Source organism: Bradyrhizobium sp., assembly GCF_047605465.1.
Taxonomy (GTDB): Bacteria; Pseudomonadota; Alphaproteobacteria; order Rhizobiales; family Xanthobacteraceae; genus Bradyrhizobium.
In genome coordinates, this window is sequence record NZ_JASGFS010000002.1 from 114852 (window position 1) to 227464 (window position 112613).

Annotated in this window: 105 protein-coding genes, 1 tRNA gene and 1 pseudogene (2 of these 107 cut by a window edge); 67 read left to right on the forward strand and 40 right to left on the reverse strand. The window is 63.4% G+C overall.

The genetic code is table 11. The features are described from left to right. Nucleotides 1–680, forward strand: partial view of a cupin domain-containing protein gene (locus QM712_RS02490; RefSeq protein WP_415021449.1) — the 3' portion only. 283 nt of this gene lie to the left of the window's left edge; 680 of the gene's 963 nt are visible here — the last part of the coding sequence; its start codon lies off the left edge, out of view; it ends in the stop codon at nucleotides 678–680. A gap of 444 nt (nucleotides 681–1124) precedes the next feature. Here the strand turns inward: QM712_RS02490 and QM712_RS02495 are convergent, their stop codons facing one another. From QM712_RS02495 to QM712_RS02530, 8 genes are all read right to left on the reverse strand, one after another. Continuing rightward, the gene (locus QM712_RS02495; protein WP_415021450.1) at nucleotides 1125–2789 is read right to left on the reverse strand and encodes a methyl-accepting chemotaxis protein; all 1665 of its coding nucleotides are present in this window, start codon (nucleotides 2787–2789) and stop codon (nucleotides 1125–1127) included. Nucleotides 2790–2924: 135 nt separating this feature from the next. Then, nucleotides 2925–5600: an EAL domain-containing protein gene (locus QM712_RS02500; RefSeq protein ID WP_415021451.1), complete on the reverse strand. Its 2676-nt coding sequence runs from the start codon at nucleotides 5598–5600 to the stop codon at nucleotides 2925–2927. Between the two features lie 300 nt (nucleotides 5601–5900). Then, nucleotides 5901–7067: a LysR family transcriptional regulator gene (locus tag QM712_RS02505; protein WP_415021452.1), complete on the reverse strand. Its 1167-nt coding sequence runs from the start codon at nucleotides 7065–7067 to the stop codon at nucleotides 5901–5903. A 166-nt stretch (nucleotides 7068–7233) separates the two neighbouring features. After that, nucleotides 7234–7881, reverse strand: coding sequence for an ABC transporter ATP-binding protein (locus QM712_RS02510; RefSeq protein ID WP_415021453.1), 648 nt, complete (start codon nucleotides 7879–7881; stop codon nucleotides 7234–7236). 3 nt (nucleotides 7882–7884) lie between these two features. Beyond that, entirely contained in the window at nucleotides 7885–9093 is a 1209-nt protein-coding gene (locus QM712_RS02515) for a capsule biosynthesis protein (RefSeq protein WP_415021454.1), read from the reverse strand. After that, a complete protein-coding gene (locus QM712_RS02520) occupies nucleotides 9078–10430 on the reverse strand; it encodes a glycosyltransferase family 4 protein (protein ID WP_415021455.1) in 1353 nt (450 codons plus the stop codon). The genes QM712_RS02515 and QM712_RS02520 overlap by 16 nt, the downstream gene beginning before the upstream one ends. Beyond that, a complete protein-coding gene (locus tag QM712_RS02525) occupies nucleotides 10430–12472 on the reverse strand; it encodes a capsular polysaccharide biosynthesis protein (RefSeq protein WP_415021456.1) in 2043 nt (680 codons plus the stop codon). The genes QM712_RS02520 and QM712_RS02525 overlap by 1 nt, the downstream gene beginning before the upstream one ends. Further along, the gene (locus QM712_RS02530) at nucleotides 12453–13772 is read right to left on the reverse strand and encodes a capsular biosynthesis protein (RefSeq protein WP_415021457.1); all 1320 of its coding nucleotides are present in this window, start codon (nucleotides 13770–13772) and stop codon (nucleotides 12453–12455) included. Before QM712_RS02530 ends, QM712_RS02525 begins: the two co-directional genes overlap by 20 nt. Nucleotides 13773–14095: 323 nt before the next feature. Between QM712_RS02530 and QM712_RS02535 the strand changes: the two genes are divergently transcribed. Genes QM712_RS02535 through QM712_RS02555 form a run of 5 tightly spaced genes read left to right on the forward strand, consistent with a single transcriptional unit; the run spans nucleotide 14096 to nucleotide 20496 of the window. Then, nucleotides 14096–15286 (forward strand): Hint domain-containing protein, encoded by a 1191-nt coding sequence (locus QM712_RS02535; RefSeq protein ID WP_415021458.1) that lies wholly within the window; start codon nucleotides 14096–14098, stop codon nucleotides 15284–15286. A gap of 50 nt (nucleotides 15287–15336) precedes the next feature. Next, nucleotides 15337–17637 carry a glycosyltransferase family 4 protein gene (locus QM712_RS02540; protein ID WP_415021459.1) on the forward strand — a complete coding sequence of 767 codons (2301 nt, stop codon included), beginning with the start codon at nucleotides 15337–15339 and terminating at the stop codon, nucleotides 17635–17637. Next, entirely contained in the window at nucleotides 17615–18628 is a 1014-nt protein-coding gene (locus tag QM712_RS02545) for a hypothetical protein (RefSeq protein ID WP_415021460.1), read from the forward strand. Before QM712_RS02540 ends, QM712_RS02545 begins: the two co-directional genes overlap by 23 nt. Then, complete coding sequence (locus tag QM712_RS02550; protein WP_415021461.1) at nucleotides 18628–19467, forward strand: tetratricopeptide repeat protein; 840 nt, start codon at nucleotides 18628–18630, stop codon at nucleotides 19465–19467. Before QM712_RS02545 ends, QM712_RS02550 begins: the two co-directional genes overlap by 1 nt. Before the next feature lie 33 nt (nucleotides 19468–19500). Further along, on the forward strand, nucleotides 19501–20496 hold the full coding sequence (locus QM712_RS02555; protein ID WP_415021462.1) for an FkbM family methyltransferase: 996 nt from the start codon (nucleotides 19501–19503) through the stop codon (nucleotides 20494–20496). 14 nt (nucleotides 20497–20510) lie between these two features. Here the strand turns inward: QM712_RS02555 and QM712_RS02560 are convergent, their stop codons facing one another. Beyond that, nucleotides 20511–21329: an ABC transporter permease gene (locus tag QM712_RS02560; RefSeq protein ID WP_415021463.1), complete on the reverse strand. Its 819-nt coding sequence runs from the start codon at nucleotides 21327–21329 to the stop codon at nucleotides 20511–20513. Between the two features lie 99 nt (nucleotides 21330–21428). Between QM712_RS02560 and QM712_RS02565 the strand changes: the two genes are divergently transcribed. From QM712_RS02565 to QM712_RS02585, 5 genes are all read left to right on the forward strand, one after another. Then, on the forward strand, nucleotides 21429–22652 hold the full coding sequence (locus tag QM712_RS02565; protein ID WP_415021464.1) for a capsule biosynthesis protein: 1224 nt from the start codon (nucleotides 21429–21431) through the stop codon (nucleotides 22650–22652). Between the two features lie 209 nt (nucleotides 22653–22861). Then, complete coding sequence (locus QM712_RS02570; protein ID WP_415021465.1) at nucleotides 22862–24019, forward strand: polysaccharide biosynthesis/export family protein; 1158 nt, start codon at nucleotides 22862–22864, stop codon at nucleotides 24017–24019. 11 nt (nucleotides 24020–24030) lie between these two features. Further along, nucleotides 24031–24906, forward strand: coding sequence for an FkbM family methyltransferase (locus tag QM712_RS02575; protein ID WP_415021466.1), 876 nt, complete (start codon nucleotides 24031–24033; stop codon nucleotides 24904–24906). Nucleotides 24907–24917: 11 nt separating this feature from the next. After that, on the forward strand, nucleotides 24918–26240 hold the full coding sequence (locus tag QM712_RS02580) for a glycosyltransferase family 4 protein (RefSeq protein ID WP_415021467.1): 1323 nt from the start codon (nucleotides 24918–24920) through the stop codon (nucleotides 26238–26240). Further along, complete coding sequence (locus QM712_RS02585; RefSeq protein WP_415021468.1) at nucleotides 26237–27283, forward strand: hypothetical protein; 1047 nt, start codon at nucleotides 26237–26239, stop codon at nucleotides 27281–27283. Before QM712_RS02580 ends, QM712_RS02585 begins: the two co-directional genes overlap by 4 nt. A 455-nt stretch (nucleotides 27284–27738) precedes the next feature. Here QM712_RS02585 and QM712_RS02590 read toward each other — a convergent pair whose 3' ends face one another. After that, complete coding sequence (locus QM712_RS02590) at nucleotides 27739–28605, reverse strand: LysR family transcriptional regulator (protein WP_415021469.1); 867 nt, start codon at nucleotides 28603–28605, stop codon at nucleotides 27739–27741. Between the two features lie 237 nt (nucleotides 28606–28842). Further along, nucleotides 28843–29052, reverse strand: coding sequence for a hypothetical protein (locus QM712_RS02595; RefSeq protein WP_415021470.1), 210 nt, complete (start codon nucleotides 29050–29052; stop codon nucleotides 28843–28845). 262 nt (nucleotides 29053–29314) lie between these two features. Here QM712_RS02595 and QM712_RS02600 point away from each other — a divergent pair, with 262 nt between their 5' ends. Next, nucleotides 29315–29488 (forward strand): hypothetical protein, encoded by a 174-nt coding sequence (locus QM712_RS02600; protein ID WP_415021471.1) that lies wholly within the window; start codon nucleotides 29315–29317, stop codon nucleotides 29486–29488. A gap of 34 nt (nucleotides 29489–29522) precedes the next feature. Here QM712_RS02600 and QM712_RS02605 read toward each other — a convergent pair whose 3' ends face one another. The 3 genes from QM712_RS02605 to QM712_RS02615 all read right to left on the reverse strand — a co-directional run bounded on the left by QM712_RS02605 (nucleotide 29523) and on the right by QM712_RS02615 (nucleotide 36882). Next, nucleotides 29523–30011: a PAS domain-containing protein gene (locus QM712_RS02605; RefSeq protein ID WP_415021472.1), complete on the reverse strand. Its 489-nt coding sequence runs from the start codon at nucleotides 30009–30011 to the stop codon at nucleotides 29523–29525. A gap of 303 nt (nucleotides 30012–30314) precedes the next feature. After that, entirely contained in the window at nucleotides 30315–34781 is a 4467-nt protein-coding gene (locus QM712_RS02610) for a cytochrome (protein ID WP_415021473.1), read from the reverse strand. A gap of 34 nt (nucleotides 34782–34815) precedes the next feature. Beyond that, nucleotides 34816–36882, reverse strand: a complete 2067-nt coding sequence (locus QM712_RS02615) for a hypothetical protein (RefSeq protein WP_415021474.1) — start codon at nucleotides 36880–36882, stop codon at nucleotides 34816–34818. A 2-nt stretch (nucleotides 36883–36884) separates the two neighbouring features. Between QM712_RS02615 and QM712_RS02620 the strand changes: the two genes are divergently transcribed. From QM712_RS02620 to QM712_RS02660, 9 genes are all read left to right on the forward strand, one after another. Then, nucleotides 36885–37205 carry a hypothetical protein gene (locus tag QM712_RS02620; RefSeq protein WP_415021475.1) on the forward strand — a complete coding sequence of 107 codons (321 nt, stop codon included), beginning with the start codon at nucleotides 36885–36887 and terminating at the stop codon, nucleotides 37203–37205. Nucleotides 37206–37215: 10 nt separating this feature from the next. Beyond that, complete coding sequence (locus QM712_RS02625; RefSeq protein WP_415021476.1) at nucleotides 37216–38490, forward strand: hypothetical protein; 1275 nt, start codon at nucleotides 37216–37218, stop codon at nucleotides 38488–38490. Between the two features lie 98 nt (nucleotides 38491–38588). After that, nucleotides 38589–38996, forward strand: coding sequence for a hypothetical protein (locus QM712_RS02630; protein ID WP_415021477.1), 408 nt, complete (start codon nucleotides 38589–38591; stop codon nucleotides 38994–38996). A 14-nt stretch (nucleotides 38997–39010) separates the two neighbouring features. Beyond that, nucleotides 39011–39577: a hypothetical protein gene (locus tag QM712_RS02635; protein WP_415021478.1), complete on the forward strand. Its 567-nt coding sequence runs from the start codon at nucleotides 39011–39013 to the stop codon at nucleotides 39575–39577. A gap of 13 nt (nucleotides 39578–39590) precedes the next feature. Next, the gene (locus QM712_RS02640) at nucleotides 39591–40319 is read left to right on the forward strand and encodes a hypothetical protein (RefSeq protein ID WP_415021479.1); all 729 of its coding nucleotides are present in this window, start codon (nucleotides 39591–39593) and stop codon (nucleotides 40317–40319) included. A 740-nt stretch (nucleotides 40320–41059) separates the two neighbouring features. Beyond that, a complete protein-coding gene (locus QM712_RS02645; RefSeq protein ID WP_415021480.1) occupies nucleotides 41060–41455 on the forward strand; it encodes a primase-like DNA-binding domain-containing protein in 396 nt (131 codons plus the stop codon). Continuing rightward, entirely contained in the window at nucleotides 41455–42840 is a 1386-nt protein-coding gene (locus QM712_RS02650) for a hypothetical protein (RefSeq protein ID WP_415021481.1), read from the forward strand. The genes QM712_RS02645 and QM712_RS02650 overlap by 1 nt, the downstream gene beginning before the upstream one ends. Before the next feature lie 42 nt (nucleotides 42841–42882). After that, the gene (locus QM712_RS02655; RefSeq protein WP_415021482.1) at nucleotides 42883–43086 is read left to right on the forward strand and encodes a hypothetical protein; all 204 of its coding nucleotides are present in this window, start codon (nucleotides 42883–42885) and stop codon (nucleotides 43084–43086) included. A gap of 82 nt (nucleotides 43087–43168) precedes the next feature. Beyond that, entirely contained in the window at nucleotides 43169–44218 is a 1050-nt protein-coding gene (locus QM712_RS02660) for a phage major capsid protein (RefSeq protein WP_415021483.1), read from the forward strand. Between the two features lie 140 nt (nucleotides 44219–44358). Here the strand turns inward: QM712_RS02660 and QM712_RS02665 are convergent, their stop codons facing one another. Continuing rightward, entirely contained in the window at nucleotides 44359–44652 is a 294-nt protein-coding gene (locus QM712_RS02665) for a hypothetical protein (RefSeq protein WP_415021484.1), read from the reverse strand. A 155-nt stretch (nucleotides 44653–44807) separates the two neighbouring features. Between QM712_RS02665 and QM712_RS02670 the strand changes: the two genes are divergently transcribed. The 3 genes from QM712_RS02670 to QM712_RS02680 all read left to right on the forward strand — a co-directional run bounded on the left by QM712_RS02670 (nucleotide 44808) and on the right by QM712_RS02680 (nucleotide 45905). Then, on the forward strand, nucleotides 44808–45122 hold the full coding sequence (locus QM712_RS02670) for a hypothetical protein (RefSeq protein ID WP_415021485.1): 315 nt from the start codon (nucleotides 44808–44810) through the stop codon (nucleotides 45120–45122). Between the two features lie 77 nt (nucleotides 45123–45199). Then, entirely contained in the window at nucleotides 45200–45385 is a 186-nt protein-coding gene (locus QM712_RS02675) for a hypothetical protein (RefSeq protein WP_415021486.1), read from the forward strand. Between the two features lie 49 nt (nucleotides 45386–45434). Next, complete coding sequence (locus QM712_RS02680) at nucleotides 45435–45905, forward strand: hypothetical protein (protein WP_415021487.1); 471 nt, start codon at nucleotides 45435–45437, stop codon at nucleotides 45903–45905. A gap of 177 nt (nucleotides 45906–46082) precedes the next feature. Here the strand turns inward: QM712_RS02680 and QM712_RS02685 are convergent, their stop codons facing one another. From QM712_RS02685 to QM712_RS02695, 3 genes are all read right to left on the reverse strand, one after another. After that, entirely contained in the window at nucleotides 46083–46697 is a 615-nt protein-coding gene (locus QM712_RS02685) for a hypothetical protein (RefSeq protein ID WP_415021488.1), read from the reverse strand. A gap of 68 nt (nucleotides 46698–46765) precedes the next feature. Next, nucleotides 46766–47386, reverse strand: coding sequence for a DUF6680 family protein (locus QM712_RS02690; protein WP_415021489.1), 621 nt, complete (start codon nucleotides 47384–47386; stop codon nucleotides 46766–46768). Between the two features lie 225 nt (nucleotides 47387–47611). Beyond that, entirely contained in the window at nucleotides 47612–47779 is a 168-nt protein-coding gene (locus QM712_RS02695; protein ID WP_415021490.1) for a hypothetical protein, read from the reverse strand. A gap of 496 nt (nucleotides 47780–48275) precedes the next feature. Here QM712_RS02695 and QM712_RS02700 point away from each other — a divergent pair, with 496 nt between their 5' ends. The 4 genes from QM712_RS02700 (at nucleotide 48276) to QM712_RS02715 (ending at nucleotide 51069) form a co-directional block, all read left to right on the forward strand. Continuing rightward, complete coding sequence (locus QM712_RS02700) at nucleotides 48276–48569, forward strand: hypothetical protein (protein ID WP_415021491.1); 294 nt, start codon at nucleotides 48276–48278, stop codon at nucleotides 48567–48569. Between the two features lie 15 nt (nucleotides 48570–48584). Continuing rightward, the gene (locus QM712_RS02705; RefSeq protein WP_415021492.1) at nucleotides 48585–49142 is read left to right on the forward strand and encodes a hypothetical protein; all 558 of its coding nucleotides are present in this window, start codon (nucleotides 48585–48587) and stop codon (nucleotides 49140–49142) included. 548 nt (nucleotides 49143–49690) lie between these two features. Further along, nucleotides 49691–49936 carry a helix-turn-helix transcriptional regulator gene (locus QM712_RS02710; protein WP_415021493.1) on the forward strand — a complete coding sequence of 82 codons (246 nt, stop codon included), beginning with the start codon at nucleotides 49691–49693 and terminating at the stop codon, nucleotides 49934–49936. After that, nucleotides 49933–51069 (forward strand): tyrosine-type recombinase/integrase, encoded by a 1137-nt coding sequence (locus QM712_RS02715; RefSeq protein ID WP_415021494.1) that lies wholly within the window; start codon nucleotides 49933–49935, stop codon nucleotides 51067–51069. Before QM712_RS02710 ends, QM712_RS02715 begins: the two co-directional genes overlap by 4 nt. 20 nt (nucleotides 51070–51089) lie before the next feature. On the opposite strand, the gene QM712_RS02720 is transcribed toward QM712_RS02715, so the two are convergent. Together QM712_RS02720 and QM712_RS02725 are read right to left on the reverse strand one after the other, a co-directional pair. After that, nucleotides 51090–51165 (reverse strand) — tRNA-Ile (locus tag QM712_RS02720). Nucleotides 51166–51515: 350 nt separating this feature from the next. Then, the gene (locus QM712_RS02725; protein ID WP_415021495.1) at nucleotides 51516–52496 is read right to left on the reverse strand and encodes a Bug family tripartite tricarboxylate transporter substrate binding protein; all 981 of its coding nucleotides are present in this window, start codon (nucleotides 52494–52496) and stop codon (nucleotides 51516–51518) included. Nucleotides 52497–52602: 106 nt separating this feature from the next. Between QM712_RS02725 and QM712_RS02730 the strand changes: the two genes are divergently transcribed. Then, nucleotides 52603–53568, forward strand: a complete 966-nt coding sequence (locus QM712_RS02730; protein ID WP_415021496.1) for a TAXI family TRAP transporter solute-binding subunit — start codon at nucleotides 52603–52605, stop codon at nucleotides 53566–53568. A 127-nt stretch (nucleotides 53569–53695) separates the two neighbouring features. Here QM712_RS02730 and QM712_RS02735 read toward each other — a convergent pair whose 3' ends face one another. Continuing rightward, on the reverse strand, nucleotides 53696–54910 hold the full coding sequence (locus tag QM712_RS02735; protein ID WP_415021497.1) for an ABC transporter substrate-binding protein: 1215 nt from the start codon (nucleotides 54908–54910) through the stop codon (nucleotides 53696–53698). A 106-nt stretch (nucleotides 54911–55016) separates the two neighbouring features. Beyond that, entirely contained in the window at nucleotides 55017–55910 is an 894-nt protein-coding gene (locus QM712_RS02740) for a substrate-binding domain-containing protein (protein ID WP_415021498.1), read from the reverse strand. Nucleotides 55911–56293: 383 nt separating this feature from the next. Here QM712_RS02740 and QM712_RS02745 point away from each other — a divergent pair, with 383 nt between their 5' ends. The 3 genes and pseudogenes from QM712_RS02745 to QM712_RS02755 all read left to right on the forward strand — a co-directional run bounded on the left by QM712_RS02745 (nucleotide 56294) and on the right by QM712_RS02755 (nucleotide 58708). Further along, a complete protein-coding gene (locus QM712_RS02745) occupies nucleotides 56294–57127 on the forward strand; it encodes a substrate-binding domain-containing protein (RefSeq protein ID WP_415021499.1) in 834 nt (277 codons plus the stop codon). A gap of 3 nt (nucleotides 57128–57130) precedes the next feature. Then, nucleotides 57131–57578: pseudogene (locus QM712_RS02750) on the forward strand (substrate-binding domain-containing protein); the annotation flags it as partial. Continuing rightward, a complete protein-coding gene (locus tag QM712_RS02755) occupies nucleotides 57578–58708 on the forward strand; it encodes an FAD-dependent monooxygenase (RefSeq protein ID WP_415021500.1) in 1131 nt (376 codons plus the stop codon). The pseudogene QM712_RS02750 and the gene QM712_RS02755, both read left to right, overlap by 1 nt. 141 nt (nucleotides 58709–58849) lie before the next feature. Here the strand turns inward: QM712_RS02755 and mobA are convergent, their stop codons facing one another. Further along, complete coding sequence (gene mobA / locus QM712_RS02760; protein WP_415021501.1) at nucleotides 58850–59491, reverse strand: molybdenum cofactor guanylyltransferase MobA; 642 nt, start codon at nucleotides 59489–59491, stop codon at nucleotides 58850–58852. Beyond that, a complete protein-coding gene (fdhD, locus tag QM712_RS02765) occupies nucleotides 59472–60362 on the reverse strand; it encodes a formate dehydrogenase accessory sulfurtransferase FdhD (RefSeq protein WP_415021502.1) in 891 nt (296 codons plus the stop codon). Before fdhD ends, mobA begins: the two co-directional genes overlap by 20 nt. A 138-nt stretch (nucleotides 60363–60500) precedes the next feature. On the opposite strand from fdhD, the gene mobB reads away from it, so the two are divergent. The 13 genes from mobB to QM712_RS02830 all read left to right on the forward strand — a co-directional run bounded on the left by mobB (nucleotide 60501) and on the right by QM712_RS02830 (nucleotide 74952). Further along, complete coding sequence (gene mobB, locus QM712_RS02770; RefSeq protein WP_415021503.1) at nucleotides 60501–61028, forward strand: molybdopterin-guanine dinucleotide biosynthesis protein B; 528 nt, start codon at nucleotides 60501–60503, stop codon at nucleotides 61026–61028. Between the two features lie 9 nt (nucleotides 61029–61037). Further along, nucleotides 61038–62294 (forward strand): gephyrin-like molybdotransferase Glp, encoded by a 1257-nt coding sequence (gene glp, locus QM712_RS02775; protein ID WP_415021504.1) that lies wholly within the window; start codon nucleotides 61038–61040, stop codon nucleotides 62292–62294. Between the two features lie 44 nt (nucleotides 62295–62338). Further along, nucleotides 62339–62602 (forward strand): sulfurtransferase TusA family protein, encoded by a 264-nt coding sequence (locus tag QM712_RS02780; RefSeq protein ID WP_415021505.1) that lies wholly within the window; start codon nucleotides 62339–62341, stop codon nucleotides 62600–62602. Between the two features lie 321 nt (nucleotides 62603–62923). Beyond that, nucleotides 62924–64576 (forward strand): OFA family MFS transporter, encoded by a 1653-nt coding sequence (locus QM712_RS02785; RefSeq protein WP_415021506.1) that lies wholly within the window; start codon nucleotides 62924–62926, stop codon nucleotides 64574–64576. Nucleotides 64577–64667: 91 nt separating this feature from the next. Then, the gene (locus QM712_RS02790; protein WP_415021507.1) at nucleotides 64668–64949 is read left to right on the forward strand and encodes a hypothetical protein; all 282 of its coding nucleotides are present in this window, start codon (nucleotides 64668–64670) and stop codon (nucleotides 64947–64949) included. A gap of 247 nt (nucleotides 64950–65196) precedes the next feature. Further along, nucleotides 65197–66906 carry an NADH-ubiquinone oxidoreductase-F iron-sulfur binding region domain-containing protein gene (locus tag QM712_RS02795; protein ID WP_415021508.1) on the forward strand — a complete coding sequence of 570 codons (1710 nt, stop codon included), beginning with the start codon at nucleotides 65197–65199 and terminating at the stop codon, nucleotides 66904–66906. Beyond that, nucleotides 66903–69671, forward strand: coding sequence for a formate dehydrogenase subunit alpha (gene fdhF / locus QM712_RS02800; protein ID WP_415021509.1), 2769 nt, complete (start codon nucleotides 66903–66905; stop codon nucleotides 69669–69671). Before QM712_RS02795 ends, fdhF begins: the two co-directional genes overlap by 4 nt. Before the next feature lie 299 nt (nucleotides 69672–69970). Beyond that, complete coding sequence (ybaK, locus tag QM712_RS02805) at nucleotides 69971–70444, forward strand: Cys-tRNA(Pro) deacylase (protein WP_415021510.1); 474 nt, start codon at nucleotides 69971–69973, stop codon at nucleotides 70442–70444. Between the two features lie 334 nt (nucleotides 70445–70778). After that, nucleotides 70779–71174 carry a hypothetical protein gene (locus QM712_RS02810; RefSeq protein WP_415021511.1) on the forward strand — a complete coding sequence of 132 codons (396 nt, stop codon included), beginning with the start codon at nucleotides 70779–70781 and terminating at the stop codon, nucleotides 71172–71174. Beyond that, nucleotides 71171–72028 (forward strand): alpha/beta fold hydrolase, encoded by an 858-nt coding sequence (locus QM712_RS02815; protein WP_415021512.1) that lies wholly within the window; start codon nucleotides 71171–71173, stop codon nucleotides 72026–72028. Before QM712_RS02810 ends, QM712_RS02815 begins: the two co-directional genes overlap by 4 nt. Nucleotides 72029–72044: 16 nt before the next feature. Next, entirely contained in the window at nucleotides 72045–73241 is a 1197-nt protein-coding gene (locus tag QM712_RS02820) for an ABC transporter substrate-binding protein (protein WP_415021513.1), read from the forward strand. Nucleotides 73242–73306: 65 nt separating this feature from the next. Next, entirely contained in the window at nucleotides 73307–74188 is an 882-nt protein-coding gene (locus tag QM712_RS02825) for an NAD(P)-dependent oxidoreductase (protein ID WP_415021514.1), read from the forward strand. An 8-nt stretch (nucleotides 74189–74196) separates the two neighbouring features. Further along, the gene (locus QM712_RS02830) at nucleotides 74197–74952 is read left to right on the forward strand and encodes an IclR family transcriptional regulator (RefSeq protein WP_415021515.1); all 756 of its coding nucleotides are present in this window, start codon (nucleotides 74197–74199) and stop codon (nucleotides 74950–74952) included. 2 nt (nucleotides 74953–74954) lie between these two features. Here QM712_RS02830 and QM712_RS02835 read toward each other — a convergent pair whose 3' ends face one another. After that, a complete protein-coding gene (locus QM712_RS02835) occupies nucleotides 74955–75638 on the reverse strand; it encodes a GntR family transcriptional regulator (RefSeq protein ID WP_415021516.1) in 684 nt (227 codons plus the stop codon). 160 nt (nucleotides 75639–75798) lie between these two features. On the opposite strand from QM712_RS02835, the gene tcuA reads away from it, so the two are divergent. Both tcuA and tcuB read left to right on the forward strand, forming a co-directional pair. Continuing rightward, nucleotides 75799–77190, forward strand: a complete 1392-nt coding sequence (gene tcuA, locus QM712_RS02840; RefSeq protein WP_415021517.1) for an FAD-dependent tricarballylate dehydrogenase TcuA — start codon at nucleotides 75799–75801, stop codon at nucleotides 77188–77190. Then, nucleotides 77177–78280: a tricarballylate utilization 4Fe-4S protein TcuB gene (gene tcuB, locus QM712_RS02845; RefSeq protein ID WP_415021518.1), complete on the forward strand. Its 1104-nt coding sequence runs from the start codon at nucleotides 77177–77179 to the stop codon at nucleotides 78278–78280. The genes tcuA and tcuB overlap by 14 nt, the downstream gene beginning before the upstream one ends. A 37-nt stretch (nucleotides 78281–78317) precedes the next feature. Here the strand turns inward: tcuB and QM712_RS02850 are convergent, their stop codons facing one another. The 4 genes from QM712_RS02850 to QM712_RS02865 all read right to left on the reverse strand — a co-directional run bounded on the left by QM712_RS02850 (nucleotide 78318) and on the right by QM712_RS02865 (nucleotide 83223). Further along, entirely contained in the window at nucleotides 78318–79625 is a 1308-nt protein-coding gene (locus QM712_RS02850) for a GGDEF domain-containing protein (protein ID WP_415021519.1), read from the reverse strand. Between the two features lie 247 nt (nucleotides 79626–79872). Then, a complete protein-coding gene (gene pncB / locus QM712_RS02855; protein WP_415021520.1) occupies nucleotides 79873–81177 on the reverse strand; it encodes a nicotinate phosphoribosyltransferase in 1305 nt (434 codons plus the stop codon). 95 nt (nucleotides 81178–81272) lie between these two features. Beyond that, nucleotides 81273–82103, reverse strand: a complete 831-nt coding sequence (locus tag QM712_RS02860) for a putative nucleotide-diphospho-sugar transferase (RefSeq protein WP_415021690.1) — start codon at nucleotides 82101–82103, stop codon at nucleotides 81273–81275. Between the two features lie 193 nt (nucleotides 82104–82296). Beyond that, nucleotides 82297–83223: a LysR family transcriptional regulator gene (locus QM712_RS02865; protein WP_415021521.1), complete on the reverse strand. Its 927-nt coding sequence runs from the start codon at nucleotides 83221–83223 to the stop codon at nucleotides 82297–82299. Between the two features lie 94 nt (nucleotides 83224–83317). Between QM712_RS02865 and pcaH the strand changes: the two genes are divergently transcribed. Both pcaH and pcaG read left to right on the forward strand, forming a co-directional pair. Continuing rightward, nucleotides 83318–84112, forward strand: a complete 795-nt coding sequence (pcaH, locus tag QM712_RS02870; protein ID WP_415021522.1) for a protocatechuate 3,4-dioxygenase subunit beta — start codon at nucleotides 83318–83320, stop codon at nucleotides 84110–84112. Between the two features lie 3 nt (nucleotides 84113–84115). Then, nucleotides 84116–84742, forward strand: a complete 627-nt coding sequence (gene pcaG, locus QM712_RS02875; protein WP_415021523.1) for a protocatechuate 3,4-dioxygenase subunit alpha — start codon at nucleotides 84116–84118, stop codon at nucleotides 84740–84742. Between the two features lie 4 nt (nucleotides 84743–84746). Here pcaG and QM712_RS02880 read toward each other — a convergent pair whose 3' ends face one another. Then, nucleotides 84747–85652, reverse strand: coding sequence for a helix-turn-helix domain-containing protein (locus tag QM712_RS02880; protein ID WP_415021524.1), 906 nt, complete (start codon nucleotides 85650–85652; stop codon nucleotides 84747–84749). Nucleotides 85653–85703: 51 nt separating this feature from the next. On the opposite strand from QM712_RS02880, the gene pobA reads away from it, so the two are divergent. Continuing rightward, on the forward strand, nucleotides 85704–86876 hold the full coding sequence (gene pobA, locus QM712_RS02885; RefSeq protein ID WP_415021525.1) for a 4-hydroxybenzoate 3-monooxygenase: 1173 nt from the start codon (nucleotides 85704–85706) through the stop codon (nucleotides 86874–86876). A gap of 39 nt (nucleotides 86877–86915) precedes the next feature. Here the strand turns inward: pobA and QM712_RS02890 are convergent, their stop codons facing one another. From QM712_RS02890 to QM712_RS02900, 3 genes are all read right to left on the reverse strand, one after another. Further along, nucleotides 86916–89066, reverse strand: coding sequence for a CHASE2 domain-containing protein (locus QM712_RS02890; RefSeq protein WP_415021526.1), 2151 nt, complete (start codon nucleotides 89064–89066; stop codon nucleotides 86916–86918). An 18-nt stretch (nucleotides 89067–89084) separates the two neighbouring features. Continuing rightward, nucleotides 89085–89753: a hypothetical protein gene (locus QM712_RS02895; protein WP_415021527.1), complete on the reverse strand. Its 669-nt coding sequence runs from the start codon at nucleotides 89751–89753 to the stop codon at nucleotides 89085–89087. Between the two features lie 186 nt (nucleotides 89754–89939). Further along, a complete protein-coding gene (locus tag QM712_RS02900) occupies nucleotides 89940–91079 on the reverse strand; it encodes an HD domain-containing phosphohydrolase (protein WP_415021528.1) in 1140 nt (379 codons plus the stop codon). Nucleotides 91080–91364: 285 nt separating this feature from the next. Here QM712_RS02900 and QM712_RS02905 point away from each other — a divergent pair, with 285 nt between their 5' ends. From QM712_RS02905 to QM712_RS02960, 12 genes are all read left to right on the forward strand, one after another. Further along, nucleotides 91365–91688: an STAS domain-containing protein gene (locus QM712_RS02905; RefSeq protein WP_415021529.1), complete on the forward strand. Its 324-nt coding sequence runs from the start codon at nucleotides 91365–91367 to the stop codon at nucleotides 91686–91688. Next, a complete protein-coding gene (locus QM712_RS02910) occupies nucleotides 91688–92053 on the forward strand; it encodes a response regulator (protein ID WP_415021530.1) in 366 nt (121 codons plus the stop codon). The genes QM712_RS02905 and QM712_RS02910 overlap by 1 nt, the downstream gene beginning before the upstream one ends. Further along, nucleotides 92050–94137 carry a chemotaxis protein CheA gene (locus QM712_RS02915; RefSeq protein WP_415021531.1) on the forward strand — a complete coding sequence of 696 codons (2088 nt, stop codon included), beginning with the start codon at nucleotides 92050–92052 and terminating at the stop codon, nucleotides 94135–94137. Before QM712_RS02910 ends, QM712_RS02915 begins: the two co-directional genes overlap by 4 nt. Next, nucleotides 94137–94598, forward strand: a complete 462-nt coding sequence (locus QM712_RS02920) for a chemotaxis protein CheW (protein ID WP_415021532.1) — start codon at nucleotides 94137–94139, stop codon at nucleotides 94596–94598. The genes QM712_RS02915 and QM712_RS02920 overlap by 1 nt, the downstream gene beginning before the upstream one ends. A gap of 36 nt (nucleotides 94599–94634) precedes the next feature. Beyond that, nucleotides 94635–96725, forward strand: a complete 2091-nt coding sequence (locus QM712_RS02925; RefSeq protein ID WP_415021533.1) for a methyl-accepting chemotaxis protein — start codon at nucleotides 94635–94637, stop codon at nucleotides 96723–96725. A 65-nt stretch (nucleotides 96726–96790) separates the two neighbouring features. Further along, nucleotides 96791–97270, forward strand: a complete 480-nt coding sequence (locus QM712_RS02930) for a chemotaxis protein CheW (protein WP_415021534.1) — start codon at nucleotides 96791–96793, stop codon at nucleotides 97268–97270. 66 nt (nucleotides 97271–97336) lie between these two features. After that, nucleotides 97337–99532 carry a methyl-accepting chemotaxis protein gene (locus QM712_RS02935; protein WP_415021535.1) on the forward strand — a complete coding sequence of 732 codons (2196 nt, stop codon included), beginning with the start codon at nucleotides 97337–97339 and terminating at the stop codon, nucleotides 99530–99532. A 150-nt stretch (nucleotides 99533–99682) separates the two neighbouring features. Further along, nucleotides 99683–100537 (forward strand): CheR family methyltransferase, encoded by an 855-nt coding sequence (locus tag QM712_RS02940; RefSeq protein WP_415021536.1) that lies wholly within the window; start codon nucleotides 99683–99685, stop codon nucleotides 100535–100537. Nucleotides 100538–100553: 16 nt separating this feature from the next. Then, complete coding sequence (locus QM712_RS02945; protein ID WP_415021537.1) at nucleotides 100554–101645, forward strand: protein-glutamate methylesterase/protein-glutamine glutaminase; 1092 nt, start codon at nucleotides 100554–100556, stop codon at nucleotides 101643–101645. A 5-nt stretch (nucleotides 101646–101650) separates the two neighbouring features. Next, nucleotides 101651–103378, forward strand: a complete 1728-nt coding sequence (locus QM712_RS02950) for a chemotaxis protein (RefSeq protein ID WP_415021538.1) — start codon at nucleotides 101651–101653, stop codon at nucleotides 103376–103378. A 147-nt stretch (nucleotides 103379–103525) separates the two neighbouring features. Further along, a complete protein-coding gene (locus tag QM712_RS02955; RefSeq protein WP_415021539.1) occupies nucleotides 103526–103981 on the forward strand; it encodes a hypothetical protein in 456 nt (151 codons plus the stop codon). A 110-nt stretch (nucleotides 103982–104091) separates the two neighbouring features. Further along, complete coding sequence (locus tag QM712_RS02960) at nucleotides 104092–104376, forward strand: hypothetical protein (RefSeq protein ID WP_415021540.1); 285 nt, start codon at nucleotides 104092–104094, stop codon at nucleotides 104374–104376. A gap of 88 nt (nucleotides 104377–104464) precedes the next feature. Here QM712_RS02960 and QM712_RS02965 read toward each other — a convergent pair whose 3' ends face one another. Further along, nucleotides 104465–104830 (reverse strand): VanZ family protein, encoded by a 366-nt coding sequence (locus QM712_RS02965; RefSeq protein ID WP_415021541.1) that lies wholly within the window; start codon nucleotides 104828–104830, stop codon nucleotides 104465–104467. Nucleotides 104831–104954: 124 nt separating this feature from the next. Beyond that, nucleotides 104955–105128, reverse strand: coding sequence for a hypothetical protein (locus QM712_RS02970; RefSeq protein WP_415021542.1), 174 nt, complete (start codon nucleotides 105126–105128; stop codon nucleotides 104955–104957). Nucleotides 105129–105637: 509 nt separating this feature from the next. On the opposite strand from QM712_RS02970, the gene QM712_RS02975 reads away from it, so the two are divergent. The 3 genes from QM712_RS02975 (at nucleotide 105638) to QM712_RS02985 (ending at nucleotide 107253) form a co-directional block, all read left to right on the forward strand. Beyond that, complete coding sequence (locus tag QM712_RS02975; RefSeq protein ID WP_415021543.1) at nucleotides 105638–105919, forward strand: hypothetical protein; 282 nt, start codon at nucleotides 105638–105640, stop codon at nucleotides 105917–105919. A 42-nt stretch (nucleotides 105920–105961) separates the two neighbouring features. After that, complete coding sequence (locus tag QM712_RS02980) at nucleotides 105962–106378, forward strand: hypothetical protein (RefSeq protein ID WP_415021544.1); 417 nt, start codon at nucleotides 105962–105964, stop codon at nucleotides 106376–106378. 467 nt (nucleotides 106379–106845) lie between these two features. Next, entirely contained in the window at nucleotides 106846–107253 is a 408-nt protein-coding gene (locus QM712_RS02985) for an H-NS family nucleoid-associated regulatory protein (protein ID WP_415021545.1), read from the forward strand. Nucleotides 107254–107306: 53 nt separating this feature from the next. Here QM712_RS02985 and QM712_RS02990 read toward each other — a convergent pair whose 3' ends face one another. Continuing rightward, nucleotides 107307–107573, reverse strand: a complete 267-nt coding sequence (locus tag QM712_RS02990; RefSeq protein ID WP_415021546.1) for a hypothetical protein — start codon at nucleotides 107571–107573, stop codon at nucleotides 107307–107309. An 87-nt stretch (nucleotides 107574–107660) separates the two neighbouring features. Further along, on the reverse strand, nucleotides 107661–107999 hold the full coding sequence (locus tag QM712_RS02995) for a hypothetical protein (RefSeq protein ID WP_415021547.1): 339 nt from the start codon (nucleotides 107997–107999) through the stop codon (nucleotides 107661–107663). A 208-nt stretch (nucleotides 108000–108207) separates the two neighbouring features. Here QM712_RS02995 and QM712_RS03000 point away from each other — a divergent pair, with 208 nt between their 5' ends. After that, nucleotides 108208–109353: a hypothetical protein gene (locus tag QM712_RS03000; protein WP_415021548.1), complete on the forward strand. Its 1146-nt coding sequence runs from the start codon at nucleotides 108208–108210 to the stop codon at nucleotides 109351–109353. 11 nt (nucleotides 109354–109364) lie between these two features. On the opposite strand, the gene QM712_RS03005 is transcribed toward QM712_RS03000, so the two are convergent. Then, a complete protein-coding gene (locus QM712_RS03005; protein ID WP_415021549.1) occupies nucleotides 109365–109982 on the reverse strand; it encodes a hypothetical protein in 618 nt (205 codons plus the stop codon). 29 nt (nucleotides 109983–110011) lie between these two features. Then, complete coding sequence (locus tag QM712_RS03010) at nucleotides 110012–110791, reverse strand: metallophosphoesterase family protein (RefSeq protein WP_415021550.1); 780 nt, start codon at nucleotides 110789–110791, stop codon at nucleotides 110012–110014. Between the two features lie 283 nt (nucleotides 110792–111074). Between QM712_RS03010 and QM712_RS03015 the strand changes: the two genes are divergently transcribed. Continuing rightward, the gene (locus QM712_RS03015) at nucleotides 111075–111602 is read left to right on the forward strand and encodes a transglutaminase-like cysteine peptidase (RefSeq protein ID WP_415021551.1); all 528 of its coding nucleotides are present in this window, start codon (nucleotides 111075–111077) and stop codon (nucleotides 111600–111602) included. A 2-nt stretch (nucleotides 111603–111604) separates the two neighbouring features. On the opposite strand, the gene QM712_RS03020 is transcribed toward QM712_RS03015, so the two are convergent. Then, nucleotides 111605–112613: the 3' portion of a hypothetical protein gene (locus tag QM712_RS03020; protein ID WP_415021552.1), read on the reverse strand. Its footprint extends 290 nt past the window's final position; the window shows 1009 of its 1299 coding nt (coding positions 291–1299); its start codon lies off the right edge, out of view; it ends in the stop codon at nucleotides 111605–111607.

Here is a 112613-nt window from a genome sequence, read left to right on the forward strand (position 1 = left end):
GTGCCTACCAGATGATCCTTCCCGGCGAGATTGCTCCGTCACACCGCCACTCTGCTCACGCTCTGCGGGTCATCATCGATGGCAAGGGAAGCTACTCGATCGTCAACGGCACGAAGATGGCGATGGAAAGCGGCGACGTCGTCCTCACGCCGGGAACGTATTGGCATGGGCACGGCCACGAAGGCGAAGAGCCCGCATATTGGCTCGATGGACTCGATCTGCCATCGGTGCACCTGACCGAAGCGATGTTTATCGAGGAGTATCCTCAGAAATATGAGCCGATCAACTCCGTCGCAGCGTCTTCCCCGTTTCGCTTCACGCGCGACTCGATCGCCATGAAGCTGGACAAAGCCTTGCCTGATTCCGAAGGTCGCAATGACGGCATCATCGGCCTAGAAACTCCGGACATGCCGATGATGGGGCTGACCGTCGAGAAGCTGCGGACAGGTTTCAAGGGGCGGGGCCAGCGTTCGACGGCCAATCGCATCTTCGTTGTGATGGAGGGGAGCGGACAAACCGTCGTCGGTCCCACCACCTTCAAATGGAGCCGCGGCGACACCGTCGTCATACCGACCTGGCAACACTTCTCTCATCAGGCCACTACGGACAGCATCCTGTTCGGCTTGTCCGATGAGCCTCTGATGAGAGCGTTCCGCTATTTCCGCAGCGAGGTGGCGTAGGCGGGGCAATGTGGCCTGACCGTGCGTCCGGCCAAGGCCTGATGGCTGGCCGTGCACGGTCGCGCTGGATGACCTGATCAGAAGCTTTGGGCCGCACACTGAAATTGATGGATGATGAAGCGCGGAAATGGAGTCCGTCCGCCGGCTTCGATCGCTGTTCAACCCCCGTGTCCTGAGTCCTGCCTGGCGTTGTTTCCACGTGCCGGGGAACGAAATAATTTCGGCTGTATGTTCCCCTGCCATCGCTGACCTGTCCGACGGATAAGTTTCGATTGTGATAGGGCCTGCTTATGAACCATCAAAAGTTGCAAAGATTCGATCTTGTCGTCAAAGATTGCGAACAGCCTGCATAACCTCCCAGCGGGCTGAGGGCCCGGAGTTTGAACGTGGATGCCAGCCCCGGCGTGCGCTCCGGGCCCTTCGGGGCTGTCTTCAAATCTCGACTCAGGCAAGCTCACTGGCCGCGCGCTGCATGTTCGACGCCATGTCGTTGGTCACCGCGCTCTGCTCTTCAACGGCTGCAGCCGTGCTCGCCACATACTCGTTGACATGGCTCATCGCACCGCGGATCGCAGCGAGCGCGGAAATGACGTCGGATGACACGCGGTTCAGCGCGTCGATTTCCCCCGTGATCTTCTCGGTCGCCTGCTTCGCCTGATTGGCGAGGCCCTTGACCTCCGAAGCGACCACGGCAAAGCCCTTGCCGGCTTCGCCGGCCCGGGCGGACTCGATCGTCGCATTGAGCGCCAGCAGATTGATCTGCCCCGTGATGCTGCCGATCAGATCAACGATGCCGCTCATGGCCTCGGCCGCCGAACTGAGGCGCTTGGCCTGAACGTCCGCCGCCTCGACTTGCCCGAATGCGTTCGCGGTCGTCTGGCGCGATTTGACCATCGTCTCCGAGATTTCGCGGATCGATGCGTTCATCTCCTCGCTGCCGGCCGCGACCGAATCGATCAGGCCCCGCGCTCTTTCGGCCTTGGCGCGGGCGAGCGCCTGCGCCGACACGTCGGCCGCATATTTCACGACCTTGAACGGCTTTCCGTTCAGATCCATGATCGGATTGTAGGACGCTTGGATCCAGATCTCGCGGCCACCCTTTGCGAGCCGCTTGTATTCGGCCTGCTGATATTCGCCGCGATTGAGCTTCTGCCAGAACTCGGCATAGGCCGGAGAGGCACGCTCGGCCGGTTCGACGAACATGCTGTGATGCCGGCCCTTGATCTCCTGGAGGCTGTATCCCACTGCGCCGAGAAAGTTCTCGTTCGCCCAGCGAATCTTGCCGTCCATCTCGAACTCGATCACGGCCAGCGATTTCTTGATGGCGTCGATCTGTCCACCGGTATCCGCCGCCAGCACTTTCTGCGCGGTGATGTCCGTGGCGAACTTGACGATCTTCAGGACCTTGCCGGTCTCGTCGCGGATCGGATTGTAGGAGGCGAGAATCCAGATCTCCCGGCCGCCCTTTGCCAGCCGCTTGTATTCGGCCGCGAGGTGCTGGCCGCTGTTCAGGGTGGCCCAGAACTCCCTGTACGCAGGGCTCGACGCCATGGCCGGCTCGACGAACATGCGGTGATGCCGGCCGCGTATCTCCTCGATCGGATAGCCCACCACGTCGAGGAAATTCCGGTTGGCGGTGATGATCGTACCGTCGAGATCGAATTCGATCGTCCCCTGCACCCGGTCGATGGCTTCGATCTTGCCGGCGTCCTCGGCGGCCTTCGCCTTCTCGACGGTGATGTCCTGCGCGAACTTGACCACTGCGACGGGACGTCCGTTCCTGTCGAGGATCGGATTGTAGGCAGCCTGAATCCAGATCGGGCTGCCGTCCTTCTTGATCCGCTTGAACTGCCCGGATCGGCAGTCGCCACGATTGAGGCTTGCCCAGAATTGCTTGTAGTCAGGTGCATCCCGGTCTGCGGCCGGCATGAAGATGCTGTGATGCCGTCCTTTGATCTCGTCGAGCGCGTAGCCCATGACGTCGAGGAAGTTGCTGTTGGCCCGAATGATCCGGCCCTCCAGATCGAACTCGATGACCGCATGAGACTTGCTGATGGCTTGCGCCTGCGCCAGCGCGAAATCGCGCTCTGATTGCCGATTGCCCCACATCGAACGCTCCCCAAGATCGAACATCACCGGCGAAAATATCGATTCGCCATTAATGCTTGGGGTGTGCTTCCATCACGCCGGTTTATGGACCATCGATACCCGTGAAGCGGGACTGGCCTGGCGCGTGTCGGCGCGTCACGAGCGTGCTTCCCGCGACGGTGGGCCCTCCAGCATTCGTATCGCCTCGTCGCGGGTCAGGGCCGGGGCGACCAGATATCCCTGGATCTGGTCGCAGTTCAGCTTGCGGAGCTCGCTTCGTTGCTCCTCGGTCTCGACGCCTTCGGCCGTCACCACCATCCGCAATTCGGACGCGATGGCGATTGCGCCTCTGACGATCCCGCGAGACGTATCCTGGCTCGTCAATCCTTCGATGAAGCATTTGTCGATCTTGATCTTGTCGAAGGGAAAGCGGAGCAGGTAGCTCAACGACGAATAGCCGATGCCGAAATCGTCGAGCGCGATCTTGACGCCGATGGCGCGCAGTTCATGCAGGATCTTGAGCGCCAGTTCATCGTCGCCGATCAGGACCGCCTCCGTGATCTCGATTTCGAGGCGGGACGCCGGCAGCCCCGTGGCGTGAAGCGCGGAAACGACCTTGAGCGAGAACACCGGATTGCGCAGCTGAAGCGGCGAGACATTGACTGCAACGGAGATGTCGCCGGGCCAGCTTGCCGCTTCCCGACAAGCCTGACGCAGGACGATGTCCCCGAGCTCGCCGATCAGGCCGGCCTGTTCGGCGATCGGGATGAACGTCGTGGGCGAGACGGACCCGTGCGCCGGATGCCGCCATCGCGCCAAGGCCTCGCACGCGACGATGCGATTGACGCGCAGATCGTAGATCGGCTGGAACAGGGTTTCGATCTCGCCGCTCGCCAGCGCCTTGCGAAGCTCGGTCTCGAGAAGGAGCCGCTCGCGCGCTCGCGCCTCCATGGCGGGGGTGAAGAACTTGTAGGCCTTCTTGCCCTCGGCCTTGGCTGCGTACATTGCGAGATCGGCGCTCTGGATGATGGCGTCGGCCGTTTCTCCGTCTCGCGGCGCCATTGCGATACCGACGCTCGCATCGATCGTCAGGGCGTGACCCAGGCAGTCGTGGTTGAACCGGGTCGCATCGTAGATCCGCTGGATCAGATCCAGCACCCGGCTGTGGCTTTCATCGCAGGCGCATGTCAGCGCGAACTCGTCGCCGCCGAGCCGTGCGACGAATTCGCCGGGCTGGATGCAAGCCTTTAGCCGCGACGCGACAGCCCGCAGAAGCTGATCGCCGACGCGATGGCCAAGCGTGTCGTTGACGGTCTTGAAATCGTCGAGGTCCACGAATAGGACGGCCAGCAAGCCGTCCTTGTCCGACCTGAGCAGCGCCTGCCGGAGATGCTCGAGGAAGGCCGCGCGGTTGGGCAGTCCGGTGAGGACATCATACTGCGCGAGCTTGATCATGAGTTCTTCCGCCCTGCGGCGCTCGGTAATGTCGTCGATGGTAGAAACCCAGCCGCCGCCGTTGAGGGCCTGGCTGACGATCTGGAAGGACCGCCCGTCCGGCAGGCCGAGAACCCGCTGCGTTCGGCTGGTGAGGCGCAACGCCTCCCGGACGCCGTCTCGATAGAGGCTGAGGGCGGCGGCGCGGATGCCTTCGGTTCCGCAATCCCTGACGATGTCCTTGAGCTTGCGTCCGATCAGAAGATGCTCGGGCGAGCCGAACATCTGGGAATATCTCTTGTTTCTGACGATGAGCCGTTCCGATGCGTCGAACAGCAACAGGGCTTGCGGCATGTTGCTGAGTGCGACGTCGAGCCGGCGGGTCTGTTCCTTCAGATGACGAATGACGAAGATGAGCATGAGGCCGGTCACGACGGCGGCGAGGCTGGCGATCAGGAACAGCGTGCGTGTCTCGTCGCGCCAGCTCGCCAATGCGGATGACAATCGCGTCGCCGCGATGACGGTGATCGGGTAGCGGGTCAGCCGGCGCACGGACACGATGTTCTGATTGTCGGCGTGCGGACCGGGAGGCCCGGCGGACGTCTTGCCGGTCGTGACGTCGCTGGGGCCCATGGACGTCTCGAGCAGCTTCTGTTCGCGACCGATGGCGAGTGTCGGATAGCGGGCAATGACCCCGGACGTGTCGCTCACCAGCAGCGTCATTCTTTCGTTGCTCGCGGTCGACGACAGGAAGCGTTCGAGCTCCGAGGGGGGAATGGTCCGGGCGATGACGCCGATGAGCTGGTTGTCCCTGAGAATGCCGCGGGCGATGACGATGCGCTTCTCGCGATGCGTTCTGCTGTCGATGAGCTCGATCTGCGGCGAGGAATCCGCCGTGACATGGCCGTCCTTGAGCAGCTTGAAGTAGTTGCGATCGGAGATGTTGACCGGCGGCGGAGGAAAGTCTTCCGAGGAGACGATGAGATTTCCGTCGCGATCGAACAGGCTGATCCGCGAGGAATTGTCGGGGGAGACGCTCACCTGGTCGCGCAGGAGTCTCTGAAACTGCTCCGTTCTCACGAACGAGACGTAGTCGCTGGACGGCGACACCTGTCGCTCGACAAGAGCCGCAACGAAGTGTTCGGCCGCGCTGATTTCGTCGAAGTGGCGATCGAAGTGCTGAGCCAGCAGCCGCGAGACGTTGTCGAGCTCGGCTTCGTTGCGGTCGATCGCGCGCTGACGGAAATCATTCACGATCAGCGAAGCGCCGATCACGATCGCGGCGATCAGCGCAGCGCCATAGGTGATGACCCACAGCGTCGGATCGGTCAGCGCGATCAGATATCTGCTCTTCAGGCGTGCCCTGGCGGCGCGTTTTATTTCCGTCGTGGAATCCATCATCCAGTCCTTGCCGAAGCGTCCGGCCGTCGGGGCAGGATCCTCTTGGACCGAAAGGATAATTTGCAGCTTCTTGCTTGATCGGTGAACGTTCCGGCGCTGGAATTTGATGGGTCATCAATGGCTTAAATCCGATAGACGCAAATGACATCACCGGTCCGTGCAGGTCCGTCGCCGAGCGTCGATTGGGGGAGTCGCGACCGTCGCTCGCAACCCATGTGCGGAGGATCGGTCACACGGCGCCAACTCGCACTTCCAAAGGAAATGCGGCGGGATTATCAGCCGAGCTTAACCCTGCGCTCAGGAACCGGGCGGCAGGAACTGGCTGTTTGAGAGAACCTCCAGATGCTGCGCGGTTCGCTCGTAATTGGATGCGATGTTCAGGAGACTGTCTCGCCGAGCCGATGTATCCGCCAGTTCGGCGAGTTGGCGCGCTTCGTTGGCCTTGTCACGGTATCGCCTGGCTTCCGTGCCGCTGTCGCTGGCTCGCTCTGCGACGGTGACTTGCCTGAGCTGGGGATCGCGGGACCGCTGTGCCGAGGTGGTCGGGCCGCCGGGCGCAGCTTCGAGGGCAGGCGCAAGGGGAGGGGTCGCCGACTTCGTCGATTGCGCAGGCGCGAACACCCTGGCCAGGCATTTCACGAGCGCGTCGAGCCGTGCATCCGGCGCGTCCGTGTTCTTGTATATTCCGGCATGCATGGTGGGAAGCTTGGGAAGAAAATAGTCCTTGGCGATCTTCATGCCGGCCGGCGTGGTTCGCTCGGCGACGCAGAGATAGCCCAGCTTGAGCTGCAGCGCCTCGATGTGGGCCGCGATCTGATCGCCGACGAACTCCGATGTATAGCTGACCTGGGCGCGTTCGCAGGTTCTCACTGCGATCATGTCGGTCACTGCATCCGTCCAGGTCAGCAAGGGCAATGGCGCGCCGGGGCTGAGCACGAATTCCGGATGGCAAATCCATGCCAGCGGCTCTTGCCACTCGATCGCCGGCGCAACCTCCTCCGTATCGGAGGCGCTGAACGCAACGACGGCGTCGAACAAGCCCGAGCTCACGCGCTTCAGGAGCTGATCGGACCGGTCGCAGACGATCTGGACCGATCGAAAGTTCTCGGCGTCCAGGGCAGCCTTCAAGGGACCGAGGTGCTGTCCGCCGAGAATGGACGGAAGGCCGATGCGAAATCTCTTGTTGCTGCGGCCCGACCATAGGATCTGGTCGTTGAGCGCGAGGATGCGTCGCGCATATCTGCAAACGGCTTCGCCCCTTTCGGTGAGCGATATGCCGGCGCCTTCCTTACGGAAGAGTTCCTCGCCGACCAGGGTCTGCATCCGCTTGATTTGCGCGCTGATGGCGGGCTGCGTGATGTTCAATCGCGCCGCCGCCTTGGTGAAGCTTCCGGTATCCAGCACGCTCACGAATGAGCGCAGGATCTCGATGGGAATGTTGCTTGGCTCGTATCTGCGATGCATTGTCAGTCCCTGGTTGCCGGCACTGCAAAAATTCTTATGTCTGATAATTTTTTATATCAGCATAAAGTCCTGACATTGCTCCACTTTTCTAGCTTTAAAATCTAGGGTGCAAGGTCTTGATTCGTCAACCAGCTGAGGTGGCGTACTTTCGGAGGGTGTCCATGCATCAGAGTGTCGCATAGATGCTGAATGCCTTTCGCTTGTCCTCGAACATGCGGCCCTTTCCGTCCTTGATCACGAGGACGGCGGAACAAAACTGTTGGATCACCTCGAAATTGTGCGAAACGATGATCATCGCATTATCTTTCCGGCGTCCGAACAACTCGTCAAATGACTTCTTTTGGAACCGCTTGTCGCCAACCGAAATGATCTCGTCGACGAGGTAGCAGTCGAAGTCGACCGCAAGCGAGATTCCGAACGCCAGCCGGGCCCGCATACCCGATGAATAAGTCTTGATCGGCATCGCCAGGTAGCGGCCGAGTTCGGAAAATTCCTCGACATAGTTACAGAGTTGACACCATTCCCGGCCGTAAACGCGGGAAACGAAGCGGGCGCAATCATATCCCGTCATCGAGCCGCCAAATCCTCCGGAGAGCCCGAGCGGCCACGACATCGACATTCCGCGCACGACGCTGCCGGACGTCGGCTGTTCGATCCCTGCAAGGATGCGGACCAATGTCGATTTTCCGGCCCCGTTCCTGCCGAGCACCGCGACCTTCTCGCCCTTGGCGATCGAGAAGCTGACACCATCCAGGACGCGCTTGGCGCCGCCCGCGCTTGGATAGACCTTGACGATGTCGGACGCGCGGATCATCGGCTAGAGTTCCTGTTCGGCGTGCTCGTGCAGATAGCGGTCGCAGGCGCGAATGATGAGATAGACCGCCAAGGCAATGATCAGCGTCAGGACGATGGAGTAGATCACTTTCGGGTGAGATGCATGATCCGGCATGTTGGGTTCGACGATGCGCTCGATGTAAAGTTGCTGGCGCTGCGAATCGAGGCGGGCCGTTTCGAGCGAGACCGAGGCGGAATTCACCCTTCGCGCGGCGAGTTCACGCTGCAGCAACAGGCTCTCGTACTGCGAGAGGCTTGCGGCGATCGATGCGTTGCCGCCGACAACGCGGCTGCGCTCGCGTGCGATCTGGTCTTCCAGGGCGGCGATGCTTGCGCGCAGCGCGGGCACCTGCGGACTTGCGGGCGCCTGGCGCTCGATTTCATAGATGCGGGCGCGCTTCTCCACGGCGTCGAGCGACAGCTTCGATATCAGGTCGAGAATCGAGGTCGCCTGCTTGTCCGGGTCGACCATTGCGACGCGATTGCGAAATTCGGCGATCTGTTCCTGCACGTCCGCGAAGCGATGCTCGGCGCCATCGACCTCGGCCTGCGCGGAGCGGATCGCGTCCTGCCGGGCACGATCGTTCAGGCGATTGACGAGCGCCTCGGATTCCTCGAGCAGTGAAAGCGCCAGGGCGCGCGCATCGTCAGGCCGGAAAGCGCGCACCTCAAGGGTGCTGATCCCGCTCGCGCTGTCGGTCTGAACCTTGATGAATCCGAGGTAGTGTCGGAACAGGCCTTCCGCCGTCGCGTCGTGCCAGATCGAGGGGAACCTGGTGAAGATATCGGCTTCTGGCCGCGAGAGCATGTCGCGCAAATGGTGTCGCGCGGCGAGACGCGCCACGGCATCGCGGGACTTCACGAAGTCGGTGACGGCATAGCTGTCGTCCTGGGCGCGAACAAAGCCGGTGCTTTGCAGAAACCCGCTGATCAGGCCGGACGATGCCCGTTGCGGACTGCGGACGAGAAATCGCGTTTCCGAAGTGTACTGGTTGGCGGCAATGCACGTCAGATAGACCACGGCGACCAGCGTCGGAATGGCGACGACGACCACGAAGAGTGCCTGACGCCAGTTCGATCGGTGCGCGGGCGCTGGACGAGCGTCGCTGTCGGCAATGGCAAGGCGCCTCACCGGCAGCGGCTTCGTGACGACGACGCTGGTCCTGACGGCGGAGTCTAGAGCGGCTGACATGATGCGTCTCCGACACCGATCGCTGGCGAGCGTCCCCCGCTGACCAGGCGAGGCTTGTGCTCGACGGTCGGCGCCAATCCCGAACTCGCGAGCAGCCGGTGCAGCGCGTCGAAATGCGCACGCCACGTCCAATGCTTCTGTTCGCAGTGTTCGATGCGCCTTGGAGAGCGCAGATAGGCATCGATGGCCAACATCCAGCCGAGCCCGTCGAGGGCATCCAGCAGCACAGCGCGGCCACGCGAGACCTCGCGGTGCGCGCGGATGTTGGACGCGATCACGGGCGTCCCGATCGCCAGCGCCTCGGCGACCGGCATTCCATATCCTTCGACATGCGACGGGGCGAGCAGTGCCGAAGCACCGCCAATCAGCCGCGCGAGCGCCCGGTCGCTCAATCCGTCGGCCTCGATCACCGAGCCCTGGAATGCGGAGAGATCGTTCAGCAGCGAGAAGACGTGAGAATTGTCCCAGCCACGGCGGCCCGCGATGACGAGACGCGGGGCGGCGGCGCCGTGACGTTCGACGAACTGACGCCAGATATCGAGGAGGAAGGTGTGGTTCTTGCGCGGCTCGATCGTCCCGACGCAAACGAAATAGGGCCGTCTCGTTCGAACCCGCGCGCGTGGGTCGAATGTGAGGAACGTCGGCTCGATCCCCGGCGGAAGGACCGCCGTCAGCGGTTGCGCGAGCCCCTCGGCGCCTGCCAGTTCGTCGAGGGTCCGCGCCGTCGTCTGCGAATTGCAGAGGATCAGCTGATGCAGGCGCAGGATCGTCTGGACGCGCTTTCTGTGACGATCGGATTCGCCGGCGCGGCTGAACTCCGGCCGGAGCAGCGGAATCAGATCGTGCAGGTAGAAAAGGGGCAGGCAGGCGCGCCGCGGCAACCAGCCATAGCTCGACGGACGGTGAATCTGGGAATGCGAGACGTGGATGAATAACGACGATGGAGGAACGGTCGATGGAGACCACACAAGGGCGATAGCGGCGTTCAGGGCTCTCGTTACCGCCAGCGTGGCCGATCCGGATCCGCGGTTGCCGATGTGGATGTCCGCCATCGACACCGGCTCGTCGATCCGACGGGCGAGCCGTTCAAGCGTCGTGGCTTGATCATCGAGGCCGGAACTCGATCGCCATTTGTCGCTGGTCGCGGTGATGAGCGCGCGCGCCGCTGCGGGCGGGATACCCCGATGGCCGAATGCGCCGCTCGCGACGAAATGAAGATCCTTGCCGAACCGTTCGATCGCCCATTTGGCGTAGTTCAACTCGAAGCGGTCGATGCCGGTCGGCGTGTCGAACCCGGCACGCGAAACGAGCCTCGATATGTCGAACACCGCGGGCATCAACCGTCCTCGTGATACTGTCCGGCGGTACGGAGGGGTTGCCCGTCCCTGTCGGAAATGATGTCACGAATGACGTCTTCCGGCTCGCAGGGAAGTCGCGATCGCCAGCATCGGTAGGATGGATAGAGAATCAGCGCACCGGCGACGAGCTCGTCGAGTGACAGCTTTCGCCGCCGTCGATGGATCTGCGTGCTGTCGTTGGTCAGGCCCCAGCCGCTATAGAACGGTGCGCCATAACAGTAGGTCTTGACGTTGCGCAGCAGCGCCTCGAACCCGATCTGCGAGGTCGAACTGTGGCATTCGTCGATGCCGCGCCAGCCGATATCGACCTTCCTGTCGAGGACGTAGTCCGCATGCCCCCAGAAGTCGAGACTGGAATATTCGCTTCGCCGCGCTCCGCTCAGGATATCCGGGTGCCGCTTGAAGACGATGAAATGGCGCGGCCGGGTCTTCCTCACCCAGCACAGGAGATCGAGGCTGTTTCCGTGCACCGGCATGCCGAACTGCAGCGAGGCGTCGTCCGGAACCTGCTCGGCGACAAGGGCGATCGGCCGGTCGGTCTTCAGGCAGCTTGCGTCGAAGGGCTGCTTCGAGATGTTGTACTTCGATATCCGGGAATCGATGATGGAGGCTCGGAGGTGCCTGGCGCGCTGCAGCAGGGCATCGTCGAAGACAGTCTCGTTGAGGATGTTCTCCAGGAGGCTTGGCCGCGTGGCGTCGTAGTAGATGCCGACCGGATCGATGCAGAGCGATCGCGCCCTGGCGAACTCGGCGCCGAGGCCGGCCGACCTGATGAACCCGTCTTCGACTGTGAAGTGAGGCTGACCGTGCGGCACTTCGGTCGCGCGGCCCCAGACGACCAGCCGAGGCTTCGTGCTCGAGGACCTGCGGCTGACCGGAAGCGCCGTCTTGAACGACACGTCGGCTGCGGGCATCTCCATGAACAGGCGCGCCGTCTTGCGCTTGTGCCGCGAAAACCCGATGCAGATGTGGCTGCCGACGAACCGGTGGGCCTCGCGTTTCCAGGCCGACAGGCGGTCGAGGGCCCGGTCGAGACCGACGCGCTTGTTCTCGACGGGATCGAAATAGATGGGATACCGCACCAGGGCGGCCGCGACGAGTTCGTCGAGTGTCGCTGTTCTCGGGGCGCGCCGCGCGCGGGCGGTCGACGAGGCGGGGTCATCCGCGCAGTCTTGCGTGAGGCCCCAGCCGGCATAGAACGGCATTCCGTAGGTCATGACGCGCTTGCCGCGCAAGAGAGCTTCGAAGCCGAACTGGCTGGACACGGTCCAAACCTCGTCCACCTCCGCGAGGACCTTGTCGATGGCGCCGCGGCCGTCGAGGACGAAGCGGTTCGATGCCTCCGAAATCCGCCGCAGGATACCCGTCGCGAAGCCCGCGATGACATCGGGATGGTCGCGCAGGAGGATCTCCGCGTCCTGATCGAGTGCGTCGGCCCACATGCGCCGGAACGCCGCGGGACCGTAATGGGCAATCGATGCGTCGTTGGCAACCTGATCGACGAGAAGAATGCGCCGCGATTTTCCCGATCTGGGCAGCTCGAGGCGATCGTCTTCCTTCAGATTGTACTTCGTCAGCCGCCCCTCGATGAGCCGGGTTCGAACCTGACGCGCATAGTCGATGTCGGCATCGGTCGATCCATCCAGGATCAATCGCTCCAGCCGGCTTTGAAGACCGGGATCATGATGCAGCCCGAGATCGTCGACGACGATCGACACGGCATCGTGTCCGGCCTTGCCGAGGCCGACGGATCGCACGAAACCATCCTCGAGTGACCAGTAGCGCAGCTTGCGCATGCGGGCGTAGCGGCGTGCGAGGTCGGCCTGCATCCGTCCACCCCAACCGACGACACCGTCGGGAGCCGCAATCGACAGTTCGAGGGGGACGACATCCGACGCCTCGAGTGCCCCGCGCAACATTGGAAACCGGCGCTTGACGAGCGCTGCCGCTGCGAGCCGAGCGCCAGCGGATGGCGCCCATTCCGGAATGATGGGAGGAACGCTATCCCGCCAGGCTGTCATGCCAGGTCTCCCCCATTCTGGGGCTGCGGATCCTGCAGACCGAAAGCAATTTCTTGAGGCAAGCTGACACGAACTCCTGGTGAATCCTGTGCGCGACCGCATCGGCAGTCGCCAGTCGTTCCGCCGGCAGATAGAAGTTGCCGCCGATCAGGCTCTCCTCGAACATCTGTGCGAAGAACGATTTGACCTCCATGGCATCGGCCACGTCGCCATCGCGCCAGAACGCATCCAGCTTGCTCGAACTGCGAGGCGGGAGGGTGTTCAGCGCTGCCGTGCAGTAGACAGCGTTGCCGAGCGCAAGAAGCGGCTTGCCTTGTTCAAGCGCGATCAGCCCCGACGTGCTGTTGACGGTGATCACACCGTTCGAATGGCGGATCATCGGGCCGATCGGTCGATCGTCCGCGACCTTGACCCGTGCCGCGCAGCCGTGCTGCCGCGCCGCCTTGGCGATGAGCCTCCGGTAGGGCAGGTGACCGCGGTCGAGTGGATGGACCTTGAACAGCAACCGCGAGCCGGGCGGCGCGTTCTGAGCGAAGGACCGTGCGGCCTCGTCGATCAGGCGCTCCATGGTCCAGCCATTGCCGTTCCGTACCAGGTTGAGGTCGTCGTGCACCTGAAGGGCGACCACGTAATAGTCGCGGAGTTGCTGCGCCAGGATGCTGCGAAGGATCGAATGGTTGGCGTGGTAGTAGACGGCCTTGCGGACCAGCGACGTTGCCCACCGCGCGCACTCGCGAAGGATCGGGCGATGCCTGTGCCGGACGTTGCCGTGGAACGGCGCTCCGAATGTAATCCGGGCAATGGCATCGAGGATGGCGTAGCGTGCCATGGCGCCTATGGGATTCTTAACCGGACGGGCTTCCGCCACCGGATGACGCCGGTTCTGCGCGCCGACCTCTCTCAGGGGCGAGCGAGCGTTGTTCCCGGAGCGCTCGCACGTGACGTAGTTCGGCCGGACATATCCTTCTTCGAGGCACCAGACGGTGATCTGCTGCAGCGCGGCGATCTGCACCGCTTCGACATGATACGGGCGGCTGTCGCCGAACAGAACGATCGCCGCCGGCGTATCCTCGGCGACCAATGCATTCAGCCATTCCGTCCATTGGACCGGCGAACCGCGAAAGTTCACGATCCCGTCCTGGCGCGCGTAGAACTGGTCACCGCCGTTGAAATTGACCTTGAGGACGCGAAAGCCGCGATCGGCAAGGCTCTGATGAAGCTCACGGAAGTACGGTCCGACCGGACCCTGCAAAAGCAGGATCAGGGGACGTTGCGCTTGCGTCGACTGACTCGAATTCAACGGAATCATATCGCGTAAAGGAACAGGAGTGGGAGCCGCTCAAGCTCCCATGTCTGCATGCGGTCCGTTAACGAGGCGGCGGTCCTGTCCATGACGGTTTTTCATGGAACAGAAATATCGCAGTTCGGTCGCTTGTTATCGCCCCATAAAAAATCGTCGCGCATTCCGATCTCCTATGAGCGCCCGGCATTTGCCGTTAACGCGCATCCTCGGAAGCTCGGTTTGCCGTCGAAGCAGGGGCGGCGTGATTCGATCTTGCCGGGTTCCAGCCCAGGCATGCGATTTAGTGCAGTCGCATTTGTTGCAAATTAGAAGGATGCGTCATGACTCTCGCCGTCGATCTTGGAACGCAATCTCCCTACACAATCAATTCTTCCAACGCGCCATCGGACAACGATGTCACCCTTTCGCTGGCAGCGAACGGGACCCTGATCGTCGATGGCGTCAACGTCACGATCACGAGCCTTGCAGGCGGGAACATCGCCTCCAACACGACGCTTGAGGCGATCAACGGCGCCCACGTGACCGTCTCCAGCAACGTTGCCGGCATCAATGCTGCATCGCAGCTGACCTACGACATTGGGGCCAACTCCGCGATCAACGTTCAGGCCGGTCTGGCCAATGTCGGCCTGCTCAACAACACCACGATCAATTTCGAGAACACGGGCGGCACCGGTCAGTTCACTCTCACGCCGGCCGCGATCAATCTCAGCCTGACGACGTTCCCCGTGGTGACCGGCCTGTCCAACGGCGACAAGATCACCGTCGCCGGTGCGACCTCGGCCTCCCTGAGCGGCAACACGCTGACGTTCCACTATCCTGGTCTTTTGGGTCTCGATACCACCGCGAGCTTCACGCTCCAGGGCATCCCCGCCGGCTCCACGATCACCTTCGACACCACGACGGATACCGCGGTGTTTGCCTGCTTCCTCCGCGGCACCCGCATCGCGACGCCGTATGGCGAGGTCGCGGTCGAAGATCTGCGTCCCGGCGACATGGTTCTCACCCTGAACCGCGGCCGCGCTCCGATCCGCTGGATCGGCAGGCGCGTGCTCGATCCGCTGATGATCGACCGCCCACGGGACGCATGGCCGATCAGGATTCAGCAGGGCGCGCTTTCGGACAACGTCCCGCATCGCGATCTTCTCGTCTCGCCAGACCATTGTCTCTTCGTTCAGGACGTCCTCATTCCCGCGAAGCTTCTCGTCAACGGAACCACGATCGTGCAGGAGGAGCTCGAAGATCCGTTCGAGTATTTCCACATCGAGCTGGATTCGCACGACGTCGTCCTGGCCGAAGGCATGCTGGCCGAGACCTATCTTGATCTCGGCAACAGGCACATGTTCCTCGGGCCCGGCGTTGCCCAGGTGCTGCCGGTCCAGCCCGCGAACGTGAGCGCCGAACATTGCCACCCGCCGCATTACAGTGGGCCCATCTACGACCGTGTCTGCCGGCAGTTCGAAAAGCGCGCCGTGACACTCGGGCTCGCCAGGGAAGTGCGGTTGGCAAGCTGATCCGGCGTCGCGACCTCTACTCAAGTCCTCAACCAAACCGCTTGCGCAACATGGCCGAAGACGCTCCGACGTCGCCATACCCGATCGATCTCGAAATGGCGGCGGGCACCCGAAAGATCGACGGTGCCCGTCCGTCCGTTTATTTCGACGGCGTATTCAAGGGCGACTACAGTCTCGCGGTCGTGAACCGGTATCTGGCGCGTGCCCTGGTCAAGCTGGGGGTCGATCTGTCCTGCTTCACCGGCGAAGCGGATTGGCAGACCGATCCTCTGCTCAATACGATGCCGGACGTGATGGAGCGCATGCGGAGCGCGCCTCCGGCCGAAGAGCGATTTGACGTCCATCTGCGCAATACCTGGCCGGCGGCGACCAGCGGCATGATCGGACGCGTCAACGCCTATGTGTGCTTTGCCTGGGAGGAGACCGAATTCCCGGCCAAGCTGGTCGACCGCTTCAACCGCGATCTCGACCTCGTCATGGTCGCGTCGGCCTTCGTCAAGCGCGCGCTGGTGGAGTCCGGTGTCACCATTCCGATCGAGGTGGTCGGGGAGGGCGCGGATCACGTGCTGGACGCCGGCTTGTCGCCGCCCCCCATCAAGCTGGGGCGAAGCCGCCTGTTGCACGTGTCGTCAGGATTCGCGCGAAAGGGCGTCGATTGCCTGATCCGCGCCTATCATGGTGCCTTCACGGCGAACGACAATGTCGAGCTTGTGATCAAGACGTTCGCCAATCCCGACAATCTGATTCCGAGACTGGTCGCCGAGCTCGATAGCGAGGAGAAGCTCGCGCCGATCCGCGTCATCGAGGCATCCTACTCCCATGCGCAACTGCTTCGTCTGTACCAGACGGCCCATGCGCTGGTGGCGCCCAGCAGGGGCGAAGGCTTCGGGCTGCCGCTGGCGGAAGCCATGGCGCTGGAAGTTCCCGTCGTCACGACCGACTATAGCGGCCAGGTCGATTTCTGCCGGCCTGATACCGCCTGGCTCGTCGACTACACGCTGTCGGTCTCCAAGGCGCACGTCTCCGGGACGTTCGGGCTTTGGGCAGAGCCCGACGTCGAGGATCTCGGCCGTCAGATGAAGGCGGTTCTGCGCGAACCCGACGAAGCGCTGCGGCGGGCAAGACGCGCCCGCACCTTCGTTCAGGCGCATCTCACCTGGGCGAAGACGGCCAGGCGGACGCTGTTCGCGGTCGCCAAGCATCGGCCGGGATCTGCGCCGTCGGTATCGCTGCCGAAAGGCGCTCCTCCGAAGATCGACGTCGTGACGTCCTGGGGCAGGAATTGCGGCATCGCGACCTACGCGGCGCACCTGTATCAGGGGACGGTCCTGACCGACCATCTGTCCGAGATCCTCGCCCAGACCCACGGCGAGGCGACCGGCTCTTCCGACGATCCGCGCGTCTCGCGGATCTGGGGCAACAATTATCAGGCGATGATGACGCTGGCCGCGCGCCTCGAGCGAGGCGCCGCGGATGTGCTCTGGATGCAGCACCACCCGGGCCATTTCTCGACGGGCGACATGCACGCGCTCACGCATGCCATCGCGAAGTCGGGCTATCGCACCCGTCTCATCACGCTGCACAGTGTCGCCGAGGCCGGGAAAGGCGGATCGCTGGATTGGTGCAAGGCGTTCGAGACAGCCTTCGTGCATTCCGCGAGCGACGCGGAGGCGCTGTCGAGGGCCGGCCATCCGAATCCCGTCGTCGTTCCGCACGGCTGCCTGCCGGCCTCGTCCGCGCCCGAGCGGGCGATCAGGAAGACGCATTTCGACATCGGCTCGTTCGGTTTCCTGACGGCGCACAAGAATGTCGACATGCTGGTTCGGGCATTCGCGATGGCCCGTCACTTCACGCCGAACCTGAGACTGCATCTTTTCAACTGCGCCATCCAGGATGACCGCTCGCGCGCGATCCAGGCGATCGTGGAGAATCTGATCCGCCATTTCGGCCTCTCCGCCGTCGTGCGCCGCCATTACGAGTTCATCCCCGAGCAGCGCCTGCTGTCGGAGCTGTCGCGGTGCGATCTCTTCGTCTTTCCATACGGCCAGACCACGGAGACGGCGACCGGAGCGGCGCGGATAGCGTTGAGCGCCAACAAGCCGATCCTGTGCTCGCAGTCCGGCGTTCTGCGCGATCTGCATCCGGTCAGCCACGTTCTTCGGGAGCTGAGCGTCGACTGCCTCGCGGAAGCGCTGATCAGCCTCTCGCAGAGCAGCGACCTCCTTTCCCTTTACGACGACCAGCGCGCGGACTTCCTGCGGCAGCGATCCTACGAACGTGCGGCGACGCGGTATCTCGGACACATCATGCGATCCATAGGCGGGGGCCGTGACTATCGCAACGCAGCTTAAGCAACTCGAAGAGGCCTTTGCCGTCCCGGACGAAGCGTCCATCGGGCTGGGGCTCAGCACCGAGGACAACGATACGCTGAAGAAGGTGTTTTCCTTCGCACCAGCGGCCTTCATCGATGCCTGGGCGCGCGCGCTCGCGCTCTCGGAGGACGAACTCACCGTGGCGGACCGCGAACTGTTCGCCCGGGCGATCAAGGGCGGAACCGACCGGCTCAGGATCGTCAACGCGCTCTATTCGCGCAAATGGGCGCGTCCGCTGCCTCTGGCGGGCGGCACGGCGCATGACATCTGCGGTGCCCAGGACCAGATGGTCCTGATCGAGAACCTCGAGCATTTCGCGCCCGACGACCACGCGGCCTTCCTGAGATATGCGTTCAGGCAGATCTGCGCGCGCGATCCGGCGCCCACCGAGCTGCTGGCGTTCGACTTCGATCTGCGCCGCCGCGTGCTCGAGCGGCGGTCCGCCATCAAGAAGATCGTGCGCATCGCCAATCAGGAAGGACGACCGGCGCTCTGGGACTCGCTCAATCTCGAAGAGGACAAGAGCGATCCGGCCTGCGCGCGGACCCTGCCGACCGGCTTCGCCTATGATGAGAACGGGCGTGAAGCGCTCATTTTCGTCCGCGCAATGTCCGAAGGCGGCTGGATGGTCGCCCCGGACATCCTGCGGCAGGCGCCCAGGATGGAACAGCGCGGCTGGGTGCTCAGCGACGGCTGGGTCCTGACCGGTCCCAAGCGCAGCCTGCGTCCCGGAACCTGGCGCATCGATCTGGACATCCTGCAGCAGGACCAGATTCTTCACGTCGATGTGGTCGCGAATTCCGGCCTCGACGTGCTGCAGGAGCTGTCGATCTGCGGCCCCTTCGCCGGCAGTTTCTGCATCGACCTTGCGAGCCACCATCGCTTCGTCGAGCTCAGGCTGCTGGCGCGGGAGACGGCCAAGCCGGTCTGGATCGACCCGCGCAACATATCGATGCATCGGGTGTCGTGATGGCGCTTGCGGCTTACATCGACGATGCCCTGCATTCGCTGTTCGACGGCGGTGTTCGCGGACGAACGTCGCACGAACTGGTCAAGGGCGCGGACAAGGCCAGGGACCGGAAGGACTGGGCGCGGGCCGCGAAGGGATATGCCGAAGCGATCTCCTCGGGCAAGGTGAACCCCGGCGTCCGGGTCCAGCTCGGCCATGCCCTCAAGGAGATGGGCGACTTCGAGGGAGCCGAGGCGGCGTATCGCGAGTTTCTCGCCGATCATCCAGATGATGCCGACATCCATCTTCAACTCGGCCATCTCTTCAATCGCAAGGGCGATCTCCGCACCGCCGCGACGTTCTACGAGCGAGCGTGCGCGCTCTCTCCGGGCGATACGGACATCGCCCATCATGCCGCGAATGCGCGGCGCAACGCGGGCCGCACCGAGGTTTTGCGCCGGCGGGAAGCGGCGATGGCCTGCGTCGCCGAGCGGAAATGGGAGGAGGCGCGCCAACTGCTCCGCTCGCTCGTTGCCCTCGACGGTGAAAAGGACCTCATCGGCGTTCTCGCCAACGTGACGAAAGAGACCGGGCGCCTTGACGAGGCGGAAGCCCTCTATGGCGGCTATCTGCGCTACGCGACGAACCGGAGCCAGCTGGACCTGATGGCCGACTGCCACATGCAGCTTGGCCATCTCAACAAGATCAAGGGTGATCTGGGCGCCGCGCTGGTGAATTTCCTGAACGCGAGAAAAGCCAGGCGAGCGAGTGGCGACGACGATCTGGAGACATCGGAAGTGCAGCGGGAGATTCTGGCGTGCCTGCGCGAGATCTATCCCTGCTTCGTGTTTCAGGGCTGACACTCAATACGAGGGACGTGAAAGGGCAAGGTCATGGCTACGGTAACCGACGTCGAGAACTGCTATCGCTATATTCTGGGCCGGGAGATGTCTGCCGAGGAACGGCACGGCATCGACGGCGATTTCGTCACGGGGAGGCAGGTCGGTGATCTGCGGGCACAGTTCCTGACGTCCCGCGAATTCCACGATGCTCATCTGGAGACGCTGTTCGACAATCTCGTGCCGCAGTCGATTCCAGTGCTGTACGAGACCAATCTGGGCTTCAAGATCTATCTCGACCTGCGGCAGCTCCACATCACGTTCGGAGTGCTCCAGGAAACCTACGAACGCGCGGAAGTCGAGCTGCTGCGACGGATGGTTCCGGACGATGGTGTGTTCCTCGATGTCGGGGCGAACTGCGGGTACTTCTCCCTTGCGATCGCGGCCAGGAAGAATTTCTCCGGAAAGGTGATCGCGTTCGAGCCCCTGTTGCCGCTGTCGTCGCTCCTCGAACAGTCGATTTCCGTGAATGGCTGGTCGGACCGGATCGAGCTCCGCCAGATGGCGCTCGGAAGCGAGCGGGGAACGTTGCCGCTGACCGACGCGGAGATCAGCATCAACGCAGGCGCGACCCGGCTGGCCATCGGCAAATCGAGCCGGCCATCGCACCGCATCGTGGCTGTCGACGCGCTCGACAACATCGCGGGCGACACCATTCCCGACGCGATCAAGGTCGACATCGAGGGGGCGGAAGGGCTGTTCCTGCATGGCGCGCGCGGCACGATCCATCGCAGCAAGCCGGCTGTCCTGTTCGAGGTCAATCCCGAACTCCTGACGATGGTCTCCAACGTCGCGCCCGCGGATCTGCAGCGCTGGTTCCAGGATCACGGATACCGGCTGTGGGCCGTCGAGCCCGAGCGTCTCCATCCCGTTCCGGCCAATCAGAACATCGGCGAGATGATCGGTCCCCGCGGCATGAAGAATTTTCTTGCGATCCACGCCGATCGCCTGCCGATGCTGCGCGATCGCCTCGGCCTCGCCCCGAACTAGCGACGACGACGGGCCTACTCGAAATGTAGCGAAGCGGCGGCGCGGTGCATCAAGGTCAGGCCCGCGCCGGTTCCAATCAGGCAGACGGCCGTCATGTAGGGCATGCTGAAATAGGTCTCGACCGTCTCTCCGAGCAGCCCGGCCCTGAACATCTCGTAGCAGTGCACGGTCGGCACATACAACGCGAGGCGTTGGACCCAGGTCGGAAGCCACGCCACCATGAAGAAGCAGCCCGACACGGGCAGCATGAGGTACTGAAATGGCGGGACCAGCTTTTCCACGAAGTCGAATTGTTCGGAGAGCGCCGAGAGGATCATGCCGACGGCGAACGACAGCCAGGCCATGAACAGCCATCCCGCGATCATCAGGTCGATGCGGGCCTGGGGCTCCACGAGGTCCGCGAAGCGCAGGGTCGTGAACACCGCGATCAGGGCCATCGAGGTGCCGAGGAATTCCAGGATGACCGACGCGAACAGCAGGTCCAGCGGCCGGACGTTGCGATGGTAGAGCAGGGCGGTGTTATGCCGGATGCACGATACCGCGTGCGAGGAGATGTGCCGCCACAACGTCAGCGGCATGTATCCGCTGACGATGAAGGCGATCAGGGGAATGCCGTGGGAGTCGTGCCGAATGAATGACCAGACGACCATCACGCCGACGCAGAGGATCAGCGGCTCGACGATGAGCCAGAGGAAAGCGAGATTGGTTCGGCCGTATCGGCTGATGATTTCGCGGATCAGCAGCGCGGTCATCGTGCGCGATGCCAGGCGCAGGCCTGTCGCCGCGCGGAAACGTGCGCTCCTCTCCGACTCGTCTCGCAATTGGATTTTCATGCACACCACGCGGGTTTCCGGGTGTCCGACAGGGTGTAGCGATCCGGTTAATGTTTGGTGTGGCCGCGCGATGGCTGCACGTGATGGCGGGTGGCCGCGATGAAATCGATCTCGCTCGTGGCTGCTCCGGATGCCGTGCCGTCCGATATCGTGATGAGCGCGCGAAGGCGCCGTCCTGCGCTCAAGCGCGTTCCGGCCGTGCTGCGCAAGCACCCGCTGGTGTGGCTGGGAGTCATCGTCCCGACATGCCTGGTCGCGCTCTATTATCTGCTCGTCGCTACACCCGTCTTCGTGTCCGAGTCGAAATTCATCGTCCGGCTATCCTCCCCGCCGTCGCAATCCCCGATCGGTGCGATCCTCCAGTCGAGCGGGATCGCCCGTTCGCAGGATGACACGTTCTCCGCGTCCGACTTCCTGTCGTCCCGGGACGCGCTGCGAAGGCTCGCGGAACGAGAGCCCCTGCGCGAGATCTTCGCGCCGCCCGAGGCCGACTTTCTCGCACGCTTCCCGCGGCCGTGGGACAGCGACAGTTTCGAGGGCATGTATCGCTATTTCCTGTCGCGGATCGACGTCATTCACAATGCGTCGACCGGGATCACGACGCTGCGTACGCGGGCGTTTTCGGCGCACCATGCCTTGGTTCTGAACAACGAATTGCTGGCGGCCGCGAGCGACCTGCTGGTTCGTCTCAACAACCGGGCACGGGAGGATGCCGTTGCCTTTTCCCGCCGGGAGGTGGCGGACGCGGAACAGAAGCTCCTGGATGTCCAGGAGGACATCACCAAGTTCCGCAATAACGAGCTGATGATCGACCCGACGCGCGTGTCGGTCGTCATGTTGGATATGATCGGACGCCTCTCGACCGAGCTCGCCTTGACGCGATCGCGGCTCGCGGAAGCCAAGGCGTCGGCTCCCGATAGCGGGGCCGTTCCCAGCCTCACAAGCCGCGTCGCGGCCCTCCAGGAGCAGATCGATCGGGAACGGCTCGCGCTGGTCGGCAACGATGCGTCGGTGGCCGCGCACATCGCGGATTACGAGCGGTTGACGCTCAAGCGCGAGCTGGCGAACAAGGCGCTGACCCTGGCGACGACCTCGCTGGAGACGGCGCGGGCCGATGCGCGCCGGCAGCAATTGTACCTGGAACCGATCGTGGAGCCGAACTTGCCGGATGAGGCGATCGAGCCGCGCGGGCCGATGCATGTCCTCGTCGTGTTCCTGCTCGGTTCGGTCCTGTCGCTGATCTCGTGGGTGTTGTGGATGGCGGTCGCCGAACACCGCCAGAACAACAAGCAGCTCGGGCGTTTCGAGGCCGCATCCGACTAGGTGCTCGATCCCGTCCCATAACTAGTGATGGGTCATAAGTTTCGGCGCCAATTCGCTTAAACGGTCGTAAGCCATAACTTCACATTCTGCCCTCACGAAACGTCGCTTTATCGAATCGAGAGACTGTCGTGATGGGGCTGAAGATTGCTCGGCATGCGTGGCGCGATGTGGCGTTTGCCACGCGATCGGCTACGCGCTCATGGGCGCGAGTGATCCTGTTCGGGGCGGGTCTGCTGCTGAGCGGCTGCGCCTTGCCGGCCAGCGGCCCCTCAGCCAAGGCGTTCAACGCCCGGGCCGAAGACCCGGTTGTCCCGTCGATCGCGGTCGTCGAGGTGTCGCCGGAGACGCTGCTGTCCCAGCGCGTGCGCCCGTCGATGAGCCTTGCGGCACGGTTTGGATCGGCCGGCCAGGGGGCGGGCCTCCGGCTCGCGCGCGGCGACGTGGTGACCCTGTCGCTGTGGGAGGCGCCGCCGGGCACGTTGTTCTCGACCTCGATCATCACCGGACAGAGTGTCAGCAACACGAGCACCATCGCCATCCCGGCCCAAAGCGTCGAGGCGGATGGCACCATCGGCGTTCCCTTCGCGGGGCGCATCCAGGTCGTGGGTGACACGCCGGCGACGGTGGAGGAGAAGATCAGCAAGGCGCTTCAAGGCAAGGCCGTGCAGCCGCAGGCGCTGGTTTCGGTGGTGAAGAGTTCCGTCAATGCCGTCACGGTGACGGGCGAAGTCGCCGGCGGCTCCCGGGTGCCTCTCTCCTCGGGCGGCGAGCGGATCCTTGATGCGATCGCGGCGGCCGGCGGCCTGCGCGCGCCGGTGCATGAGAGCGTGGTCGAACTGACCCGGGTGAATGCGACCGCCCGCATCCGGTTCGACAGGCTGCTGAACACGCCGTCGGAGAATCTCTATCTGCAGCCCGGTGACACCGTGGCGGTGGTCCGCGAGCCCGAGACGTTCAGCGTGCTCGGTGCGACCGGCCGGAACGACGAGCTGGGCTTCGAGGCGACGCGCATGTCGATGGCGCAGGCGCTGGCGAAGGCCGGCGGTCTTCAGGATGCCCGCGCGGATGCGACCGGCGTGTTCCTGTTTCGGGTCGAGCCCGTCGCGGTGGCGGCGAAACTGCTGCCGCCGGACTCGCCGTTCCTCGAGCCGGGCGCGAAATACGTTCCCGTCGTCTACCGCTTCAATCTGCAGGATCCGCAGGTCATGTTCGCGACGTCCCGCTTCTGGATGCAGCCGAGAGACGTCGTCTATGTCGCCAACGCGACGGGCGCCGAACTGCAGAAATTCCTGACCATGATCCAGGGCATCGTCGGACCCGTGCTGAACGGTGCGGCGGTCGCCGTCGCCGCCCGGTCGGGCGCTTGAGGACCATCCGCATGCGATCCAGCTCCGGCAGCGCCGGCAAGCCAGCCGAACTGTTGACGAACGACCTGGCGTCGATGAACCGGGCCGATGCGGAGCGGGCCATCCGTGCGGCCGTGCAGACGGCCTATCTCGGCGACCACACCGCGCTGACGCGCATTCTCGGCTTCCAGAAATTCTTCGTCGACACCCGCGATGTGGGCTTCGGCGGCCATGTGCTGCTGGACGGCTATTGGGAGATCTGGCTCACGCTGTTCTGCCTGCGGAATGTGAAGAGCGGGATGGTCGCGATCGATGTCGGGGCCAATATGGGCTATTACACCGTGCTCTTCGGCAGCAATGTCGGAGCCGGCGGCCATGTGCTGGCGGTTGAACCCAATCCGGGCGCAGCGAGCCTCCTGCGTCGCAGTATCGACATCAACGGGTACACCAGCCGGACGCGCATCGAAGAGGTTGCCTGTTCCGACCGGAGCCTGACGGGTGCCCGTCTCGTCGTGCCCGCGACGGAGCCGAAGAACGCATACATCGCGGACGATGGCTTGCTGCCTGGCCCGGGATCGGTCGAAACCGCCTGCGTCACCCTGGATGCGCTTTGCGAACCCTACTCGCGCGTCGATTTCATCAAGATCGATGCGGAGGGCTCCGAGGAGCGGATCTTCGCCGGCATGTCCGCGATACTCGACCGCCACAGGCCGACCGTCGTCATGGAGATCAACGTCGCCCGATATGCCGACGCCGCCGGCTTCATTCGGCGCCTCCATAATGTCTACGGCAAGATCCGATCCGTGTCCTATGACGGACATGCGGCCGATGTCTCGCCGGACACGCTGCTGACCAGCAATGTGGGGCAGGACTGGCTGGTCGTCTTGAGCCCGCGTGCTCCATTGTAGGGGCCGCGGGCATGGCTCAATCCATACTCCTCGATGGCCTCAATCTCGCGCTGAAGACGGGCACGGGCATTGCCACATACAGCCGCGGCGTCATGGCGGTCGCGCGCGAGCTCGGTTATGGCACGACGCTGCTTCACGCGTCGGCCGGCCGGCTGTCGGCGGATCCCACGCTGCAGGAGATTCTGCTGTTCGACGATGCGTCGGATACCGTCATGAGCAAGAAGCGGCGTCTGCAACGCTGGTTGAAGCGGCGCGTGGGGGCGCCCGGGGGACTGAAGCTGAACGCCTTCGCGATGAACGGGGTCGTCGTCGCGAGGTCCTTCAACAAGCATCTCGCGGAAGTCGATCGCATCTTTGCCCACGAAGACCTGTTCGGTCTCGCGCGCGGTCACTTCAAGACCTATGGACGTTCGCTCACCCTGAAACTGAGCCAGCGGCCGGATGTCTTCCACAGCACCTATCCGCTCCCGATCGCCGTCAAGTCCGCGCCGTCGATCCAGACCATTCACGATCTGGTGCCGCTGCGCCTGCCGTATCTGAGCGACGACAACAAGCGCTATTACTACCGCATGCTCCGCGCCTTGACGAAGCAGGCCGACCATATCGTGACGGTATCGGAAACGTCGCGCCGCGACATCGTCAAGCTCTTCGGCATGGACGAGGCGAGGATCACCAACACCTATCAGGCGGTCGAGCTGCCGCGCGAGGTGCTGCAGCGCGATGCCGGCGCGGTCGCGGACGAGGTCTCGGGGGTCTTCGATCTGGGCTGGAGGCAGTATTTTCTGTTCTTTGGTGCGCTTGAGCCGAAGAAGAACGTGCTGCGGCTGATCGAGGCCTATCTCGCCGCGCGCTGCGATACGCCCCTGGTCATCGTCGGCGCGGTGGGCTGGAGGGCCGATGTCGAACGCAAGATGCTCGAGGACGGCCGGTTCGGCTATTATGAGCTGTCGGACAAGCGCGTCACCTATCAGCAGAAGATCAGGCGGTTCGAATACGTCTCGTTGCCGCTGCTGATCAGCCTCATTCGTGGCGCGCGCGGCGTGGTCTTCCCCTCGCTCTACGAAGGCTTCGGGCTGCCGGTTCTGGAAGCCATGATGCTGGGCACGCCGGTGATCAGTTCGACGGAAGGGTCCATCCCCGAGGTAGCGGCCGATGCCGCCATTCTGGTCGATCCTTACGATGTCGGCGCCCTCACCAAAGCCATTCGGGCGCTGGCGCGGGATGACGATCTCCATGCCCATTTCAGCGAGGCTGGACCGAAACGGGCTTCGGAATTCTCGTTCAAGACATATGCCGAGCGGATGGGATCCGTTTATCGGAACGTGATCGGGTGACCGGCGTCGGGCACATCGCATTGGGTGAGTGCAGCCTGGCGGCCGTGTTCGGCCTGCCGGGGCCGGCGACGGCAGCCGTCGTCGAGGTTCTGCAGGCGATCACGCGCGTGGCCTGCCGCGACAGCGTCGTCGTGGAGGTCAATTCGCCGGAAGACTGGGACGCGGCCTGCGGCGCCCGGCAGCCTTTCATTGCACTCAGCCAGTATCCCTTGCCCGATCTCCTTCGTCATCCGGAGTTCAGCCTGGTACCGGTGATCTGCGTGGCTTCGGATCCGCTGCGTTCGGTCGCCCACCTTCTGGGGGATCGTCTGTCCGATGTCGGCGCCGTCCGGTCGGTGTCGGCGAGCCTGTCCTGTCTTCTCGGCAGATGGCCGCGGGATGAGCTGGACCTTCAGGCCCAGAACGCGAGGAATCTGTCGCTCTTTCTGACGCGACTGGCTCAATTGGGCGGCGTCAACGTCAGGCTCTCCGACATCGAACGTATCGAGCTGCAGGCCGGCGAACTGGCTGAACGGCTGGCCGATATCTGCGGGGAGCAGCAGACCGCGCCGCTGCCGGCCAACAGTCTATGGACATTGGCCGCGGCGGCGCTGCCGCAGCTGCGGGACCCTCATCGCGGCCTGGTCGAGGCGACGTGGCTCGGGCCGCTGTTCCTGCTCGGTGACTTTCCCGATACCTGGATGCGTGGCCCGGTCGATCTCTCGGGGCCGGCGCGATGCGTGCTTTATGGGCCCTATCTGCATCTGCCGCCCGGGCATTGGCGCACCCGTCTCGTCGTCGGCCTCGCCGGACATGACGGCAGGGAGCCGTTCACGGTTGAAATCGTATGCGGGGAGGTGATCGCGAGGGGGACGTTCTGCGCCGAAGGATCGGGTCTGTTCGAGGTCGAAATGGAATTTGTGCATCGCGACCCGCATGTTCCGATCGAGCTCCGCCTCTTCCTGGACGTCGGCGCGATCTACGGCTGGCTCAGTCGTTTCGAGATCAGCCTGGAGTTACGCGAAGGATACGAGGTATCTGAAACCGTTTCGTCGCCGGCATAGGCCGACCATCAGTGATCGTTGTGTTGGTCTTCGAGCAGTTTGAAATGCGTAACGCCTTCGACTGATTCAGAGTCGCGAGCCAGTCTCTCGGCCAATGCGCTCACCGCGGAGCGCTTCTCCGGCTCCATGATGCAGTAGAACGCAAGGACAAGCCGAAGAGCTTCTTCGTCAGACGGACGACCGAGCATATGACCTCCGAGGGAATAGGACCTTCTGGAGTGAAACGCAGCCACGCCCAGCTTCTGCACGGGCGGGGCTCGTCGAGAGCGACGAGCAGGTAGGTAAGATGTTACGCTGCATCTATCGCTGTGCCGAGTCCGGAGCATTACGGATATGCCTGGCTTGGCAATCGTGCTCCGCAAGCCGGATGGACAGAATAGTTCAGACGACGGCGTCTGACATGTGCATTCTGTGCCATTTTTTCGCGCTCTTTCGCGGCGCGCGCCGCCACCGGGTCAGGTGGATGTGAAGAACAGGCTGATCAGCCGATCGACCGTCGGGTTTGCCTTGAGCGGATCCAGATCGCGGTTAACGCAAAGCAGGCCCTTGGTCTGCGGCAAGGCGGGCAGATCGAACTCGGTCGCCACCACCAGGTCGGCCGGCACGAGGCGCTTCGGCAGGCATGTCAGGCCAAGGCCCGCCTCGACGGCCATCTTCTTCGTGTCGAAATCGCCGCCACTGAAGGCGATGCGATAGGCAAGTCCCTGCGCGGCCAGACTGCGCGTCATCGGATCGTTCTCGCCCGCCCAGGTGATGATGGGAATCGGCGCTCCGGGCGCGAGCTCGAAGTCCGGCGACTGAACCCACACCAGTTCGTCGGTGAATTCGCGTTGCACGTAGGGGTGCAATTCGATCGAGGGCAGACCGCTGCCGTCAAGAAGGCACACGACGTCGAGTTGTCCGTCGAGGAAGCGCCGGGCCAGCGCTGCCGAACCGTCCGAATGCACCGACACGCTCGGATGGACGGCCCGAGCGGAATCGACCAGAAACGCCCTGACGAGCAGGCTGCTGAGCCCGAGCCGCAGAAGCCGGTCGTTTCGGATGATGCCGCCGATCGCCAGGATCTGGTCGTTGGCTTCGATCATCTTGCGGCATTGATGCACGACCGCGAGCCCCAATTCGGTGACGCGGTTTCGATTGGTGTTTTTCGAGAAGAGCGGTCCGCCGACGAGAGTCTCGATCCGCCGCAGCTGCGAGCTGATGGCGGGTTGCGTGATGCCCAGCAACTCGGCGGCTTTGGTGAAGCTGCCGACCTCCTGCACGGTCAATATCGTTCGAGCTATTTCCGTCGGCACATTGATGTGCCTTTTGGTGCTGGTCATCTCGGGCCATTCGGCTGGATGCAAGCGCACGGTTTCGCGTATAGCCGGGCCACCTACGGCAGAACTACGATCCCCACTCGCGTCGGGTGATTTGACGGATAACTAGAACAGTGCTGCGCGCGAAGGTACCCGGGCTAGTACCGGGACATCGCTCCCATGCGTACGGCGAATGAGGAGTGATAAACAGCGCCGCATGCGTCAAACGACGGGACTGGCGCGACACGCAGAGGTTGAATTCTAGTCGTGAGGCTCCGCGGACTGGAACATCAGGTAATGGGTCGCTCCGTCCACCACGCGCGACTCCTTGGCATACTTTTCGGCGAGAGCAAGCACCTCGGATCGCCTGTCGGGCTCCATGATGCAATAGAACGCGACAACAAGTTTAAGAGCCTCGTCGTCCGATGGGCGCCCGTAGGTCAGCTCGGGATTAGACGTGGCCTCAGTCATCGTGGCGATACCGGAGCTGCAACTCCGCTCCCCTAATTTCATGCAGCGGAAGCGCTCCAGACGCCACCAGCAAAGCAGTTGAAGCAAGTGATACGGCCATCAATCTACATCAGCTTGTCCCTTTCCGGAGATTAAAAACTTCGGTTATGAACCCATAAACAGCGCTTATGTGCGTTTTGGTTCCAGCCCCGCAAACGAATTTCCCGGTGGCTAAAACAACTTGAGGATGATCTTATAAGTTCCATGGTTCTCGGAGAAATCCATGAGCAATCAATCATCCGAGATTGCCGCGCATATTCTGAAGACGTGTAACGAATTGTGCGATCTGGCAATAAAGGCCGAACTCGACGTCCTGGCTCATTTGCTCAGCATGGCGATGCTGCAGGCTTCGCGAGACCTGACCGCGGGCGAACCCGACAGCACCAAGCACTCGTGATCGCGTCCGACACGGTGGGAATCTCTTTTGGAGATCAGTCGTCGGTACTATCCAACCTAGGACCATCCAGCTCGAAGATCGCGCCCGGAAATCGCTCAGGCCGTCCTGAAGGATCGACCGTGCAATAGCCGCGGCCGATGACCCGTCTCACCGTGCCGCCGGAGACGATCCGAAACTCCGCTTCGTAGACGCCTCCCTGAAACGCCCGCGCGAGCTTCTGGCTCACCGCGGCGACGTCGTCCGGATGGACGGCCGACAGGCACGCGGTGTTGGACACTCCTTTCGCGCCGGCATCGGGATCCTGGCCTAACAGGCGTGAGCAGTTTGGATCGAGATGATTGCGATCGTTGACGACGTCCCAATCCCAGATGCCGATGATCGTCTGGCTGCGCAGTTGAAGTGGAGGATTCGTCCTGTAGGCGTGCAACGCAGTCATTCTGCAGAGATGTTCAAGCACTTTGTCGTCAAACCGAGCCGCATGCTCCGCAATTTCAATCAAGTAGTCGCTGAGTGTTCTCGCCATCATCGCCCCAAAACAACAATCTACATTAGATAGGCCTCCAAGAATGCGGCAAATAAGCAATTGGTTGTATGGCGAAATAGATTCGCGCAAGGATTTAGACCGGATTTCGCTGTTCGCGTCATTCCGCCTGCGACAAGTTGGCTGCAGATGCGGCGGGGCGACTCCGGGTTTCCATCAAAGGAACTCTCGCGCCGCATGATCGCCGATCCCGCGCGAACGTTCATCGTCGCGGGAGATCCGCAATCTCCATCGAGATGAGGGATGCTTCGGCGAGATCGGCCAGGCGGCTTCGATCGAGGCGGCCTAGTCGACCTCCGCCAGGAACATCAGTGCGGAACGGCTCGGCAGGAAGAAGTATCCGCCTCCACGAACCGTGACGAAGCTCTCGCCTCCCTGCAGCGCGAGCGAACCGGCCGAAGTCGGGATCGTGAACCGCGACGCAGCGCATTTCGTCGACACGATCGGATCAGGCTCGTTCGTCAGTCCGGCGAAGCCAGGGGCGCCGATCCACGACTGCTGGATGAATTCGAACTGGCGTTCCAGATCGGCGCAAAGACCGATGAACAGAAGCCCCTTCTCTTCTCCCTCCTGGTACGATCTGCCGCGCCGCAACAAGCGATGACGGTTCGTGATGGCCAATTGCGAATCGTCTCCGGGAGCCAGGCTGCCGCGCGGGTTGGCCCTGCGAATATGCGCGCCGAAAGGACAATGAAGACCCTGGGGATCGTCGACCCCGAAGTCCAGATCGGTGTCCGTGTGCATGCGGCTGTTGCGATGCGCATGCCTGGAATGGGTGCGTTCCTGTTCGCCTTCGCACACGGCCGGCTCGGCGGCGTCCTGCGCCGGACGGTCGATCAGCGGCACGCCGTCGTGCCAGCGTCCCATCATCTTTGCTTCGATCCATTCCGGCGTTATCGCGCCGCCGATCAGGTTTGGCATGCGCGTCTCGTCCATCAGATCGTCCGTCAATTTCTGGGCGGAGCGCTTGGCGTAATCGTGGAACGCCTCGACGTTCTGCTCGAATTGCCGGATTGCCAGGAACGTGCCGTTCCGTCCGAAGTCGCGCAACTGCGGGCGCGGATCCTGAAATGCCGCGAAGCGGCTGTCCGAGGATGCCGGGACGGAGGACAGCCGGTTGCTGACGTCGCTTTCCCGGATGACCATCGGCGTTGGCGGGAAGTAACCCTGATTGCTCTTGTAGCCGAGAATGAATTCACCGGGCGCCATGATGTCCCGGGGGAGCGCGCCGCGCGCGAAGCGCTGGGTGCCGCGGATGACGGGCTGCGAGATACCGTCGCGGAAACCGAAATGCTCGTAGTTGATGCCCTTGTCGGTGGGCTGGGTATCGAGTTCGTGGACGACGAAACTCGCGCCGGTCAACTTGCTCTGGTGCAGGCCAAGCAGCTTGTCGCACTCGGCTTTGGTTTTCCCATAGACGAACAGCGCGGCGTGAACGGGCCTGTCGCCTCCGGCATCCGACCAGCGCCATTTCGACGGGTCGGAATTCTCGCAATCGCCGAGCACACGCTGCCGCGACCACATGCCGAGATTGAAGACTGTGGGAAACGTCGCCATCGTGCCGGGCTCGTCGCCCTCGGGGAAGCCGAGATGTGAGAATCCCGCCGCCGTAAAAGCGACGCACGTCGCTGATTGTTCTTCTTCGCCGGACAGCGGCCTGTCGCCGAAAGTGACCTCGATGAGCCGGTCGTCGGAGTCCGGGAGCTGCAGCTCGTGCGGATTGTGTCCATTGGTCAGCGACTTCAGCCAGCTGCGGCAAAGCGCGCGATCGTCGGGCAGGCTGATCGCCGCGAAGGTCATGAACGGAAGCCGCTTGAAGCCGCGGAAGACGAGCGATTGAATCTCCTGCGTCTCGATGACGGTGTCGGTTCTCGGCATCGAGCCGAAATAGCTCAGCCACGCACGCGCCTGCGAGTCCGTCGTCGCGCGCGCCAATTCCCAGCAGATCACCGCGTTGTCCCGCATCTGATCTGCAGTCAGATGCGGGAAGCGGTTGAACCAGAATTGCGTCGGTTGTTGCTGGCGGCGCACCCATCGCTTGAAGCGGTCGCCGTCCTGGGCGCCATCGTACATCAGCCAGTTCGTCCGCGGAAAGCCTGCGGCGTTGCTCCATGCGGCGTTCTGGCCCGGATAGGCCTTGGTGATGAAATCCTCGAGATAGCTCTCCCAGCTGCCGTCGTAGTTGGAAAGGAACACCAGGCGCTCCGAACCCGGTGGCCGGAACCAGCGTGCGAAGTGAATCGTGCCCATATTGACGATGAAGCCTGGACGGAAGGCGCGGGAGACGACGAGTTCGATTCCCCAGAGCGCGATGCCGAGCGTGAACTTCCGGAACGGGCCAGGCTTGAGCGGCGACACCGAGAGAAAATGGTTCTGCGCGAAACGAGGAGCATTTTCCCGCTTGGCGATCTCGCGAACCTTGACCAGGTCGGGATCGAAATCCTCCGGCTTGTCGTTGGCTTCGGCGCGGCGCAGCTTGATGGCAAAAATGCCGACGACGATGCCGACCAGGGTCGCGGTTCCGATGCCTCCCGACACCAGGGCAATTGCGATGCGCCCGGCGGTTATCGGAATTGCGCTCCACGCCAGCGACAGCGCAAAGCCGAACCAGTAGAAGCACAGCACACTGATGACAAGCGCGACCGCCGCCAGCCAGCCATAGAGCGGAAACAACGTCGTCGAGGACAGCACGGCGCCGAGACGGCTGCCCGGCTCCTTCCAGCAGATCGTCGGTGGTTCCTGGCGGCTGGGGATCGTCAGGGAGCGGCGAAATGCGGTGGCGCGGGCCATCAGCGTCTTGATGTCCTTGCCGGCCTCGCCCTCTGCCATTCGGCTCAGCTCGGCATCGCCCCGGATGAGGCCTCGAACGAATTGCAGGACGGTTGCCGCATGGCTGCCGAGGCCTGCGTGAAGCGTGACGAAATAGTCGACGGCATCGCGGCAGAAATTCGCCAATTCCTCCTGCTGGCGGATGCTCGCGATCGACAGGCCGGGCAGGCCATAGAAGCACAACCCGGTCGTGCCCCAAGGCCGGGCCTTCAGATCAAGTTTTCGATGCTTCAGCAGGTCTCCCAGCGTTCGGCTTCCGCTCGCCGTACCCGGCTTGGTCTCGCCGTTCTCTGCGCAGCTGAACAGCGGCAGCAGCCATTGGCTTGCCGAGCGATCGACCGCATCGATCAACGCGTCGGGCTCACCGTCGCCGTTGAGCTCGAGCAGCAGGTGCGGAGCCGGGTTCGCTGCATCGCCGAGGTCGACGGCGTTGAGCGAGGCGAAATGGATGATGTCGGTGCCGCCGAGCGCGTTGTGCAGACTCGGGGCCCCCGGCTGCGGTTGCATCAGGCCGTGGACGGCGGTCTGCCAGGCGGCAAGGTCGGCTTGTTCAGCGAGCGGGGTCAGCACCGTGACCATGCTTTGGGCTTGTGCGCCGAACTTCGGCTTGAATTCCATGTCGAGCCGGCGCGGAAACACGCCGACGCGGGAGATGCGTCCCCACCGCCCCTTGCTGGCGCACACATCCTCCCTGGTCAGCAGCGCCTGGAAGATCGCCGTGATCTGGGCCATCGCAAGCGTCTTGCCGAGGCAGGCGTGAACGCCGGTCCCGAAGACCAATTCGTTGCTGCGGGAGCGGTCGTCGCGCATCGCGGACGCCGTCGCGACCAGGAGGACCGATTTGGCGGGAATCTGGCGCGAGCCCCAGCGGGTCTTGACCACGCCGCCGTTGGGGGCATAGCGCCATTGCCCTGGATTGAGCGCCGGATTGAGGCGCGCGGCCTCGAACAGAAGCTCTTCCAGAGGATTGCGCGCGGTCTCATCGCCATCCGGGACGGCCTTGGCCGCTGCGATCGCCTTTTTGAGCCCGTCCTTCATCCACAACAGCTGCTCGATGATGTTGCCGGCCGCCAGGGTCGTGGTCGGGATGAAACCCGTGATCATGCCGACCATGATGGCGCGAATTTCATCGTCGGTGATACCCGTGTCGACGAGGCGCCGCAGAATCGTCCTGTCGAGTCCCGGAGGCGGCGGAGGAGGATCGACCGAGAGCCGCTTCCTGGAAGCGTCGATCACGGAGCGCACGCGCGATGCGCCGGCCAGTCCGAGCCTGCGGGTGGCCGGATCGCCGAACGGATCGGCGAACAGCAGCGCCGATATCGCCATCGACCATTCGGCGAAGGCGTCGGGGTCATCGACGCTCAGTCCGAAGAATTCAGCGCAGGTCTCGGCGGCCACGCGCGTAATGAGATCCTTCATGACGTCGATGCGCCCCTGGGAGGCGTCGATCAGCGTCTCGGCGATTCCCCGCGTTCGCGCGACCAGCCAGGCCGTGTCCTGCGGCTCCCACAGGTGAGCGATGAGCTGGTGCTGACAACGCTGTAGCTGACCTTCGAGGCCGAGAACGAACGTCGCCTTGCCTCCGCCGAGCTCCTTCATCTCGTCGCCATAGGGCACGACGAAGGTCTCGGGCTTCGACAGCACGTCTCGTACGTCGTTGTTGCGGGTGACGATGATGAGGCGCCCGAACTTTGGGAGCGGCCAGCATATCCGGAAGAAGGCGAACACCGCCAGCAACGACCATACCCAGACGCGTCTCAGGATGGGCGACCACCAATGGTCTGCACCAAGATCATTGAAGTCGAAGCCGTCGTCCGCCGATGCCTTCTCCTGCTCGGATATCGCGCGGGCCGCGGCGATCTTGTCGAAATATTTGAGCGTCCACCCGGCGAAAATTCCCCCTGTCGCCTTCGCGTTCCCCATAACGCCCCCTTGGCTCTGAAATAAACTCCAAATCCTAACGTCGAGAATTGTTGTCGAGGGATGCCTGACGTACATGCGCTGACGCGACCGAGTCGAGCGACTCCGCAAATCGTCGGTTCAGCGAACGATCCTCAAAAGGAATCCAGTCAATATAACTGCTCGAAAAGCGGGGCCTGAGGCGCCGAAGCTCCTCGGATGACGCCGCGGCCTGGTGCCGGTCTCCCAGCTTCAGCAGGGCGTCGATCTTGACCATGTGGGCGTACCAATACTGCTCACGGCGAACGATTGCGAGATCGGCATAGGTGATCGCTTCGCGGTAGTCGCCGAGCAGACTGGACCTCATCGCCAGCTCGCCAAGCACGAAGAAGAGATGAACGTCGAACGGGCTGAGCCGCCGAGCGAGCTGAAGGTGCTCGCCGGCCTGCTCCGGCCTGCCCGCCAGATTCAGAGTGCAACCGATCTGAGCGTGCGCGATCGCGAGGCTCGGCGTCAATTCGACCGCCTGAAACAGCAAGTCGAGCGCGGGCCGCATGTGCCGCAACCACGTCTCCGCGGTGCCCGCCAGCCAGTAAGCCCGGCCATCGGACGGATCGGCACGCATCGACTGCTGGGCAAGGCGTCGCATCTCCAGCACGCGATGCCCCGGTTGCCGTCCGGTCCAGATCGCCCAGGCCAGCCCGTGGGTGACATTGATCAGGGCTTCCGCGGAATGGGGATCAAGCGCCAAGGCCCTGGCGAACAGCTGCTGCGCTTCATCCGAGTCGGTGTGCTGCAGGCGGCAAAGATGCCATCGGCCCCGCCAGATCAGGTCGGTCGTGTTTGCTGCCGACGGCAAGCGGTCGCGCGCGCTCGATTGCTCGCCATGTTCGATCTTGGCGCCGAGATGCGCGACCAGCTCCTGCAGGCATTCGTCGAGAGCGGTCGCAATGACGGATCGGGCGATCTGGAGCCGCTTGGACCAGACCACCTGGAGGCGGGCCGCCTCGTAGAGCGTGACATCGATCAGAGTGAGATCGCTCGCGGTCCGGACGGTGCCGTCGAGGAGGTATTTGGCACCCAGCGATCGCGCTTCCTGGGCGGTGATGGTCGAGGCGCGTGGACCACCGGAATCGCCGGCGATGACGGCGAGCCAACGCACGCGCGACAGCCGGTTGATCAGCTCCTGCTTGAAGCCCTCCGCGAAATAGGCCTCCTCCGGCTGGTCCGTCAGGTTTGAAAAACGCAGGACGGCCAGCGACGGGCCGTCAGTCGCGTCCTGTGCCGACCATTTGAATCCGGGCTGGGCCACCACGGCGGATTCCGAAGGCTTCGGAGCCGCTGCGCTCCGGCGAAGGCTTGGCTCGACCTTCGCCAGTCGACTGCGCTGTTCGCGTAGCCAATCCTCGAACGCGTCCTCCCCGGGGATATCGAAGCCTTCGAGAAACTCGCCCGGCAGGCCGGAATCGAGCCCCTCTTGATCGGACTCGAGAACATCGATGCTGACGATGCTCAAGTCGAGCCGTACGCGATCCCGTTCGCAGATGAGAGGTGTCCAGGACGGGTGATTGAGCCGTCTTCGCAAGTCCGACAGTTCGCGCCGCAAACTCCCGTTCGCTTCCTTCGGCTCACGACTGCTCCATAGTTGGGTCTGGAGCCAACCGCGAGCCCTCTCGCCGTCCTTGGAGACGGCGAGCATCGCGATCAGTGCCGCTCCCTTGCGACTCGGAATAGCAATTCGGCGGCCTTCCGGATCCACGAGGCTGAAAGGACCCAGAAGACGCAGCTTGAATTTCGACGTCAGGGTCAACATTCGCCCATCCCCACAACCGATGATAGCGGACTGAACGCAACTTTCACGCTTTTTTTTCGATTTCCGAACGCTGGAGTCGCATTCCGCAAACAGCCGCGATGCCAGTTTTCCCGCGCACCCACGGAGGCCACGGGGCTGGATCTGTCGGCTCCCGAGGTGCCCGAAGCAGGCTGGATTTGGATCCATCGGCCGGCGTCTTGCTGCGGAGCCCTTGCGGCTGCGCAGCAGGCACGGGAGCCGCGGGAAACCCGCGTCTCCCGCTGCGCCGGGCCGATGCGGATGTCCCGCGCGCTGGAATTTGGAGGGCTTCATCAATGCCGGTTCTCTTGAAAGAGACATTCAAGGCCTGGATCGATCACATGTCGGGCGATGGTCCGAAATTGATCGTGGTCGGCGAGGTGCAGGTGCCGACCATGGGCTGGTACGTCAAGCTCACGCGCCGCGTGGCACAAGGGATCAATCCGAACATCCTCATCCTCGACGTCACGGCGGAGAGGCCGCTCGACAAGGCCGGGGAGACAACCACCACGATTCCACTGCGATACGAAGAGCGTCCTCCCGGGCGGCTGTACACGCAGGTGATGATCACCAGCGGCATCTACATCGTCATGATCGACGTCGGTCATGCGCATTAGGAGACTACCGATGACAAGGATGGGATTTCTTGCTGCAACGCTCGTCACGCTCTCTGCCGCAACCGCGCACGCTGAAGATGATCGCTGCAAGAACGTTCTCGCGAACGGAATTTGGGAATACAGCTTTAATCAATCCGACGTGCAGAACGTGTCGGCATTTCTGAACTGGTACAAGTCGACCAATTCGGGCTCGAGTTCGCTATCGAAGAAGCAAACGCTGGATAGCGGAATAGTTTACGACGGCGCCCCGATCAAGCTCGGACTGAGCAACGATCAGCAACAGAACGATCAGTTCTTTTCGCAGCTCGATACGCTCAATTCCGGCTACCAGCAGTACAATTCGTCCGTCGTCAATTTCGTCAAGACCGCCAGTCCGGTGATCGCCAAAGCCTGGTCGGATTGCATGAATGCGCAAGGAGGTGGCATCCACGCCTCGTTGAAATTTACGGGCGATCCACGCGACCTGCTCTTGAGTCTCGCCTTCCAGCCCATCGATCAGACCAACAAGGCGAAAGTGACGCTGGGCGTCGGACAGGGACTGCAGTGCAAAGGTGGCAATGATCAGACCGTTTCGGTGCCGAGCAACGTGACCACCGTCGTTCGCTGCACGCGCACCAACGGCAGCGCCGGCACGCTGCTCTTGGCGTCAGGGACCAAGGTCATCCCGGATAATTCGTTGCCGTACAGCGCCATTAGATTCCCGCTTTCCGGCCCATACGGGACCTGCACGATCGTCGAGGAAGTTAGGAACGGTCACGACACCCTCGGGCCGCCCGAGACGATATCGACGGGGGGCACGGACATCAGCGGTGGAGGACCGAGGTCAGCGACGCTGCACCTGGAGGCACCCGACGGCTACAAACTCGCGAACGTTCAAAAGCATTGCCACGGAAACGCAGGCGACAATCCCTGTGCTTTCGTCAACCCAACGGCAGAGGCTGCCTGGAACTGGACGATCCAGGACAAGTCGATGGACTGGAATCCGAGCAACAATTCGGACAGCGCGACGGTGTGGGTCACTGGGAGCAAGGCGAAAATCGTCGCGGGATTTGACCGGCGACCCAATGGAAACATTGCTCTCGCTTACGGCAAGGCGTTTGCCGTGGAGTTTCCCAACACCGCGCTTGACGTCAAATTGCTGTGCCAGGCTGGCGGCAGCAGCACGATCTACTCGCTGAGTGACGTCGCGACCACGGGTGAGCAGGTCTATCTCAAGGCAATTCGTCAAAGCTCCACCGGCAGGATCTTCGATCTGGTGGTGGCACCGTATGACGTCGGTCTGTGAACGATCGAGGTGGGCATCCGATCGGCATTGAATGTCGATCGGATGCAACACCCTCGAGTAACTAACTAGGTCTCGACAAGAGTCTCGTGGAGGCGGCAATGAAACTCAATCGCGGAATGCTACCGAATCTTGCCCTGGGGGTCTTCTTGCTCTCTTCGTCCCAATCGTTCTCGGATGATTTGGCCAAGAAGGTTGCAATCGCTGCGCAAGCTTGCGCGGCCAACGCATGCGGCGACATCGACCCGGCAACCGGGCTCATCATCATGGCGCTCGCTCAGATCGCGGTCGAGCTGGGTAAGGATGATCCGTTCGGCAAGAACAACGACTTGGTGAAGGCGATTAACACCATGCTGAACGATCTCAAGTACGGCCCAGGTCCGAACAACGATCTTATGAAGATCCTGACGAACATCAATAATGATCTTCGCTGCGGGCCTGGCCCAAGCAACGACGTCATCAAGTTTCTGAATCAGATTGGAATCAAGATCACCGTCACGGGATGCTAACAAGGGAGGATGCGATGACATCGTGCCGTGTTTCAGGACTGGTTTTGATCGCGCTCGCCCAACTTGCACCTTTTGCAGCGTTCGCGGCCGACAAGTGCGTCGAGGCCGGCGACAAGGGGTACCAGCAGATCAACAGTGTGTACGATCCGAAGCTCGACCTCTTCATGAAGGTCAGTGGTGCTCTCAAGGAGAAGGGATTCGACCCCAAAAGATATCCTTATGTGACACCGCAGGGAGGTGTGGAGCCGGTGGATCTGGTCGAGCTGGTGACCAAGCTCGCGGTCCAGAAGGCGAGCGGTTACAGGCAGGTCGCTCAAGCCGTCGATGAGTGCAACAAGGGCTTCGCCGTTCCGCAGAAGATTGCCGACGCTGCGGCGTTCTTTGCGACGGGTGGATTGTCGGCGGTGCTTCCAAACCGGATGACGCATGTCGACGTGTCTCAATTGGTCTCAGGAACGCCTTTCGGAGGCAAGGATGCCCTGATTCCGAAGCTTCGGGACGACGTGCTGAATGGCCTGGGCATAGGCGGGGATGTGGCTTGCATCATCCGCGATCCCAAGAAGATTTTCGGCGGCTGCTAGACGGGAGGCTCGGATGATGAGGTCGATCTTTCTGTCGCTGCTCATGTCGTTCGTTGCTGTTGGCGCGGCAAGAGCCGACATGTGCAGCGACGCCGCCGGGCAGGGCGATCTCCGCGTCCGGGAGCAATATCAGCACACCATCGACTATTTCATGAAGATCGCGGCGGCGGCCCAGTCTAAGGGTTTCGACCCTCGCAGCTTTCCTCAGGCTGACAACAATGGGAATGTCACGGCTGTCGATCTGATTGACACGATCGAGAGGATTTCGGCCAAGCGGGATGAAGGCATCGCGGCTATATTCCGCGCTTTCCAGGAATGTCGGAGCAATATCGCGCCGTATCAAAGGATCGTCGATGTCGGGAGCTACTTCCTGTTGGGCGGCATGCAGGAAGTGATTCCCCAGAGTGCCCGACAGATCGATGCGGGCCGGCTGCTCGCGGGGACGCCCTTCGGAGGACCCAACGCTCTGGTGCCGCAAGCGCGAGAATACATCATGGCGCGCCTAGGAATTGGCGGGAGTGCCGCCGACTTCATTCGGAATCCGTTGCAGATCACGCCGCAGGGACCCATCCGTGCGCCTTGGGTGCCGGGCCTGTTGCCCGGTGTGCCCATCGGCGGGCTGAGTATTCCGCCGCTTGGCCAGTTGCCGCAATTGCCGCCGTTGCCGCAATTGCCGGCTCCCCCGCCACCTATTGAAGTTGGAAGTGTCGGAGGACATCGAGTCTGTATTCCTTGGTGCTGAGGCAATCTCCCTCGTTTTACATCTCGCGTCGCAGTTGGCTTCGCTATGCGTAGCCGGGGAACGAGGCGCAGCGTTGGCGCGCGCTAGGCTGAGATGGGCAACCCGGTTCGCGCTCGCGAGCCGGGTTTTACGTCTTGGCGCTTCCGCCATGTTTTGGGCGCGTGGCTTCGGCCAGATCGGCTCAAAACTCCTTGTCGAGCTGCAAAGTCGATCCGAGAATCTCGATTTTTCGGCTCAAGATTCCTTTGAAATGGACTCGCTTATGATCTGGTCGGAAAAGCCACTGATTTTCTTGGTGGGCCCGGCAGGCCTGATCCTGTGCAGAGAAAACAACGACTTATCGCGACATGAGACACCGGGTAATTCCAATGAACTCCAGTGTTTGTCTCAGCCTTGTGTCTCGGATGAACGGGCGCGATGAGCAAAAAACACTCAGCGCTCCGCGCCGTCGCCTGTATCAACGTGCCAGTGCACGAAGTTCAGACCTACATCCTGAATGGCTGGCGGCTCACGGATGAGCCCCACTGTTCGGGCGCTCGGATGGTCCCGCCGGAGCGCTTCCTGGGCGACGATCCGCCTCCGGATCCGCCCCAAATGCGAAGCCCCGCCATCGGGCAAGATGGCAGGGCAAAATCGCAAGTCGAGATAGTCACTTTCAGCTTAAGTAGACTACTCCCCGCTGCCCCGATCTGCAAGACATCATGCCGAATCGCTCCACCGAAACTTGAGGGGGCGACCAGATGACCCGACGGAATGGATCGCGTCACCGCGTCACCCTGCGCGCCGCGTGGAAGGCCGCCAGCATCATCGAGCGGCGGAGGTTCGTCGCCGAGCTGCTGGTTGAACTCCTGCCACCAGAAACGCCGCGGCGGCCGGCACCGTCGGCGCCGACTGCCGACCCCACGGTTGACGAGTTTCTATCTCGCTGCGTCGTCAAGAGCCCTGGCGATCGCGTGCAGTCTTCAGCGCTATACGCAAGCTACAGGCGATTGTGCTTCTCGCTCGATCGAGAGCCGCTTTCGCAGAAGGCTTTCTCGACCAGGCTGGTCGAGCGCGGCCATGTCAAACGGCAGAGCAGCGTCATTTGGTTCGTGGGCATCAAGCTCGTCGATATCGCCGCTGCGGGTGCACTATGATGTTGGACAACAGTCCCCGCGCGGACATGCAGCGCCTTCGTGAAGCTCGATCGAGAGAACTACGTGCCGCCACCGATCTGCTTGACGCGCGCCAAGCGTGCTTATCCCGGTTGGCAACGATCGACGCCGAAATCAATGACTATGAGGCCGACGAGCGGGCGCGCAATCGTCGCCGGCGCTTTGCCGCTCAAAAGCTGGCGAACGCACATTACCGTGACGGAACGCCGAAGCAGAACGCCAAGCATGAGATGATTGCGCGGGTCTATGCATGGGGGCAGAAGGAGCGCAAGGCGCCGCAGCGGCGAGGCTCCGCGTCTCTCAAGGCGCAGATCATGCTCCGCGAGCTTGAACGCCTCTGGACTCACCGCTACGGCGGCGTGGTCCCGAACGATGATGCCGGCGCTGATGATCTTTGGATAGCCGCACAACTCATCCGCGCACGGCGCGGCGATGTCGTTGCAAAGGTGGTCGCGTGGGCCCGCGTCTGGGCACCTTGGTGCTCGGCCGCCGAAGCTGCTGCGCTCGCCGCGCACGTCCTGAGGCGACCCTATAAATTCAAAGCCGACACGCTCGGCGAAAAGGTCGGGCTGACATATGCGGAGCGCCAGGCGCTGGGCATCACGACGATCGGCTCGACGGACGTAGGCCCGGCCGAGCGCGAACGGCTTCGCCGCGAACGCTACAACGCAAAGCGGAGAGAGAAACGCCGCGCGGCTGGCGTGAAGCCGCGCGAGATGTACGAACAGAACTCGATCGAGAGCGAAGCGCCCTGGGAAGCTGCGGGCATCAGTCGCTCGACGTGGCAGCGCCGCCGGCGCCGCGCTGCGAGGGTTTGCGGCGACCCGTCGAGGGTTGAACTATCGCAGGTATGCGCAAACCCTCGAACCCTCGCGGATCAAAATGGGAGCTTAGAGGCTCCCGATGGGAGCTTAAGCGCCGGATCCGGCGGCGACCGCGAGGAAACGCGAGCGAACGAACGACGTGACCCAAGTCTGGCGTCAGCAGACTGCGAAGCAGTCGTTGCTGGGGACAGACCTGTGTCAAGCGGTTCCCCGGCTCCGGTTGTTCCGGGCGCGGACGTCGCTCGGGAGGCCCCTCTCGCTCCGCCGCGTCCTCACGCCCTCCGCCCGGGAACCGCCCTGCCATCTGTGGAAGGTGGTGGCTTAGGCGTTCTCCAAAACGTCGTGCTGAGTGTGCGGTTGCGACCGCAGCTATCGAATGAAGCTAGGCCGGTGCAGTACGGCATCTTCCGAGGCTGGAACAACTGCTGCCTGTGCGCTGAACCCTTTCGGGTTCGAGGAAGAGAAGAACTCTTCTGCGGTGAGGAATGCCGAAAATTAGGCCGCGAGATTCGAACGGGAGCGCGTGATGTCGATCGTCACTGACCTTTGGGGGGCGCTCGACGAGGGTCGCTTCCGCTAATGGCTATGTCGTCGACAGAGCGCTCAAAGAAGTGTCGTGCACTTGCGCGCAGCGACCGCTATTTGCTGAGCCTGGAAGTTGGCCTCGACATCGTCGATATGCTGATCGATCTCGACTACCTGCTTTTTTGTGACAGCCAGAACCGCGCGAAGATCCAGGACGCTTTCGCGCGCTGGGTTTCTGACCTGGCGACCCGACACTCGCACTGAGCGATGCAACGCGTTGCATTTGGGCGATGCGGGCCATGCTAGTTCTCCCGAAAGCGGTTGCACATTCGCGGGGCCTTCCGACATGAGCCATAAGCCATCTCCGATCACAACTCGCCCGCGTCCGGACGCGGCTCACAAACAATTCCCGCGCGCGGTCTTTGCCAAGGCACAGGGTGTTGTCACCGGCCGTCCTGTCCGCGATTTCCTCGCCGAGGACGAGAAGACGGTGGCGATCATCGAGCGTGCTAACGCCGCGCTTGGGACCACGACTGATCACGCCGGCCTACTTCGCGATTCGTGGCGCAGCTTCCTCATCTCGCTGGCGCCCTACTCAGGCGCGGCGCGCCTCCTCGAGATCGCACTGAAAGCAACTTTGACGAATGCAGAGTTCTCGACAAACTATCCGGTGCGACCGAATGGACCGGCGACGCCTGCCTGGGTCGATGAGGGTGGGCCAATCCCGCTCAGCACCTCGAACTTCGCAAACATGCCGATCGGTCCAGCCAAAAAGCAAGCCAGCATCGTCGCATGGTCGCGGGAACTGTCGAAGCGCAGTGACGCTGATGCGATCATGGAGACTATGCTTCGCGAAGATGTTGCCGCAGGGCTCGACGCCGCTTTCTTCGCGTCGACCGCGGCCAGCGATGCGGCGAATGCGGGTCTCTTGAATGGCGTCATGGCAGGCGCGGGCTATGCCGGCGGCGACAGCGCATCCGCCAAGAAGGACCTGATCGCGTTATCTGATGCAGTGTCGGACGGCGGCAGCGGCATGGTGACCTTCGTGGTCAATCCGAAGCGTCTCGCGCGGCTGCGTCTCCTCGACCCGATCTTGTCCGGATCGCTCGACATCGTGCCGAGTGCGGCCGTTCCTGTCGATCGCATTATCGCGGCGGACGGTCCAGCGTTGCTGGTGTCTGTCGATACGTCCCCGGAGATCGACATTACCACGAATGCGTTGCTGCACATGTCCGACGCTCCGCTTGAGATCGTCAGCGACACCGGTCCCACCACAGCGGACCCGGTGCGATCGCTCTGGCAAACCGCGACCGTCGCGGTACGCATCATTCATGAGCTAGCGTTCGCGAAGCGGCGATCGACCGCCGTTGCGTACCTCGACGGCGCCACTTGGTAAAACGAGGTCCCTTGTGGCGAGCGAGGTCAGGACAACCAAAGTTCGCCGCAAGCCCGGTCGCAGCGCAACAGGCGAGCATGCCGGATCACTTGCGCTGCGACCGGTGACCAAAGCAAAAGCAACGTGGCTCCGCAGGATATTTAAAGCTGCGTACTTAAGGGAGCTATCTCGTCGTGGCTGATAAGTCTTTCGATCTTTTGATCCGCCAGTGGCGAGAATCGGCATTCGACCAGAGCGCAGTAGACGCAGACGAGTTGTCGCTTCGTCGCGAGATCGCGGACCATCAAGATGAATGCGCCCATTGCAAAAGCGGCCTCGAAGCGTTCGCAATGGAAGTCGGGTTCGTGACTCGGATGTCGGAGCGACTCATGCAGCGGCAATTGAGGAAGGTTGTCGATCCGCTGCAGGCTCGCGTCGAAGAGCTTGAGGCGCAACTCACAGACATGCGCCGAAAGCTGTATCCGCGAGGGGGGGGTAGTTGAAAAACGCGCGGTAGGAACGCCCGGACCGGTGGCCAAGCAACGCGCAGTTTTTTCGGGGTTGGCCGAATCTTTTTTTAGTCGGGCGAGATGTTACACGGGGTAGAGCGGTGAAGCGGTTCGATTCGAGCGAGATGGATGAGATTGAGAGGGAGCTCGACGAGCTTGATGCGCTGATGCGCGCCGATCGTCGGCGGCGGAGACGATTGCCGGCCGCTGGCGGTGGCGAAATAGCCTTGAGCCGCACTTACACGGAGCAACTGAGACCGCGGCCGGCTGCCTTTGCTGAAGCCGTTAGCAACGGGATGGCTCCAATCCGCGCAGCGTCGCAAGCCGGCTATAGCGGCTCGAGGATGGCCGCGTGGCGACTGATGCGGGACAAGCGCGTGCTCGACGAGATCGCCCGATTGAATTCGCGTCGCTGATGTACCGGCGCGGCGGCGGCAGGTCTGCCGGCGATTGCTGATGGGCCTGCCGCCTCAACTTCGAAAGGAAAGTTTCAATGACCCGGCCACTGATTGACCTCGGCGCTTTGCAGGCCGAGCTGATGTCCGCGCGAGAAACCCACCAGGCCGCCGCTAAGGCCTTGACGAAGGCGCAGGAAGCGCACGCGCGCTCAAAGCGGGCTCTCGACGACGCTACGGCGGCGCTCGACGCCTCGTCGCGTTGCGTCCTGGCCAATGGCTAAAGCCAGGCCGGGCAACACCAGCACGCGCCGCCATCTCCGAGCAGATCGCATGCGCCGGCCGGTGCTGCATATGGTCATGCCCGGCCTCGAGGTCGCGCGTGCCGAGCCTCTGCCGCGCGAAACCATCACGGCGTTCCTGCGTCGCACCGGCTGGGCCTGGCGCGATCGAAAGTACGGATGGCAGTTCAAGAAGGGGCTACCGACCACTCTCGAGATCAACGGCGAACCGGTCCTGCGCAAGAGCTGGGCCCGTCGGCGCATCGCGGCGAACGATAACGTTCGCTTCGTATCTTATCCGATGGGCGGTGGTGGGTCGAACGGTGCGAAGGAGGTCGTCGTCGGATTGGTGGCGCTGGTTGCTGTGGCAGCATTTGCCGCGGCGGTGTCTGGCGGAGCTGCAGCGAATCTGCTCGGAGCCGCATTCTCGGCCGGCCACTTTGGGGCTTATGCGCTCGGGGCGGCGATCACCCTCGGCGGCGGTTGCCTGGTCAATGTGCTTGGGCACACTGCGGCGGGATAATCCGCACCCCGTTTAGAAACTGTACCCATTGGGTACAGTTTCTCGGAGCCGTCGTGGCCCCCACGTCGGCTTATTGCATGCTCTGGTCTCGTTAGATGAGGCGGCCCATCGTGCGAAAACAGGGCTTGATCCCAAGAATTCGAGAATGAACTCGCGATGCTCTCAAAGGTGTAATCGTCAAATATCTGGCGAGAGATCCGCCGGGAGTTTGTCGATGTAGGATACATTGAAGATGGCCGTGCGTCCTACCTCGCCGATCCTCTCAAAAAAAAGCGGATCTTGATCTGCTACCAGCTCGATCGCGCCGACGACAGACTTATCGCGAAGCAGAAGAAGCGGGCTTAGCATTTCGCCGCGGCAGGCGTACCAAGCGGAGCGATACGTTTGTAACAGAAAACTCTTCTGGCTTAGCCACCACGCTTCATCTCCAGATCGTCGAACCTTCTGAATATGGAGTAGATCACCAAGCTTCTCCGCGCTTTTTTTCAGCTCGTTTGTCACCGGTGTGTAGTAGAGCACCTTCGGTGGAAGATCGTGGAAGTCGATCTCGACCCGAAGGGTCTCGTCACGATCGAACAGCCGTCTCAGTGCCGCCGCCTGATTGCCAATCTTATGTGCAGCCGGAATCGATTTCAGATATCGGCTTTGTGCTTGAACATAATCGTTCTGTCGCGCCTCGACACAAAAACGTAGTTCTAACGCCGCATAGAAAAGGTCAGCTCGATCATCTCCCTCAAGGCGCTTTCGAGCCCGTGCCAGATGTCCGCGTGAGGTCTCATCAAAGGGAAGCATGGTTCCTCCGGGAGAACAGATGGCGGTGGTGGTGGGGAAGTGCCCGACCTCCGCCACTTCCACAATAGTCAGTTCATTTTGGACTTGTCTGGTGCGTTAGCGAAGATGACCTTCAATGCCCCTGAATCATCGTAGGCTGCCGCGATTTTCTTGAGAACGGACAACTGTAGGTCAGACGGACCTGGCCCAGCGTTCTGGACATTGAGTGGACTGCTCCCGTCGAGTACGCGCTGAAGGCCGATGAGAACAGCAAGCTGCGCTTGCTCAGCTTCAACGCGTCCCCTCGGATAATAAAACCCGCGCCGGATCTCTTCGTCTGAGTGCACGCGCCCAAGCACCTTTCCCATCGCGACCAAAAGGGCAATCAGACGTTCGTTGCAGCGGTCGTTCCAAGCTGTGTTGGCGTTAGCGTCGGTCTGGTCGGGCGGCGGATTGCTCAACTCTCCAAAAAGGGAGCGCCACGCGTCGACAACCGGCTTGTCTGAGCGCGCGCGAAATTCGAGGTCAATTTGATTTAATGCTTGAATGTAGTCGCTCGACAGGCGTGTCGCCCGGTTCGTCATGATGGCCTCAAAGATGCGCTCTCTTCGTTGCCGCTTGGACGTCGATCGTTCGATAAATTTCTGCACCTGCACCGCGAGAACCGGTCCCGCCACCGTCGCCAACACAACTGCCCAATCGATGCTCATGAGATTAACTCCCAGCCCATGCTGGGGGAACCATAGAGGCGCCGCGGCTCCATCAAAAGGGGGGGCACCTATGTAACTACCCCTAAAACTGTAACCGACGGCTACAGTTTCCGCGGCGGCCGCACCTTCCCAACAAGGCACAGCGGCCTTCGATCATGCGTGGTATTGCGCCTTTGGTTCACGTCCCTGAAGCTGGTAGTCGAACCGCCGGCACAACAGTAGGGATCAGCGCGCCATTGCTGCAGCGATGGTTTCGCGGATGCTGATATCGAGCAGCTTCACCACGTGACGCGCCTCGGCCTCGGCCGCGAAATCGCCGGCAAGATGCAGAGCGTTGGCCTGAGTGACGGTGCGGCTGCGGTCTTTACAAAGCTCGTGAACGACGTAGCCCATTGTAGATTTTTCCTTTCGTGATGAAATATCCCGTCTCCCAGCTAAGCTGCTGGGACGCATGAACCATCGTCGGAGAAGGTGGCGCTTTTGGGGGACTAGAGCAGACCGGTACCCGATCGGAACCGGTTGTCCCCAGCAATCCCCCGCCGGCCTGGCCAGGCGCGCGAAGGCCGCCCCGGAGGGCTTGCTTAGCGCTGGCAAATCAGATGAAAATCGTTGCTGGGTGTCAGAACCCGGTCCAGCGATATGGCAAATCTTTCGGTTGGCGCCGAGAGCTTGCCGAGGCGCATGGAGCCTTGGCGGGCTCCTGGCGCAATTAGCACGCCTTGGCGGGCGCGCTCACTCTGGCTTTATGCCGGGGGCGGCGCGCCATGTCCAGAGCCGAAAGGCTTAAAAGCCGTCGATCCGTCTCGCTGGCGGATTCTGAACCCCCGGCTGCCAGGCCTGACGCCTGGCTTATGGCTGTCAGAAGCCAAAACCAGCGAGCCTAAATCTCATGACCCTGCAACGTCCTATGTTCCCGCCCCGGCGGGAAGTCGAGACCATTGAGCCCTTCGCCCTCCAAGACGTGTTTGTCGTCTCCTTGGTGCGCGTGGAGCGTATCGGCTCGGTCCGGCGCCTTGTCTTCGCCGTGCCCGAGAACGGCGATCCTGACATGCCTATGCGCGTCGTGACGGCCCGCCTGGTGCTGCCGGCGGAAGCCCTGGCCGAGATCGCCGCGCAGCTGATGGACGCGCCGGCGGATACGGGAGCGGCCACGGTGGCTCGCTTCTGCTCGACTGTGAATTAGCGGAGGGCCGATGTCATGGAAGCAACCAACATCGTCCAATTCCCGCGCCGAACGTCGCAAGCGTCGCCGACGATCGCGACGGCCATACCTGTCCGGCAAGACGCAGCGTCTGTCATCCAGTTCAGCGAGGGTGAGATGCGCCGACAGGCGCGGGCCCAGCTTTGCGCCCATAACGAAGCTTTACGCGCCGAGCGCACGCTTGCGTGGGAGGCTGCGGATGTCGAACGGCGTTTTTTCGAGGTTCTCAACAAGCTAACGTTTGCAGTTGAGATGGCCCAGAAGTGGGGTGTTCCGGAGGCGGTGGTGCGCTACCCAAAGATGACGCCCGAGGATCATCGCAGGGCATACGAGCGCTATATCGAAGCCCTGTTGCGACAGGTCCTCACGCCTGCGCCGACTGTGGCCGCGATCGCCTGGAAGGAAAGGATCCTGTACGGGTTAAAGCCGACCTTCAGGGATCGGGATGCCAAGCGCGGCTTGCGGATGATCGTCGACGACAAGGCGTTTCTGAAAGCACATCCGGCTCGCCAGTGTCGGAGCAATGCGTCGCGCCGTCGACCGACTGAAGCCTAATACTATTGTTGATGTTTTACGCGGGCCGGATCGTTCCAGCCCGCGTTTCTTCGGGAGCTTGCGAGGGTTTCGGGAAAATCGGCGTCTGCTCCCTGCGGAGGGGGGCGGGGGAAACACTCCAAAGGATGATTGCTTTTTGGACCAAACCCGACCATTTTTGCTTTTGGCCAACGGGATTCGGCGGGGCTTTGGGCAAGCTCCGTTGTGTCCTCCATCTAGGGCATGACGGCACGGCCAGCAAATCGAGAGGGAAAATCGAGATGTTGGAGCCACCGAATGAAATCGCTGACGACCCCACCGGAGACGGCGTCGAGGCCTGTCCGGCCATCCCGAGCTAAATCCTCCTCCTCTAATCGAACCCGCGGTCCCTCCACGTTTCGGAGAACGGAACTGGCGAGGGCTATTCGAGCCGTGCAAGAAGGCGGCGGCGGACAGATCGAAATCACGACCGATGGCAGGATGGTCATTGTCGTGGGATCGCCTGGTGCTAGTACCCCCGCCGCTGTTGTAGAGTCCGATCTCGACCGAGAGTTGGCTGAGTTCGAGTGATGGCGGATGTCTCGCCTCGGATGGTTTCCCAACCAAGATTTGCGCTTCGTCGCGATGAGGCCGCGGCGGCTCTTTCGATTTCTGCGACCTTATTTGATCGGTGGATCGAAGAAGGCGTAATGCCGAAAGGCCGGAAAATCGGTGGTGTCGTGCTATGGGACACCGAAGAAATCCGGCAAGCATGGTGCGATCTCCGCGATGCCGATCGTGGTTCCAAAAATCCTTTCGATGGCATAACAGTATGATTAAAACGCGCCTGAAATACTGCGTTTTTGATCCCGACCCAAACGGCAATGATCGTTACTACGTGCGAAAGCCTGGCCGGCCGAAGGTCCGGATCCGTCAGACCTTCGAAGCGGCCGATGGCACAATTACGCCTGAGTTTATGAAGGCCTACTTCGCCGCGCTGGAAAAGATCGATGGGCAAGCGGACGCGCCACCGAAAACGCCGCGTGAGAAAACCTTCTATTGGCTCGTCGACCAATATTTTAGGTCCGGCGAGTTTCTGAAGTTCGATCGGCTGACCCAAGCTGATAAGCGGAGTGTGCTCAATCGCTTCTGTGAGACCGCTGGCGAACTTCCTTATGCTGCGTACCGCAAGCAGGACGTTGAGCGCAGCCGCGACAAGCGGGCTGCGACACCTGGCGCGGCTGACAAGCTAGTGAAATATTTGCGCTCGCTGTTCAAGTGGGCGATCGGCAAAGAGTTGGCCTCGCACAACCCTGCCGAAGGTGTCGGCAAGATTAACGAAGGCGAGGGTTGGCACACCTGGACGCCGGCAGAAGTCGAGAAGTACCGACAGTATCATTCCATGGGATCGAAGGCGCGCCTCGCACTCGAGCTCATGCTGGCGATCGGTGCGAGGCGTTCGGATGTGTGCCGCGTCGGTCGCCAGCACGAAACTGAAGGCGGCCAATGGCTATCTTTTGTGGCTCACAAAGGCCGAGGAAAGATCAAGACGCGCAAGACGATCGTGGTCCCCATCAAGCCGCTGTTGCGGCAGACGCTCCATGGGACGACGTTGGGCGACACCACGTATCTGGTAAACGAGCTTGGCAAGGCCTTTACGATCGACGGCTTCGGCAACAAAATGAGGGACTGGTGCGACCAGGCCGGGTTGCGCCATTGCTCCTCTCACGGCTTGCGAAAGGCCTCTGCTGTAGCTTTCGCCGAGGGCGGCGCAACCGCCCCTGAAATGTGCGCCGTGTTCGGCTGGAGCAAGCTTGAAACCGCCGAGATCTATATCCGAGAAGCACAGAAGCGGGTGATGGCAGAGAATGCTTTTGCCCGGCTAGACGAGTATCGGGCCCGGAAAAGTGTCTCAGTTCTCAAGGCCGATAAAGCACATGAGACAAATCGAGGAAAAAAGCGTGACTAATCAAATATGGATTCGCGCAATGGTGGGCCCGGCAGGACTCGAACCTGCAACCAGACCGTTATGAGCGGCCGGCTCTAACCATTGAGCTACAGGCCCCGCCGCGAGACGGCCGTTTCGAGCGGCGGCCGGCAACGGTGCGCGGTTCGTTTACAGGGCCTGCGCGGAGGGTGCAATGCCGGTCCCGTGGGCAGCCGGACCTTGCGCGGTTGTCCCCAAGCGGGGCGGGTGGCCGGTGGTTTGCGGCATGGGCGGGATGATCGGATTGTGCCGGTGTTTTGCCCGACGCGTCAAATACTCCGGCGATGCTGATTTTCGCCGTCGCAGGGCGCTCCGGACGGTGACAATTGCTACTGTGCATGGGGTTGTTTTCGCGATTTTGAGTCCTGGGGAGCCGGCGGTCCCCCAGGATGTGTTGTCGGCACTCCGGGCGGGGCGGTGGGCCGGAACTAGTCGACCGAGACGCCGGCGAATTCGACCACCTTGCGCCACTTGTCGGTCTCGTCGGCGACCAGCTTGCCGAACTCGGCGGGCGTCATCGGCCTCGGGATGCCGCCGTTCTCGGTCAGACGCGCCGCCAGCTTCGGGTCTTTCAGGGCTTCGCCCACCGCCTTGTTGAGGATCTCGACGATCTCGGGCGGCGTGCCCTTCGGCGCGGAGATGCCGTAGAAGCCGACCGACTCGAAGCCCGGCACGGTCTCGGCGATCGCGGGCACATCGGGAACGGCCGGCCAGCGCTGCGGCGAGGTGACGCCGAGCGCGCGGACATTGCCGCCCTTCGCCTGCTCCAGCGCGGAAGGCAGATTGTCGAAGATGAGCTGCACCTTGTTGGAGATGATGTCGGGGAAGGCGATGGCCGAGCCGCGATAGGGCACATGCACCATGTCGCACTTGGTCATCACCTTGAATAGCTCGGCCGACATGTGCACCGAGGTGCCGTTGCCGGACGAGGCGAAGGAGATCTTGCCGGGATTGGCCTTGCAGTAGTCGATGAACTCCTGGACGGTCTTGACCGGCATCGCGTTGGACACGACCAGCATGTTGGTGAGCTGCATGATGCTGGCGACCGGGACGGTGTCGCGCAGGAAGTCGTAGGGCAGCTTCTTGTAGAGCGAGGTCGAGATCGCGTTGTTGGGCGCGACGAACAGCAGCGTGTATCCGTCCGCCGCCGAATTGATCGCGGCGGCCGCGGCGATGTTGCCGCCGGAGCCGGCACGGTTCTCGACGATGAATTGCTGACCGAAATGATCCGACAGCCACTGCGCCATGATCCGCGCCACGATGTCGACGGGGCCGCCGGCGGCGAAGCCGATCAGCCAGTGCACGGGGCGGTTGGGATAGTCGCTGGCGGCCGTGGCGGCAGGCGCGAGGCCGAACAAGCCTGAAATCAAAGCGAGCCCGAAAACACCATTACGCAAAAATCGCAGCATGACGCCTCCCTGTGCTTTATTGTCGTTGCGTGCATGCTTTCACAGAATCCGTCCGCTGCCTACATCGCCTCGGGGCGATGTCGAAGCGGATCGGCCGGGAACGACCATGACGTTCGCCCGAACCATCCTTCTCGCTGCGGTGTTGCTCGCGAGCCCCGCCGCCGCCCAGACCGGAGACAAGGCCATTTCGACCCTCACCATCAGTCTCGGCACCGCGACGCCTGGCGGCGGCTTCCCGCTCTACGGCAATGCCTTCGCGGAGGCGATGAACGCGGCCGATCCGCAGACGACCATCGTCCCGCGCAACACCAAGGGCAGCAACGAGAACATTCCGCTCTTGGAGAAGGGCGAACTCGATCTCGCGCTGGTGGCCGGCGAGCCCGCCTATGAGGCTTTCACCGGCATCGGCCGCCCTCCGGCGCGGCTCAGGATCCTGACGGCGATCTATTCCAATCCCGGCATGTTCGTGGTGCGGGCGGACAGTCCCTACAGGACGATCCGCGATCTCGTCGGCCAACCGGTTGCGTTCGGCGCCAAAGGCTCGGGGCTGCCCATCCTGGCGCGCTATGTGCTCGACGGACTCGGGCTGAAGCAGGACGAGGACTTCAAGCCGATCTATCTCGATCGCGCCGGCGACGGTCCGGCGATGGTCGAGGACGGGCGCGTCGCCGCGCTGTGGGGGGCCGGCATCGGCTGGCCCGGCTTTGCCGCGGTGGCGTCGAGCGGCTCCGGCGCACGCTTCATCGCGCCGAGCGCCGACGAGATCGCCCGCATCCGTGCCAGGCATTCGTTCCTGAAGCCGCTGACCGTGCCGGCCGGCTCCTACCCGAAACAGTCCGAGCCGATTGCCTCGCTCGGCTCCTGGAGCTTCGTGCTCACGCGCGAGGACCTGCCGGACGATGTCGCCTACCGGCTGGCGAAAACGCTGCATGGCATCGAGGCGTCGTTCTGCCGTACGCTCGCGCAGGCCTGCGAGACGACGGCGGCGAACACCGTGGCGGCAGCGCCGCGGCCGGAGCTGATTCATCCGGGCGTGATGAAGTATTTTCGCGAGATCGGCGTGGTGAAATAGGCACGACTGCATCCACTGTCGTCATGCCCGGCTTGTCCTGGTCATTCTCGCGCCGCCGCGCTTGGACCAAGACGAAAATGCCCGGGACAAGCCCGGGCATTTACCATCTCATAGTCTTGCTAAGCCCTCACTTCTTCAACATCGGACAGGCCGGGTCCGGCGGCCCGAATGCCTTCTCGCCCGAGATGGTCGTGAGGATCTTGTAATAGTCCCAGGGGTACTTGCTCTCCTCCGGCGTCTTCACCTGCACCAGCCAGAGATCGTGCACCATCAGATTGTCGTCGCGTAAGTGGCCGTTGCGGGCGAAGAAGTCCTCGACCGGCGTCTCGCGCATCTTGGCCGCGACCTTGAGCGGATCGTCGGTGCCGGTCGCCTTGATGGCGTTGAGATAGTGGATCACGCTCGAATAGACGCCGGCCTGCCACATCGTCGGCATCTTGTTCATCTTGGCGAAATAGCGCTTCGACCATTCGCGGGTCTTGTCGTCCATGTCCCAGTAGAACGAGGTCGTGAGCAACAGGCCCTGCGCCGCCTGCAGTCCGAGGCCGTGGATGTCGGTGATCAGCGCGAGGAGCGCCGCCATCTGCTGACCGCCCTTGAACACGCCGAACTCGGAGCCGGTCTTGATCTCGTTCATGTTGTTGGGCGGACCGGCGGCGATGCCGATGATCTTGGCCTTGGAGGCCTGCGCCTGCAGCACGAACGACGAGAGATCCGGCGTCGCCAGCGGCGGCCGCACCGAGCCGAGCACCTTGCCGCCGTTGGCGGTGACGACGCTGGAAGCGTCGCGCTCCAGCGAATGGCCGAAGGCATAGTCGTCGGTGATGAAGAACCAGCTGTCGCCGCCGCGCTTGACGACGGCGTCCGCGGTGCCGACCGCGAGCGCGCGGGTGTCGAACACCCACTGCATCGCATAGGGCGAGCAGAACTTGCCGTGGAAATCCGCGGTGCCGGTGGAGTGGGTGATGAACAGCCGCTTCTTCTCGTTGGCGATGTTCTGCACTGCGAGGCCGACCGCGGAGACCGGCACGTCGACGATCAGGTCGACCTGGTCGACGTCGTACCAGCGCCGCGCGATCGCGCCGCCGACATCGGCCTTGAGCTGATGGTCCCCGACGACGATGCTGATCGGCTTGCCGAGCACGGTGCCGCCGAAATCGTCGATCGCCATCTGCGCCGCAGTCACCGACCCCTGGCCGGTCGGTGCGGAGGCCGGGCCGTTCATATCGGTGAGCACGCCGATCTTGACGACGTCGTCGGACACCTGCGCCGACACGGCGCCCGGCATCAGCGCCGCCGCCAACGTGGCAATGACCGGCAGTCCAAATCTGATTGGATTCACGCTTGTCCTCCCCTGCTGCGGCTCTTTGGCCGCTGTTGCTTCCGGCGCCGGGTAGGGCCCGGCTGAATTGGTTTCTTTTGCAACTATTTGGGGGCAGGCGTCAATGTCAGGCTGCGAAGCGGATCTGTCCGGCCGGCGAGGGATCGTAGCCGGACAGCTCCTCGGCGCGCTGCCGCAACCGTCTTTCGCCGAGAAACCGGATCAATGCCTGCATCGGCGGGCGGAAATAGCTGCGCTGGCGCAGCGCCAGGTCGAAATTCTCCCAGACCAGCGGCACGAAATCGAGGCCGGCGGACCGGGCAGCCGCGCGCGTCGCCACGCCGCAATCGGCATGGCCCGCGCGGATCGTCGCCGCGAGGTCCGGCCCCGTCAGGCACGGCGCGTCGAGTCGGCGCAGATCCCGGATCGTGCCGCCGGCGCGCTTCAGGAGCGTCTCGAGCAGCATCTGCGCGCCTGCACCCGGTTGCCGTATCGCCATCCGGGCGCCAAGCGAGAGCACGTCGGACAGGCTGCGCAGCTGCTTGGGATTGCCATGGGGCAGCACCAGACCCTGCTCGCGGCGCGCCAGTCCGATCAGCACCGCGTCATGCAGGTCGGGCGCATGGCGCAGCGCCGCCACATTGGCATCGCAGGCGAGGTTGTCGGAAGCGTCGAGGCTGTGGAAGTGCATCGCCGTGGCGATCACCTCGTCGCGCTGCAGCCGCTCGAGCCCCCGCGCGGTGCCTTCGCTCATCGAGGCAAGCCTGGAGCCGGATTCCCGCAAGCTCCAATCCAGCAGGTCGTCCTGGCTGCCGCCCACGATCGGCGGCGGTTCGGGCGCCAGCATGCCGGCGGGGCGCGCCAGTCCCGACAGCACCCAGAGGTCGAGTTCATGGCGCGGAAACAGCCACTTTCCCGTCACCTTGCTACAGGGGATCGCGCCGTTGGTGACGAGTTCGTAGAGCTTGCGTTCGCCGAGCCGGAGATAGTCGGCGGCTTCGCTGGTCGTCAGGAATTCCATCCTGCATTCCTATGCAAATTCTTGCTTCTTTTTTTGGCGTTCGACGCAGGTGGAATTCTGCAGCTCATTTGTGTCCGCAGGAACCATGCCCGATCATCTCGTTGCTTTGCAACACATCCTGATTGTCGATTCCTGTTGCCATGCTGGTGCTTGTGAATGATGCAGGCCGTGCAGCGGTCATTGGCGACTGCAATCGACGTGCCGGTTCGTGCATTGCCGATGTTTCCCGGCTGTCGCCGTCCCGTGCCGGGCGAGGTCTTCCGGCGGTGGTGTTCGGCCTCGCACTCCATCTCTTATTGTCGCGTCCGGGCGGTTTCGCGCATGATCGCGTCACAATCCGTCATCAGGATCGTCCCGATTTCATACCTCACGGGAACCAGCTCATGGTCTTGCGCCGCCTGTCCTTTGCCTTTGCGCTGCTCTGCGGCCTTGCCGCCGGCGTTGCGGCGTCATCCGCGGAGGATCGCGCGATCGTCCTGGCTTCGACGACATCGGCACACGATTCCGGCCTGCTCGACTATCTGCTGCCGATCTTCACCGCCAGGACCGGCATCGACGTGAAGGTGATCGCACGCCGCGCCGACGAGGTGCTCGACGGCGCGCGCAAGGGGGAGGCCGATGTCGTGCTGATGCACGCGCGGCCGCAGGAAGAGAAGTTCGTGGCCGACGGCTTCGGCGTGAAGCGCTTCGACGTCATGTACAATGATTACCTGCTGATCGGGCCGAAGAACGATCCCGCCGGCGTGAAGGGCAAGGACATCGCGACCGCGCTGAAGGCGATCGAGGCCAAGGGCGCGCCGTTCGTGACGCGCGGCGATCGCTCCGGCACGCATGCTGCCGAGCTCGCGCTCTGGATCGTCGCCGGCATCGACATCGCCAGCGCCAAGGGTGCCTGGTACCGCGAAGCCGGGCAGGGCATGACCGCAGCCCTCGACGCCGCGCGCGCGGCGAACGCCTACGTGCTGTCCGACCGAGGCACGTGGATTTCCTTCGGGGATCGCGGCAATCTCGACGTGGTCGTCGAAGGTGACAAGAGGCTGCTCAACCAATATGGCGTGATGCTCGTGAACCCCGAGAAGTATCCCAGCGTGAAGAAGGAGCTGGGGCAGACCTTCGTCGACTGGCTGATCTCACCGGACGGGCAGGCCGCAATCGCGGGCTACAAGGTCGACGGGCAGCAATTGTTCTTTCCCAATGCAGTCAAGAGTGGCGGCTGACGGCTGGGGCCGGGATGGGTCCATCATGGCGGATGGCTCGGCGTCTGCCAGCGTTTCGAAGGTCTCGGCGCGCAGGAGGCCTTCGCCGCCGATCCCGCCGGCATCAGGGTCAGCCGCAACCAGGGCTCCGCCACGCGCGTCCTGATCGACCGGCTGCTCGGCGGCACGCCGCCTGAAGGTTACTTCAGCCCCCGTAGCCGCAGCGGTGGCCCGGTATCGCGCCGATTGGGGCATGACCATTGCGCCGGTCGCCCATGCCTCCGACCTCGGTTTCATTCCATCCGCCGAAGAGCATTATGGCCTTGCGTCGGTCATGGCGCGCAAGCCGCCTTCGGCGGTGTGGATCCTTCGCGATGGGCCGGGCTCGGGCGAGTCTCGTGCGGCGCTGGCGGGACGGCTTGAGGTGGACGACGCGGCGTTTCAAGCCGCGCGGCAGACAGGGGGAACGTGATGGCAAGGCCGCTTTCGGTTGCAATCGTCGGTGCCGGCATGGGTGGGCTCGCGACCGCCGCGGCGCTGCGGCGTGTCGGCATCAAGGCCACCGTCTACGAACAGGCCTCCCAGTTCGCGCGCATCGGCGCCGGGATCCAGGTCGGATGCAACGCCATGAAGGTGTTGCGCGCGCTGGGGCTGGAGACGCGCATGCGCGGCCAGTCGTTCTATCCGCGCTCCTGGAATAACCGCGACTGGCGCAGCGGCGAGGTCAAGTTCGACATGATCTTCGGGGAGAGTGCGGAAGAGAAGTTCGGCGCGCCCTATCTGCTCGCCCATCGCGGCGACCTGCACGCGGCGCTCGCGAGCGTAGTGCCGGATGAGTGCGTGAAGCTGAATCACAGGCTGGTCGGTCTCGACGAGATCGCTGACGGCATCCGTCTGACCTTTTCCGACGGCGGCAGCAGCGTTGCGGATGCGGTGGTCGGTGCGGACGGGGTCCATTCGGCGGTGCGCGACATCCTCTTCGACACCGCGCCGGTCAGGTTCACCGGCCGCATCGCCTATCGCACCACCTATCCCGCGGCCCTGCTCGGCGGCGAGAAGATCGATGACTGCACCAAATGGTGGGGCCAGGATCGCCACATCGTGATCTACTACGTCAAGCCGGACCGTAGCGAGGTCTATCTCGTCACCAGCCAGCCCGAGCCGGATTTCCGCATCGAGTCCTGGTCGGCAAAAGGGGACGTCCGCGACCTGCGCGCTTCGTTCGAGGGATTTCATCCGCAGGTCGGACAGGTGCTTGCCGCCTGCCCAGACGTCCACAAATGGGCGATCATGGATCGCGACTCGCTGGACAATTGGGCGGATGGCAAGGTGACGCTGCTCGGCGACGCCTGTCATCCGATGACACCGTACATGGCGCAGGGCGCGGCGATGGCGATCGAGGACGCCGCAGTGCTGTCGCGTTGCCTCGATGGCGTCGATCGCGATGGTGTCGCAGATGCGTTCCGCCGCTTCGAGTCCACGCGCAAGGCGCGGACGACGCGGGTGCAGGAGACTTCGCGCGCCAACGTCTGGCTGAAGGAACGCACCGATACGAGCTGGGTCTACGGCTACGACGCTTGGTCGGTGCCGTTGGCGGCCTGAGCGGTCCGTTCACGCTCCCGCGCTTCCGCTTCGATGAGCGCCCGCCGCACTGCGGCTGGCGGCGGCTTTCTTTGTGCGGCTTGATCGCCTTTGCGCTCGTCTGGATTCAGCTTCTCACCGAATTCCCGAGATCTTAGCGCGCTAGCCGGCCGCATCCAGTGCCGCGAGCCGTTCGGCCTCGGCAATGTCCTCGACCGTGTTGGCATTGAAGAACGGATCGAGCGGTTGCGTCGGCCACGTCACCGTCGCGAGCGGGTAGCGCGCGGTCCAGCGGTCGATCCTGCGCAGGTCTTCCACCACCAGCGCGTGGCGCAGTTCGTCGCGCAAGCTGACTCGCCAGAGTCCGATGACTGGATGCGATTGGTCACCGGAGGCCGCGACCGCGAGTTCGGCGTTCTCCCGTTGCCGCGCGTCCTGCAGCCGTATGACGAGATCGCGTGGCAGGAACGGGCAGTCGCCGGCGGCGCTGAATACCCATTCGACGCCCGGACGGTTCACCGCGGTCCAGTCGAGGGCGGCGAGAATGCCGGCGAGCGGGCCGGGGAAACCGGGCACGTCGTCGGCGACGACCAGCAGGCCGAACGCGGCGAACCGCGAGGGATCGCCATTCGCATTGAGGATCAGTCCGTCGCACTGGGGTGAAACCCGCGCGATCACGCGTTCCAGGATCGTGCGGCCGCCGATGGTCCGCATCGGCTTGTCGCCGCCGCCCATCCGCCGCGCGAGGCCGCCGGCGAGCAGCACGCCTTGCGTCGCCGGAATTTCAGTCGTCACCGCCTTCACCCTTGCGTTTGTGCTTTGCCGATTCCTCCTCGATGTAAGCGAGGTCCTGGTCGTAGACGATGCGTTCTTCGCCTGCGAGCGCGACGAAGCGCTTGCCGCGGGTGCGGCCGACCAGCGTCAGACCGACCTGGCGCGCGAGATCGACACCCCATGCCGTGAAGCCGGAGCGTGACACCAGGATCGGAATTCCCATTCGTACGGTCTTGATCACCATCTCAGAGGTGAGGCGCCCTGTGGTGTAGAGTATCTTGTCGGAGGCATCGACGCCGTGGCGGTACATCCAGCCTGCGATCTTGTCGACGGCGTTGTGGCGACCGACATCCTCGGTGTAGCAGAGAGGCTCACCTTCCCGGCACAGCACGCAACCGTGGATCGCGCCGGCCTCGAGATAGAGCGACGGCATGGTGTTGATGGTCTGCGTCATCCGGTAGAGCCAGGAAGCGCGCAGCTCGGCTTTCGGTAGTGCGGCATTTTCGACAGCCTCTAACAGGTCGCCGAAGGCGGTGCCCTGGGCGCAGCCGGAAGTCTGCGTTCGTTTCTTGAGCTTGGCCTCGAAATTGGTGTGGTGCTCGGTGCGCACGACAACGACCTGAAGATCGTCGTCGTATTCGACCTCAGTGACAGCATCGCTGTATTTCAACATATTCTGGTTGAGCAGATAGCCCAGCGCCAGGTATTCGGGATAGTCGCCGATCGTCATCATGGTGACGATCTCCTGAGAGTTCAGGTAGAGCGTCAGCGGCCGCTCCATCGGCACCTTGATCTCGACCCTGGCGCCGGTCTGGTCGGTCCCGGTCACACTCCGGGTCAGACGCGGATCGGCCGTGTCGGGGACGATCAGAGGGACCGGTGCCTTGTCGATCTTCATCATGGCGGCGAGGTTAGCATGACATTCGGGTCAAGCCGATATAAGCATGGTGTTGAGAGAGCGAAATGCCTCTGTTCGTCATTGCGAGCGCGGAGCGATGGTTCCACAAAGAGCGATGTCGTGCACGGAGACGGACCTGGAATGAAAGTCATCGGCCTCGCGGGCTGGAGTGGAGCGGGCAAGACCACGCTGTTGACGCGGCTCATTCCGCACTTCAACGCGCAAGGCCTGCGCGTGTCCGTGATCAAGCATGCGCACCACCAGTTCGACGTCGATGTGCCCGGCAAGGACTCCTGGCGTCATCGCGAGGCGGGTGCGGCCGAGGTATTGGTCTCCTCGACGAACCGCTGGGCCTTGATGCATGAATTGCGCGGCGCGCCCGAGCCGCGGCTGCCGGAGCTGCTCGACAGGCTCTCTGCGGTGGATCTCATCGTCATCGAAGGCTTCAAGCGTGAGCCGCATCGGAAGATCGAGGTACATCGCGCCGCCAACGAGAAGCCGCTGCTGTTTCCCGACGATCCCGAGATTGTCGGGATCGCGGCCGATGTTGCGGTTGAAACCCGGCTGCCGACTGTCCATCTCGACGACATCCCGGCCGCCGCCGCCCTGATGCTGCGCGCGGCCATGACGGTCGAGGAAGCGGTGGCAAGAAGCGCAGCAATGCGCTGACGAGGCATCATGGCGCAACTGTCCGACGACTGCTTTGCCTTCGGCGGACCGATGATGTCGGTCGACGAGGCCGTTGGCCTGATCACGGCCCGGGTCAGCGCGATCGCGGAGATCGAGACGGCGGCGTTGGTCGATGCGGACGGGCGCGTGCTGGCGCGCGGCATCGCTGCGCCGTTGCCGCTGCCGCCCTTCACCAATTCGGCCGTCGATGGATATGCCGTGCGCAATGCCGACCTTCCGCAAGGAGAGGAACGCGCGTTCGCGGTCGAGGGCCGCATCCAGGCGGGCGGCGCCGCGCAGGCGCCGATCAAGCCCGGCCATACCGCGCGCATTTTCACCGGCGCTCCCATGCCGCCTCAGGCCGAGACCGTCTTCATGCAGGAGGACGTCCGCCTGGTCGATGGCGGCAAGGCCGTGCTGCCGCCCGGGCTGAAGCCCGGCGCGAATGTCCGGCCTGCCGGAGAGGATATTCCGGAGGGGTATCTCGCGCTGCGTGCAGGCCAGCGGCTGCGGCCGCAGCATGTTGCGCTGGCCGCGGCGTTCGGTCTGACCCGGCTCGATGTGGTCAGGCGCATCCGTGTCGCGGTGTTCTCGACCGGAGACGAACTGGCTTCGCCCGGCGAGCCACGCGCCGCCTCGCAACTCTTCGACTCCAACCGCTTCATGCTGATGGCGATGCTGCGCCGGCTCGGTTGCGAGGTCAGCGATCTCGGCATCCTGCGCGACGAACGCGCCTCGCTGGCGCGCAGCTTGAAAGAAGTCGCGGCCGCACACGATCTCATCCTCACTACCGGCGGTGTTTCGACCGGGGAGGAGGACCACGTCAAGGCGGCGGTCGAGAGCGTCGGTTCGCTCGTGCTGTGGCGGATGGCGATCAAGCCCGGGCGTCCGGTGGCGATGGGCATCATCGCCGGCACGCCGCTGATCGGACTGCCAGGCAATCCCGTCGCGAGCTTCGTAACGTTCGTCCATGTGGTGCGACCGACGGTCCTCGCGCTCGCCGGTGCCTTGCCGGAGCCGCTTCTGGCGATCCCGTTGCGGGCCGGGTTCAGCTACAAGAAGAAGCTCGGTCGCCGCGAATATGTCCGCGCCTCCTTGCGGCGTGCCGAGGACGGAACGCTGGAGGCGATCAAGTTCCCGCGGGAAGGCGCAGGTCTGTTGTCCTCGCTGGTGGAGACCGATGGCCTCGTCGAGCTCGACGAGACCGTCACGCGTGTGGAGCCGGGACAGCGGGTGGGCTTCCTGTCCTATGCCGATCTGATCTGAGGCCTCGCGTTGACGGGACCCGCCAGCCCCGTCATGTTGCGCCCATGACAAGGACGACACTCGACCTCACCGGGCTCAAATGCCCGCTGCCTGCGCTGAAGACGCGTAAGGCGCTGAAGCCGTTGCAGCCGGGCGATCAGCTCGAGGTGCACTGCACCGATCCCTTGTCCGTGATCGACATTCCGAATCTGATCCGCGAGACCGGCGATCAGGTCGAAATCACCGAGCGCAACGATACGCGCATCGTATTCCTGATAGAAAAGGCGAATGGTTCGATAAAAACCGTCAATGGTGCGTCGCATTCCTGAGCGCGGTTTTGCTCATACCGACCTTTTGTCTATCGACATTGATCATCGCTTCTGTCCAAATTGACGTTCCGCGCGCAGGCGCGGCGGATGAATGTTGTCTGCGATACGCGGATCAAGCAGGCCGTATGCATGAAGCCTGTCCGGCGTATCCGGCATAGAGCCCCGCTCAAGGGGTTAACGATTCAGACGCGTGCGATGATTCTGGCGCACGTTGGATGATTGTGCAGGGCAGCAGGGGCAATTGGCTGCGCACTGCAACGAGCTGAGGACGGATCATAGCGGCAGACTCGCTCAGAAGAACGAGCTGCAGGGGAGGAACGCATGACTACCATTGAGAGCGCCGGAGGGATCTCGGGCGCGGGCGCAGGTTTTCTGGATCGCGAGCGGACCATCGCCGCGGCCGGGTTCAATCGCTGGCTGGTGCCGCCGGCGGCACTATGCATCCATCTCTGCATCGGAATGGCCTACGGCTTCTCGGTGTTCTGGTTGCCGCTCTCGCGCGCGATCGGATTGACTGCGCCGAAGGCCTGCCCGGACATCTCGTTGTGGCAGGAGCTGTTCACCACGAGCTGCGACTGGAAGGTCGCCAGCCTCGGCTGGATGTACACACTGTTCTTCGTCGTGCTCGGCGTGTCCGCCGCGCTGTGGGGCGGCTGGCTCGAGCGTGCCGGGCCGCGCAAGGCCGGCTTCGTCGCGGCGTGCTGCTGGTGCGGCGGTCTCGTGCTCGGCGCGATCGGCATCTATGTGCATCAGCTCTGGATCATGTGGCTCGGCTCCGGGGTGATCGGCGGCATCGGGCTCGGCCTCGGCTACATCTCGCCGGTGTCGACGCTGGTGAAATGGTTTCCGGACCGGCGCGGCATGGCGACCGGCATGGCCATCATGGGGTTCGGCGGCGGCGCGATGATCGGTGCGCCGCTGGCCGACAAGCTGATGAACTATTTCAAGACATCGACCTCGGTCGGCGTCTGGGAAACCTTCCTCACCATGGGCGTGATCTATTTCGTCTTCATGATGATCGGTGCGTTCCGCTATCGCCTGCCGCCGACCGGCTGGAAGCCGGAGGGCTGGACGCCGCCAAGCGAGAAGAAGTCGATGATCTCCGAACATCACGTCCATCTCGACAACGCGCACAAGACCCCGCAATTCTGGCTGATCTGGTGGGTGCTGTGCTTGAACGTGTCGGCGGGCATCGGCGTGATCGGCATGGCCTCGCCGATGTTGCAGGAAATCTTCGCAGGCAAGCTGATCGGTCTTCCGAATGTCGGCTTCAACGCGCTCGATGCTTCGCAGAAGGCGCAGATCGCGGCGATTGCCGCGGGCTTCGCCGGCGTGCTGTCGCTGTTCAACATCGGCGGTCGTTTCTTCTGGGCATCGTTGTCCGACTACATCGGCCGCAAGAACACCTACTACACGTTCTTCATCCTCGGCATCGTGCTGTACGCGCTGGCACCGACCTTCGCGGCGATGGGATCGAAGCTGCTCTTCGTGCTCGGCTTCGGCATCATCCTGTCGATGTATGGCGGCGGCTTCGCGACGGTGCCTGCCTATCTCGCCGACATGTTCGGCACCCAGTTCGTCGGCGCCATTCATGGCCGGCTGCTGACGGCATGGTCCACCGCGGGCATCATCGGTCCCGTCGTCGTGAACTACATCCGCGAGTTCCAGCTCGCGGCCGGTGTGCCGCGTGACCAGCTGTACAACACGACCATGTACATTCTCTGCGCGATGCTGATCGCGGGGCTGATCTGCAACTATCTGATCAAGCCGGTCGATCCGAAGTGGTACATGAGCGAAGCCGAAGTGGCGAAGCTGCAGGCCTCGAGCGTCGGGGCGAATGCGGGGCAGGGCGGTTCGTTCGGGATCGGCACCGGAGGTCTCGACGGCAAGGCCGCGCTGTTCTGGGCTTTCGTCGCCATCCCGCTGGCGTGGGGCGTGTACAAGACGCTCGAGAGCGTGGTCAAAATCTTCTGATCGCAACCCTTGTCTGCCGCGGGGCCCGAGTTCGGTGCCCCGCGGCGCTCGTCTGTCAAAATCATTGAGAATGGGACCTAGGGGGATTCCTATGCTTCGCACCCGTATCTGCATCGCCGCCATGCTGCTGGCCGCGAGCCTTCATACCGCGTCAGCGCAGACCGCGGCAGCGCCCGCGACACCGGCACCGGCCGCGACGACTGAAGCCAAGCCGGGCAAGATCAAGCTCACCATGCAGAAGCTGAAGGACATGAAGGCGAAGTGGTCCGCCAACAAGCCGAAGTTGAAGGCTTGCCGCGCCGACGTGAAGTCCAAGGGCCTCGTCGGCGACGACCGCTGGTTCTACATCGAAGACTGCATGAACAAGACCTGAGCCGGGTTCCGCACCATGGACGTGGGGGGCGTGGCAGGGCGGCTGCCCGCCCCCTCAATCATTATAGAGACGTTCTAAATTCTCTTGCCTCTGGCATGCCAGGGACTAGAGTCGCGTTGATCAAGGTCTGACCCCGCGAGAACGCGCGAGGCGCTGTTCGCGCTCATCAGGCCGGGAAATGCAGGTGGATCGTGATGGCGATCCTCGCCTGACGTCATCGCGCCTTTGAGGAGAACGCGACGTTTCCATGAGCAGCAACGACGACGTTCACAAGGTCAGGGAATTCGAGCATCCGGGCGAGGGGCGCCGTCGCGCCAAGGCCACGCCCAAGGGGCGCCAGGTCGATCCGACAGCGGCGCATGAGATCGAGCAGTTGCTCGGCGACAGGTCGCGGAAGCGCGACCTCCTGATCGAATATCTGCATCTGATCCAGGACCGGTATCACCAGATCTCGGCGGCGCATCTCGCCGCGCTTGCCGACGAGATGAAGCTTGCCTTTGCCGAAGTGTTCGAGACCGCGACCTTCTACGCGCATTTCGACGTGGTGAAGGAGGGTGAGCCCGACATCGCGCCGCTGACCATCCGCGTCTGCGATTCCCTCACCTGCGCGATGCTCGGCGGTGAGAAGCTGCTGGAGGATCTGCAGAGCGCATCCGGTCCCGGCATCCGCGCCGTGCGCGCCCCCTGCGTCGGCCGTTGCGATGCGGCGCCTGCCGCGGAAGTGGGGCATCACTTCATCGACCACGCGACTGTCGATGACGTGATGGCGGCCGCGAAGGCCGGTGACACGCACGTGCATCTGCCGAAATATATCGACTTTGATGCCTATGTCGCCGGTGGCGGCTACAAGTTGCTCGGTCGGGTGCGCTCCGGCGAACTGGCGAAGGACGATCTGCTCAAGGCTCTCGACGACGCCTCGTTGCGCGGTCTGGGCGGCGCCGGCTTCCCGACGGGGCGCAAATGGCGTGCAGTGCTGGGCGAGCCCGGCCCACGGCTGATGGCGATCAACGGCGACGAGGGCGAGCCCGGCACGTTCAAGGATCGCGTCTATCTCGAAAGCGATCCACATCGCTTCATCGAAGGCATGCTGATCGGCGCGCATGTGGTGCAGGCCGCCGATGTCTATATCTACCTGCGTGACGAATACCCTGCCGCACGGGAGATTCTCGCGCGCGAGATCGCGAAGTTGCCGGCAGGCGGTCCGACGCTGCACATGCGCCGTGGCGCCGGCGCCTATATCTGCGGCGAGGAATCCTCGCTGCTCGAAAGCATCGAAGGCAAGCGTGGCCTGCCCAGGCACAAGCCGCCTTATCCGTTCCAGGTCGGCCTGTTCAACCTGCCGACGCTGATCAACAACATCGAGACGCTGTGGTGGGTGCGCGACATCGTCGAGAAGGGCGCGGACTGGTGGAAGAGCAATGGCCGCCACGAGCGTCACGGGCTGCGCAGCTTCTCTGTCTCCGGTCGCGTTAGGAATCCCGGCATGAAGCTCGCGCCGGCGGGCATCACCGTGCGCGAACTGATCGACGAATATTGCGGTGGCATGGCCGACGGCCATCAGCTCTATGCCTATCTTCCGGGCGGTGCGTCCGGTGGCATCCTGCCCGCGTCGATGGACGACATCCCGCTCGATTTCGGCACGCTGGAAAAATACGGCTGCTTCATCGGATCGGCCGCGATCGTGATCCTGTCGCAGAAGGACAGCGTGCGGGCGGCCGCGCTCAATCTGATGAAGTTCTTCGAGGACGAGAGCTGCGGCCAGTGCACGCCGTGCCGCGTCGGAACCCAGAAGGCGGCGGTCCTGATGCAGAAGCCGGTCTGGAATCGTGCACTGCTGGAAGAATTGAGCCAGGCGATGCGCGATGCCTCGATCTGCGGGCTGGGCCAGGCGGCATCGAACCCGCTGTCCTCGGTGATCAAGTATTTCCCTGACGAGTTCAAGGAAGCGGCCGAATGACGAAGATCACATTCGAACTCGACGGCAGGCAGGTCGAAGCCAATCCCGGCGAGACGATCTGGCAGGTAGCCAAGCGCCAGGGTCGCGAGATCCCGCATCTGTGCTATTCGCCTGCGCCGGATTATCGGCCCGATGGCAACTGCCGTGCCTGCATGGTCGAGATCGAGGGCGAGCGCGTGCTTGCCGCGTCCTGCAAGCGTACGCCATCGGTCGGCATGAAGGTGAAGACCGAGAGCTCGCGCGCGGTCGCCGCGCAGAAGATGGTGATGGAGCTGCTCGTTGCGGACCAGCCGGCCCGTGAGACCTCGCACGATCCGGACTCGAAATTCTGGCACTGGGCCGAGACCACCGGCGTGACCGAGAGCCGCTTTCCCGCCGCCGAGCGCTGGAGGGCCGATGCGAGCCATCCGGCGATGCGCGTCAATCTCGATGCCTGCATCCAGTGCGGCCTGTGCGTACGCGCCTGCCGCGAGGTCCAGGTCAACGACGTCATCGGCATGGCCTATCGCAATCACGGCGCCAAGATCGTGTTCGATTTCGACGACCCGATGGGGGAGTCCACCTGCGTCGCGTGCGGCGAATGCGTGCAGGCCTGTCCGACCGGCGCGTTGATGCCGGCGGTGATGCTCGATGATGCGCAGACCCGCGTCACCTATGCGGACAAGAAGGTCGACTCGCTCTGTCCGTTCTGCGGCGTCGGCTGTCAGGTCACTTATCAGGTCAAGGACGAGAAGGTGATCTATGCCGAAGGGCGGGACGGTCCAGCCAATCACAATCGGCTCTGCGTCAAGGGACGCTTCGGCTTTGACTACATCCATCATCCGCATCGACTGACAAAGCCGCTGGTGCGGCTGCCGAACGCGAAGAAGGATCCGAACGATCAGGTCGATCCCGCCAATCCGTTCACCCATTTCCGCGAAGCGAGCTGGGACGAGGCTCTCGACATCGCCGCCAGGGGGCTGGTGAAGATCCGCGACACCCATGGCGTGAAGGCGCTGGCCGGTTTCGGTTCGGCCAAGGGCTCGAACGAGGAAGCCTATCTGTTCCAGAAGCTGGTGCGCACCGGCTTCGGTTCCAACAATGTCGATCATTGCACGCGCCTGTGCCACGCTTCTTCCGTGGCCGCGCTGTTCGAGGGCCTGAGTTCGGGCGCGGTGTCCGCGCCGTTCTCGGCCGCGATGGATGCCGAGGTCATCATCGTGATCGGCGCCAACCCGACCGTGAACCATCCGGTCGCCGCGACTTTCATCAAGAACGCCGTCAAGCAGAATGGCGCCAAGCTGTTCGTGATGGATCCCCGCCGGCAGACGCTGTCGCGACATGCGACGAAGCACCTGCAGTTCAAGCCGGGTTCCGACGTCGCCATGCTGAACGCGATGATCAACACGATCGTCACCGAAGGCCTGACCGACGATCAGTACATCGCGGGCTACACCGAGGGCTTCGAGGACCTCAAGGAGAAGATCAAGGAATTCACGCCGGAGAAGATGGAAGCGATCTGCGGCATTCCGGCGCAAACGCTGCGCGAGGTGGCGCGGACCTACGCGCGCGCCAAATCGTCAATCATCTTCTGGGGCATGGGCATCAGCCAGCACGTTCACGGCACCGACAATGCGCGCTGCCTGATCGCGCTCGCGCTGATCACCGGTCAGGTCGGCCGTCCCGGAACGGGCCTGCACCCGCTGCGCGGGCAGAACAACGTGCAGGGCGCCTCGGACGCCGGGCTGATCCCGATGTTCCTGCCGGACTACCAGCCGGTCGGCCGTGACGACATGCGCGGAGCTTTCGAGAAGCTGTGGGGACAGGATCTCGATCCCGAGCGCGGCCTGACCGTGGTCGAGATCATGAACGCGATCCATGCAGGCGAGATCAAGGGGATGTATATCGAGGGCGAGAATCCCGCGATGTCCGACCCCGACCTCCAGCATGCGCGCCAGGCGCTGGCGATGCTGGATCATCTCGTGGTGCAGGATCTCTTCGTCACCGAGACCGCGTTCCACGCCGACGTCATCCTGCCGGCTTCGGCCTTCGCGGAGAAGGACGGCTCCTTCACCAACACCGATCGCCGTGTGCAGCTGGCGCGCCAGGTCATCAAGCCACCGGGCGATGCGCGGCAGGACCTCTGGATCATCCAGGAGATCGGCAAGCGCATGGGCCTGCCCTGGAATTATTCCGGTCCGGGCGACGTCTTCACCGAGATGGCGCAGTTGATGCCGTCGCTCAACAACATCACCTGGGAGCGCCTGCTGCGCGAAGGCGCGGTGACCTATCCGGTCGACGATCCGAACAAGCCCGGCAACGAGATCATCTTCACCACGGGTTTTCCGACCGCGAACGGTCGCGGCAAGATCGTGCCCGCCAAGGTCATCCCGCCGGACGAATTGCCGGACGACGAATATCCGATGGTGCTCTCGACCGGTCGCGTGCTCGAGCACTGGCACACGGGTTCGATGACCCGCCGCGCGCAGGTGCTCGACCAGATCGAGCCCGAGGCGGTCGCCTTCATGTCGCCGAAGGACATGCGCCGCAAGAAGCTCGCGCCGGGTGATTTCATCCGTCTGGAGACCCGCCGCGGCGCGGTCGAGGTCAAGGTGCGTTCGGATCGCGACGTGCCGGAGAACATGGTGTTCATGCCGTTCTGCTATGCGGAGGCGGCGGCCAATCTCCTGACCAATCCGGCACTCGATCCGTTCGGCAAGATCCCGGAATTCAAGTTCTGCGCGGCGCGGGCGGAGCGGGCCGAGATGCGGGACGCGGCGGAGTAGCTGTCCTCGCGTGGGGGCTGGCTCGGTCTCACCAATCCTTGATGTCGTGCCAGCGCAGGCCGATCCATACCGCGTGATTTCGCGATTGCGCGCGGTCGCGGTCAAGGACGACGAGCCTCCGTCAAACGCTCCCCGGGGTTATGGGGCCCGGCCTGCGCCGGGACAATATAAGGAGCGTGGCGGGGACATGCGCTCACACCCTCATTGCGAGCTCAGCGAAGCAATCCGGCTGTCGTCGGACTAGACTCTGGATTGCTTCGTCGCTTCGCTCCGCGCGATGACGGTGATAAACGTGGCCCATGTCCAAAGTCACCCAAGCCACGCGCGCGCTCGAAGCCGCCGGTATCGCCTTCACCGTTCATGCCTACGACTACGATTCCGACGCCGAGAGCATCGGGTTGCAGGCGGCTTCCGCGCTCGGTGAGGATCCGGCGCGCGTATTGAAGACGCTGATGGTGCTGGTCGACGGCAAGCCCGTCTGTGTGGTCGTTCCGTCCGACCAGGAAGTCTCGATGAAGAAACTGGCCGCAGCCGCGAGCGGCAAATCGGCCCAGATGATGAAGCCTGCCGAAGCCGAGCGCGTCACCGGATTCAAGGTCGGTGGAATCAGTCCGTTCGGGCAGCGCCGGCTCGTGCGTACCGTGATCGAGCAGAGCGCGCTCGTGCATGACCTCGTCTATGTCAATGGCGGCCAGCGTGGCCTGCAAGTGCGATTGAAGCCGAGCGACGTGCGTGACGTTTTGAAGGCGGTTGTCGCAGACGTGCTGGCCTGAATGTGACGAACACCGCCAACGGCAAGGACCGGCCGCGCGCGTGACATCGGGCGCAGGTTGCCGGCGATCGCGCCGGTGTGAGCGACGAAAACCCGCCCTCCACGCTGGCCCGCAGTGCCCGGGACAGGAACACCATGTCTCTCGCCAAGGCGACTCCAGTTGTGGGCGGCATCGGCGCTGAACTCCCCGGCCGGGCTTGAGTTCAGGCCCGAGGCCTGTATAGAACGAAGATAGAAATAGAATAGCGTTCTGTCAGATAGAACAAGTGAAATCGAGGGACGAGACGATGGAATCTGAACGCTCCCCGCAAAACACTGATCCGCCGGTAGCCCTCATGCCGGACGCCATCGTCGCGAAGTTCAAGGCGATCCCGGACCTGCTGGCGCGCGATGGGGCTCTGATCGCGCGCGGGCGCTGGCTCGACGTCGATTGCCTGCTGGGGCCAAGCACCCAGCCCTTTCATGTCGCCATTCGGGCCGGACAAATCGTCGATATGACGCCAGCGCCCGTCCTGATGCGATCCTGGCGCTTTGCCTATCGCGCGACGCCCGCTGCGTTCGCCGCCCATTGGCAGCCGATGCCGCCCGCGGGCTGGCACGACCTTCTTGCCCTGACCAAGCGCGGAGAAGCCACGCTCGAAGGCGATCTGCATCCCTTCATGGCGCATCTCCAGTACTTCAAGGATCTGCTCGCTCTGCCGCGGCAGAACAATCCCAAGGGTGTGTCATGAGCGGATTCGTCGAACCGGTCGTTGGCCGCTACGTCCATGTCGAGATCGACGGCGAGATCAACCGCATCTATTTCGAGGAGAACGGCAGCGGCATTCCGCTGGTCTGCCTGCACACTGCGGGCTCCGATGCGCGGCAATGGCGCCATCTCCTGGCCGACGAGGAGTTTGCCAAAAGCTTCCGCGTCATTGCTTTCGATATGCCTTGGCATGGCAAATCAAATCCGCCCGAGAGCCAGTATGGCAGCGAATATCGCCTGACCACTGCGAGCTACACCGCGACGATCCGGGCGTTCTGCCATGCGCTCAAGCTGGAGCGGCCGGTGGTGATGGGCTGCTCGATCGGCGGACGCATCGTGCTCAATCTCGCCATCGCACATGCGCGGGAGTTTCGCGCGCTGATCGGGCTGGAGGCAGCCGATTTCCAGCAGCCTTGGTACGATACGGCGTGGCTGAACCGGCCGGACGTCCATGGCGGCGAAGTCTGCGCCGCCCTGGTCTCGGGCCTGATTGCGCCGAACGGTCCTGAAGTCGCGCGCAACGAGACGCTCTGGGGCTACAAGCAGGGTGGCCCCGGCATCTTCAAGGGCGATCTGTATTTCTATCGCGTCGACGGCGACCTGCGCGGGCGTACCGCCACCATCGATGTGAGGGAGTGTCCGCTCTACCTCCTGACCGGCGAATACGATTTTTCCTGCACGCCGGAGGACACGTTGCGCACCGCGGCCGGCATCCCCGGCGCCAAGGCCACCGTGATGACGCGGCTCGGCCATTTTCCCATGAGTGAAAACCCAGAGCAGTTCCGCCACTACATCGCGCCGGTGCTGCAGGAGATCCTCGACAGGCATAATTCGTAAACGGGAGGCGTATCTCATGAAATTGCGTTGGATGATGGCGGCCGTTCTGGCCGCACAGGCAAGCACCGCGATCGCGGCCGACGGTGTCATCAGGATCGGCGTACTCAACGACCAGTCGGGTGTGTTCGCCGACAATGGCGGGCGCGGCTCGGTCGCTGCGGCGAAGCTTGCCGCGGAGGATTTCGGCAACGAGCTTCTCGGCAAGAAGATCGAGGTCATCTCGGCCGACCACCAGAACAAGCCGGACATCGCCTCGGCGACCGCGCGCAAGTGGTTCGACACCGAAGGCGTGGACATGATCGCGGACGGTGCGGCATCCTCCGCCGGATTTGCCATCCTGGAAGTCGCCAAGCAGAAGAACAGGATCTTCGTCATCTCGGGTCCAGGCTCGTCCGACTTCACCGGAAAATCGTGCTCGCCGATCAGCTTCCATTTCAACTACGACACCTATGCGCTGTCGAAACTGACCAGCGATGCGATCACGCGCGCCGGCGGTAAGACCTGGTATTTCGTGACGGCCGACTACGCGTTCGGCCATGCGCTTCAGCGCGACGCCACGAAATTCATCGAGGCCGCCGGCGGCAAGGTGATCGGCTCGGCCGCGCACCCGCTCGGCACGGCGGACTTTGCCTCGTTCCTGCTGCAGGCGCAGGGCTCCAAGGCGGACGTCGTCGGGCTGGCGACCTCCGGCGCGGACGTGCAGACCGCGATCAAGCAGGCCGGGGAGTTCGGCGTCGTCGAGGGTGGCCAGAAGCTCGCCGGCCTCCTCGTCTTCATCACCGACGTCGACGCGCTCGGGCTGAAGGTCACGCAGGGCCTGCAGGTGACCACGTCGTTCTACTGGGACTTGAACGAGGAGACCCGTGCCTGGTCGAAGCGCTATGCGTCGCTGATGAACGGCAAGGTCGCCAGCATGGTGCAGGCGGGTGTGTACAGCGGTGTCCATCATTATCTCGCCGCCGTGAAAGCGGCTGGCACGACGGATGCGACGGCAGTCGCGGCCAAAATGCACGAGATGAAAGTCAACGACATGTACAACAAGGATGTCACGATCCGGCCCGATGGCCGCGTGCTGCACACCATGTATCTCGTGCAGGTCAAGAAGCCCGAGGAATCCAAGTACAAGTACGACTATTATAGGGTCGTCAGTTCGAAGCCGGGCGACGAAGTCTTCCGGCCGATGAGCGAAGGCGGCTGCCCTCTGGTCAAGTAACGACAGTCCGGCTGGGCGGATAGTCGCGTCTCGCCAGGCCGCAAGATTTTCGAGGAGAATGAGACATGTCTGGTTCGATCGGGTTCATCGGTCTCGGCGTCATGGGCGAGCCGATCTGCCGCAATCTCGTGCGCAAGAGCGGGCGAGCCGTACTGGCTTTCGATCTCGCCGCGGAGCCGCTGTCGCGAATCGTGGCCGATGGGGCGACGGCGGCGAAGTCGGTCGCCGATGTCGTCGGTGGCAGCGATACCATTTTCCTGTGCCTGCCGAGCGCCAACCATGTGATGTCGGTGTTCGAGGGCATTCTGTCGGCGATCAGGAGCGGCCAGACCGTCATCGATCTCGGCACCTCCGATGTCGGCCTGACGCGGTCCTTCGCCGGGCAACTCGCGGACAAGGGGGCGCTCTGGATCGATGCGCCCATCGCCCGCACCCGCCAGGCCGCGCAGGACGGCACGCTCAGCGTCATGGTCGGCGCGACACCGGAGCAGTTTGCCGAGGTCGAGCCACTGATCCGCCATTTTGCAACCGACGTCACGCTTTGCGGCGGCACCGGGGCAGGGCAGGTCACGAAGATTCTCAACAACATGGTGCTGTTCGAAACGGTCAATGCGCTCGCGGAAGCCGTCGCGATCGCCAAGCACAGCGGCGTCGAGCCGAAGCTGCTGCTGGAGACGCTGTCGAAGGGCTCGGCGGACAGCTTTGCCCTGCGCAACCATGGCATGAAGGCAATCATCGCCAAGGAGTTTCCGCTGCGGGCGTTCTCGACCGAATACGCGATGAAGGATCTGGGCTACGCGCTGGAGCTCGCGGGCGAGGCTGGGCTGAACCTGAGGGGCGCGGCGCTGATCCGCGAGATCTTCCAGGAGACGATCGACAAGGGTATGGGCGATGCGTATTTTCCGGTGATCGCCAAGCTGATCGATCCCTCCGGATTTCCCCACTAGGAGACCGCATGCCTTCGCCCGGTGTCGCCGCCGTCGACCGCGCTTTGACCATTCTTGCGGCCTTCGAGGATGCGCCGGAGCCGTTGATGCTGGCGGAGCTCGCGAGGCGCACCGGCATGTACAAGAGCACGTTGCTGCGGCTGATGACCTCGCTGCAGGACTTCGGCTATCTCGTGCAGCTTGCCGACGGCCGCTACCATCTTGGACCGACCCCGTTCCGGCTGGGCGCGGTCTATCAACGCGCTAACAATCTGCACGACCACGCGATGCCGGTGCTGCGTCAGCTCGTGGCGGATGGCACCGAGAGCCCGTCGTTCCACGTGCGGCACGATGGCAAACGCAGGCTGTGCGTCTTTCGTGTCGATTCCGCGCATTCGACGCTGGACAGGGTCGAAGCCGGCATGCTGCTGCCGCTCGATCGTGGCGCGGCCGGCCGCGTCATCCTCGCCTTTGACGCCGAGAAGGGCGCTGCCCATGACGAGATCCGCGCCAATTGCATCGCGGTGTCGTTCGGCGAACGCGATCCGGATTGCGCCGGGCTTGCATGCCCTGTGTTCGGTCCGGGCGGCAAATGTGCCGGCGCGCTGTCGCTCTCCGGGCCGAAGCCGCGCTTTACGCCGGACAACATCAAGGCGATGTCGCTGCTGCTGCTGAAGGCGGCGGGCCGCCTCACGCGCGCCCTTGGCGGACCGACCGATCTGCTCGATAGTGCGCTGGCTGCGGCAGAGGCGGATATGCGACCGGCGCGCCGGGCGAGACGATAGGCCTACTGCTTCTGCAGCAGTTTCAGCCGGCAGCGCAACGCTTCGCGGATGTGGGCGCGGGCGAGCTGTTCGGCCTTGTCGCCGTCGCGCGCGGCGACCGCGTCGATGATGGCCCGGTGTTCCTCGTGGCTGGTCGAGGGCCGGCCCGACACCGTGAAGGTGGTGGGACCGAGCAGGGCGATCCAGTCCTGCAACTCGCGGGACGCGTTGTCGAGGTAGCGGTTGCGCGCGGCGCGGCAGATGGACTCGTGAAAGGCGCGGTTGAGCCTTGCCATTTCGACGGCATCTGTCACGGAAGCCTCGACGAAGGCCTGCTCGATATCCCTCAGCGCATCGATTTCGGGGCCGGAGGCGTGCTCCGCGGCGAGGCGTGCGGCGGCGCCTTCCATGATCTCGCGCATGGCATAGAGCTCGAGCACTTCGGAGATGTCGAGGTTGCGGACGATCAGACCGCGCCCTGCGGCGGGCTCGACGAAGCCGCGTGCCGCCAGCCGGCCCAGGGCCTCGCGGACCGGCGTGCGGCTGACGTTGAGCCGCTGCGCGACTTCCTCCTCGCGTAGCCGGTCGCCGGCGCGATAGCTGCCGGCCTGCAGGGCTTCGCAGAGCGAGCGGAATACGGCTTCGCCCAGCGCGACGCCACTGCCGCGCGTGATCGTTCCGCCTGCCTTTGCCGGGCGTCTGGCCATGCATCCTCGCTGGCAGCCAAAGCGCATCCTGCCCATGCAGAGATGTCGCTTGCATGTTGTCTGTATATCTTCGTATACAATAGTACGCAATGGCGGATTGGCCTGTCCGAGGCCGCCAGCGGACAGAATGTCTCTAACTTCGTCCCATCTGGCAGACGGCATGAGCAGCAAATACGACGTGTTGGTGATCGGCGGCGGCAATGCGGCCCTGTGCGCGGCAATAGCCGCGCGGCGCGGTGGTGCCTCGGTCCTAGTGCTTGAGGGCGCGCCGAAATTCTACCGCGGCGGCAACACCCGCCACACCCGCAACATGCGCTGCGCCCACGACGCCGCAACGGAGATCCTGACCGGACCCTACACCGAGGAGGAGTTCTGGGAAGATCTCCTGCGCGTGACAGGCGGGCAGACCGACGAGGTGCTCGCGCGCCACATGATCCACGAGTCCAAGGACATCCTGAACTGGATCGTGGAGCAGGGCGTGCGCTGGCAGCCGTCGCTTGGCGGTACGCTGAGCCTGGGCAGGACCAACTCCTTCTTCCTGGGAGGCGGCCGGGCGATGCTGAACGCGCTTTATCTGACCGCCGAGCGGCTCGGTGTCGACGTCGAATACGACGCTGAGGTCATCGATCTCGTGATCGAGGACGGCATGTTCCTCGCCGCGCGCGTCAAGCGGCCGATCAAGGGCGAGACCGAAATTCGCGCATCCTCGCTGGTCGCAGCGGCCGGTGGGTTCGAGGCCAACATCGAGTGGCTGAAGGAACATTGGGGCGAGGCCGCCGACAATTTCCTGATCCGCGGCACGCCCTATAATCGCGGCTCGATCCTGAAGATGCTGCTCGCCAAAGGGGTGCAGGAGGTCGGCGACCCCACCCAGTGCCATGCGGTCGCGATCGACGCCCGCGCGCCGAAGTTCGACGGCGGCATCATCACGCGCCACGACTCCGTCGTGTTCGGCATCGTCGTCAACAAGCATTCCCAGCGCTTCTATGACGAGGGCGAGGATATCTGGCCGAAACGCTACGCGATCTGGGGTCGGCTGGTCGCGGCGCAGCCGGACCAGATCGCCTACATCATCTTCGATTCGACCGTCGTGACCTCCTTCATGCCGACGCTGTTTCCGCCGATCGCCGGGCAGACGGTCGCCGAGCTTGCCGGCAAGCTCGAGCTCGATCCGGCCGCGCTGGAGAAGACCATCACCGAGTTCAACGCGGCGGTGCAGCCCGGCACCTTCGATCACACCATTCTGGATGACTGCCGCACGGAAGGCGTCACGCCACAGAAGACGCATTGGGCGCGCCGGATCGAGACGCCGCCCTATCTGGCCTATCCGGTGCGGCCTGGCATCACCTTCACCTATCTCGGCACGCGCGTGAACAAGGAAGCTCGCATGCTGATGCGGGACGGCAAGCCCGCGGCCAACATGTTCGCGGCCGGCGAGATCATGGCCGGCAACGTGCTCGGCAAGGGCTATGCGGCCGGCATCGGCATGACGATCGGCAGCGTGTTCGGACGGATCGCAGGACGGGAAGCGGCGAAACATGCACGGAACTAGAATTCTCGACGAAGCCGACCGTCTGATGACGGTCTGCAATTCCTGCCGCTATTGCGAGGGATTGTGCGCGGTGTTTCCAGCCATGGAGATGCGTCGCGCCTTCTCGGACGGCGACCTCAATTATCTCGCCAATCTCTGCCATTCCTGCGGGGCGTGCTACACCGACTGCCAGTTTTCGCCGCCGCACGAGTTCAACGTCAACGTCCCGAAGACGCTCGCGGTGGCGCGCGCGGAATCGTATGCCGCCTATGCCTGGCCGCGCGCGCTGTCCGGCGCCTTCGCGCGCAACGGTCTCGTGATCAGCATCATTGCCGCGCTCAGCATGGCGGCCTTCATCCTCGGCTTTGCCGTGTTGAACGACCGCAGCGTGCTGTTCGGCGTGCATACCGGCCCCGGTGCGTTCTACAAGCTGATGCCGCACAACACGATGGCCGCATTGTTCAGCGCCGCCTTCCTCTATGCGATCCTGGCGCTGGTCATGAGCGTGCGCGCCTTCTGGCGTGATATCGGGACACCGATCGGCGGACGCGCCGACGGCGGTTCGATCTTCCAGGCGATCCGCGATGCCGGCGAACTGCGCTATCTGCATGGCGGCGGCGTCGGATGCTACAACGAGGACGACAAGCCGACCGACCGGCGCAAGCTGTATCACCACCTGACCTTCTACGGCTTCCTGCTGTGCTTCGCCGCGACGAGCGTCGCCACGCTCTACCACTATCTTCTTGCCCGTGAGGCGCCCTATCCCTGGTGGGATCTGCCGGTCGTGCTCGGCACGCTCGGCGGCATCGGCCTCGTCGTCGGACCGATCGGCCTGTTCATCGCGAAGTCGCGCCGTGCTCCCGAACTGCTCGATGAGCAGCGCTACGGCATGGACGTCGGCTTCATCGCCATGCTGTTCCTGACCGGTCTCACCGGCCTGGCGCTGCTGATCCTGCGCGAGACCGCAGCGATGGGGCCGCTGCTGGCGCTGCATCTCGGTGCGGTGTTCGCGCTGTTCATCACCATGCCCTACGGCAAATTCGTGCACGGCATCTATCGTTTTGCCGCGCTGGTCCGCTACGCGCAGGAGCGGCGGACGGAAGCCGCCTGATCGGGCGGCGATGCGCCGGCGCGATCCGTCGTCGGACTTAAGCTCCGGCGGCCTCGCGCTGCCGTGGCGCGACGAAGACGACGTCCGGTCTCGCAGGGTCGATCTGCACCCGGTTGCGTCCCTTTTCCTTGGCGCGATAGCAGGCCGCGTCGGCGCGGCGCAGCGCCTCCTCCAGCATGACGTCGTCGTCGGAGATGCAGGCAACTCCGATGCTGGCGGTCACGGCGAAGGTCCGGTCGTCCCAGGTGAAGCCGGAGAGCTCCAGCGATTTGCGCAGCCGCTCTGCGATCTCGACGGCTTCGGCGAGTGAGCATCGCGGGAGGATCACGCCGAATTCGTCGCCGCCGAGCCGGGCCGCGAGCTGATGCGATTGCCGGCCTTGCTGCAGAAGGCGGGAGATCTGGCACAGCAGGCGGTCGCCGGCGAGATGGCCGCACGTGTCGTTGACGGCCTTGAACTGGTCGAGATCGATCAGCATCAGGCCCAGCGGAGCGTCACCCGCCAGACGTAGCTCGCCTTCGAGACGGGCTTCGAAGGCACGTCGGTTGGCGAGGCCGGTCAGGGGATCATGGGTTGCCTGCCAGACCAGCCGTTCCTTTTCTCCCCTGAGCGCGGTTTCGAAAGCTTCGCGTTGCAGGACGAGGCGATGGATGCGCCAGCCGGTCAGGACGATGAGCGCCGCGGTGGTCAGGATGTTCGACAGGGTGAGCAACATCGTGATCGCGCGCGATCCCTCGCCGAGAACCATCGAGAAGCGATTGGCGCGCTCGGTGAACTGGCTGTTGAGCTGAGAGAGGCGGTTGGTGAGGAAGCGGATTCGGGGCACGTCGCGGACGATGCCGTGTTTCATTTCGGCGTCGATCGCCTCGCCGAAGATCGTCAGTTCGAGCAGCATCGGGTCCGTCGCGCGCCAATGCTCGATGGCCGCCTTCAGGAAGCTCACCTCGCGGAAATAGCGGTAGAGCCAGATCATGCCCGGAATGTCGTCGGGATGATTGCCGCCTTCGAGAAATCCGCGTTCGGCGGCTTCCGTATCCATGGGCTGCTTTTCGAGCGCGAGCCGCGCGAACATGTCGCCCATGGGAACGGCGAGCGCATCACGATATTGCGTGAAGAAGCTCTGGTCACCGGAGTGGAGGTAGAGATCGAGATTGTACACCGCGTTCTTCTGCGAGCGCGACCACAGGGCTTCTCCTGCGACGTAGGCGCGGACCGACGACATGATTTCGATGCTGAAGCCGGCAATGGTCGCCTGCAGCAGCACCACCGCGACAAACGGCGCGACCAGACTGGTCACGTGCATGGCGCGACGTGTTCTTGTCGAAGTGACGGCCTTGCGAAACACCTTGCCTTTCCCTCCGCCCGCAGCAGTTCAACGGTATCTTCCGCCTTGCAACGCAGAGTAGAAGTAGAGATCAAGGGTGCTTAACCCGCCCTGAAAGCGGCGGGCGATTGCGGTTCACGGTGAACGCGCCGTGAAGAGTGCGTCGGCAGATCGAGCGAAGCGCTGAGCAAGCCGTATTTTCACCGGCATCTGCGCGATGCTTCGGTAGTGGAGCACCAGAGCGACATACCGCGTCGCCGTGGATCTCCTAGACCAGGACCGGCGTCCGCACCCGGCCGGCATCGCCGAACACGCGCAGGTAGCGCTCGATCTCCGAGGGCATGCCCGTCGCCTTCTCCGGATTGTCGGAGAGCTTTACCGCCGGATGACCGTCGACCGACGACACCTTGCAGACGATCGAGATCGGATCGAGATTGATCGAGCCGTCAGGCGGGCAGCCGACGAAATCATTTGTGAGGTTGGTGCCCCAGCCGAAGGACAGCCGTACGCGACCGGCGAAGTGATGATAGGTCTCCTCGATCGAGCCGACATCCATCGCGTCGGAGAACACGAGAAGCTTGTCCTTGGGATTGCGGCCCTTCTTCTCCCACCACGCGACGATCTCTTCGCCGGCCTGGATCGGCGGCGCACTGTCGGGGCGGAAGCCGGTCCAGTCGGCGACCCAGTCAGGCGCATCGCGCAGGAAGGCCTTCGTGCCGAAGGCGTCGGGCAGCGCGACCAGCAGGTTGCCGCCATAGGTCTGGCGCCACTGGTCGAGGATGCGATAGGGCGCCCACCGCAGTTCCTCGTCATCCTTGGCGAGCGCGGCAGCCACCATCGGCAGTTCGTGCGCGTTGGTGCCGATGGCCTCGAGGTCGTTGTCCATGGCGAGCAGGACGTTGGAGGTGCCGATGAAGGACGGACCCAGGCCCTCCTTCACCGCTTCCACGCACCAGCGCTGCCAGAGGAAGCCGTGGCGGCGGCGGGTGCCGAAGTCGGAGAGCCTCAGGTTCTCGAGCTTGCGGAGCCGCTCGACCTTGGTCCACAGCTTGGCCTTGGCGCGGGCGAACAGCACGTCAAGCTCGAAGCGGCCGCGGCCCTTCATCGCCGCGCGCGAGCGCAGCTCGTTGAGGATCGCAAGGGCGGGAATCTCCCACATCGTGGTGTGCGACCACGGGCCGTGGAAATGCAACTCGTACTGGCCTTCGACCTTGCGCAGCTCGTACTCGGGCAGACGGAATTCGGCCAGCCAGCGGATGAAGTCGGCCGAGAACATGTGGGTCTTGCCGTAGAAGGTGTTACCGGCAAGCCAGATCAGCTCCTTCTTGGTGAAGCGGATGGTGCGGGCGTGGTCGAGCTGGGCGCGCAGCTCGCCCTCGTCGATGATCTCGGCAAGTCGTACATGGCGCGAGCGGTTGATGACCGAAAAGGTCACCTGCTGTTTCGGGTAATATTCCCGAATCATCTGCAACATCAATAGCTTGTAGAAATCTGTATCGAGCAGGCTGCGGATGATGGGATCCAGCCGCCAGCTGTGATTATAGGTCCGGCTCGCAATGTCGGTCACTGTCATGGGGGAATTCTAGCGTGGCGGCCGTGGCGCAACCAGTGGGTTTCGCGAAGGGCAGGCCATCGCACCGACGCGGGACCGCGGCGCCTCGACGCTGTTCAGCGGCCGGAGAATAATTCTTTCGTCCAGCGCAAGGGGGCGGTGAGTTTCCAGGATGTCGAGTTCTGGACCGCCTTCAGCTGTGCCTTGGCCGCGCCGGTCTCCGCGATCAAGGTGTGCCGCTCGGCCAGGACAGAATCGCGCTCCGCCATGAACCAGTCGCGCGTGGTCGCATCCTCGCGCCACGGGCTGAACAAACGGGCGAAGGCCTGACGCAGTTCAGCGTCCGCGTGCTCGCGCAACGCCGCGGTCGCGACGTCCATCTCGATCATCTTGAGCCGTGTTGAAGGATTGCTGATGCCGGCATAGTGGTGAACGATCGGGTCCGCCACCGTGGCGAGGCCGGGGATCGAATTCCAGGCGGTGTCGAGGCGCGCGAGACAGGCTCGATTGGGCTCGTCGGGACGGTCCGGTCCAATCCCGAGACAGCCGTCATGGCCGAGCAAATGGAGGATGGTGGCCTGGTCGAACCAGGGATGCGGCAACTGGCCGGTGTCCCAAACCTGCCTGAAGAACTCGCGCGACCAGTCGGTCGCACGGATGAGCATGACGCCAGAATTGAAGTGCGGGACGAAATCCGCCGCCATGATCTCGGACGTGTCCGGACCATGCCAGGCCATGTGCAGATCCGCGCTGTCGATTGCCGCCGTTCGCACGTCGACATCGTTGCGGAGCACGATGGCATCGACGTCCATCCAGAGAACGAAATCGAAATCCTCCTCGAGCGCAGCCCGGATCACCTCGATCTTCAGCCAGCCGCGTCGACGCCTCCAATTGTCTCTGTGAATCGCGCGGATTTCATAGCCGTGTGCCGCTGCGAACCCCTGCATACGCGGAACTGTGAGGGCGGCGAGTGGTTGCTGAACGGAATCATAGGCCGTGAGAAGGCAAACGCTGGGCTTCACGAGAATTCTCCGAGCGCCCCGAGGGACGCTCCATTCCAAGTCGGGGCGTTTCTAGCGTAGCCGCCGCGATACAACCAGTGGGCTTGAGTGAATGGGCATTCGTGTCAACTGCAGGTCTTCAGCTTCCGGCGGTGGCGGCCACAGATTCGAGTTGCGATCTGATCCAGCGGTGGGCCGGGTCTTTCTGGTAGCGTTGATGCCAGACCATGAACATCGGGAGTTCGGCCAGCGTCCGCGTACGGGATGCGAGCGGAATCCGCGTTTGCGCGAAGCCGTGCATCACGCCGGATGCGAGCAGGCTCGGCATGCTCGCGAGCATCTGCGAGCCGCGCAGGAATGACGGAACGCCGGAGAAGCTCGGTACGGAGATCGCGATGTCGCGGTGGAAGCCGTTTGCCGCGAGCCGGCGGTCGAAGTCGAGCCTCTCATTGTCGGTATAGACCACGGTGACATGGCGGGCCGCAAGATATGCACCGCGGCCGGTCGGTGCGGCGCGTGCTTTCGGGTCGTAATAGCAGACATAGTGATCCTGAAGCAGGCGCTTCTGCACGATGTCGACACCCGAAGGTGGCAGCGGCGTGATCAGGAGGTCGCAGCGGTTTTCGCGCAGCATCGCGGGCGAGGGGGACTGCGATGGAATTACGCGCAGGCTCAGAGCCTTCACCTGTGCGGAGACATGTTCGAAGAATCGCGGCAACAGCAGGTCGCGCTGGAAATCATTGGCGGCGACCGTCAGCGAAAGTTGCGCGCGTGCCGGCTCGAAGGTGACGCCGCCGGCGAAGCTCCGCATCTCGTCGATCAGTGTGCGCGCCTTTCCAGCGAGCGCCTGGGCATGGGCGGTCGCGACGATGCCGCGGCCGGATTTCGCGAACAGCGGATCGCCGGCGATCCGCCGCAGCTTGTTCAACCCGTGGCTGACGGCGGACTGCGTCAGGCCGAGCCGCGTTGCCGCCGCCGTTACCGAGCCTTCCTCCAGCACGGCGAGGAAGAGCTCGAGGGCGTGGCCGTCGAGGGACAAATGATCGATTTCATTCATGGAATACATTATAATCAATCTATTTATCTGTGGAATAGACAGGCTCATGGTCTCCCGACAAGCCGTGCGCCCGGACCGGGCCCCAGAGGGAGAGACAACGCCGATGAACGTCCAGGCCCCGATCCCCGCCTTGCAGGATCCCCGCCTCAACCGCCCCGAGCCATTCACGCCTCCGCTCGGGGACGGCGGTTTCTTCCAGCGCGACCGCGCGATGCATCCGCCGGCATATGCGCCCGGTTACAAATCCTCGGTGCTGCGCTCGCCGCGGCTGGCGCTGCTCTCACTGGAGAACTCGGTCTCGGAGATCACCGGACCGGTGTTCGGCCATCATGATCTTGGACCGCTCGACAACGACCTGATCCGCAACTACGCCAAGGACGGCGACCCCGTCGGCGAGCGCATCATCGTCCATGGCCGCGTGGTCGACGAGACCGGCCGCGGGGTGCCGAACACGCTGGTCGAGTTCTGGCAGGCCAATGCCGGCGGCCGCTACCGGCACAAGAAGGATACCTATCTGGCGCCGATCGATCCGAATTTCGGCGGCTGCGGCCGCGCGCTGACGGACGACACCGGCTACTATTATTTCCGCACCGTGAAGCCGGGCCCGTACCCCTGGCGCAACTACGTCAACAGCTGGCGCCCCGCTCACATCCACTTCTCGGTGTTCGGCTCTGGCTTCGCACAGCGCCTGATCACGCAGATGTATTTCGAGGGTGATCCGCTGATCCCGATCTGCCCGATCCTGACGACGATCCCGGACAAGGATGCACTCGATCGTCTGGTGGCGCCGCTCGATCTCAACGCCAGCACGCCGTTCGATGCACTCGCCTACCGCTTCGACATCGTCCTGCGCGGCCAGCGCTCCACCTATTTTGAAAATCGTCCCGAGGGGAACTGAGCCATGCCGCAGCCGCTCAACTATCTCAAGGAAACCGCTTCCCAGACTGCCGGCCCGTACGTCCATATCGGCCTGATCCCGGCGATGGCCGGCTTCGACATCTTCGAGAAGAACTTCTCGAACGTGCTCGTGACGCCGAATACGCAGGGCGAGCGCATCACGCTGGAGGGCAAGGTGATCGACGGCAGCGGCTCGGCCCTGCGGGACGTGTTGCTGGAGATCTGGCAGGCCAACGCGGCCGGCCGCTACAACCATCCGGCCGATCGCTCCGCCGGCGCGCTCGATGAGGATTTCCGCGGCTGGGGTCGCGCAGGCTCGGATTTCGACAGCGGGCTCGTCACCTTCGAGACGATCAAGCCGGGTGCGACCACCGACAAGGCAGGCCGCAAATGCGCGCCGCACGTCAACGTCTGGATCGTCGCGCGCGGCATCAATATCGGCCTCAACACGCGGCTGTACTTCTCCGACGAGGAGGCCGCCAATGCCGCCGATCCCGTCCTGAACCTGGTCGAACCGCCGGTGCGCCGTCCAACCCTGATCGCGAAGCGCGGCGAGCGTGCCGGCAAGGTCGTGTACAGCTTCACGATCAACTTGCAGGGACCGGAGGAGACCGTCTTCTTCGACGTTTGAGGTTTCAGATATCGCCGCCCTGCAGCCGCTCGCGGAACGCGCGCGGCGATAGTCCGGTGGTCGCGGCGTAGACCCGGCTGAAATAGGCGGGGTCCTCGAAACCCAGCGCATAAGCGATCGTCGAGACCGGCAGGTTGGTGTAGACGAGATTGCGCCGCGCTTCGCGGATCAGCCGGTTGAGGATCAGGTGCGAGGCGGTGTCGCCCGTCGCCGACCGCGTCACCCGGTTGAGATGGGTGGACGTGATCGACAGCGCCTTCGCATAATCGACGACGCTCCAACGCTCGAGATGGTGCTGTTCCAGCAGCGCCTCGAAACGGCGGAACAGGCTCGACTCGGTCGTTCCGCCGCTGCCGCTCTCGCTCGCGAGCGCGCGCGCCACGAGCCCAATCATCGCCGCCGACAACGCGCGCAGCACATGCGCCCGGCCGAAGTCGCGCGCGGCGTGCTCGGCGAAAATCTGCTTCATCGTGGCGCGGATCTGCGGCGTGCCCCGCACCACGGCCGACCGCGACAGCATGCTGCGCAGACCCTCGGAGACGAGCAGCGCCTCGTCCAGGATTTCCGCGGCAATGGTCAGCACCCAGCCCTGCGTTCGCGGCACGAAGCGGAAGCCGTGAACATGGCCGACCGGCACGTTGACGATCTGCATCGGCTTGAGCGTCACCACGCGCCCGTCGAGGGTCGCTTCGCCGCCGCCGCGCTCGATCAGGAGCACCTGGTGCAGCCGGGCATGCCGATGCACCGCGAGGGTCCAGTCATGGAGCACCGAGCGGGCCGCAATGGTCTCGCAATGGACGACGTCGGGTAGGTCGCCGGACTCGCCGAACAGGTTGTAGACCCGGATAGCGGGCGCGTGGGCTGTGGTTCTCATGTTCGAATAGTACAAGACAAAGGCAAAAGCCTCCATCGGTTCGCGGCGTTTTATCTGCAAAGAGCAGATCGACGGGAGGGCGCAAAAATGAAAGTTCAGGTCTGCATCATCGGGGGTGGCCCCTCCGGACTGTTGCTGTCCCAGCTCCTGCACCTGAAGGGCATCGATACGGTCGTCCTGGAGAAATACAGCCGCGAGCACGTGCTGGCCCGCATCCGCGCGGGCGTGCTCGAGCATGGCTTTGCCAAGCTGATGCGCGAGGCGCAATGCGGCGAGCGGATGGACCGCGAAGGCGAGATCCACCGCGGGTTCGAGATCGCCCATGACGGGATGCTCTCCCACATCGACCTGCACAAGCATTCCGGCGGAAATTCAGTGCTGGTCTACGGTCAGACCGAGCTGACGCGCGACCTCTACGAGGCGCGCGACCGCCTCGGCGGCAAGGTCGTGCACAATGCCGAGGACGTGACGCCGCACGATCTGATCTCGGAGCAGCCCTATGTGACCTATCGTGCGAACGGCGAGATGATCCGGGTCGACTGCGACTACATCGTCGGCGCCGATGGCTTTCACGGCGTCAGCCGCAAGTCGATCCCAAAGGACGTGCTGCGCGAACATGAGAAGGTCTATCCGTTCGGATGGCTCGGGGTGCTGTCGCGCACCAAGCCAGTGTCGCCGGAACTGATCTATGTGAGGCACGATCGGGGTTTCGCGCTCTGCTCGCTGCGTTCGCAGGTGCTGAGCCGCTATTACATCCAGGTGCCGTTGACCGACAAGGTGGAGGAGTGGAGCGACGAGGCGTTCTGGGCCGAACTGAAGCGCCGTCTGCCCGCTGAAGCCGCCGGGCGCCTCGTCACGGGCCCTTCCATCGAAAAGAGCATCGCACCCCTGCGCAGTTTCGTGGCCGAGCCGATGAGTTATGGCCGTCTCTACCTCGCGGGCGATGCCGCCCATATCGTGCCGCCGACCGGGGCGCGCGGGCTGAACAGCGCAGCCTCGGACATCTACTATCTCTATCACGCGATGCTGGCGCATTATCAGCACGCCGACGATTCCGGGCTCCAAGGCTATTCGGCCAAAGCGCTGGCGCGCATCTGGAAGGCGCAGCGGTTCTCGTGGTGGATGACGATGATGTTGCACCGTTTCCCCGATCGGCTCGAATACGAGGATCGGCTTCAGCAGACGGAGCTGGAATATCTGCTTTCGTCGGAGACCGCGCAGCGCCTGCTTGCGGAGAATTACGTGGGATTGCCGTTCTAGGAGGACCGCGCTTCGCCGGCCCCCGGGCGAGGTTCGCGGCTACTTCCCCTCCAGCGTATTGACCGGCGTCCATTCCAGCGGTGGCGGATCGCCGGCCAGCGTGCCGGCGCGCCTGGCGAACAGTGCCGATGCCCGGTCGATTTCGGCCGTGCGCCCGAACGCATCGGCGGCCTTGGCGAAGTCCCGTCCGCGCCAGCGGGCCAGCCCCTCCGCGTAATCAGCCGCAATCTTCTTTTGATCCGCGCTCTCCATGCCTCTCTCGGCGAATGGCTCGTACACCCTGATCGCTTCGCCGCGGCCCTGCACCCTGATTGCATCGAGTTCGCGCCAGGCGAAGGTCTCGCCGGTCCGCGCGACGGTGGCCTCCGATGCCATGATCGCGGTGGCGTAATATTTGTTGGCGCCTTCGAGCCGCGAGGCGACGTTCACGGTATCGCTCATGACGGTGTAGTTGAAACGGCGCCGGGAGCCGATGTTGCCGACCACGGCCTCGCCGCTGTTGAGCCCGATGCGCTGCGAGAGGCCGCGCCCCGCGAAAGCGGTATGGCCGTCGTTGAGCTCCGCCAGCTTTGCGTGGCATCGTAGGGCCGCGCGAACGGCGTTGCGGGCGTGGTCGGGATCGTCGGCCGGCGCTCCGAACATCGCGACGATGGAATCACCAATATATTTGTCGACATAGCCGCCATGGCTTTCGATGATGTCGGTCATTTCAGACAGGTATTCGTTCATCAGCGCGACCAACTCGCCCGGCGTCATGCTCTCGGCAATGGACGAGAATCCGCTGAGATCGGAGAAGAACATGGTGACATTGCGCATCTCGCCGCCGAGCGCCGGCATCTTGCCGGAGGCGACCATGCCGTTGATGATCTCGGGCGCGAGGTAGAAGGCGAAGCTCTGGCGCAGAAAGCGCTCTTCGCGGTCGGCGATGACGAAGCGATAGCCGACCATCATCGCGAGCGCGGCAAGGCCCGCAAGCGCAGGCTCCGCCAGCGGCAGCGCCAGGGCGTGAATGAACGCGCCGACGGCCGCGGCCGCGTAAACGGCGGTGAGGATGATCCACGCGACGAGGGCGGCGCCCGGCGCGAGCACGCAGGCTGCGCATGCGGCGATCGCCGCGAACACGACAGTGAGGATGGTCCGCAGCGGAAGGCCGAGTTCGGTCACGGCGTCACGCTCGATCAGGTTTCGGACGACGGCAGCATGCACGAAGACGCCGGCGACCGCGCTGCGCGCCTTCTGCGAGGCTTGGGCCGGGGCGGGAACGGCACATCGCGCGGCCGGTGTCCCGTCGTAACCGCCCGACAAGCGCATCGAGGTGAGCTTGCGATCGTCGAAATTGAGGATGCTGCCGAGCAGCACGACCTTGCCGTCGAAGGCGCGGTGGAAGAAATCGCGGTCGCCTTTCTCGACGCAGGCGCGCAGATCGGCGAAGGAGAAGGCCGGAACATCGCGACCCATCCCTCGAAAGTTGACCGTCAGCGTATTGGGGACGGCGCTCGGGATCGTGTAACCGGACAACTCCGTCGCGCCGGATGGCGCAGTCTCGGGCCTTGTACCGAGCGCCCGCGCGGCGAGTTCGACCGCCATCGAAGGAACCGGCTTGCCTTCAATGGCAAAGCTGAGCGGCATTCGCCGGATCACGTCGTCGGTGTCGGTATGGACGTTGAGGGCTCGAATGTTGCTCTTCACCGCCAGTTGTTGCGCACGGTCGGGCCGTTCCGGATGGTCGTTGCTCAGGATCTCGCCGAGGACCAGCTTGCCATTGTCGGAGAGTTGCCGAAGGGCGATGAGGTAGTCCCGGTCAAATCCCCTTATGCGGCTGCCGAACGACGTGTCGCCGAAGGGAATCTGCGACTGCTCGATCGAGTTCATGAAGATGACGTCGAAGCCGATCACCTTGGCGCCGCCGTCGGCGATGCTGCCCAGCACCCGGCCGATCTCGCGCGTCCAGGTTTGCGTCGGCGATCCCTTGAATGGCGGGGTGTCGTAGGTCTCGCCGTCGATGGCGACGACGACGACGGGCGAATTCGCGGGATCGCGTTTATCGCCGGCGATCTTGCCGCGGATCGCCGTGAGGATGTCGAGCGAGAGGCCCTGCAGCGTGTGAAGTGGCGGAGACGTGAAGATCGCGCCCGCAACGAGCGCGATCAGGGCCGCTGCAATGATGTCCCGCCTGCCTGTCCGCCGCATCGCCCCGTCGCAGGCCGCCTATTCGAGCCGCAGCAGGCGGCCGACGATCGGTGTCGGCGTCGATGTCGCGCTGGAATCGACCTGGAAGGCGTAACGCTTGGCGCCGAGGATGGCGAGATAGCTGCCACCGGGCGTCAGCGACTTCCCGGCCTTGGCAAAGTCATAGAACTTGCCGCCGATCATGACGTCATTCCGGAGCGGCACGCTGATCGCGGGCTCCTTGCCGTCGGTGCGTTCGATCACCAGCGTGCCGCCGCTCTTCGCCTGGATCAGCGGCGCGACGCCGTAGATCGTAGGGAGCCGCGCCGGTGCGCTCGGTGTGTCGGATCGCATGGTCCGGAATGTGGTCGCTGCGCTCTGGTTCGCTTCGCGGTCGGACAGCCGGGCCGCATTGGTGTCGCAGGGCACCTTTTCCCGCTGGACGTCGCCGAGCTGCACGGTGCTCTGCTCGGCGCCCACCAGAACGACGCCTTCACTGATGGTCTCGCGCAGACAGGACTTGAGATAGCTGAGCGTGATGCTCGCCTTCGGGCCGAGTTTGATGATCTTGCCCGGGGCGACGTAGTCCATGAACGCGATGCCGTCGACCTTGCCCTGCACGTCCTCGACGATCGCGGCGGGTGTCTCCGCCACGGCGGGCGCCGCGAAACAAATCACGCCGACGATGGCGCCGATCAGGCTTCTCATGGGCATTCTCTTCCAATTCGACCGATGCTTCCACCGGTCTCCATCCTGGCCCGATACTTTAGCAACGGTGCGCCCAGGCAAGTGTGACCGGAATCACTCTTTGCTATTGGTGCACATTATCAGCAAGAGGTTCAAAGGCGAGGCGGGAGGCTGCATTGCGGCATCCCGGCGCCGGCATTGATCGTCTCAGCAGGCGGCTACGGCCTCGCGAGAATGGTCGACGTCCGGACAATTCCCCATCTTCTGCTCGATCGCGGGCGTGATCGTGGCCCCGGATTTCTGGTATGGCGTCGCGCGCTGTCCGGCTGCGATCTCAACGACCTCGCGCCAGCGTGACAGAAATGCCTCGACGCAGGCCGGATCGAACTGCCGCCCCTTGTGCTCGACCAGGTAGCCGCGCGCAACCTCGAGCGGCATCGGCTCTTTATAGGGCCTGCGCGTGGTCAGGGCGTCGAAGACGTCGGCGACCGCAACCACGCGCGCGGCGATCGGGATCTCATCCGCCTTGAGCCCGTGCGGATAGCCGGCACCGTCCCAGCGTTCGTGATGGCCCGCGGCAATCTGGCCGCCGAGCTGGATCAGCTCGCAACTGGAGTCCGCCAGGATACGTTCGCCGATCGTGGCATGGGTGCGGATGACGGCCATCTCCTCCTCGGTCAATTTGCCGGGCTTGAGGAGGATATTGTCGGGGATGGCGACCTTGCCGACGTCATGCAGGGGGGCGGCCAGATAGATGTCGCGGCATAGCCGGGCCGGCAGGCCGAGTTGCTCGGCGATGATCCGGCTGTACCTGGCGACGCGGAGCGTGTGCTCACCGGTGTCGTTGTCGCGGTATTCGACGGCCAGAGCGAGGCGCAGGATGATCTCTTCCTCGCGCTCAGCGAGCTTCTGGGTCGCGGCCGCGACCGCGCTCGCCAGATCCGCGGCGCGGTCGTTCTGCTTGCGCGCGGCGATCCCGAGCCGAACCAGGTTGCGCAGGCGCACCGTCATCTCGACGCTCTGCGGCTGCTTGGGCAGGAAGTCGGTGGCACCGGCTTGAAGGGCTTCCATCTTGACGTCGTCGGTCTGCCGCGACGTGATCATCGCGATCGGGATGTCGGCGCAGCCGGGCAGGGCGCGGAAGGCGCGGATGAATGTGATGCCGTCCATATGAGGCATCTCGTAGTCGACCAGCGCGAGGTCGAACATGCGCTTGCCCGCACAGGCCAGAGCCTCCACGGGGTCGAGGAAGGTCGTGGCTTCGACGAGACCCTCGGCTTCGATATGCCGTTGCAGGAAGTTGAGGACGGAGCGGCTGTCATCAATCAGAAGTGCTTGGGTCAGCATCGGCGGACGGACTCGTTCGCATGACTGGGCATGACCTCGACGAATAGCTCGCGCGATTTAACGTGGAGCAAACATTCGTTCCGCGGCAAATTGACCCAAGACTGCGCGCAACGCATGGCATCGGGGCGAAGTGCAGGGATCTGCATGCATGCGCGAACTTTTTCAGTTTGTGTCCCGTAGTTGTACGGAGATAGCCATTAGGAGTTTGCATACTCTCCGACACGAATAGTCCCCGCGCTGGATTCGCTCATACGTACAGCGAATCCTTGGAAATTTGGGGGACGAATGCCGTCTGACGTGACTGAGCCGAAGTGGTCCCTACGGCTGCCTGCAGATTGCAGCATCGCCGCGATCCGCAGCGTCTATGACCTGATACGCGAAGCATTCGGCCGGCAGGACCGGCTCGAGATCGATTGCTCCAGCGTCGACAAGGCCGACGTGACCTCGATCCAGCTTCTGTTGTCGACCGCCAAGACGGGCGAGGCCCAAGGCCGCCAGGTGGTCCTGACTTCATTTTCCAAATCTCTGCGCAACACGCTTCACCGCGCCGGCTTCGCCAGCGACGCGATGATCGACCAGCATTTTCCGCAAAAGAAAGATGGCGTCTGATGGCCACGATCCTCACGGTCGACGATTCGCCCAGCATCCGACAGATGATCAAGGTCGTGCTCGAGCCGGCCGGTCACAGCGTGATCGAGGCCGGTGACGGAGCGCAGGGCCTCGCCAAGGCGCAGGCCGGCAAGCTCGACCTCGTCATCACCGATCTGAACATGCCTGTCATGAACGGCCTTGAGCTGATTCGCGCGTTGCGCAAGCTGCCGGGCGTAGTCGGCATGCCAATCGTCTTCCTGACCACCGAATCCAATGACGCGGTGAAGCAGGAAGCAAAGAGCGCCGGCGCCACCGGCTGGATCACCAAGCCGTTCAAGCCGGAGCAGTTGCTCGCCGTCGTCGCCAAGCTGGTGCGCTCATGAGTGCGATGGATCCGACCGAGATCTTTCGCCAGGAAGCCAGTGAGCTGTTCGAGGTCCTGGAAGGGGCCCTGCTCGACCTAGGCCTGCGTCCCGACGACCGCGAGCTTGTCGATTCCGCCTTCCGCGCCCTGCACACGATCAAGGGCTCGGGCGCCATGTTCGGCTTCGACAAGGTCGCGAGCTTCACCCACGAATTCGAGACCGCGTTCGATCGCGTCCGCAAGGGCGAGATCAAGCCGACGCAGGAGCTGATCTCGGTCGCGCTTGCCGCCAAGGACTATATCCGCGCGCTGATCGAAGATCCTCAGTCGACCGACGACATCATCGGCGAAGCGATCCTCGACGACCTCAAGCGCTTCGTGTCCTTCGACCAGCCCGATACGCCGGTCGCCGAGCTTGCCGATGCGCCGTCGCTGGCACCGGCCCAGGCCAAGCAGGCCGGCTGGCACCTCGATCTGGAATTCGAATCCCATATCCTGCGCAACGGCTCGAACCCGCTCGATTTGCTGGAAGACCTCTGCAAGCTCGGCCCCTGCTTCGTCGTGCCGATCACGGACGGCATCCCGTTCCTGGACGAGATGGACCCGGAAGACTGCTATCTGAAGTGGGATGTCAAGCTGCATGCGGCTTGCGGCAAGGATGCGATCGACGACGTCTTCATGTTCGTCCAGGACGAGATGAAGCTCACGCTGTCGCCGCTGGAGCATGTCGAGGCGCCCGCGCCGATGCCGCTGTTCGAGCTGATCGACGACGAGCCGGCCGCAATGGCCGAGCCCGTCGTGCCGGTGGTCCAGGCGGCTCCCGCGCCGGCCGCCCCGCAGCCCGTCGCCAAAAGTGAACCTAAGGCTGAAGCCAAATCCGAAGCAAAGCCGGAGCCGAAATCCGAGGGCAAGCGTGACGAGCGCGGTATCGCCACCGTCCGTGTCCAGGCCGAGCGTCTCGACGAATTGATGGACCGGGTCGGTGAACTCGTCATCGCACAGGCGCGCCTGACCCAGCTTGCCGCCTCCGGCTCCGATCTCTCGATCAAGATGATCGCCGAGGAAATCGAGCGGCTCGCATCGTCCTTGCGCGACACCACGATGGGTGCGCGCATGGTGCCGATCGGTTCGCTGTTCGGCCGCTTCCGCCGCCTCGTGCACGACCTGTCGCGGGATCTGTCGAAGCCGGTCGACTTCGTCACCACGGGCGAGGATACCGAGCTCGACAAGACCATGATCGAGTGCCTGGCCGATCCGCTGGTGCACCTGATCCGCAACGCGATCGACCACGGCATCGAGGACACAGCGACCCGCACGGCCAACGGCAAGACCGAGCAGGGCCGGATCGAGCTCGCCGCCGTTCATTCCGGCGCGCAGGTGCTCGTCACCGTGAAGGACAATGGCGGCGGCCTCAACACCGCGCGCATCCGCGCGAAGGCGGAAGAGCAGGGGCTGATCGCGGCAGGTGCCGTGCTCACCGACCACGAAATCCAACAGTTCCTGTTCCATCCGGGCTTCTCGACCGCGCAGACCATCTCCGCGCTGTCCGGCCGTGGCGTCGGTATGGATGTGGTCAAGCGCACCATCGAGAACATGCGCGGCACGATCGATCTGTCGACCAGGCCGGGCGAGGGCACCACGGTGACCCTGCGCCTGCCGCTGACGCTCGCGATCATCGAAGGTCTTCTGATCCGCGTCGGCGAGGGCCGCTACATCATTCCGCTGTCGGCGGTGGAGGAATGCGTCGAACTGACGGCTGAGGACGAACGTTCTCGCGGCCGCAACTTCCTCAACGTTCGCGGCAATCTCGTGCCGTTCCTGCGGCTGCGCGAGATCATGTCGACGTCGGGCTCGCCCGACCGGCATCAGAAGACCATCATCATCTCGACCGGCGAGACCCGCGTCGGCCTGGTCGCCGACCAGATCATCGGCAACCACCAGACCGTGATCAAGTCGCTATCCAAGCTGCACTCGGACGTGACGATCTTCTCGGGCGCGACCATCCTGGGTGATGGCACGGCCGCGCTGATCCTCGACGTGGCGCAGCTCGTCACGCTGGCGCAGTCGAAGGTCGAGAAGCAACACATCAGCGAGGCGGCGTGATGAACGAGCGGCAGGCGGGCGAGCATCAGGCGGACGCGATGCAGGTGGTCATGATCGGCCTCGGCGAGGAGAAGTTCGCGCTCGACGCGGGCCTCGTCCGCGAGATCATCGATCCGGTGCCGGCAACGAAGGTCGCGGGGGCGCGCTCTTTCGTTCCCAGCGTCATCAACGTGCGCGGCAACGTCATTCCGCTCGCGGATCTGCGCATCCGCTTCGGCATGCCGCAGCTCGACAATTCGGCCGACACCCGCATCGTCGTGATCGAGATCGAGCTCGACAACGAGCCGGTGCTGGTCGGTGTCACCGCCGACAAGGTCTACGAGGTCACGGAAATCTCGCAGACCGCCGTGCAGCAGACGCCGCGCGTCGGCATGCACTGGAAGCCGGAATTCATTCGCTTCATTGCCAAATGGCGCGAGGAGTTCGTCATCGTTCCGAACATGGAACGCATCCTGAACTGAAGCATGCCTTGCGGAATCAACGACTAGGGGCTGAACATGCGATTCTCCATCAAAGCAAAGCTGGCGTGTGCGTTTGGAGCGATCATCGTGCTTGCCGGGGTTACCGGCGGCCTTGCCTACCTGAAGCTCGCGGACCAGGTCGAGGTCTCCGCGGATTTCGTCGTGCGCGCCGCGCGCATCGACAAGTCGGGTGAGCTGCAGAACAACGTACTCTACCAGACCCGCGCGGAGCGGGACATCGTTCTGTCGTCGACCGACGCGGAGATGCAGAAACTCGCCGACGACATCAAGAAGCATCGTGCCGAAGTGAACCGCCTGCTGACCGACATCAAGGCGACGGCCTCGGATGTCGGCAAGCACCTGCTGGACAAGTTTTCCGCATCTTACGACAAGATGAACACCGGCGAGGACGTGATCATCGGTCTGGCGATGAAGAACTCGAACTATCGCGCCAGTCACCTGTGGGCTTCCGAGGGTGTGCCGGTCCTGAAGCAGTGGAACGATGCGCTGGATGCCTCCTTCGTGGAGCTGAATCGCGTGCAGGCTTCGCCCGAGAAGACCGGCGCGCTTGTGGCGCTCCACGTCGTCAGGTTGGAGGGAGTGCGCCTGCAGCGGCAGGTTGCGCTGTCGTTCTCGGCCTCCAGCATGGATGACCTGAATGCCGCGGTGAAGGGAATCGGCGAGCAGGAAGAAGCGCTGCGGGCTGCGATCAAGCAGGGCGTCTCGCCGATCAATGCGGCCGGGCTCTCGCCCACCGCGATCGTCACGCAGACGGACCGGCTCTTCAACATCGTTTCGCGTGTCTCAGGCATCGTGAAGGAAGGTGGCAACATCCGCGCGACGGCGCTCTCGGCGACCGAGGGAACGGCGAACGCCGCCGATGCCATCGCGACATCGGGCGAATACATCACGCTGGTGAAGAAGCAGATGGCGGAAATGTCGGCTGCTTCGGCGCAAGACGCCGCCCGTACGAAGATGCTGCTGTTCAGCGTGATGGGCGTGTCGCTGCTGCTCGGCGTGGGCTCGGCAATCGTGATGGCGCTGAGCATCAGCCGCGGCGTATCCCGCGCGGTGAAGCTCGCCGGCGCGGTCGCGAGCGGAGATCTGAGCCAGACCATCGCGGTCACCAGCAACGATGAGGTCGGCGATCTCGTCCAGTCGCTCAACATGATGGTCGAGAAACTGCGTCAGGTTGTGTCGGAGGCGCTGACCGCGGCTCAGAATGTCTCTGCGGGCAGCCAGGAACTGTCTGCGAGCGCGGAACAGCTGTCGCAAGGCGCGACAGAGCAGGCCTCGTCCGCCGAAGAAGCGTCGTCCTCGATGGAGGAAATGGCGTCGAACGTGAAGCAGAACGCCGATAACGCCAACCAGACCGAGAAGATCGCCGCACAATCGGCACGCGATGCCGAGACTAGTGGCAGCGCCGTCGGCCGGGCGGTTCAGGCGATGCAGACCATCGCCGAGAAGATCACGATCGTGCAGGAGATCGCCCGCCAGACGGATCTGCTCGCGCTCAACGCGGCGGTGGAAGCCGCGCGCGCCGGCGAGCACGGCAAGGGCTTCGCGGTGGTGGCCTCCGAGGTGCGCAAGCTCGCGGAGCGCAGCCAGGCGGCCGCGGCCGAAATCGGCACCCTGTCGACCGAGAGCGTGAAGGTCGCACGGGAGGCCGGCGAAATGCTGTCCAAGCTCGTGCCGGACATCAAGAAGACCGCCGAACTGGTCCAGGAGATCACCGCCGCCTGCCGCGAGCAGGACGTCGGCTCGGCCCAGATCAACCAGGCGATTCAGCAGCTCGACAAGGTCGGCCAACAGAACGCCAGCGCGTCCGAGCAGGTCTCCTCGACCTCGGAAGAGCTGGCGTCACAGGCCGAGCAGTTGCAGTCGACCATCTCCTTCTTCCAGATCGAGCAGGCCAAGCGGAGCGAGCGCACTGCGCCCGCGCCGATCGACAGCGCCGTCACGCAGCTGCGGGCCAAGGCCGCGCGCATGGCTGCCGCGGACCGTGCCGCGAAGAAGCCCGTACCCGTCCTCAAGCCGGCGCGGGCCGTCAAGGTGGCGGGCGGCGGCGGCTTCGCCTTCGACATGCAAGACGGCGAAGACGACCAAGACCGCGACTTCCAACGCTGATCAAGCGGTCCAGCCAGACGCTGGACCGTACTCCTTCGCCAAACCTGGAATCCCTGGACTGTAACATGGCCGCAACCTCGCAATATCTGACGCTCGGTCTCGCCGGAGAGACCTTCGGCATCAGCATCCGCAACGTCCGTGAGATCCTGGACATGCGGCCGATCTCGCGTCTGCCGCACGCGCCGGACTTCCTGCTCGGGATGATCGACGTCCGCGGCAGCGGCTATCCGATCGTCGACCTTCGGATCAAGCTGGGTCTCGAAAGCGTGGCGGCCACCGAGGCCACCCGGATCATCATTCTCGACGTGCCGATGCAGGATCGGCTGGTCGGGGTCGGCTTCGTCGCCGACTGCGTGTTCGAGGTCACCGATATCGACGAGTCCACGCTCGAGCCGGTTCCGTCCGTCGGCGGCCGCTGGCAGTCCGACTACATCGCAGGGATCGGGCGCAAGGGCGACAAGTTCGTGATCATCTTCGATCTGGCGCGCCTGATGGCGGGGACGGACATGGCTTCGCGCGGCGAGGCGGCGATCGAGCTCGCGTAGGGCGACCGAACACAGAACAAGCGTTGAGTGCGTTTCAATCAGACAACGATCTTTGGGGAATTGACTATGAGAATGACGGTTAAGGCGAAGCTGGCTGGCGCATTTGGCGTCGTCATCCTGCTTTCGGGGATCACGGGCGGGCTGGCCTATATGAAGCTGACTCAACTCGCCGAGACCTCGGACGTGCTGGTCCAGCGCGCAGGCCGGATCGACAAGGCCGGCGAGCTCCAGAACTACGTCTTCTATCAGACGCGGGCGGAGCGCGACCTCATCATCGCCTCGACCGACTCTGAGATGCAGAAAGTCGCTGACGACATCAAGCTGTACCGTAAGGAAGCGGTGCGCCTGCGCGACGAAATCTATGCGGCCGCCAGCGAAGCCGGCAGGCGCATGATCGACAAGTTCAACGTCGCCTATGACAAGATGAATGCCGGCGAAGACACGATCATCAAGTTCGCGTCGATGAACTCGAACAACCGCGGCTCCCAGCTTTGGGCGGCTGAAGGCCAGTCGACCCTCAAGGAGTGGAACGACTCGATCGACGCGACTTTCAACGAAGCCAACCGCGCACCGAATTCCGCGGAACGTGGCGGTGCTCTGATGGCACTGCAGACGATCCGGCTTGAAGGCGCTCGCGCGCAGCGGCAGGTCGCCCTGACGTTCTCCGTGACCAGCATGGACGATCTGAATGGTGCGATGAAGGTGCTTGGTGACCGCACCACGGCGCTCCAGAACGCTGTGCAGCAGGCCGGTCCGGCGCTGGCGGCGGCCGGTCTCTCCTCCGGGACGCTGACGGCGCAGACTGACCGCGTCATCAAGATCATGACCCGCGTCGGCGATATCGTGAAGGAGGGCGGCAACATCCGAGCCGCCACTCTCGCCTCGACGGAAGGAAAGGCGAATGCGGCGGAAGCCGTCTCGGCTGCGGGCGACTACATCACGCTGACGAAGAAGATCATGGCGGACGTTGCCGCCGAGGCCGCCCAGGAAGCCGGTCAAGCCAAGCTCCTCATGGTGTGCATCATCATCGTCTCGCTGCTGGTTGCAGCCGGGTCGGCCATCTGGATCGCTCTCAACATCAGCAAGGGGCTCGGCCGCGCGGTCGATCTCGCCAACGCCGTCGCGATCGGCGATCTCAGCAAGAAGATCGACGTCTCCAGCGACGACGAGGTCGGCGATCTCATCAAGTCGCTGAACGCGATGACCGTGAACCTCAATGCGACGGCTGCCGTCGCCAACGAGATCGCGCACGGCAATTTGATGGTGGAAGCCAAGCCGCTCTCGGACAAGGACACGCTTGGTATCGCTCTGGAGCGGATGGTCGAGAAGCTTCGGCAGATCGTCGCCGAAGCCCTCACCGCGGCGCAGAACGTTTCCGCCGGCAGCCAGGAGCTCTCGGCCAGCGCCGAGCAGCTCTCGCAGGGCGCGACGGAGCAGGCGTCCTCCGCGGAGGAAGCCTCTTCCTCGATGGAGGAAATGGCTGCAAACGTGAAGCAGAACGCCGACAACGCCAACCAGACCGAGAAGATCGCTGCGCAATCCGCCAAGGACGCTGAAGCCAGCGGCGCCGCGGTCGGACGGGCGGTCGAGGCCATGCAGACGATCGCCGAGAAGATCACCATCGTTCAGGAAATCGCACGGCAGACCGACCTGCTCGCCCTCAACGCCGCGGTCGAGGCTGCCCGCGCAGGCGAGCACGGCAAGGGCTTTGCGGTGGTGGCGTCCGAGGTCCGCAAACTGGCCGAGCGTAGCCAGGCAGCGGCCGCGGAAATCGGTTCTCTGTCGAGCGAGACCGTGAAGGTCGCGCAGGAAGCCGGCAGCATGCTTGCCAAGCTGGTTCCCGATATCAAGAGGACTGCGGAGCTCGTGGAGGAGATCACGTCGGCCTGCCGCGAGCAGGACGTCGGTTCGTCGCAGATCAACCAGGCGATCCAGCAGCTCGACAAGGTCGGCCAGCAGAATGCGAGCGCCTCCGAAGAGGTCTCCTCGACCTCCGAAGAGCTCGCCTCGCAGGCCGAGCAGTTGCAGTCGACCATCGCCTATTTCCGCATCGAGCAAGGCGGGAATGAGCGGGCCGCCGCGCCGATCGACAAGGCGGTTCATCAGCTGCGGGCAAAGGCGGCCAGCATGGCGGCTGTCGAGCGCCCGGCCAAGAAGCCGCAGGCCAAGCCGGTTCGTGCGGCAAAGGCTGCCAACGGCGGTGGCTTCGCCTTCGACATGAACGACGGCGAAGACGATCGGGACGCCGATTTCCAGCGCTAGTAGATAATGGAGACGGATCGGCCTTCTCCGCGAGGAGAAGGCCGATCGCTTTCAGCGATTGAATCAACGCGTGAGACGCAGGATGGCCGAGTTGGCCCGACATTTGACGCACGGCTTCGCCGGGGCGCTTCCCGGCGACGGAGCGCATCCATGATGCACGCCGTGCAGGGATCGGCCGTCCATCTTTCCGATCGTCACTTTCGGACCATCGCCGAGCTGATCGAAGGCCAGGTCGGGATCAAGCTGCCGCCCGGCAAGCGGCTGATGCTTGAGGGGCGTCTGCACAAGCGGGTGCGCGCGCTGAATTATTCCGGCTTGAACGAGTATGTCGACAATCTGTTCGAAGCGGATCTGTTCGAAAGCGAGCTGACGCATCTCATCGATGTCGTGACCACCAACAAGACCGATTTCTTCCGCGAGCCGCAGCACTTCTCGTTCATGCGGGACGTTGCCGTGCCCGCGCTGCTCAAGACGCATGGGCGAAAGAATGCAAAGCTGAAGATCTGGAGCGCGGCCTCGTCGACCGGAATGGAGGCCTACACCATCACCATGGTGATGGACGACATGATCCGGAACGGAGAGAAGTTTCAGTATCGGGTTCTCGGGACGGACGTCTCGACGGCGGTCCTGCGCCTCGCCAAGGCCGGAATCTACACCCGCGACGTGCTGGCGCCCGTGCCGGACAATTTCATCAAGCGATACTTCCTTTCGTCGAGGGATCGGATGCGCGGCGAGGTGCGTGTCGTGCCGGAATTGCGGCGGATGACGCACTTCATGCGGATGAACCTCATGGATGCGTCCTATCCCGTCGATCGGGACGTCGACATCATCTTTTGCCGCAACGTTCTGATCTATTTTGAGCGAGAGACCCAGCGTAAGGTCGTTCAGCAATTGTGCACCCATCTGCGCCCAGGCGGCTACCTGCTGGTCGGTCATTCGGAATCGATGATTCACAGTGCCGTGCCCGGACTGAAGCAGGTCCAGCCCACCATTTTCCAGGTCTGATCGGAGCGTCACCAGGATGCCGGTAGAGAAAGTTCGCGTACTGGTCGTGGACGATTCGGCGTCGGTGCGCCAAATCCTTCAGACGATCCTGAACGAGGATCCCGAGATCGAGGTGATGGGGACCGCTGCCGATCCGTTCGCGGCGGCGCGCCGCCTCCAGAACGAAATTCCCGATGTCATCATCCTCGATATCGAGATGCCGCGCATGGACGGCATGACGTTCCTTCGCAAGATCATGGCTCAGCGGCCGATTCCCGTCATCATCTGCTCCTCGCTGACCGAGGAAGGTTCGAACGTGATGTTCGAGGCGTTCGAGGCCGGCGCCGTCGATATCGTGCCGAAGCCGAAGATCGACACGAGGCAGGCGCTGCTGGAGTGTTCCACACGGCTGCGTGAGGCCGTCAAATCGGCCGCGCGCGCACGCGTGCGCCCACGTGCAGAGCGGCGGGCGATCGAGCGGAAGCTGACGGCGGATGCGATCATTCCGCCGCCGGTCCTGGGCCGGTCGCGGCCGACGACCGAGCGCATCGTCTGCATCGGCGCCTCCACCGGAGGCACGGAAGCTTTGAACGACGTGCTGGAGATGCTCCCGCCCGCTTGTCCGGGCATCCTGATCGTGCAGCACATGCCGCCGGGCTTTACTGCGGCCTTCGCCAAGCGCCTCGACGGCGTTTGCCAGATTCGCGTCAAGGAAGCCGAGGATGGCGAGCCCGTGCTGCCGGGATGCGCTTATATCGCGCCCGGCGCTCGTCACATGCTCCTCCAGCGCATCGGCCTTCGCTACCAGATCGCGATCAAGGATGGTCCGCCGGTGTCGCGCCACCGCCCTTCGGTGGACGTGCTGTTCCGCTCGGCGGCCCAGCATGCCGGCGCCAATGCGCTCGGCGTCATCATGACGGGCATGGGTGACGATGGCGCGCGGGGGATGCTGGAGATGCGCAAGCTCGGCGCCTCGACGCGGGCGCAGGACGAGGAGAGCTGCGTGGTGTTCGGCATGCCCAAGGAAGCCATCGCCCGCGGCGGCGCCGAGAAGATCGTCTCGTTGCACCAGATTCCGCGCGAGATCATGCTCTGGTATCAGGCCGGGCACGCTGCGGTGGCGGGTTGAGCGCAATGTCCGCAGCTCCGGGTAGCATGTTCGCCGAGGCGATTACGGCGATCGAAGACGTGTCGTCACGGATCGAGGACGTGTTCGCACGGGTCGGTCACGAGCTCGGTCGCGGCCACATCATCTTCAAGGAGCTCAATCACGGCCTTGCGACGTTGTCCGCGGAATTGTCCGGCGCCGAGATCGAGGGCGCGGCGACCGCGCTGCAGGAGATCGCAGCGCGCCTGAGCGACCTGGCGCAGGCGCTGCCTGCCGAAAGCGCGTTGCTCGATACGATCGGCAAGAGCACCGCGGAGGCCTCCGCGCTCCTCAAGCCGCTGTTCAAGCACATCCAGATGATCACCATCATCGCGCGTAGCGCCCGGATCGAGGCGGCCTCGCTCGACGGCGATCGCGAGGGCTTTCTCGCTTTCACGCAGGAGGCCTATGATCTCGGCAAGGCTGTGCAGGGATCGATCGAAGGCTGCGCACGGGATCAGCAGCGCCTGTCGGAGGCGGTCGCCACCGCGTCGGGCCGCCAGAAAGAATTCGAGAGCCGTTACCGGGATCAATTGGTGTCGGAGAGCGCCGAGCTGGCCTCGGCCTATTCCGGATTGCGCGAGCAGCGTGGCAGCAGCAGCCATCTCGCCGACCTCGCCAGCGCGAGTACCCGGAAGATCGCGGAGGCCGTCGGCAGTGCGATCATTTCCTTGCAGGCGGGCGACAGTACGCGCCAGCGTCTCGAGCACGTCTGTCACGGCGTCGGCATCGCATCCGGCTCTGCCCCAAGCCTCGTTCCGGAACCGGTCGCGAGCGACGACGGGGCTCGCGCGATTTGCCAGTTGCAGGCGATCCAGCTCAGGGACGCGCAACGGGAGTTCGGCGGCGACATCGGCCAGATCGTTCGAGCGCTGACGGCCATTCTGCGTGACGCCGGCAGCGTCGTCGGTCAGGGCCGCGCGCTGTTCGGCGGCGAGGACGGCGACTCGTCCTCGTTCCTGGCAAGGATCAAGCACACGCTGGCGCAGGCATCGACGCTCATCGCCACATGCGAGGGCGCGGGCCGTCTGGTCGACGAGGCCCTGGCGATCGTCGAGGAGACGCTGGCGAAGTTCCGTCAGGCCATCGCAGGGCTCTCGGAGGCCACGATCGACATCACCCTCATCGGGATGAATGCCGGCCTGAAAGCGAGCCATCTCGGCAGCCGGGGCAGCGCGTTCGTCGTGATCGCCAACGAGCTCAAGGCGACCGCCGATCAGGTCTCGGCGGGGGCGGGACGGCTGCGTCCGGTGCTCGACAGCATCGAGCGGTCGGCCAATGGATTGAAGGAACTTCGCGTGCAGGGCGACCCCGCGCAACTCGCCAAGCTCGAACCGCAGATTCTCCAGGCGTTGCGCGAGGTCGAGGGCGGTAACGAACGGCTTGGCAAGCTGATGCGCCGTCTGGTCGACGAGGGGGCGGAATTCGAGGGCCTGATGAATTCAGCCCACGGCCTGATGACCACGCTCGGCGAGAGCTCGGCGGCCTTGCCGGCGGTTGCCGCTCGGCTCGAAACGACGAGCGCCGGCGCGCAGCGGCCGCAGCCGCTGGCGGAAGACCAGGCGATGCTCGACGATCTCTTCGCGCGCTACACCATGGAATGCGAACGCGACGTCCATCGCGAATTCCTGCAAACGCTCGGACTGTCGTCGAGCGCTGCGGCGCGCCGCGTCGAGGCCGTCGATGCCGCGGACGACGGCATAGAATTGTTCTGACGTCGCCGTCGGCTGTCGAGTCAGATATGATTCGAATGATCGGGTTTTCGAGACGTTAACCGTTCCGAAAATGCCGTGTACTCCGTCATTGTCGCGCCCCAGAGTTGATCGCAAATACAGGTCAATTTTCACGACGGGTGCGTCGCAATGCTGAGAGACGGCAAATACGCTGCATGGTTCAGGACCCCGCATGGCCAGGGGACTGGCGTCGTGCATCTCGCGGGCGGTCGTATTTCGGGCAGCGACAGCTTCTTCACCTATGGCGGCTCCTACCACATGGAGCAGCAGCGCTTCTCGGCCGTGCTGAGCGTGAAGCGGCACGCGGATGGTCAGCCAAGCGTGTTCGGACCGGACGAGGTCGAGGTCAATCTGACCGGTGTGTGCCACGGCTCGGTAGCGACCTGTACCGGCGCAGCCAGGGAAGCCCCTGAAGTCACCTTCGAGGCGACGCTGATTTACAGCCAGGAAGATGCCACGGCTGTGGAGGCCAAATGCGCGGTCGTGGCACTCAATGCCGACAGGCTGCCGAAGGGCCTCGACGGCCGTTCCCGGGCTCGTCATCCGCTTGTGCCGCCCAAGGCGCCGGCGCCTGGTGGCTCTTAGTCTTGCGTTGACGCTGTTGCCGCGAAAACATGGTGCCACCGTGCTGCTGCAACCATGCCTTCAGGTGTGAAACCTAGACAGAGGCGAATAACGAGGGACGGACGGGAACCATGCCTCAGATCTGGATGACATATGACGAGTTCGGCGCACTCAGCGGCTGCAGCGCTGCCGAAGCAAGGCTGCGCGCGCTGGATCTATCGCTCGACCGCCGCAAGAGCCGCGATGGGACCACCCGCGTCAAGCTGAACTTCGCATTGATGGCCCGATTCTTCGAGACCATTCGCGAAGGCGAATTCGATCTCGATGATGCGGTTGCGGCATTGCGCGATACACATCGGCAGATGTCCAGGGCTCTCCCGGCCGAGCAGATTGGCACCGCGCGGCGTTCGGCGTGACGGCGCGTCTCCGGTCTCAGTGAAATTGCGCTTCGTTCTTGCCGGCCGCTTGATCGGACTTGGGGCCTTCGCGACCTGATGACCGATCTTACGAAGGAGGCCTCGGAAGGAAGATCAGGATCGCCTGGGCGAGGATGACACCGACCACGCCGCCCGCCGATTTCTGAAGCGCATCGATCAATCTGGCATCGCGATCCAGTGTGAATGTCTGCAGGGCTTCAAGCCCGATCGCCACGGCCATCACCAGCGTGCAAGCCAGCGCGATCCGTCCGGGCAACAAGAACGACAGAAGAAACCCCAACAGTCCGTAGGCACTGAAACGTTCGAGGACGATGATCCAATACGCTTCGGAATGCCCCACAAGGGCAGGCCTGCCCGACATCTTTACGAGCGTGGCGTAGACAATGAGCCCGAGGCAGATCGCCGTGGCTGCGATGAGATGGCTCCGCTGCATCGCTTCATCTTAATGGTCCCGCCAGCGGTTCGCTTCGAAAGACGAGAACATCGTTAAGTCTCTGCTCCTGGCGGCCTCGAGGCGGCGCCTCGCATGCGTCGCGAGAGCGGTGGTACGGCCGTGGTCAGGTCTTTTTTGCGCTCTTCGATTTGAGCGACAGGCCGAGCCGCAAGGCCATGCGCTTGATGGCATCGGGCGACCGGCCGAGCTGCTTCGCTGCGTCTTCCAGCGATCTTGAAGACTTGGCCAGTTCCATCAGCCGGCGGTCCTCCTTGAATGACCAGGGCTTACGCGCCATGACCGAAATGATCCTCTCGTATCGACAAAGCCGCCAAGCGGACCCACGTCCGCTCGACGGCTTTGCTTGGGTGGGGCCAGGCCTTGGGGAAGCCTGGTGACGAGATGGATATTCGATCGGTGAGGGTGCGCAACAAGCAACGCGCATTAAGATAACTGCTCAACCTTACCGAGCCTCGGATTGGTGCGTGGCTACCCGCGTTCGCGAACGAGGTGCGTCGTATGGCTTCGATCGTCTCTTCGACAGCCACGACTGCCGGAAGCGAGCGTCGGTCATGCCGAGTGCACCGCGTGGGTAACCAAGCTCGGTTAGGTTAAGGCGCGGCTCCTCTTGCGAGTCCGGCATCGCGATGCCTAGATCGCAGGCGTTTGATAAGAGAATAGTCCGGTTTCGTGGGCCGGAATGACGGGGGCGGCCGCAGTTGCGACGCCGAGTGGCCGTCATCCCGTCTCCAAGTTGCCGTCTTGGATTTTTATCCCGTTGTCTGACTTCCCAGGAGCGCCTCGATCATGACGGATCAAGCGGACAAGCATCATGCGCCCCGGCGGTATTTCGTCGATGCCGAGGGTCACCGCGTGCTGATCGGTCTTTCCTCCGAAGAAACGAGCGAATTCGAGGCGCTGGACGGTATTCTCGCGCTCGATACGACCACGGGGCGGGCCACGGACGGCGCAATCCGGGCGACGCGCTGGCTGCAGATCTACGAAAAGCACGACGCGGCCTGGAAGACCTGGATTGCGCAAAGCCGCGCAGAACACGCCCGAAATTCAATCTTTGTTAACCACGACTGATCGATGCTGCCGGCCTGTACCCCTCGAACCGGGATGGCCCCGATGTTCCAGCTATTCCTGCGAGCACGAGCCCACAATTTCCTCGGCGATCGTCGGGGCGAGAAACCTTTCAAGGCCCGGTCGGCCGAGCGTGACGCCGAAACCGATCACGTGCGGGTCGCCTCGGTCATGACGGCAATCGAGACGGCGCTCCAGGAGGCCGAGCGGGAGCAGGTCGGGCTCAATCGACGCGTCGAGGACGCGCTGGCGCGGGCCTCGGTCACCTTCGGCAACGGCACCGATGAATATCTGGAGCGGGAAACGCTCGACAGCCACCACCAGGATCTGTTCGCAACGGACATTTCAAACGGCCAGCGGCGTCTCAAGGAACTCACCGCGACGATCGGACATCTGAAGTTCGTCAAGGCGGCGCTGCTCACGCGATTCCCGGACTTCAAGCCGACCCAGCTCAGCAGCTGAAGACGTCGTCGGAGACCGCACTCCTCGTGCGAGGTCTCCCGCGCTCCGCTCGACCGCATACGCCGTAAATCGACATGCACTGCGATGGGCCGCCTGAATTGGCGCGCGGCTGCCATCGGCTGTCCTCCGATTGCACGACGCGGCGTCTTGCTCGCAGGGGCATAATGGTCGGCGTCAAGAGCAGCCCATGTGCACGGATCGGCCTCACCAGGATTCAGGAATTGAGACGTTGCTCCGGCCCGTTGCTGCGAAGGATTTCTCGGGGCTGCACGACCCGGTATCGGAACGGTGCCTGGCCATGATGCCGGGCGCCACGGAGCGGACCACGATGTCGTCCGTTCCGTGCCCGCAGCCGAAGAGCGCGGCCTTCGAATTTGATCCAGCAGCCATGAGGACAAGCCGGCGCGATTGCAAACCGTGCCACGGTCCGGGCGAGCGGATGTGAAGCCTTACGACATGCAACATGCATGCAGGCGATGGTTGATCGACCGGAGATTGGTATGAATGTGAGAACGACCAGATTGGAGGATCTTTCCGTCGTGGAGTTGACGGACCTCTACGAGCGTATTCGACCTCTTCTCGCCAAAAGGATCGAGCAGGAAAAACGCAAGCTGGAGGCTGCGCTTGCCAGGCTGAGCAATGACACGGCATCTCCACGCGCATCCGAGCGGCGCGTCATCGCAGCCAGCGGCTCGCACCACAAGACACGTCGGAAATATCCTCCGGTCCTGCCCAAATATCGCAATCCGACTGATCGCTCGCAAACCTGGGCCGGCCGCGGCAAGCAGCCGCGGTGGCTGGTTTCGCAGCTCAAGGCCGGAAAGAAGATCGAAGATTTCCTGATCAGGAAGGCGGGCGCGACGCAGAGCGCCTGAAGTCGACGGCCTTTCCGCCGGCCCGGATCGGGCCCGCGCCGAGGCCATTCAAATCACTTGTCGGTCTTCTCGGGAGTCGTATCGACGTTGCCGCCATTGTCGACGCACTTCTTGAAGAACTCTCGTTGAGCCTGGCCGCTGCCCTTCGCGCTGCCGGCGGCGGGATTGGCCGGCTGACGGGGTGGAAACTGCTTTTCGACGAGTCCGTTGCACTTCTTGGCGACCTCGACGGTGATGGCCGACGCATTGGTCGGCAACATCAGGGTTGCCGCTGCAAGCAGCGCCACGGCACCTGTCATCAGTTTCCAGTCAGCGTGCATGCTCCAACTCCCATGGCCCAGCCGTTGAGGCAGAGCGGTATAGTAACACTCGTTGCCGGGCAGGCAACGTTGGCGCAGCGTGATCGTTCATCGCACCGGCACGAAATCGTCAGGCCTGCGTTCCCGGTCCGGTGATCCCTGAAACCGAAACAGGCCGCGGCTGGTCGAGACGATGTCGCCGGGAAGCAGGCTGTCATCCTCGAGGATGCGTTTTGAGGCCTCTTCGGCAAGGTCTTTGGCGGTCGACTGCTGGTAGATGGGAAGCCCCTTGCGCTCACGCCGCATCTGGGTAGCCCGTTCGCGGGACGCCTTGAGCGTGTCCTGCCATTGCTCCCGACTCATCTCGGGCGGGGGAGGGGCCTCGTCGAGCACCTCCTGGGCGAGGCACGTCACGGAACCGAGCGTGGCCAGATGAACGATCGCCAAGAAGGTCAGTCTCTGTTTCATGGGTTCAATATAGATGGCCCATTCGATACTGAAAGCGTTCCGTGAAACCCGATCGCCTCGGCTGCCGGACTGCCCGTATCCGCCCGTGTTCCCCTGGCCATTGGCGGGTTGATATCTTCCAACTATGCTAGCCGGGTATTCTTGGGATCGCGCAGACCATGCGTCGATCGGGGGCGGCGCGGATCGAATGGGCTCGGAGATCATAAGACCAGAAGACGATGATGCCCTGCCGGCGCCGATGCCGGAGGTCGAATTCGCGCTGGTCCTCTCGCGCATGATCGACTCGGTCAAGAATGATCCGGAGCACCTGCGCCAGACCGTCTACGAGCTGGCGCGGCACAAGCTGCAAGAGCAGCTCGCGAGCGAAGGCCGTCCCGACCAGCGGAAGCTGTCGAAGGCGCTCGAGACGGCGATCCTGGGCGTAGAGACCTTCGTCAAGAACAACGACGATTTCAGTGTTTCGAACGGGCCGGCGGCTTTGCCGCCCCCGCGAGCCTCCGCACATGGTGCCGAAGACCAGTGGTCGCCGGGTCGGCCGGCCTCCCCGATGGTCGAGGTCCTGGCCGCTCCGACATCCGCGAAGAGGCGGTCTTTCTGGCTGACGACTCTCGGGCTGCTGGTTCTCATGCTGCCGCTTCCGTGGGTGCTCTCCTATGCCGTTCACGGGACCGGCCCGACCAGCTGGCTTCGCGGTGTCGCGAGCTCCCCCGCAGTGCCGCCTCAGCCCGTTTCGCCGAACCAGGCCGCGGTTGCCGCACCGGCTGCCGCATCGAAGGAGAGCGAGAAGGCCGCGCGGGAGGCCTCGCCGCTCGTGCCGAAGGCCTATGGCATCTACGCGGTCAGTGCGGACAAGCTTTACGAACTCGATATGCTGCCGGGTCGCGTTCCCGATATGCGCGTCGCCATCTCGGCTCTGATCGCGACGCCAAGTCGCACCGTGCTGCCCGACGGACATCTCAAATTCATCGTCTATCGCCGGGATTCCGCCACGAGCGCGGCGGATCGCGCCGAGATCCGGATCATCGCCAAGATCGAAAATGAACTGACCTTCGACAAGGCGGGCAAGCCGGTCACCACCAAGGCCGAGGATGGCTGGGTGATCCGGAACATCTCGGTGCCGTACCGAACCGCGCCCAGCAAGGACGAGGCGGACATGTACGAGGTTCAGAGCGAGGATCCCGACAAGCCCTTGGCACCGGGGCGCTATGCGCTGGTTCTGAAAGGTCAGGCCTACGACTTCACGGTGGCGGGACAGATCACCGACCTCAGGCATTGCCTGGAGCGAATGGCCGCCACCAACGGCCAGTTCTATAGCGAGTGCCAGAAAAAGTAGGTGATGGCGGCCTACTTCCTGAGGCTCTCGACGAATTTGGGATCGCTGGCCTTCGCGGCCGATTCGAGAAATTGCCTGCCGGCCTCGGACGCGCGGCGATAATCCGCGGCCAGCGCGGGGCGTTGATCGGGCAACTGCGTCAGGATGGCGCGGACGTCGCCGCGCGCGAGCTCGACCAGGTCCATATCGGTGAGGGAGTTGCTCGTCGTCACGTTCTCCAGGCGGGCGGGGATCAGGTCAGCCCGGTTCTGGCCGGTGAGATAGGACATCTTCAGGGATTCCGTCGCGCGCGAATCCGCCGGGTTCTTCTTGGTCTGGAGCAACGCAAGGACGAGCCACATCAGCGAGTCATGCGGGCCAATCTTCAACGAACTCCTGACCGCGTCCTGCGCCGTCTCCGAGGAGATGGCATGCGACGAGCCGAGCGCCTGGCTCGCCAGCGCAAGGGCATATTCGGATCGGAGGTCCGACCGCAACGGCATCAGCATTGACGCCAGCTTTGCCGAGGCGACCTGGTCGTCCGATTGCGCGTCGGCGACGACCGACATCGAGAGCAGCGGTACCGGACGCCGAAACTGAGCGGCCAGATTTGCGATCGCGATGCCCCCGACGACAACTGCAATCAACAAGGCAAAAGATCTGAATTTCCAAACGATGCTCATGACGTGGTCCCGCTGAGGCCTTTGCCGGCGCCTGCCAGTATCGGCAACATGCTGCTTCCCTCGATGCTTAGCAACGTCAGATTTCCGGTCGCATAGGCGCCGGTGTCGATGTTGATGCGGTTGGGTCGAATGTCCGGGGTTTCGACGGGTGTATGTCCGTGGACGATGAACTTGCCGAAGTTTTCGTTGCTCTCGAGAAATTCGCTCCGAATCCACAACAGGTCCGATTCCTGCTGCTCCTTGAGCGGAATCCCGGGGCGCACGCCGGCGTGGACAAAATAGAAATCCCCGCAGGTAAATGACGGCTTGAGGCCCCGAAGAAACGGCAGGTGGCTTGACGGCATCAACCCCAGCAGGGTGCTGACGAGGTCGGTCCGTTCGGCTGCCGTGGGGTTCAGCGGCGGGTTAATTCCGTAGGACATCAGGGTCTGCAGGCCGCCGAATTGCCGCCAATCGTTGACCTTGCCGGGGTCCCGCAGCACATCGAGAAAATAGGCTTCATGATTACCCTTGAGGCATACGGTTTCACGCGTGCGGCTGCGCTCGATCAGAAGGTCGAGGGTCCGGCTGGATTGAGGGCCTCGATCGATGTAGTCGCCCAAAAACACTTCGACCGGGCGATCGATAGGGTTTCGTTCCAGGTCCGCATCGACCATGGCGAACGTATCGCGCAGGAGATCGGCGCAACCATGGATGTCGCCTAACGCATAGATCCGGACCCCCTCCGGAAGCCGAGGCTCGCGCGCCACTCTGCGAGATCGCATCAAACGAAACATGTCGACAGCGCTTCCTGTCCTGATGAACGGACCCTGATCTGCAATGATCGCAGGGGGCAGGAACAAAATAGTTAATCGAATCTCGATCCAACCGTCCGGATTTGCCTCAAACGTCGGCTCCCGTTCGAGCGAGAAATCAAAACTTACTCCCTAGGGTCCGGTCAACGAATGGGGAGTCCACCTGATGCGATCTATGTCAAAATGGGTTGCTGCAATCACTGCCGCAACCATGGTCCTTGCCGGATGCCAGAACGCCAGCGCCGGCTTTGTCGGGATGCCGAGCATGCTCGGCTCCGTCGTCAAGCGCATTTCCTTCGGCAATTATACCCTGCCGCCGATGGCGTATACGCAGTTTTGCATGCGCTACAAGAACGAGTGCAAGACTGAAGGCATCGTGTTCCGGGGCGGCCCCGTGCGCCTGACCGAGCAGCGCTGGGCGGACCTCAGAGAGGTTAACAACGTCGTCAACTCGTCGATCACGCCCGAGCCGAACACCGAGGGCCTTGCCGGCGAGAAATGGCTGATCAACCCCGCCAGCGGCGATTGCAACGACTATGCCGTGAGCAAGCGTTCCCAACTGCTGGCGCGCGGATGGCCGGCGCGGGCGCTCCTGCTCAGCGAGGTCGTCACCTCCTGGGGTGAGCACCACCTGATCCTCGTAGTCCGGACCTCGTCCGGCGATCTCATGCTGGACAATCTGACCCCGCAGATCCGGCCGTGGACGCGCGCGTCCTATCGCTGGGTCCGCATGCAGACTCCCAAGAACCCGAACTTCTGGGCCTCGCTCGGTAACCGCAGCCTGGCGGGTTGAACTCAGGGGCTGGTTCTGGCGCTGATGCTCTGCGCCAGCCCCAGCCCGATGATGGTGTCTCCGACGATCGCGACGGCGGAATTCAAAAGGCTGGCGTCGCAGAACGCCTGGCCGAGGATGACCACGACGCATGCCGCGGCCGAGGCCGCATAGAAGGAGTCGCGGCCCCGGCCAAGCGCGCCTCGGTACAGGTTGACGATGATCCAAACGGCGATGGCCGCCAGGATCAGGGTCATCGGCCAGCCGAGCTCGATCGCAAAGGACGCAGCCGTCGACGGTGCGCTCGTGATCGAGCCGCCGAGGTCCTGATAGAGAGGGACGAGCGCTGCGAAGGTGCCGGCACCCGTTCCGCGTGGACCCGCGTCGGACAGCAATCGCGTCGTGACCGAGATCGCGTCCGCGGACGCTGCCGTGGCAAATTGCAGGAACGGCGAAACCATGCGCGTTGGATCATAGCGCCACGCAGCGATCATGACAGCCGCGATCGCGATGGTGGCAAGAAGGACGGCCGTCGCCCAGCCTGCCAGATCGGCGCGGCGCACGAGCTGGATCGAGCCGAAAACGACGACACCGAGCGCGGCAATCAGGGCGGCGTTCAGGGTTGCACTGGCGGCCAGGCCGCCGATGCACAAGATCGTCGCGATCCCGCTCGCAGCCAGCATGAATTTGACGTGGCCCCGATCCTCGTCCTGACGACCTCGAAGCCGTTCGAGCGCGCTCATCGTATTCGCCAACGATAACAGGATTCCAAGGGAGCTGATCGCGCTTCGAACATCGTCACCGGCGTCCAGCCGTGCGATATGACCGGCCTGCCCGAGCAGCAGGACGATCGTGATGACGACGGAAACGGATGCCAGCACCAGGAGGATCAGTTCTGCCTTCTTGCGATCCTTGGCCACGAACAGCGTGACCACGACAAGGATGATGTTGGCCAGGTAGAAGGCGAGCGACAGCAATGTTTCGCCGAGATCGATGCTGATGTGCCCCCAGGCCTGCTGATCGAGCGCCTCA

What these genes read in the sequence shown, in the direction of transcription:
- QM712_RS02655 (WP_415021482.1), top strand. Translation starts at nt 42,883, where the DNA reads ATGTCGTCGACAGAGCGCTCAAAGAAGTGTCGTGCACTTGCGCGCAGC.
- QM712_RS02635 (WP_415021478.1), top strand. Translation starts at nt 39,011, where the DNA reads ATGACATCGTGCCGTGTTTCAGGACTGGTTTTGATCGCGCTCGCCCAA.
- QM712_RS02495 (WP_415021450.1), bottom strand. Translation starts at nt 2,789, where the DNA reads ATGTGGGGCAATCGGCAATCAGAGCGCGATTTCGCGCTGGCGCAGGCG.
- QM712_RS02510 (WP_415021453.1), bottom strand. Translation starts at nt 7,881, where the DNA reads ATGATCCGCGCGTCCGACATCGTCAAGGTCTATCCAAGCGCGGGCGGC.
- QM712_RS02695 (WP_415021490.1), bottom strand. Translation starts at nt 47,779, where the DNA reads ATGGGCTACGTCGTTCACGAGCTTTGTAAAGACCGCAGCCGCACCGTC.
- tcuA (WP_415021517.1), top strand. Translation starts at nt 75,799, where the DNA reads ATGAGCAGCAAATACGACGTGTTGGTGATCGGCGGCGGCAATGCGGCC.
- QM712_RS02945 (WP_415021537.1), top strand. Translation starts at nt 100,554, where the DNA reads ATGCCGGTAGAGAAAGTTCGCGTACTGGTCGTGGACGATTCGGCGTCG.
- QM712_RS02900 (WP_415021528.1), bottom strand. Translation starts at nt 91,079, where the DNA reads ATGCTGACCCAAGCACTTCTGATTGATGACAGCCGCTCCGTCCTCAAC.
- QM712_RS02605 (WP_415021472.1), bottom strand. Translation starts at nt 30,011, where the DNA reads ATGGCGAGAACACTCAGCGACTACTTGATTGAAATTGCGGAGCATGCG.
- QM712_RS02955 (WP_415021539.1), top strand. Translation starts at nt 103,526, where the DNA reads ATGCTGAGAGACGGCAAATACGCTGCATGGTTCAGGACCCCGCATGGC.
- QM712_RS02865 (WP_415021521.1), bottom strand. Translation starts at nt 83,223, where the DNA reads ATGTATTCCATGAATGAAATCGATCATTTGTCCCTCGACGGCCACGCC.
- QM712_RS02620 (WP_415021475.1), top strand. Translation starts at nt 36,885, where the DNA reads ATGCCGGTTCTCTTGAAAGAGACATTCAAGGCCTGGATCGATCACATG.
- QM712_RS02740 (WP_415021498.1), bottom strand. Translation starts at nt 55,910, where the DNA reads ATGGAATTCCTGACGACCAGCGAAGCCGCCGACTATCTCCGGCTCGGC.
- QM712_RS02675 (WP_415021486.1), top strand. Translation starts at nt 45,200, where the DNA reads ATGACCCGGCCACTGATTGACCTCGGCGCTTTGCAGGCCGAGCTGATG.
- QM712_RS02535 (WP_415021458.1), top strand. Translation starts at nt 14,096, where the DNA reads ATGACTCTCGCCGTCGATCTTGGAACGCAATCTCCCTACACAATCAAT.
- QM712_RS02880 (WP_415021524.1), bottom strand. Translation starts at nt 85,652, where the DNA reads ATGGAGGCTTTTGCCTTTGTCTTGTACTATTCGAACATGAGAACCACA.
- QM712_RS02895 (WP_415021527.1), bottom strand. Translation starts at nt 89,753, where the DNA reads ATGAGAAGCCTGATCGGCGCCATCGTCGGCGTGATTTGTTTCGCGGCG.
- QM712_RS02835 (WP_415021516.1), bottom strand. Translation starts at nt 75,638, where the DNA reads ATGGCCAGACGCCCGGCAAAGGCAGGCGGAACGATCACGCGCGGCAGT.
- QM712_RS02515 (WP_415021454.1), bottom strand. Translation starts at nt 9,093, where the DNA reads ATGTCAGCCGCTCTAGACTCCGCCGTCAGGACCAGCGTCGTCGTCACG.
- QM712_RS02965 (WP_415021541.1), bottom strand. Translation starts at nt 104,830, where the DNA reads ATGCAGCGGAGCCATCTCATCGCAGCCACGGCGATCTGCCTCGGGCTC.
- QM712_RS02700 (WP_415021491.1), top strand. Translation starts at nt 48,276, where the DNA reads ATGACCCTGCAACGTCCTATGTTCCCGCCCCGGCGGGAAGTCGAGACC.
- QM712_RS03010 (WP_415021550.1), bottom strand. Translation starts at nt 110,791, where the DNA reads ATGTTTCGTTTGATGCGATCTCGCAGAGTGGCGCGCGAGCCTCGGCTT.
- fdhF (WP_415021509.1), top strand. Translation starts at nt 66,903, where the DNA reads ATGACGAAGATCACATTCGAACTCGACGGCAGGCAGGTCGAAGCCAAT.
- mobB (WP_415021503.1), top strand. Translation starts at nt 60,501, where the DNA reads ATGAAAGTCATCGGCCTCGCGGGCTGGAGTGGAGCGGGCAAGACCACG.
- QM712_RS02560 (WP_415021463.1), bottom strand. Translation starts at nt 21,329, where the DNA reads ATGAAAATCCAATTGCGAGACGAGTCGGAGAGGAGCGCACGTTTCCGC.
- QM712_RS02930 (WP_415021534.1), top strand. Translation starts at nt 96,791, where the DNA reads ATGGCCGCAACCTCGCAATATCTGACGCTCGGTCTCGCCGGAGAGACC.
- tcuB (WP_415021518.1), top strand. Translation starts at nt 77,177, where the DNA reads ATGCACGGAACTAGAATTCTCGACGAAGCCGACCGTCTGATGACGGTC.
- QM712_RS02780 (WP_415021505.1), top strand. Translation starts at nt 62,339, where the DNA reads ATGACAAGGACGACACTCGACCTCACCGGGCTCAAATGCCCGCTGCCT.
- pcaH (WP_415021522.1), top strand. Translation starts at nt 83,318, where the DNA reads ATGAACGTCCAGGCCCCGATCCCCGCCTTGCAGGATCCCCGCCTCAAC.
- QM712_RS02500 (WP_415021451.1), bottom strand. Translation starts at nt 5,600, where the DNA reads ATGGATTCCACGACGGAAATAAAACGCGCCGCCAGGGCACGCCTGAAG.
- QM712_RS02565 (WP_415021464.1), top strand. Translation starts at nt 21,429, where the DNA reads ATGAAATCGATCTCGCTCGTGGCTGCTCCGGATGCCGTGCCGTCCGAT.
- QM712_RS02910 (WP_415021530.1), top strand. Translation starts at nt 91,688, where the DNA reads ATGGCCACGATCCTCACGGTCGACGATTCGCCCAGCATCCGACAGATG.
- QM712_RS02640 (WP_415021479.1), top strand. Translation starts at nt 39,591, where the DNA reads ATGATGAGGTCGATCTTTCTGTCGCTGCTCATGTCGTTCGTTGCTGTT.
- QM712_RS02785 (WP_415021506.1), top strand. Translation starts at nt 62,924, where the DNA reads ATGACTACCATTGAGAGCGCCGGAGGGATCTCGGGCGCGGGCGCAGGT.
- QM712_RS02960 (WP_415021540.1), top strand. Translation starts at nt 104,092, where the DNA reads ATGCCTCAGATCTGGATGACATATGACGAGTTCGGCGCACTCAGCGGC.
- QM712_RS02730 (WP_415021496.1), top strand. Translation starts at nt 52,603, where the DNA reads ATGACGTTCGCCCGAACCATCCTTCTCGCTGCGGTGTTGCTCGCGAGC.
- QM712_RS02705 (WP_415021492.1), top strand. Translation starts at nt 48,585, where the DNA reads ATGGAAGCAACCAACATCGTCCAATTCCCGCGCCGAACGTCGCAAGCG.
- QM712_RS02830 (WP_415021515.1), top strand. Translation starts at nt 74,197, where the DNA reads ATGCCTTCGCCCGGTGTCGCCGCCGTCGACCGCGCTTTGACCATTCTT.
- QM712_RS02575 (WP_415021466.1), top strand. Translation starts at nt 24,031, where the DNA reads ATGCGATCCAGCTCCGGCAGCGCCGGCAAGCCAGCCGAACTGTTGACG.
- QM712_RS02990 (WP_415021546.1), bottom strand. Translation starts at nt 107,573, where the DNA reads ATGCACGCTGACTGGAAACTGATGACAGGTGCCGTGGCGCTGCTTGCA.
- QM712_RS03015 (WP_415021551.1), top strand. Translation starts at nt 111,075, where the DNA reads ATGCTCGGCTCCGTCGTCAAGCGCATTTCCTTCGGCAATTATACCCTG.
- QM712_RS02550 (WP_415021461.1), top strand. Translation starts at nt 18,628, where the DNA reads ATGGCGCTTGCGGCTTACATCGACGATGCCCTGCATTCGCTGTTCGAC.
- fdhD (WP_415021502.1), bottom strand. Translation starts at nt 60,362, where the DNA reads ATGATGAAGATCGACAAGGCACCGGTCCCTCTGATCGTCCCCGACACG.
- QM712_RS02790 (WP_415021507.1), top strand. Translation starts at nt 64,668, where the DNA reads ATGCTTCGCACCCGTATCTGCATCGCCGCCATGCTGCTGGCCGCGAGC.
- QM712_RS02580 (WP_415021467.1), top strand. Translation starts at nt 24,918, where the DNA reads ATGGCTCAATCCATACTCCTCGATGGCCTCAATCTCGCGCTGAAGACG.
- QM712_RS02920 (WP_415021532.1), top strand. Translation starts at nt 94,137, where the DNA reads ATGAACGAGCGGCAGGCGGGCGAGCATCAGGCGGACGCGATGCAGGTG.
- QM712_RS02725 (WP_415021495.1), bottom strand. Translation starts at nt 52,496, where the DNA reads ATGCTGCGATTTTTGCGTAATGGTGTTTTCGGGCTCGCTTTGATTTCA.
- glp (WP_415021504.1), top strand. Translation starts at nt 61,038, where the DNA reads ATGGCGCAACTGTCCGACGACTGCTTTGCCTTCGGCGGACCGATGATG.
- QM712_RS02555 (WP_415021462.1), top strand. Translation starts at nt 19,501, where the DNA reads ATGGCTACGGTAACCGACGTCGAGAACTGCTATCGCTATATTCTGGGC.
- QM712_RS02600 (WP_415021471.1), top strand. Translation starts at nt 29,315, where the DNA reads ATGAGCAATCAATCATCCGAGATTGCCGCGCATATTCTGAAGACGTGT.
- QM712_RS02980 (WP_415021544.1), top strand. Translation starts at nt 105,962, where the DNA reads ATGTTCCAGCTATTCCTGCGAGCACGAGCCCACAATTTCCTCGGCGAT.
- QM712_RS02680 (WP_415021487.1), top strand. Translation starts at nt 45,435, where the DNA reads ATGCGCCGGCCGGTGCTGCATATGGTCATGCCCGGCCTCGAGGTCGCG.
- QM712_RS02915 (WP_415021531.1), top strand. Translation starts at nt 92,050, where the DNA reads ATGAGTGCGATGGATCCGACCGAGATCTTTCGCCAGGAAGCCAGTGAG.
- QM712_RS02540 (WP_415021459.1), top strand. Translation starts at nt 15,337, where the DNA reads ATGGCCGAAGACGCTCCGACGTCGCCATACCCGATCGATCTCGAAATG.
- pobA (WP_415021525.1), top strand. Translation starts at nt 85,704, where the DNA reads ATGAAAGTTCAGGTCTGCATCATCGGGGGTGGCCCCTCCGGACTGTTG.
- pncB (WP_415021520.1), bottom strand. Translation starts at nt 81,177, where the DNA reads ATGACAGTGACCGACATTGCGAGCCGGACCTATAATCACAGCTGGCGG.
- QM712_RS02825 (WP_415021514.1), top strand. Translation starts at nt 73,307, where the DNA reads ATGTCTGGTTCGATCGGGTTCATCGGTCTCGGCGTCATGGGCGAGCCG.
- QM712_RS02925 (WP_415021533.1), top strand. Translation starts at nt 94,635, where the DNA reads ATGCGATTCTCCATCAAAGCAAAGCTGGCGTGTGCGTTTGGAGCGATC.
- QM712_RS02710 (WP_415021493.1), top strand. Translation starts at nt 49,691, where the DNA reads ATGGCGGATGTCTCGCCTCGGATGGTTTCCCAACCAAGATTTGCGCTT.
- QM712_RS02645 (WP_415021480.1), top strand. Translation starts at nt 41,060, where the DNA reads ATGACCCGACGGAATGGATCGCGTCACCGCGTCACCCTGCGCGCCGCG.
- QM712_RS02745 (WP_415021499.1), top strand. Translation starts at nt 56,294, where the DNA reads ATGGTCTTGCGCCGCCTGTCCTTTGCCTTTGCGCTGCTCTGCGGCCTT.
- QM712_RS02905 (WP_415021529.1), top strand. Translation starts at nt 91,365, where the DNA reads ATGCCGTCTGACGTGACTGAGCCGAAGTGGTCCCTACGGCTGCCTGCA.
- QM712_RS02505 (WP_415021452.1), bottom strand. Translation starts at nt 7,067, where the DNA reads ATGCATCGCAGATACGAGCCAAGCAACATTCCCATCGAGATCCTGCGC.
- QM712_RS02690 (WP_415021489.1), bottom strand. Translation starts at nt 47,386, where the DNA reads ATGAGCATCGATTGGGCAGTTGTGTTGGCGACGGTGGCGGGACCGGTT.
- QM712_RS02590 (WP_415021469.1), bottom strand. Translation starts at nt 28,605, where the DNA reads ATGACCAGCACCAAAAGGCACATCAATGTGCCGACGGAAATAGCTCGA.
- QM712_RS02970 (WP_415021542.1), bottom strand. Translation starts at nt 105,128, where the DNA reads ATGGCGCGTAAGCCCTGGTCATTCAAGGAGGACCGCCGGCTGATGGAA.
- QM712_RS02950 (WP_415021538.1), top strand. Translation starts at nt 101,651, where the DNA reads ATGTCCGCAGCTCCGGGTAGCATGTTCGCCGAGGCGATTACGGCGATC.
- QM712_RS02610 (WP_415021473.1), bottom strand. Translation starts at nt 34,781, where the DNA reads ATGGGGAACGCGAAGGCGACAGGGGGAATTTTCGCCGGGTGGACGCTC.
- pcaG (WP_415021523.1), top strand. Translation starts at nt 84,116, where the DNA reads ATGCCGCAGCCGCTCAACTATCTCAAGGAAACCGCTTCCCAGACTGCC.
- QM712_RS02810 (WP_415021511.1), top strand. Translation starts at nt 70,779, where the DNA reads ATGCCGGACGCCATCGTCGCGAAGTTCAAGGCGATCCCGGACCTGCTG.
- QM712_RS02860 (WP_415021690.1), bottom strand. Translation starts at nt 82,103, where the DNA reads ATGCAGGGGTTCGCAGCGGCACACGGCTATGAAATCCGCGCGATTCAC.
- QM712_RS02755 (WP_415021500.1), top strand. Translation starts at nt 57,578, where the DNA reads ATGGCAAGGCCGCTTTCGGTTGCAATCGTCGGTGCCGGCATGGGTGGG.
- QM712_RS02630 (WP_415021477.1), top strand. Translation starts at nt 38,589, where the DNA reads ATGAAACTCAATCGCGGAATGCTACCGAATCTTGCCCTGGGGGTCTTC.
- QM712_RS02520 (WP_415021455.1), bottom strand. Translation starts at nt 10,430, where the DNA reads ATGCCCGCGGTGTTCGACATATCGAGGCTCGTTTCGCGTGCCGGGTTC.
- QM712_RS02595 (WP_415021470.1), bottom strand. Translation starts at nt 29,052, where the DNA reads ATGACTGAGGCCACGTCTAATCCCGAGCTGACCTACGGGCGCCCATCG.
- QM712_RS02660 (WP_415021483.1), top strand. Translation starts at nt 43,169, where the DNA reads ATGAGCCATAAGCCATCTCCGATCACAACTCGCCCGCGTCCGGACGCG.
- QM712_RS02985 (WP_415021545.1), top strand. Translation starts at nt 106,846, where the DNA reads ATGCAGGCGATGGTTGATCGACCGGAGATTGGTATGAATGTGAGAACG.
- QM712_RS02685 (WP_415021488.1), bottom strand. Translation starts at nt 46,697, where the DNA reads ATGCTTCCCTTTGATGAGACCTCACGCGGACATCTGGCACGGGCTCGA.
- QM712_RS02890 (WP_415021526.1), bottom strand. Translation starts at nt 89,066, where the DNA reads ATGCGGCGGACAGGCAGGCGGGACATCATTGCAGCGGCCCTGATCGCG.
- QM712_RS02525 (WP_415021456.1), bottom strand. Translation starts at nt 12,472, where the DNA reads ATGACAGCCTGGCGGGATAGCGTTCCTCCCATCATTCCGGAATGGGCG.
- QM712_RS02715 (WP_415021494.1), top strand. Translation starts at nt 49,933, where the DNA reads ATGATTAAAACGCGCCTGAAATACTGCGTTTTTGATCCCGACCCAAAC.
- QM712_RS03000 (WP_415021548.1), top strand. Translation starts at nt 108,208, where the DNA reads ATGGGCTCGGAGATCATAAGACCAGAAGACGATGATGCCCTGCCGGCG.
- ybaK (WP_415021510.1), top strand. Translation starts at nt 69,971, where the DNA reads ATGTCCAAAGTCACCCAAGCCACGCGCGCGCTCGAAGCCGCCGGTATC.
- QM712_RS02795 (WP_415021508.1), top strand. Translation starts at nt 65,197, where the DNA reads ATGAGCAGCAACGACGACGTTCACAAGGTCAGGGAATTCGAGCATCCG.
- QM712_RS02820 (WP_415021513.1), top strand. Translation starts at nt 72,045, where the DNA reads ATGAAATTGCGTTGGATGATGGCGGCCGTTCTGGCCGCACAGGCAAGC.
- QM712_RS02940 (WP_415021536.1), top strand. Translation starts at nt 99,683, where the DNA reads ATGATGCACGCCGTGCAGGGATCGGCCGTCCATCTTTCCGATCGTCAC.
- QM712_RS02650 (WP_415021481.1), top strand. Translation starts at nt 41,455, where the DNA reads ATGTTGGACAACAGTCCCCGCGCGGACATGCAGCGCCTTCGTGAAGCT.
- QM712_RS02975 (WP_415021543.1), top strand. Translation starts at nt 105,638, where the DNA reads ATGACGGATCAAGCGGACAAGCATCATGCGCCCCGGCGGTATTTCGTC.
- QM712_RS02615 (WP_415021474.1), bottom strand. Translation starts at nt 36,882, where the DNA reads ATGAAGCCCTCCAAATTCCAGCGCGCGGGACATCCGCATCGGCCCGGC.
- QM712_RS02815 (WP_415021512.1), top strand. Translation starts at nt 71,171, where the DNA reads ATGAGCGGATTCGTCGAACCGGTCGTTGGCCGCTACGTCCATGTCGAG.
- QM712_RS02935 (WP_415021535.1), top strand. Translation starts at nt 97,337, where the DNA reads ATGAGAATGACGGTTAAGGCGAAGCTGGCTGGCGCATTTGGCGTCGTC.
- QM712_RS02625 (WP_415021476.1), top strand. Translation starts at nt 37,216, where the DNA reads ATGACAAGGATGGGATTTCTTGCTGCAACGCTCGTCACGCTCTCTGCC.